Consider the following 115,343-nt stretch of genomic DNA (forward strand, 5'->3'; position numbering starts at 1 on the left):
TTCTATAAGACAGTTTGAGCCCTGATAGTATCTTTTTTGTCTTTTAGACGGGTTCTATAAGACAAATCGAACATAGACCAAACCAATTCTGTCTAATAGAATCGTTCTATAAGCCATTTTCATGAGTTTTTATTAAAAAGTGGCTTTTATAATATATCCTTTACCGGTTCCACAGTTATCCCCGCCACTTCCAACGCTATCCGAATTTGCCTGATTAATTCTGGCGCCCCGACGGTGTCTCCGTGGATACAGACGGTCTGAACCTCTACCGGCGCTTCATCCCCATCAGGTGTAAATACCTTTTTTTCCTCTACCATTCTCACAACTCGCCGAGCCATGTCCTCGTAGCTTTGAATCGTCGGCCCCGTCCTAGTCAGGATAATCGATCCATCTAATGTATGTTCCCGGTCAGCGTAAACTTCTTTTGCAATCGGGATGCCCATCTCCTTGCCGACATGCGCCACCGCAGAATTATTTAATGCAAACACGATCATTTTTTCGGAAAAACCGGCGATCCCTTCTAGTATTGCCCGGGCGAGTTTTTCATCACTCATCGCCATCATGAAAAGCGCACCGTGCGGCTTGCAGTGCTGCAGTACCAACTCGTGCCGATCCGCGAATCCTTTAAGAGCACCCATCTGATAAATGACGTAATCCTTTACCTCATCAGGGGTGCAGCTCATATAACGGCGGCCAAATCCCATTAAGTCCGGAAACCCGGGATGGGCGCCAATAGCTGCGCCGTATTTTTTCGCCAGAAGCACAGTCCGATTCATCACATGCGGGTCGCCGCCGTGGAACCCGCATGCGATATTGGCAGAAGTAATGTATTTCATCATCTCTTCGTCATTGCCAATTTGGTAGAGTCCGAAACTCTCACCCATATCGCAATTCAAATCGACCTTCATCCCCAGTAATCACCTCACTATTTTAACAGGACAATTTCCTGACCGGCATCAACAATATCCTCATTGCTTACTAAAAAATTCCCCACAACTCCAGCTTCTTCAGCCTTCAACTCATAAAAGGTTTTCATAATTTCGATTAAGCCTACAGTATCTCCGGGTTTAACCACCTCTCCTTCCCTGACAAAATCCGGTTGGTCAGGAGAAGGGCGCCGGTAAAATACTCCCGGCAGCGGGGCAATAATCGCTTTGCTCATCCATATACCTCCTATCTAACGAGAAGCTATGCTCTCGGAAATTTTATTTAACACAAGCTGTCTCTCTTTACGGATTTGCAAGGCTTCATCCAGACTGACGGAAACAAACCTTACCTTTTCATTTGTTTTGATTTGGCCCATGGTATTCAGGTCGGTACTTATGACGGTTGCAACTGTTGCATAACCCCCTCCGGTAACCGCATCATGCAGCAGAACAATTGGTTCAACGCCATCCGGCACCTGAATTGAACCAATCGGATAGCCCAAATCAGTAACGTTTGACGGATTGCTGCCGGCGCCAAACGGCTGCTCCCGTTCAACGAATTGCAGACGCTCCCCCTTATGCCGGTAGCCGATGCGATTGGCCTCCGGCGTAACAGTCCATTCGGTCTCAAGAAATGTCCGCTTGCTTTCTTCTGTCAACCGGTAACTGCACAAACCGACGATGACGCGGATTTCATGACTTTTTCCAAATGAAGGTATCAGGTATTCCTCAATCCTTGTCCCCGCCGGTACCTTCCGCTCATGCAGGTTCCCGGTTTCCAGAACATCACCCGCCGCAAGCGCCCTTCCTTCAAACCCGCCGATTCCAATTAAAGTATAGGTTGAGCGGGAATTCATCACGAGCGGCACATCAATCCCGCCTTCTACCGCCAAATAAATCCGCGCTCCGGTTTTGACAAAATCAAACGAAAGGACATCGCCAGCTTTTACAGGGAGTGTTTCCCACATTGGCACAGGCACTCCGTTGATTTTTGGAGGAATCTCACCGCCAGTTAAACTAATCATGGTATCTTTTTCAAACAAAAGCTCCGGGCCGATATAGGTAATTTCCAGAACCGCGGCATTATGATGGTTGCCGACAAGCATGTTACCCACCCGGAAGGCGAACTGGTCCATCGCACCGGAAGGAGGCATGCCAATTTCATATAATCCTAATCTTCCTTGGTCCTGAACGGTCGTTTGCAGACCAGGTTTCAGCACTTTAATCATGGTATAACCTCCTTAACACCATTTCCGAGAACGCTTCAGGATTTTCCAGAACCTCCTGCGGGGTGAACGTGATCTCCTTTTTCCGATACGTGAAGGTACCGGCCTCCACCTCGGCACGCACCGCATCGTATTCATCTCTCGTAATGCTTCGATAGCGGAAAATATCCCCCTGCTTCGGGAAAACAATGGAATCCTGGAAATCCGGCAAGGTTTGTTCCTTTTGATAGATTGGTGCGGGGGCGATGCCGTACATTTGATAGCCGCCTGCCCCTTGAACTGGATAAATGACGGCAAATGCTCCGCCAAAGCCAAAGGTTCGCTCAGGGGTAAAGGTACGCGGCCGGACATATTTCGGCACCTCGATTTGTTTTTCCTGTCTAACAATTTGGAAGCACCACGGTAATCCTGGTACGAAGCCAATCATTGAAACGAGAAACGGTGCAGCATCAATCGCCCCAATAAATTCCTCCTTACTGGCGTACCCGTTCACTTTTGCGCTGTATTCGAGGTCTGTACAATTCGGGTCCTGATGGCGGTCACGAAAACGCATCACGGCCTCGTGCGTCCATGGATCTTCGAATAAAACCGGTACATCGACAATCCTTGAGGAGATTTCAATATTCAAGTCCTGGATACTGTCCTCAATTTCTTTTAGTTCGTTAATTAATTGGTTGGGATGTAATACCTCTGGATTGACGCGAACCATATAGGAAGCATTGGATGGACAAATATCGATGATACCTTCAAGATTCCGTTCCTTCAATTTTCTCGTAATTGCGATCCCCTTAAAATTCGCCTCCAAGCTCATCGCTTCCGAAAGCTGGACAAAGACAAACTCGTCCCCGCCATATTCGTAGCGGGTTTGCAAGTTGCTCATCATATCACCTCTTCTATCTTTATTGCTTCCCGATAGGCCTCAGGTGTGTCAATATCAAACACAACGCCTCGGTCACTAGAATCTAGTAAAATATGATTCTTTATATGTCTAATCAATGGTTTTGCCCCGACATCCCCTTCTAGCGTTTGCCAGTTTAGCTGCCTAAAGTGACCGAGCAATACAGGATGTCCGGGTTGTTTTTTATACCTGGGCTGGACGACAAACGGCTCAGCTGTCTTTGAAAGATGACTTAAACCGATTTCATAGACCTGTTCAAAAGTACGGGGTTGTATAAGCGGCAAATCAACCAGCAGCAACAGCACACCGGCATATTTCTCTGAAGCATGCTCCAATCCGCATTTTAACGAAGCACTAAGTCCATTACGATAACTCCTGCACCTGATAAACTTTACCCGCCCGTCATTTACCGAAACTGTCTTTAAGATGGCATCGGCCTCATGGCCCAGAACTACAATAATTTCATCCACTGGCAGCCGTGACAGCTGTTGAATTTGATATTCTAGTAGTGTTTTTCCCTGCCACTGCAGCAATGGTTTAGGTTCCTTCATCCGCGCCGATTTGCCCGCTGCCAGCAAAATACCAGCTACCATGATTGTTTTTCAGCCATTAAGCGCTGCGGTTTATGAATAAATGTCTTATCTCGTAGAAATCCGCCGTTATGCCCATTCCGGAACGCTGTGATTTCTGCCATGATGCTTAAGGCTATCTCCTCGGGGGTTTCCGCTCCGATATCAAGGCCAATTGGGCTATGAAGTTTTTCCAATTCTCTGTTTGAAAAAGTGACTCCCTGCTCCTTCAAATGATTCATCATCTTTGCCCTTCTGATCCGCGGACCCAGCAACCCGACATATGGGGCTTCAGATTTTAACACAAAAGCTAGAGAGTCGATATCCCGTTCCAAATGATGGTTCATAATGACACAATAGGTGCGGCTATCCATTTTCCCTGGTTTTGATAACAGGCTGTAAGCTGTCGGAAACCGTTCTGATGTGTTAAAACTGCGCCGTGGGTCAATTACAATTGTTTGATACCCAAGCAATGAGCTTAATTGGGCAAGTGGAATCGCGTCATGTCCCGCACCAAATATACAAAGCTTTGGCGGCGGGAATTGAACATCAAGAAACACCCGGACTTCCTCTCCAGTCTTTTTTGTCAAAAAAATCGTTTCAGATGAAGCTGTTTGCTGTGCTAATTTCTGCATCGCCATCATAACAGTGCTCTCTTGTAAGATTTCATCACCCCAGTTGTCACCATAAATATCTGATTCCGTTACTAGTAGCGGCAATTCCTCAGATTCGATAAGTTTACATACAACGAAAGCTTGTTTTTTTGCATAAGCATCAGCCGTTTGCTGAAAAAACCTGGAGGAATCAATCGGTTCGATCAGGATTTCAACGGTGCCTGGGCAGCCTAAACCAAGTCCCCAGACAAGGTCCTCGTCCAACTCGTATTTCTTTAAAATCTGATTACCCGAACTGAACACCTCTTCGGCCGAGGCGGCAACATCCCCTTCCAAACATCCCCCGGAAATCATCCCGTGATAATCCCCGGAAGGTTCAATGATCATTTTCGCGCCTTCACGTTTATAGGCAGATCCCTTCACTGTAATAACAGTGGCCAAAACACCGGGCTGGTGCTCCTTAATCATGCTCGATAATAGCTCGGTAACTTGCTGGTTCGATAACATTCTCTTACACTTCCTTGTTTGGGAACTTTCAATATAAATAGTTCAACAATCAACAAATATGCAGGCAAAAATTGCAGACTTTGGACTTGAATGGCGACTTTTCCTTTAATTAACCTGAAAACTATCTTTAAAATAGGACAGTTCACGACCGAAAAAAAATATATCTGCGATAAATGGGGATTTATCTGCGAAAAAAACAATTTATCCGCGAAAATTTAAATTTATCCGCGATATTTTTGATATATCCGCGAAAACCACCAATATATCCGCGAAGCATCATTTTTCAAGAATTATAAGTTACTATTTTTTAAGAAAACCCCAAAACCAAAAGCCAAACCACTAGTGTGCTAAACTTTTCCCCCGGTGGTTTGGCCTTGTTGTCATTTGATGCGGTTCTACCCTAGGACCTTCTGCAATGCCCGCTCCGTATACACTTTGCAAAGATGGGCCCGGTACTCGCTCGAGGCAAACAGGTCTTCCCCCATGTCCCCGTCAGCGCCGGCTAGACTGGCAGCCTGTTTGAGATTCTCTAAAGTTGCCGGTTTTCCGAACAGGAACTTTTCGGCCTGCTCGGCACGGAAAGCATAATCGCCTGCTCCAGTAATCCCAATCCGGATATGATTGACAAGACCATCAGCTGTTTTACTGGCAACCGCACAGACGCCGACAACTGCATAGCCTGATGCAGGGTGAGAATATTTTAGATACGTACTTTTGGCGCCAACAGGCGGAACGGCAAAGGAAATTGCGGTCACGACGCTAGTTTCCGGCAATGTGGTAATAAATGGTCCAAGCAAGAATTCCTGAATCGGCACCTTCTCTTCTCCGTCCTCACCAGTCAGGTGCACAACTGCATCCAGGGCCAAAGCAACTGCAGGCAAATCGGCGGATGGGTCGGCGTGGGCAATATTACCGCCGACAGTGCCCTTATTGCGGACCTGCATATCGCCAATTTGCTTGGCTGTCTCCGCCAATACCGGCAAGTGAGCCAGGACCGTTGCGTCTTGAGAAACCTCCGCATGAGTAGTCAGCGCCCCAACCATCAGCCTGCTGCCGACGATTCCAACGCCCTTCAATTCATTAACACCGCTGATATCTATCAGCGTGCCCGGAGTCGACAATCGAAACTTCATTAGCGGGACCAGGCTGTGTCCGCCTGCAATCAACTTGCCCTCGCCATTGCTATTTTTCAAGTATTGAATCGCTTCCGGTATTGACGCTGCCCGTACATAATCGAAACTAACAGGGATCACTTCATAACCCTCCCTTTGTGAATCGCCTTCCACACCTTTTCCGGGGTAAGCGGCATTTCTAAATCCACCACGCCAAATGGCTTTAGCGCATCCATCACGGCATTGACGACAGCAGATGGTGCAGCTGTGGTGCCCGTTTCACCGACACCTTTTGCCCCCAGCGGATTAACCGGACTTGGCGACTCAACGAAACTCGACTGTATCATCGGGAAGAATTTCGCCCTCGGCATCGTATAATCCATAAACGTGCCCGATAAAAGCTGGCCTTTTTCCGAATAAACAGTTTGTTCCCATAAAGCCTGCCCGATTCCCTGCGCCAGACCTCCATGGACTTGGCCCTCGACAATCAGCGGGTTCAAGATGCGGCCGACATCATCAACAGAAACATATTTTTTCAACTGCACAACTCCTGTTTCAGGGTCAACCTCCACAACACAAATATGAGCGCCGAACGGGTAAACGAAATCAGGCGGATCAAAGAAGCACTGTCCCTCTAATGCTGGTTCCACGCCTTCGGGCAAATTCCAGGCATTGTTTGCCGACCAGGCAATTTCCTTAAAGGTGCGTTCCTTGCCGGGGAACCCTTTTACCTTAAACACGCCATCCTCAAATTTCATTTCCTCCGGTGATACTTCCAGTTCGTGCGCAGCAATTTTCTTCGCTTTTTCGATAACGCGGTCTGCTGCAATTGAAAGCGCCCCGCCTGCTACCGGCGTTGTCCGTGACCCGTACGTCCCCCAGCCCATTGAAATCATATGGGTATCTCCATGGAGCAGCTCAATATCCTCAACAGGAATCCCGAACTTTTCTGCCACTACCTGGGCAAAAGTGGTTCCCTCGCCTTGGCCGTGCGGCGATGCCCCGGTAAATACCGTTACCTTGCCGCTTGGATGAACGCGGACTGTACAGTTCTCATAAAGTCCACCGCCAAAGCCAATGGCACCGGCAACTGGCGATGGACCCAAGCCACAAAGTTCTACATAAGTGGAAATGCCAATTCCCATCAGAGTGCCGTTTTTGCGCGCCTCTTCCTGTTGTTTCCTCAAGCCGATATAATCCGCAGTCTTCAATGCCTGGTCTAGAACCTTCTGGTAATCGCCGGAATCATAATTACAGCCCATTGCATTTGTATATGGAAATGACCCTTTTGGTACCAGATTTTTCTGGCGGACCTCCACCTGGTCCATACCGATTTTTTCAGCATACAGAGAGACAATTCTTTCAATCTGATAGGAAGCTTCCGGTTTTCCGGCACCACGATAAGCGTCCGTTGGCGTCGTATTCGTATAGACGCCGATTGTTTCAGCGGAAGCATACGGAATCGTGTAGGCCCCTGTCACCATTAACCCAAAATCAATCGTCGGCACTCCTGCTCCCATCGTTGATAAATACGCGCCAAGATTTGCGACATTCTGGGTGCGTATAGCTAGAATGTTGCCATCCTTCGTTCCTGCCAGTTCAGTGGTGATTACTTGGTCACGGGCATGACTGGTCGCGAGGAAATGCTCCTGGCGGTCCTCGATCCATTTCACCGGCTGTTTCAAATCCATCGCCGCAAAGGCTGCCAACGCTTCCTCAGTATAAACAGCAATTTTCGCCCCAAAACCGCCGCCAACATCCGGCGCTATAATCCGCAATTTTGTTTCCGGAATTCCCAAGGCCTCTGAATACTGCAACCGATGAATATGCGGATTCTGTGACGTACACCAAAGCGTCAACTCGCCGCTGCCCGGGTTATACTGTGCAACAGCCCCACGCGTTTCCATCGGGTTGGCGGCAACCCGCTGCTCGTAGAAACGCTGCTTCACCACGACCTCTGCGTTGGCAAACACTTCCTCAGGCACTTCGCCCGCTTTCCATATAAAAGCCACATTCCCCGGCACGTCATCATAAATTGTCGGAGCCGAGGCCTCGATTGCCGCCTCCTGATGAACCACCGCCGGAAGTTCCTCGTATTCGACATCAATTAAATCCAAGGCGTCTTGGGCCAAATAGCGGCTTTCAGCAATCACCACCGCTACCGCTTCTCCGGTATAATTAACCTTATCCACCGCAAGCGGTACTCTATCTTTGGGAATCAGGTCACAACCAGGCACCAGCCAAATCGAGCGGATCGGCTTGATTTTATCCTGAACATCCTTGCCAGTGTAAACGGCCAGTACTCCTGGAAGCTTCAAGGCACCATCAACCGATATCCTTTTTATCACAGCATGGGCATGCTGGCTGCGTTTGACCGCCATATAAAGCATTCCTGTCAATTTGATATCGTCGGTGAACTGCCCGTTTCCGGTAATCAATTTCGGGTCTTCTTTCCGCTTCAGCGGCTTGCCGACAACCTTTGTCATTGACTTCCCCCCTCTGCCGGTACGACCTGTGATTGCTGCTGGGCGTTTCTGATTGTTTCTGCAGCCTGTTGAACAGCCTTGACAATAAACTGATATCCGGTGCAGCGGCAGATGACTCCGTCAAGGGCATCCCTAATCTCCGTCTCGGTCGGATTTTGATGTTCCTGCAGCAGGCCGTTGACCGCCATCATAATTCCAGGCGTACAAAACCCGCATTGCAGTCCATGATTCTCCCAAAAACCGGCCTGTATCGGATGAAGCTGTTCAACCGAACCCAATCCCTCTACTGTTTCAATAGCAGCCCTGTCTGCCTGAACCGCCAGCACCGTGCACGACTTCACAGCTTTGCCATCCATCATCACCGTGCAAGCGCCGCATTGGCTTGTATCGCAGCCAATGTGCGTGCCGGTTAGGTTGAACTCATCGCGCAGTAAATGGACAAGCAAAAGTCGAGGTTCAACCTCGGCCTGTTTGACTTTTCCATTTACTTTTATTTCGACATTAAGCTTTTTTGCCACCCAACCAACCTCCCTTTTTAAAAATACCTAGCTTTCATTTTTCATTTCTTTTTCAGCACTCTTGAAAAATTGCCCGAGAATGACTTTGGCGACACCTCCCATTACTCGTTGACCAACCGAAGCCAGTACACCTGTCACTTCGATTTCAGCGACGCAGGTAATTTTTGAACCCCCTTCTACTTCTTCTGCTTCTTCAAGAATCATATCCGCTACTGCATCAATCTCCCCAGGCTTGCCTTTTCCCTTTACCAATAACCGATAATAGGTTGGCGGGATTTGGTCAACCTGCTGGACCTCAGCAGAAAACAGACCTTTTACAGGACCGGTATTCAGCCCCAGTTCGGCCACATAGATTCCCTTTGGTGTTTCTTTAAATGACTGGCAGCCTGGAAGAGAGCTTCTAAGAACCCTATCATCCTGTATGTACCTCCACACAATGTTCCTTGGCAGGTCGAAGGTATAGCTGTATTCTATTCTCAACTTATCACCTCCTTGGATTGACTGACTTGGAGTGATTTTTAAAAGTAATGGCCAAAATTGGTACACTTATCCTATTCTTACGACCCGTTATACCCTATTATTCTAAGAATTTTCAAAAAATGACCCTAAATGAAGGCTTAATAGAATTAGAAAAAGGATAATCGGCATGCGATTATCCCTGGCTTTTGTTTATATTTTTGATTCCTTTTAAGTATGCAATCAGTTTATTAAGCGTCCCGTTTACGATCAAAACTTACCCATTCATACACCCGGTAGAGAATAAAAAATGGGACGAAAATAAGGATACAGCCCATAACAAATGGGTCTGTTCCCGTCAGCATAGACCGCATCAGGCCATTCATATTAAATAGGTAATCTATTACCAATAATGTTGACAGCATCGACCAGAACACCGTTTTCGATGTCCCGAACATCCCATCGACGATATTTCTCAAGACGTGTACGTTTAAGATATAGGAAAAAGCCAGCCCCTTTGCCTTTGCCAATTCTACATAATATTTCTCTAACTCTTCTTCTATGTGATGAATGATGACCTTTGTGATGTAAAAACTAATCGGTACACTTAAACAAATGACCGGAAGCAGAATTGCTTTTTCACGTACTGAAACAACTGTTGCTAGTTTAATGCCAGTTTTTTTATAAATAACAATGACTGCCAGCTGCAGCAGCAGAATCAGCATAAGGTCCGGAATAGATTCAAAAATCTCAAGCAGATTTTTGATGGTTTTCATTCTCTTTTTGAAAAAGAACAAGGCCAAATAGGAGATAAAGAAGGCAATGGAAACAGCCGCCAGAATTCCTAAACCTAATATTTTCATAGATTCTTTGTATTTATCAAAAATGGTTGGAAAAATGGGGTTGGTACCATCTATTGTTAATGGCGTGAATTCAATGAGTCTTTTATTGAACTCAATGACACCCTGAAAATACTCAGTTGGGTTAAAGGTTAAATTATGAAAAAGAATGGGCAGAACACCAATTAAGATTAACACTTCAACCGCAATAACGCATTGTAGGATTAAAGTCCCCACTTTCCCAGAGAAACGAATCGCTGTCATATGTACATCCTTTCTATATATGGAATTTCTACTATTTTTAGGTAAAACAGCATTACTATTATACATATTTTTCTAATTTTTGGCGATAATTAACTTTTTACAACAGAAATAGGTGCCTCCAAAAGAGACACCCTTTACTTGCTTGAAATTATTCATTATTGACCGGGATCTTTTGTTTTCCAGTTACCTGGCCTGTCAGATAGCAATGAACCTTGCGGCTGACTGTAATTCCCGTTTCAATCGCTCCATCAATAAATCCGGCCCATCCATTTGCATAGGTGGTTCCTGCCAGGAAGACGGTATTTTCAGGCGTGTTCCATTCTTTGTGATAGGTCGATAACTGGTTGGGCTTTAGCATCGGCCACATTTCTTTGGACAATGGATCATTTACCCAGTCGTGACCAGTACTTTCTAGGACTTCGATGTCCGGAATCCAGTAACGCAATGCCTGTTCCACTCCGGCCCGGTCTTCCGGATTAAGCAATGCAGCGCTTGGTCCAAACCCGACTAAGATACTGTCTGCATCAACATAACGGTCCAAATGGACAGAATTTAATGGATACCATCCAGGAGCCAAGGCATCAAAGGGTTCTAATTTCCCTTTCACACGTGCCCAAACTTTGACGCCTTTTGAGGTTTGGCCTTCTTTGGAGGAGGCCTGTTTCTCAAGTGACAGCTCAGGTTGGAAATCAATATCCTGCAATGTGGTGAGTGGCACAGTTACAATTACAGCTTTTCCTTTAAAGGCTGACCCGTCTTCTGTTAAGACCTTAACATCGTTTTCATTTTGTTCAATTCTTTTTACAATAGTTGAAAGCTTCACTTCTGCTGCTGCATCTGCTGCAAGAGCTTCAATTAAAGCACTCGTTCCCTTTTTTAAGCGAAAAGTGGAAATCATCGCACTTTGCGTTTCCCAGTTTCCTTGTGAAAACGCCCACCAGCGCAAGATTTGGGTAACAGCGCCTTCTCCCGGATCACCGCAAAAGTCGGAGGCAATCCACCCATGCAAAATATCATATTCCTCTTGTGTGAGGCCAAAATCCTTCAAAAATTGTTCTGCGGTAACACCATCCAACTCTCTCAAACTATCGGATTGTAAAGGCTTAAATGGCTGCGGCAAATACTTGCCGCCTTCCTTCAGGAGCCGTTCGACCGCATTTCTTAGTTTCGCTTTATATACGCCAACGGGAGCACAATACGATTTTCCATCAGCCATCCAATATACTTTTTCCGTTTTCGGAGCGGTGGCAAGCTCCAAACCGTAACGGGTAATCTCTGTCCACACATAAGGCTGATGCCAATGGACATAAGTCCCGCCCATTTCCAGTTCAGTCCCAAGTCGATGATCCACCCAAGTTCGGCCGCCCAGGCGGTCACGTGCTTCTAACACAAGAACACGATGTCCCAAGAAACGCAGCTCCCTGGCCGCAGTCAATCCGGAAAAACCGGCACCAACGATAATGATGTCATAATTAGTTAAATTCATCATAATAACCTCCTAATCTCTAGACCTGTGTCACTATATAAATCATTGAAAGGCTGTGCAGAATGCTAGACTTCTCCTACTCCACATTTGAGGTTTGAGCCTCAATTGGCAACGTCACATTTTTCCGTTTAAATACAAAATAATAATATAAGTAGCATGCTGCTATAAATCCAAATCCCCAATAAAGCGATGTGCGCTGTGTTGAATCATAGGCCATAAAAGCAAAAATGAATAAGCACATAACTATGCAAAGAATTGGAATAAATGGATAGAACGGAACTTTGTATTTCAGGTCTTCAAGCTTACCTCCATTTTTAATGTATTGTCTGCGAAAACCTATTTGGGCAGCAGCAATGGCAAGCCATGTAAGGGTCCCGCCAATACCGCTAACCGCCAGCAGGACAACAAATAGTGTGTCTTCTGCAACCACGCTCGTCAGCAGGGAAAGCAAAGCAAATCCCAACGTCACCAATAAAGAATAAATTGGCACACCGCGTTTGTTTAACTTTCCAAAAACCTTGGGAGCCATACCTGTTTCGGAAAGGGAGAACATGATACGTGTACAAGCGTACAAGCCCGTATTTCCAACTGAAAGGATAGCAGTTAAAATAACGAAATTCATAATATCAGCTGAATATGGAATCCCGACCATATCAAATACAGTAACAAACGGGCTTTCTAACACGCCTGCCTCTTTATAAGGAACAAGTGCTGATAAGACAAATATAGCCAAAATGTAAAATAATAAAATTCGGAAAACGATTGTACGAATCGCTTTTGGAATATTTTTTTCTGGCTCTTCTGTCTCCCCAGCTGCAACCCCCATGATTTCAGACCCTTGGAAAGCATAAATGACCGACATCATGGAAATGAATACTCCTACCATTCCAGCAGGAAATAATCCATCGCCGATAAAGTTGGACAAATATGGAGTTGGTTCACTTTCAAGACTTATAAGCCCAAATATTGCGCCCAGACCAACTATGATAAACAGTATAACAGCAAGAACCTTAATACCGGCAAACCAATACTCTGTTTCAGCAAAGGCCTTTGTTGTCAAGGCATTGATGGAAAATAGCAACACAACGAAGATGGCACACCAAATCCATGTTGGAATATCAGGAAACCAACGCTTCATCAAAAGGCCTGCTGCGACGAATTCAAGTCCGACATACAAAGCCCAGCTAAACCAATAAATCCAGCCTACGACAAAACCAGTTGCAGGACCGATAAATTTTGTGGCATGGGCTTGAAAAGATCCTGATACCGGCATGACAACCGACAATTCCCCTAAACAAACCATGGCCAAATACATCAGCAGCCCGCCAACAAGGTAAGCCAAAATGGCTCCGGCAGGGCCTGCCTCACCAATTGCATATCCGGAACCTAAAAACAGTCCCGTTCCAATAATTCCCCCTAAAGACATCATGAATAAATGTCTGCTCTTCATCGCCCTTTTTAACTTGGGCTGGGTTTCCTTTTGCTCTATCATTTTCTTCACCTATCTTCCTAAAAAAAATATCTCGATTAACAAAGGAAGCGCTTACACCAAAGCGATAATAAATGGAGATAGCGACTGATCCATCTCCTATAACGCTGCTGAAGGATCTTTCTTTGGCAGCGGCAAAACATGTTCTAAATCTTTTTGTAACAGCAACTGAAAATGATGGACTAAATTTTCTGTGAGTGAGAATCTTCCCTGTGTATAGGCACCTGTTTCCAACCCTTTCTGGACTACCTCACAAATATCAAGATCCTCTTTTCTGACCAAATCATCCATGGCGAGGAGCTCTTCTTCTTCTTTGGTCATTTGATCTGTCATAAAGAAAGTAGTATACACATACTTGGTTGTTTTATGATCAATCGGAATCGATTGATGAATCGATAGATTAGCTGGTCCGGGATCAAAAGAGAACCAAGTATTGGGATAGAGCCAATAGTATCTTCCGCCTTGTCCCAATCCGAAGTCGCTTGTCTTGCCTTTTAGCGGCGTACCTTGATAGGAATAGTTATCATACATGGCCATTTCGTATTGTTTCATGTCCAGCTTGGAAACCAGGGTTTTATGAACAATCGAACAATGATCGCATTCGAGATAGTTATCGATTCCGACCTTCCAATTGGATCTGCAAATAGTCTCTTTCACGCGGACCTTTTTCAGTTTGCTAAGGTCATATTTTTCCACAGTTTGAAACAGTTCAGGGTATAGAATCGCCATGGAAGGGGCGCCCGGATCCAAATTGACAAAAATAAACGAATGAACGATTTCCAACTGGATGGTTTTTAAGCAAAAGTCCTGATAGTCGAAATGGTCACAGCCTCCCATATTGGGGGCACGAAGCAGCGATCCATCCGTCCGGAACGTCCAGGCATGATATGGGCAGGTAAAAACAGATTTACTTCCTTCGCCCTCAACTAGTTTTGCCGCACGATGGGTACAGACATTGTAAAAAGCACGAATTTCTCCATCCTGTCCCCGGTTGACGATGATGGGCCGATCGGCAACTTCAGTCGTAATATAGTCTCCCACTCTTTGAAACTGGCTGATATGACCAACATATTGCCAGGTTTTACTGAAGATTTCTTTCTTCTCAACCTCCAGAACCTCAGGCTTTGTATAGAGCCAGGACGGTAAAGTAAAGGCTTCACTTAGCTTTTCACTTACTCTAACTTCCTCTTTTGGCACATGTATCTCCCCTTTCAATCCATAATTTCGACAAACTCAACAACTAAGGTAATTGTAAATTAATAATATTCTGAATCATATGTTTACTTTAAACAAAAAAAAGAAACCAATAGTAACCGTTTTTGTTTTTTTTCACCAAAAATGATTAAAATCGTCGATTACTTACTGAATGATTAAAATGGTTTGGTCCCTTTTGCCATGAACATACGTAATTCATGGCAAATTTTGAATAAAATTCAACATCTTTTGCAAATCGCATCTCATGGGTGACGACTACCATTGTCATGCCTTCCTTCGCCAGGTCCATCATTACCTGAAGCACCTCTCTTACAAGTTCGGAATATAGTCCCGACGAACATCTTATTATACTAGATTATTTACAAAAAAAGGACGAGGCCGGCCTGCAAACTACCTTAGTCGATCATTTTAAACATGCACTTACTAGTATTAATAACGGGTACAAAGGTTATAAAGAATTGGATGAAATTTTTTAATAGGTCTAAGGTCACTACTATACCCTTTATCGTAGAATTTAGGGATTTTTTATAATTTCATTCGGCAGGTTTTTAAACTATAAAACAGGTAAATTCGTCATGATTTGACGAGTTTTTATTATATGTTTTCTGAATTGTTGTGCAATTTTAAGATTAAAGATAAAATAATTATTGAAATAATTTGGGGTTTCCTAGAATGAGTTACTTCTCCAATCACTTTGGAAAGGAGGCAAACAGGCATGAAAATACTGGAACAGATCGCCCAGGATATTGTCGAAACAACCAGTAAAATTATCAAATTCCCCATCAGCATTACAGATAATGAAGGGATAATCATTGGCTCTTCCGATAAAAGCCGGATAGGAATTTTTCATCAGCCATCTCTTGAAGTAATAAAGAAAAACGATTTGGTAGATTGTACAAATGAAATTGGAAAACGAATTCTGCCCGGAGTCTCTGCGCCATTAAAATTTAATAATAAGGTAATTGGTGTGCTTGGTATTGTAGGGGAACCAAGAGAAGTTGAAAAATATGTTCAGCTAGTAAAAAATCATGTTGAAATGATGTGCCAAGAGGCCTTTCGGAAAGAAATGGTGGAACTCAAGGAAAAAATGGTGGAAATGTTCGTCCATCAGGTGATTCATTACAACGAAAATGAGAATGAACTATATGGTCAAATTCTGCAATCTTCAAAACTACTTGAATATGATATCGAAACGAAGCGGATTTGCCTGTTAATTGACATAAAAAACTCGCAAAAAATTCCTGTGAGAAAAGGAACCGATGAACTATTTGAAGATTTTCCCTTCCAATACTTCCAACGGGAAATCATTAGTTTTCTGCAGTTAATCTTTCAAGAGAATAAGGATGATATCATTTCTTTTTTAAGCTTAGAGCGATTTATTGTCATTAAATCCCTCCCTTACCAGGGCTCTTATTCTGCATTAATTGAAAGTTTGGAGGGAAAGCTTCAAAAACTTAATACCTATCTTGCCAATAAATTTCAGGTTACTGCCTGTATATCCGCAGGAGATGTAAGCGGTAATTTGATAAGTATTGCAGAATCCTACCAAAATGCGATCAGAGCAATGAATTTAGGCGGTCAATTTTACCTAGATTCCAAAATTCATATTTTTAATGAACGGGAAACATTAATTTGGGCCCTGCCAAAGGAATTGACAACCGAGTATCAGAAAAAACTGTTAAAGCTTATTACTCCATTAATCCAGCAAGATAATTACGATACATTAGCATCCACCTTTGTAGGGTTCTGCAAATATAATATGAATTTAAGTGAAGCATCGAGAAATATGTTTATCCATCGCAATACCATCATTTATAGACTTGAAAAAATTAGTGAAATTACTTCCCTAAATACAAGCAGTTTTGAACATTGCCTGCTTCTATATACAGCTATCCAATGTTACGAAGGATTAAAAGTGGAGCCTGAAAATTAATTAGGCTCCTTTTTTGTAAGGACTGTCCATTTAATGCCCGAGAAAATTAAAACGGTCGTTATGATACCTGAATGGACATGTTCACCAACATTAGGCCATTATCGTACTCAAATTCCAGGCAGTTCCCAGCTCAACTCGCTGTCCAATCCCTTCCTTAAGAGATTTTTCGTAAAAATACTTAGCGACGACAATATCGGCGGCGGCAAAACCTACAGACTTAAATACAGTAATCTCACTCTCGTCTTCCCTTCCAGCTACCCGGTTACCGATAATTTCACCTAATTCAGCATGAATCTGGTTCTTACTAAATTTCCCTTCTTGTATTGGAATGAGTAAATCTCCTGCTTCTTTGGCTGTGGCGGCCATTGATTCTACCACTACCTTATGAGCCTGTGATATAACACAGGTTGGCAGCTCACGCATCGTTGGTTGGTAGGAGCCAATAGCATTGATATGTACACCCGGTGCTACCTCTCCCGTAAAAACTGGAGTGTCTGAACTTGTGGAAGTGACAATAATATCGGCACCATCAATCGCTTGGTCTGGATGATCAAACACAGAAGCAGTAACCGGAAAAAGTCTTTCAATATGGGCGGCAAACTCCAAAGCCTTCTGTTTACTGCGATTATTTAGTTTCACCTTCTCAATATCCCTAACTGCCAAAATGGCCTGCAATTGTCCCAGAGCCTGTTCCCCAGTCCCAATCATACTGAGAGTCTTTGAATCTGGTCGTGCCAAATACTTGGTGGCCGCACCTGATAATGCCCCGGTTCTCATCACTGTTAAGTAAGAAGCTTCCAATAACGCCAACGGCTCACCAGTTTCAATGTCCATGAATAAAACAACCCCATTTATGACCTTTTTGCCTACTTTTCGATTATTTGGAAAAGTACCAACGTATTTCATTCCCAGACAGCCAACTTCCTCGGCACTGGCCGGCATAAAAATGGCATTTCCATCAGATTTACTTACGGGGAGGATTGTTCGTAAGGGGGTGTTCGTTCGTGCTGCCGAATACTCCACTAAGCCTGTAGCAACCACATCGATTACCTCAGACATATTTAACAAGTTTTGCTGGTCACTGCTACTAAGTATTAACATTGGGTCCCTCCTGTAACTCATCACCTATATGGACTTTTTAGTGCCTTCCACATTTGAATGGGCCGGCACTTATAAACTTGTAAACTTAGAATCTAACAAGTGTCTTTTTTTAGCATTTACTATATGAACTCGCATGGCTTTTTCCGCTCTGTCCGCATCCTGCTGTTCAATCGCTTGATATATTTCAAAATGTTCCGAAAGTCCAGTTTGACTTTTACCTGCCTTAATACTTCTACTTCGCAATTGCTGCACCCCAAGTAAAAAAGTATCCGAAAATAACTTCACCGCATCAAGGAGTGTTGTATTCTGTGCGGCAGTGACGATCGCGATATGGAATTTATAGTCCTCTTCCGCGGCTATTTGATTCAGCGCATAGGCATTCTTCATTTTTTCATAGGCGATCTTTATGGCTTCCAAATCTGAAGCAGTACGCCTAGCAGCAGCCAGAAAGGCCCCCTGCCCTTCAAGTCCTTCCCTTACTTCGAGTAGTTCTACCAGGTTTAATCCTTGTTGATTCAGAAGGCCATCCATTCGAGAAGTGAGAATATCTTGATTCTCTTCTTTAAGAAAAATCCCAATTCCTTGTGAAATCTCTACCAGCCCCACTGATTCCATTACACTAACGGCCTCCCTTACGGCATTTCGGGAAACCGATAAACGATCAGCCAACTCCCGCTCTGAAGGAAGCTTATCCCCTGGTTTTAACCCGCCATTCCGGATGGAGTCTCTAAATTGTGCAATAATTTCTCGATACACCCGTTTTTTTTGGATTGGCTTTAAATCCACCGATAACACCTCCTTAAGAATAAATTAATTTATAACAATGCCCCTTCACCTTCTATGCCCCCAAGTATGCCTTCACAATTTTATCGTCATCCCGTAATACTTCTGCACTGTCATGCATGACGATCTCACCGGTTTCAATAATGTAACCTCTGCTGGCCAACTTCAACGCTGCCTTGGCATTTTGTTCGATGAGCAAAATCGTCATTCCTTGTTTATTAATTTCACGAATAATCCGCATAATTCCTTCAACGATAATCGGCGCAAGTCCCATCGACGGTTCGTCTAGCATTAATAGTTTCGGCTCAGCCATTAGGCCTCTACTAATGGCTAACATTTGCTGTTCTCCGCCGCTCAAGGTTCCGGCTAATTGCATGTGACGTTCTTTAAGGCGCGGAAACAAATCAAATGCACGCGTGATTCCTTCCTGAATAAACTTTTTATCTTTCCGTTTCGTATACCCGCCAAGCTCCAGGTTTTCGAGAACAGTTAAACCGCCGAAAATCCTCCGGCCTTCCGGTACGTGAACGATACCGGACTCGACAATTGTGTGGGGGAGCTGCCCGGCAATACTTTTCCCCTCAAACTCAAGTGTACCGCTCTTGGGAGTAACTAACCCGCTAATAGTCTTTAAAGTCGTGCTTTTTCCGGCACCATTACTACCTAGAAGTGCGACAATTTCACCCTGATTGACCTGTAATGAAATGCCTTTTAAGGCATGAATTTTCCCATAATACGAATGAATTTGGTCCAGTTTTAATAATGCGCTCAACTTGCATCCTCATCCCTTCCCAGATACGCCTCAATTACCTTTGGATTTCGCAGAACTTCTTCAGGCGTCCCCTCGGCAATTTTTTGTCCATAGTCAATTACGATAACTTTTTCCGAGATTTTTTTAATTAGACCCATATCATGGTCAATGATTAAAATTGATAGTTTGTACTTTTCCCGTATGCGTAAAATTAAATCAATTAATTGCTCTTTTTCCTCATGATTTAGACCGGCAGCCGGTTCATCAAGTAAAAGAAATTTAGGGTTTGTTGCCAATGCTCTGGCAATTTCTAAATAACGCTGCACTCCGTAGGGCAAATTTTTAGCAGCACGGTTCGCATATTTCCGAATTCCGACAAAATCGATACACTCAAAGGCAACCTGTTCAATAAGTGCTTCTTCTTCCTTTTGGGCCCTTGTTTTGAAAATAGCCCCTAAAAGTAGTTGTTTTGAACGGCAGTGCATTCCGGACTTTACATTATCAAGTACCGAAAGATCGGGAAATAAGCGCAGATTCTGAAACGTCCGAGCCAGCCCGAGTTTGGTGATCTTACTCGGTTTTTGATTATTTAATCTCTCACCATCTAAAGAAATTGCTCCCTTTGTCGGCCGATAGAATCCTGTAATCATGTTAAAAACTGACGTTTTCCCCGCACCGTTTGGTCCAATCACACTTACGATCGAACTAGAATCAATGGTAAAGGATAAATCATTTACTGCCACCAGCCCGCCAAACTGCAGCGTTAAATTTTCTACTTGTAATACCGCCATCATGACACCTCTTTTCAATCTCGATTTAAGGATTTCCCTTAATATCTATTTCCTTCTTGAGCTTTATGGGGAGTGGCGGACTCTCCGTTTCATAAACAGCATCAGGTTCTGCCTCTGTCTCATACTTTGCCGGCCAGAGCCCTTGCGGACGGAACAACATCATGACGATCATCACAATCCCGAATACCAAGAACCGCCAATCCGAAACATCCCTTAATGCTTCCGGAAGCATTATGACGATTATCGCGCCAATGGTTACACCCGTCACACTACCAATTCCGCCCAGAACAACCGCTAACAAAATCATGATAGATTGCAAGACTTTAAAACTATTAGGGGAAACAGCGCCCATCTTCACTGCAAAGAAGGATCCCGCTAAACCACCAATAATTGCACCGGTCGTAAACGCAAGGAGTTTCATTTTTACACGATCTACTCCCATTGCCTCTGCAGCATCTTCATCCTCACGAATATAGGTCCATGCCCTGCCAACCCGTGATTTTCCCAACCGAGAGGTAACTAAAATTGTTAACACAGCAAGAACTAGGATCAAATAATAAAAATGGCTAGGTTCTGATAAAATAAAACCACCGAAATTTGGATTTGGTATCCCAAAAATTCCGGTAGCAGTTCCCGTAATTTTTAAATTTGTCGCTGTAATTCGGATAATCTCACCAAATCCTAGGGTGACGACTGCTAAATAGTCACTGCGAAGCCGAAGCGTTGGGGCGCCTATGAGGACACCACAGAGTGCAGAAAAACCAGCAGCAACAGGTAATGTGAGTAAAAAAGGCCAATCAAATGCGGTCATTAATATTCCAGTTGTATAGGCCCCGATGGCAAAAAATGCAGCATATCCTAAGTCAAGTAAGCCGGCATACCCAGCAACGATATTAAGCCCTTGCGCGAGAATGATATATATTAAGGCCAGGATGCCAACATCTAACCAATAATTATTTGATAAAAATGGAAACACGAGAGCTAAGAGGAATAGGACGAGTATGATCGGACGTTTCGAAATTTTTTTCATCTGTTACATCCTTTCCGTCACTTGTTTGCCTAAAATTCCAGTCGGCTTAAAGATTAAAAATAAGATGAGGATGCTAAATGCCAATACGTCTTTCCAGGCGCCTCCCATAAACATGGTTCCAAATGTTTCTAATATGCCAAGTAAGAAACCACCAAGCATAGCCCCTTTAATATTACCGATTCCACCTAATACTGCCGCAGTAAATGCCTTTAGACCCATAATAAATCCCATCATGAAGTTGATTGTTCCGTAATAAACAGCCGACATAATTCCTGCTGATGCAGCCAAGGCAGTACCAATGAAAAAGGTGATGGCTATAACGCGGTAAATATTAACCCCCATTAAACTAGTCGCGGTTTGGTCCATGGCAATGGCGCGCATGGCCTTACCAATGGCAGTGCCATGAATAAATTTTTGTAGTGCGAACATCAAAGCGGCTGCGACCAAAACTAAAATAATTTGTGAATAAGTAAGATTAGCACCTAATAAGGTAAACCCTGTTGTTGGCAGTTTCACAGGAAAGCTGACGTAATTTGGACCCCAGGCAACCATGGAGCCATATTCTAGGGCGAGTCCAACCCCAAGGGCTGTAATCAAAAGAGACAAGCGCGGGGCATTCAGCAAAGGCCGGTAGGCAACGCGTTCGACACCCATTCCAACCAAACCAACCACTACGATTGTTATGAATAAAACAACGCCAATACCGAGCAAGCTCGAACCGATGGAACCGCCCATCAAAAATGATAAACCCGTATAGCCTAAAAAGGCTCCAAACATATAAAAGTCTCCATGGGCAAAATTCAACAGCCGGATGATGCCGTAAACCATTGTATAGCCAAGCGCGATTAAACTATAAAATGCGCCAAGAACAAGGCCGTCTCCTATTGATTGGATAATAATATCCATTCCTTTCACCACTTTCTAATTAATCTATTAAGACAGCCTCCCCTTGGCCATTGGTAGCACCAAGGGGGAATGCTATTCCATTCGCCTACTGATCCTCAAGTGTAATGCTGCCATCCTTGATTTTAATTAATATATATTTACCATTTTCTTTTGTCCCATCTTCCTTGAAGCTATATGTCTCACCAAAGGCCTGGAAATCTTTCGTATCTTTAATGGCTTGGATAATCGCTTTATAATCAGTTGCACTCTTGGCACGTTTGATAGCATCTGCTGCCAGCCTGATACCATCGTATTGTAGGTGACCGAACGTTAACGGATTCGATTTATACGTGCTCTTGTATTCTTCGAGGAATGCTTTTGCTTCAGGTGTATCAACAAATTGAAGGGTTACGGTTTGTGAGAAAATGACGCCTTCTGCACTTTCCTTACCCGCAATGTCCATGAAAGGTTCAGCCGGATTTCCATCACCGGCTACAAATAAACCGGATACTCCTTTTTGTTTAAATTGCTTGACCAATAACCCGCCTGAATTATAAAAGCCAGTAAAATAAGTTGCATCAGGATTAAGTGTTTTTAGCTTTGTTGCTAGTGCACCAAAATCTTTTTCTTCCGGATTAATAGCCTCAAAAGCGATCACTTTACCGCCATTTTTTTCATGAAGTTCCTTCGTGATATCTGCAAGATCTCGCGCGTAATCAGAGTTATCATGCACGAGGGCAATTTTTTTAATATCCTTTTTCTTGAAGTAGTTAGATACCTCTTTTCCTTGGTCATATACCATACTATTAATTAAGAAAAGGTTCTTATATCCTTGCTTTGGTAGTTGAGGAGAGTTTGCCCCAATTAGGATGACAGGCATTCCCGCTTTATTAAACGTTCCGCTTGCTGGAAGAGCAGCAGACGAGCAATATGTACCGACCACCAAGCTTACTTTTTCTTGAATTAGCTTATTAGCAGCGGTTACCGCTTGCTGAGGGTCGCAGGCATCATCTTGGACCACTAATTTTATTTTCTTTCCATCAATTCCACCCGCATCGTTGATATGTTTCTCGGCCAATTCTGCTCCATTTACCATATCCTTCCCCTCTGCCGCACTTGCACCAGTTGTTGGAGCCATCACACCAATTTTGATGACATCACTGTCCGCACCTTTTGAGTCACCACCTGAACTGCTTTCTCCCCCAGTCGTTGAATTACATGCGCTTAAAAATATAGACAGCATCAACATGGCCGCCACGATTATTGGAAACTTATACTTCTTCATCCATCGATTCCTCGTTTCTGTTTATATTTGTTTTTTAAGACCGCCGCTTGCAAAAATTACATTCGCTAAAAGAAAACCTCCCTTCCCTGACAATTATGAAGTACGAATTCTCTAAGGAGCACTTTTATTCAATAAAATTGTCTTATCTCGTGTATCCGCTTTCATTTCCTTTATCGCTTATCATGATGGATCTGAAATTTTATGTTGATTCTATATCTTAAGTTACCGGAACAAACTGTTCTAACACTTTTCCCATCCTTCTGTGAAAGATAGATTAATAGATTTTAACTGGTAGGTCCACCGGTTGACTGGATAATGTAAATATATAACAGCCCATACCACCTGTCAATTGAAAATTCGGAATATTCAAAATACTATATCTATTATTTAATGACCCTCTATCCTGATCACTGTAGAAATCAGAAGCAACCAGCGGTGCCAATAATATGGCATTAAGTTGCTTTGAACATTGCATGTTTCTCTACACAGCCATCTAGTGTTGCGAGGATTTGAATATAGAACCCGCCCTATTCGCGGGTTTTTATGATCATACTGTTAAATTATTTTAGTAGATAGCATCTTCAACGATTAATTGTTTTTCAGCAAAACGTTCTACCCTCAGAGGCGTTAAATCAAGCGTATCGTATTTACCGGTACGAATTAGTTCGGAGAGACACTTCCCTACCGCAGGTGCCTGCTGCATGCCATGTCCACTGAATCCAAACGCTACAAAGTAGCCCTTCATAGTTGGATATTCCCCTAAAATCGCATTGTGGTCCTCGGTGTTAAAATCATATAATCCTGCCCAGCCCCGTTCAATCTTAGCATTCTCAAAATTTGGAATCCGGTTGGCAAGGACAGGCCAAATATGTTCCTCAAAGGCTGACCTTCGCCATTTAAAATTAATCCCCGGTTCAATTTCCTCTGCGTAGCCGGAAATAAACTTCTCACCCTCGTGACGGAAATAAACACCTGTCGGATCCATCGTGAGCGGGAGGTATTTTTTCAGTGGTTTTTCAATATCAAACTGAAAGATTTGACGCGGCAGTGGCACTACAGGCAACGGCAATCCGGCTTTATCACTCAAAATCGATGCCCAAGCCCCGGCACAATTTACAACAAACGGAGCAAAATATTCACTCCCATCTGCCATCCTCACGCCTTTTATTTTGTCTAGCTCCGTGATTAAACTGTCCACCTCATCATAAACATACTCTGCACCTAATAATTTTGCTTTCTTAATATATCCCTGCATAACGGAGTACGGGTCTAAATACCCACTCTCTGCACAAAAGAGTCCACCGGAAAGATCCTTGATATTTAGTTCTGGGATAATGTTTAATAGTTCATTCTTTTGCAGCAGACGGGATTTGATACCGTTTTCATTTTGCAGCTTTAAATGCCGTTCGAATTTGGGCATCAGCTCCTCAGTAGCCAAGAATAGATAACCCCGTTGTTTAAAGTCTATTTCAACCTCTTCACCATTGATTGCCATAGTCTTGGAAAAATTTTTGTACATTTCCAGGCTATATTTGCTAAGCTGCATATTAATAGACGTTGTGTACAATTGCCTAAATCCTCCAGCACTTCTAGGCGTAGATGCAAACTCATAAAGTCCATCTTTTTCAAAGACGATTACCCTTCCGTCAAAGCCATCATCCAGTAAATGGTAAGCGATACTCGAACCAATTACTCCACCACCAACAATAATAATATCCGCCTTGTAAGACATTGATTTCCCGCCCCTCTCTAAAAAGTTGCTATATTAATAATGTACTAATTTTATTAATGGTAATCTATGTGCATTTTTTACGGTAAAATGAATATTTTGAATAATTTTAATTGTCAATTTTAACAAGGAAATTGCCACATGACGGAGAATGTATTATTTATGGCATTTTTTATCGAAAGAGGTGGAATATTTGGACTTTTTAGAGGATATCTCCCAAGCTATTGTTGAAAATACGACTACTATTATTGGGTATCCAATAAGCATTACTGATGATAAGGGGTACATTATCGGTTCAAATGACGTTAAGCGATTGGGCACATTCCACAAAGCTTCTATTGAAGTATTAACTAGAAAAGAAACAATCTGTTATGAATATGATGACGTAAAAGATGTAGAGAATGTTCTGCCTGGCGTCGCAGCACCAATTATCATTAATAATGAGCCGGTCGGTGTATTAGGAATTGTCGGCAATCCAGCAGAGGTAAAAAAGTATGCACAGCTCGTAAAGAGTCATGTAGAATTGATGTGCCATGAGTACATGAAGAAGGAGATGAGGCTGCTTGAATCAAAAACACTTGATAATTTGATCCATTATCTTCTAAATGCTGATGACCTGGATAACCCGAAACAAATCATTCGATACGGGAAAATGCTCGGCTTCAATCTAGATTTAGATGTAAACCGTGTCTGCCTTCTAATTGAGATTGATATGCTTTCGGATCAATGTTCAGATGCTCCAAGTCCGATTTCCAATAGATTTTCTTGGCAAATTTCACAGAATAACGTTATGGATATTTTACGATACTATTTAATCGACAATAAAGAGGACTTACTCTCCTTACTAACCCTTGATCAATTTATTTTAATCAAAACATTAGATCATTTAGAAGCCCAAGACCTTTATTTGAAAAGGCTGGAGCACAATCTAAACAGGATGATTCAATATATAAAAACAAAACATCAATTCACTGTCAGAATTTCTTTAGGCGGTGCCAAGCAAGGAATAAAAGGAATTAAAGAGTCCTACGAGGATTCTCATAAAGCGTTAATAGCCGGTAAAAAAACAACTATCTCTCCTGAAATCTATCATTATAATGATTGGAATATCATTCTAGAGATGATCGGGAATGAGTTTACTCCCTATATCAGGGAGTGGTTGACAGAAAAAATGGCTAAGTTTTTTCATCACGTAAACTTTTCCACATTGGCCAGTACATTTATGACCTACTGCCGTTGTAATATGAACATAAGCGAAACTGCCCGTATTCTATTTCTGCATCGTAATTCATTAGTTTATCGTCTAGAAAAAATCAGCGAGCTTACCACCTTAGATATCACAAATTTCGAGCACTGTCTCCTTTTATATTTTTCAATTAAAAATTCCGGTTTTGAGAATGACATCCCAATTTCACCAGTCATTAACGACACAGAGGAAACCTTATTCCCTTAACCTTGTAACAAAAAAAGCGGCAAAAAAGCCGCTTTCCCATACTTATTAACCCAAACGGGATTTTAGTTTTTCACAAACATAATTCCCAACCTGTTCAGTGGTTGCCTGGCCGCCCAAATCAGGTGTAAGAACCTCTTTTTCCTTCAGGACATCCTCCATCGTATCGATGATGGCCTTTGCTGCTTCCGGCTGCCCCAAGTGGTCAAGCATCATACTGGTACACCAGATCGATGCAAGCGGGTTGGCTATCCCTTTTCCGGCAATATCCGGTGCCGAGCCGTGAACTGGTTCGAACATGGACGGATACTTCTTTTCAGGATTAATATTTGCAGACGGTGCAATACCAAGCCCGCCAACAATGGCGGCCCCAAGGTCGGTTAAAATGTCGCCAAAAAGGTTGGATGCCACTACAACATCCATCGTCTCCGGCTTGCTAACAAAAAAGGCAGCAAGGGCATCAATATGAACTGTCTCATGACGGATCTCAGGATATTCACTGCTGATTTTCTCGACATACTCATCCCAAAATGGCATAGTATGATTAATTCCATTGGATTTGGTGGCTGCAGTTACCTTCTTTTTCTTCCCCTGTTTCCGGGCCAATTCAAAGGCATACCGCAATACCCTTTCAACACCTTTTCGGGTAAAAACGCTATTCTGAATGGCCATATCCATATCGGTTCCTTCATACATTCGGCCGCCGATATTAGAGTACTCGCCTTCATTATTTTCGCGAATTACGATAAAATTGAGGTCCTCCTCTGTTTTCTCAGCGAGCGGGGATTTAATTCCCTTTAACAGCTTAACAGGACGCAAATTGATATATTGTTCAAATTGCCGTCTGATTGGCAATAGCAGGCCCCAGAGGGATACATGGTCGGGGACACCAGGATAACCGACTGCTCCCAGGAAAATGGAGTCAAAGTCTTTCAAGATTTCCAGCCCATTATTAGGCATCATTTTGCCATGTTTTGCGTAGTACTCACAGCTCCAGTCAAATTCTGTAAAACTATAGTTGAAACCACCATGTAATTGGCTGACCGTTTCAAGTACTTTCCTCCCTTCCCGGACGACGTCAGCGCCGATTCCGTCACCAGGAAGCAAGGCTATAGAGTAGTGTTCCATCATTTTTGCTCCTATTCCACAATTGTCGTTTTTAATACTTCGGGATTCCCGATATAGGCAGGTTTTTTCCCATTCAGGACCTTAATGACATTTTCCGCAACCTTTGTTGACATAATATATTTACACTCCATCGTGGTACCGCCCACATGTGGTGTCACAATCACGTTAGGCAATGATAAAAGTGGAAGGTCGTTAGCCGGCGGCTCCGGCTCGAATACATCGAGCCCTGCGCCTGCAATCTTCCCTTGCTTTAGCACCTGATATAAATCATCTTGATTGACGATCGCCCCCCGCGCCGTATTGATTAAATAGGCGGATGGCTTCATGAGTGAGAAAAGCTTCCTGTCAATGGAGTATCTGGTCTGTTCAGTTAATGGAATATGCAGCGAAATGAAATCTGCTTCCTTAAACACTGCTTCCATATCCGTACTAATATTTACACCGATTTCATGAGCGATTTGATGTTTCTCCGGCTTATACTCCCGAACCCAGGCAGTCACATCCATTTCCAAGCCAAGTTTCAACCGTTTAGCCACTTCCTGAGCAATATTTCCAAACCCGATTAATCCCACTTTTTTGCCTTTTAACTCAAAGGCTGGTATCGATATCCGAGAATTATAATTCCCTTTTTTCATATTATCGTGAAAAGGAATTAATGATTTTGCCAGTGCCATAATCAGGGTTACAGCATGCTCAGCTGTTGAAACCTTGTTCACCGCTGGAGCGTGAAGAACTGGAATACCTTTTTCTGTGGCATAAGCAACATCAATATTATCAAGGCCAACCCCGGCACCGGAGATTACTTTTAAGCCTGGATTTGCATCAATGACCTCCTTGGTTATCTTCGCCGGTGCCCTAAGAACAATCCCTTCCATACCCTTTACCGCTTCACATAAATGCGGTATATCGTACTCATCTGTCCGGATTACCTCGGCCCCTTCCCTTAGGACCTTTTCTCCTGCTGGATGATACATCGAAAGAATTTGTAAGACTCGCGGTTTACTCATACCTTTTCCCTCCACCATGGCTATACACGCAGGTTTTCAACAATCGTGGCGATTCCCTGTCCTCCGCCGATACATGCTGTGATTAACCCATATCTGGCGCCGCGCCGTTCCAATTCATTCATGATTTTTACAGTTAAAATAGCTCCCGTACCCCCGATTGGATGACCTAGTGCAATAGCTCCACCGTTAACATTCAATTTTTTTCTATCAATATTGAGCTCTTTAACACAGGCAAGGGCTTGAGCAGCAAATGCTTCATTCAACTCAATCAAATCAATATCTTCCAATGTCAGTCCCGCTTGTCTTAAAGCTTTAAGTGTTGCCGGTACGGGGCCAATTCCCATAATTTCTGGGGCGACTCCAACCGAGGCTTGGGAAACAATCCTTAGCCGTGGTTTAAGTTCCCGTTTTAGTGCCTCTTCTTCAGCCATGATGACAAGAGCAGCAGCACCGTCATTCCGTCCGCTGGCATTACCGGCAGTTACCGTTCCACCCTGCTTGAAAACAGCCTTTAACGAAGCAAGTTTTTCAAGACTGGTTAAACGTGGATGCTCATCCGTATCAAAAAGGATTCTTTCCCGTTTCACTTTCACTTCATACGGTACAATTTCATCCTTGAATTTGCCCGCAGCAATCGCATCTGCAGCTTTTTGCTGGCTTTCAAAGGCAAATTCATCTTGTTCTTCACGGCTTATGTTATATTTTTCAGCAAGGTTTTCGGCGGTTAACCCCATAGTCAAATTTCCATACACTTCAATAGGCTGCGCTCTTGGCTGGCTTTCGGTATTCGGATCAACAATTTCGGCGTTCCCTGCACCATAACCATATCGTGCCTTACGTAAATAATATGGGGCTGTACTCATGCTCTCGGCACCGCCGGCCAAGACAACATCCGATAACCCAGAGATTATTTGTTGGGCGGCATTATTAATCGCCTGAATACCAGAGCCGCATTGCCTGTGAACCGTGTAACCAGGTACTTCAATTGGCAACTCTGCCCTAAGTGCCGCCAACCGCGCCAAGTTGGGAACATCAGAGCTTTGTTTTGCATGACCCCAAACAACCTCATCGATATCTTTTCCATCCACGTTACTTCTTTTTAATGCTTCGCGCATCACTTTTTCCGATAAGAAATCAACTTCCACATCTTTTAGCGTGCCGCCCATTCTGCCAATCGCTGTCCGCACACCATCAACAATCACAACATTCCTCATTTCAAATACCTCCCCCCATTATTTTAAAAATTCCCGTTTTATTTCGCTGGCGATAATGTTCTTCTGAATTTGGCTTGTGCCTTCATAAATTTTTGTGATTCTGGCATCACGGTAGAATCGTTCAATCGGGTAATCCCTCATATAACCTATTCCACCATGAATTTGTACAGCCAAATCGGCAACCCTGTTGTAAACTTCCGATCCGTATAACTTCGCAATCGCGGCTTCTTTGACCACTCTCATGCCCTGATCGGTCATCCAGGCAACACGATATGTCATCGAGCGCAACAGCTCAATTTCAACGGCCATATCTGCCAGCATATGCTGAACGGCTTGCTGATCAAAGATTGGCTTATCAAATTGTATTCGCTGCATAGCATAATCTGTGCTCATTTCCAGCAGCTTTTCACAGGACCCTAGATTTCGCGCGGCAAGACCGGCACGGCCATTAGCCAAGATTTTAAGGGCGTTTACATATCCCTGCCCTTCCTCACCGAGTACATTTTCGGCCGGAACCTCCAAATCTTCAAAAAATAATTCAGCTGAGTGGGACCCGCGAAGACCCATTTTTCTTTCAACACTTCCCAGTTTAAAACCGGGAAAATCCTTTTCAACAATAAAAGAGGTAATTCCTTTGGCACCTTTGCTTGGGTCGGTAACGGCCATAACGGTAAATACGTGTCCGCAAACGGCATTGGTAATATAATGCTTGGAACCATTTAAAATATATTTGTCACCTTTTTTCTCGGCTCTTGTTTTTAAATTAGCCGCATTAGAACCGGCGCTTGGTTCTGTAAGGGCAAAAGCGCCAATCCATTCCCCGGTTGCCATCTTGGGAAGATATTTTTTCTTTTGCTCTTCCGTGCCAAGCTCAACAATTCCTACCGAGCCAATTCCAGTGTGTGCCCCAATTAATGTGGTATACCCATTATGGGTTTTACCAAGTTCTTCATAAATCGCGCATTTTCCGACCATATCAAGCCCTAACCCGCCGTATTCCTCCGGGATGCTTAATCCGAACAGGCCCATTTCCTTGGAAGCCTCGATAATATGAGTAGGGATTTCATCGTTTTCTTCAATTTCCATCGCCACTTTTTCTACTTCTTCTTGGACAAAGTCATGTACGGCCCTTTTTAATAAGTCGATATCCTCTGATAGTCTAAAATCCATTTTGCTTTCCTCCTGAACTTTTAATCTATTTTCCTTGGAATTGCGGCGGTCGTTTTTCAAGAAATGCCTGTGTTCCTTCTAATTTATCCTCAGAACCGATTAGAATCGTCTGGGCCAGCTTTTCTAAATAGAGTGCTGTTTCCATTTCAATATCGGCGCCGCGGTTAACCGCAGCTTTGGCCAGCCTTAATGCCAGCGGGCCTTTTGAGCTAATTTTCCGTGCGTATGTTTTTGCGGTTTCCAATAGTTCGTCATGGGGGACTGCCCTGCTGACAATTCCAATGCGTTCCGCCTCTTCAGCTGTAATGATGTCCCCGGTCAAAATCAGATCCATTGCCTTACCTTTGCCTACGATTCTTGTCAGTCTTTGCGTACCGCCGGCACCAGGCATAATCCCCAAGCCGACTTCCGGAAGGCCGACTTTGGCATTCAGTGCTGCGATTCGGATATCACAGGCTAGTGCCAGCTCAAGCCCCCCGCCTAAGGCGAATCCGTTAATGGCGGCAATCGTTGGTTTTTCATAGTCTTCTATTTTTTTATAAGTAGCGGTCATATTCGGCTGAAGTGCCTCAATCATTGTCCGTTTATTTAACTGGCTGATGTCCGCTCCCGCTGCAAAGGATTTTTCACCTGCTCCGGTAAAAATAACCACGCGAATCTCATTATTTATTCTTAACTGCTCAAGCGCCGCTTCTATTTCGAGTAAAGTCTCAATATTTAAGGCATTTCGCAGTTCTGGACGGTTAATGATAATGAAGCCGATTTCATTTTCTGCTTTTACAAGAATATTGTTAAAATCCATCCATTCCCAACTCCCAGTTTCTAATCCACAGCCATGATTTTCAAATTTTCTGAAATAATAAACTCTGCGCCTGTCAATTCTCTTACTTCTTCGAGACTAGAATCTTCCGCAATTTCATCTAACCTTAGGTGGTCATTCTCGATACGGAATAGGGCTTTTTCTGTCACTATCATCTCCGCTGTACGTATGCCGCTTGTTGGGTAAGTCAGCTTTTTAACAATTTTAGGAGAGCGATCCTTGGCCACATGGCTGATGGCAATAATGATTCTTTTGGCACTGGCCACCAAATCCATAGCTCCGCCGACACCAAGAATATCCTGGCCTGGAACTGCCCAATTCGCAATCTCACCTGTTTCACTGACCTGGAGTGCCCCCATTACCGCAACATCGACGTGACCGCCGCGTATCATGACAAACGAATCAGAACTGGAAAAAATCGAAGAACCGGTCCCGAGTGTGATTGGATGTTTACTGGCACTGATTAAATCCATGTCGATTTCTTCCTTCGGCGGGGTATGGCCCATCCCCAGCAGTCCGTTTTCTGACTGCAAATATACCCGGCTATTTGGCTTCAAATAGTTTTGGATTAGGGTTGGAATGCCTACGCCCAGGTTAGCCACGGACCCATCTTGAAGCTCCAATGCAATTCTTTTGGCGATGCGGATTCGGTCAGCAGCCTGTTTTTTTTCAGTTGCGTTCAACATACTCACCCCCTATTTTTTCATAGCGGTCATTTAATACGATGATGTCAACATAATTATGAGGTGTGACAATTTGTTCCGCTTCAAACGTTCCTACATCAACAATTTCATCCACTTCAGCAATGACCAAATCAGCGGCCGTCGCCATCATCGGATTAAAGTTGCGGGCTGTTTTTGAATAAATTAAGTTCCCCATTGTATCCGCTTTGAATGCCTTGATTAAGGCAACATTTGCTCTTATTCCCCTAACAAACAAGTACCGTTCCCCGTCGAAAACCCGTTCTTCCTTCCCTTCGCCAAGCTTTGTTCCTACAGCTGTTTTCGTGTAAAAGCCGGCAATTCCGGCACCTCCTGCCCGAATCGCCTCAGCCAGCGTTCCCTGAGGAATTAACTCGATTTCCAGCTCGCCGCTTTTCCAAGCTTTTACCGCATCGCGGTTGGAGGTAAAATAAGAGCCAATCGCTTTTTTGATATGTTTTGAGATTAATAGTTTTCCAAGCCCTTTTCCAGCCTCTCCCAAGTTATTGCTGATTATGGTTAGGTCTCTGGCATGGTCAGACTCCTCAATCGTGTCAATCAAGGTAAAGGGAGTGCCGCAAAGTCCAAAGCCGCCAACCAAGACCCGGTCTCCAGTTTGAATCAATTTAATAGCATCTTCAGCAGATTTCAGTTTCTCACAATGTATCGTTTTGTTCATTTCATCTACCTCCAATCAGATGGGATTGGTCATTTCTCATAATTGTAAAATCCTTGGCCGGATTTGCGACCCAATCGGCCTGCTTTCACATATTTAATGAGCAGCGGACAAGGCCGGTATTTTTCACCTAATGTTTTGTAAAGGTATTCCATATTGCGCAGGCGTGTGTCTAGACCAACGAGATCGGCCAGCTCCAACGGTCCCATCGGATGGTTCAACCCCAATTTCATCGCCTTATCAATATCTTCAGCAGAGGCGACACCTTCCATTAACAGGTTCATAGCCTCGTTCCCGATTAAGCAGTTCATTCGGCTGGTGACAAACCCGGGGAATTCGTTTACTTCTACTGTTTCTTTGCCTAACTTCCGTCCAATTTCTTTCGCCTTCGCCACTGTTTCATCGGATGTTTCCAGACCTTTGATGATCTCAATCAGCTTCATCTTATGTACCGGGTTAAAGAAATGCATTGCGATGCATTTTTCCGGTCTTGACGTTTGCGCGGCAACTTCTGTCGGGCTCATTGTTGAGGTGTTCGTTGCAAGAATAGTGTGTTCAAGACAAATTTTGTCCAGCTTTTGGAACACCTCGACTTTAAGCTCCATCAGCTCAAATACTGCTTCAATGACCACATCCGCATCACCCGCTGCAAGCTCCAGGCTTGTAGTATATTGAATTCTTTGCAAAGCACTTACTGCCTGTTCGCTTGTTATAAATCCCCTCTCTGCACTCTTGGTCATTTCTGTTTCCATATAAAGTTTTGCTTTATCCAAATTTTCTTGACTGACATCAGTCAGACAAACTTGAAATCCCCCAAGGGCTCCAACATAAGCAATGCCTCTGCCCATAACCCCCGAACCCACTACTGTTAATTTGTCCATTGTATTCTCTCCCTTCTTAATCCACATATGTTTTTAATCTCTCTACTATGCTTATTATCATATACCAAATCATATATGATTTCAATTGAAAAAATTCAGAATTTTTATTTTTTAAAAATCAAAAATTCCCTTTTTATGACAAATATTTGGTGTATTTTTGCAATTCTTTATAATTTAGAGACATCCAAAGTGAAATTCAGTAATTTTCAGTTGAAAAAATATATCAAATCATATATGATTTATATATGAAAAAGGATAGTAAACAGGAAAAAGCCTATCAGATTATTCGCACACGGATATTAGAGGGATTTTATGTACAAGGTCAACGCCTAGTTATTGATACTTTAGGAAAGGAGCTATCATTAAGTCCAATTCCAATACGGGAGGCTATTCGCCGTTTGGAAGCAGAAGGACTTGTAACTAATAAAGCCTATACTGGGGCGGTTGTATCATTTATTGATGAAAATGAATATTACGAAGTGCTTTCAACACTAGCTGTACTGGAGGGTTATGCCGTCACATTAAGCAGATCGAATATTACGAGTGAACAAATTAAGAAGCTGCAGGACATTAATTTCCGCATAAAAGAAGCGTTACAGCAATTTGATTTCAATGGATATATACATTTAAATAAAGAATTCCATCTTTATTCGATAATAGGTTGCCCTAATAAGTCATTGAACCAATTAATAGAACAAACATGGGAAAAGCTTGATACGATCAGACGTTTAAAACCAATGTATTTCCCCACTCGTGCAATCGAGGCCATTAGTGAGCATGAAACAATTATTCAACTTTTGACTAGTAAGGAACCCTCTCAAGAGATCGAGCAATTTATTCGTGGGCACCATATTGCAGCTATTAAAGATGCGCAGAAAAAACATTGAACCAATAAAAAAGGAAAAACAGCAGGTCCATTTGGTCTGCTGTTTTTAATTTCCCATATGATTATTGGGTTGGACAATTTTTGGAGGTTTGGGGTCTTGTCCTTGAAGAACCATCTGCTTTTATGATAAAGAATCTATTCTGAAAAGGAAAAATATGTTTCACAATACTTTTTTACCCTGTTGCTCAAAAGGTAACTCTGCTTTTTTACCAGTAGAATTCATTATTCCCGAGGTTAAACACACACCAATAAATACTAATATACCACCCAAAATTTGTTCCAACGTTATCCTTTCTCCCAACAGCAAAGCTACTATCGCTGTAAAAACAGGAATTAGGTTTAGCGAGACTCCAGTCTTACTTACTCCAATTGCTTTTACTGATAGATTCCAAAAAATAAATGACAGGACACACGGAAAGATGGCCATATAAATGATTCCGGTTGTCGAGAAATAACTTACCTCAGAAATCGCAATTCCTTCCAAAAAAATAAACGGGGTTAAGATCACGATAGCAAATAGAGTTGAGATGGCTGTGGCCGTTATGGGAGGAGTGGTCAGTTTTTTCCCAATAATCGAATAAAACGACCAGAGAATGACCACCAATATCATAATTAAATCGCCTGAATTAAAATTTAACTGAAGTAACGCCCTCCACTTGCCTTGGGTAATAATCACCATCACCCCTAAGAGAGAAACAGCAAGACCCGCCATTTGAAGTTTTGATTGTCTTTCACGAAAAAAAAGAATAGAAAACAAAACAATGATGCCCGGGTTAATCGCACTGACCAATGCCGCATTTGTCACGGTAGTAAATTTCAATGCTGTTAATAGAAAATAGTTATAACCGATAATCCCCAAAATCCCCATAATCAAAAGCAACAGCCATTCCTTTTTGACCTTTTTCCAGTCAGGTTTCTCGATAAAATATCCAAGTGGAAAAAGAATTATCAATGCTAAAAACCACCTCGAAAACGTAATCCTTAGCGGCGACATTTCCATAATCAGATGGTCACCAAAAATGTAATTGCCGGCCCAAAAAAGGTTAGCCAGCAGCAAATATATCCACACTTTTATGTTTTTCAAACGACAATCACCCGCCGGAATCATTCTTTATACAATCCCCCTTTAAGCCAGTCGATCTCAATGACTCTATTAGCTTTCAGGGAGGACTTAAATTTATATCCAAAGAAAAAGGAGCCTGTTTTGACCCCTTTACTTAATTGCTCCTTATTTATTTACCATTTTCGGAAAACCAATTCATTAATAGTTGTCGATCTGGGCTCTTTGCAGTTTTCCGCTGTAGTCCACATAGATTGATTTCCATTCAGTATAGACATCAAGCGAAGCGACGCCGGAATCACGGTGGCCATTGCCGGTTCCTTTTGTTCCGCCGAATGGAAGATGGATTTCCGCGCCAGATGTGCCGGCATTGATATAGATAAGTCCTGTATCCAGATCTCTCATTGCCTGGAAGGCACGGTTGACATTGGATGTATAAATCGCACTGGAAAGCCCAAATTCAACGCTGTTATTAACCTCAATCGCTTCTTCTAAACTATTAATTGAAATAATCGAAACAACCGGGCCAAAAATTTCTTCTTGGGCAATTCTCATGCCTGATGTAACGTCCGTAAAAATGGTAGGTAAATAGAAGTTTCCGCTGTCTAAGCCGTTTTCCGTGGCGATTTTTCCTCCGGCAAGCAGCTTGGCACCTTCTTCCTGGCCAATTTTTACATATTCATCGATCCGTTCAAGTGAGGAACGATTAATTACCGGGCCAACCTTAACCGACTCATCCAATCCATCACCCATTTTCAATTCACCTATGCGGGCAAGCAGTTTATTTTCAAGCTCCTGTTTCACAGACTCGTGAACAAGGACGCGGCTAGTCGCTGTACATCTTTGCCCGCTTGTGCCAAATGCGCCCCATAAGATTCCTTCTACAGCCAAATCAAGATCAGCATCTTCCAATACAGTGATGGCATTTTTGCCACCCATTTCAAGGGATGTTCTCTTTAATAATTCGCCGGCACGGCCATTGATCACCTTTCCTACCTCGTTTGAACCTGTAAAGGAAATAAGATCTATACCCGGATGGTCAACCATAGCATTCCCTACTTCGCTTCCCGAACCATTAACCAGATTAATTAAACCTTTAGGAAGTCCTGCCTCTTCATAGATTTTTACAAATTCAGCTGCCACCATTGGAGTTTCAGTGGCTGGTTTCCATACAACCGCATTACCGGTTACCAGTGCAGGAAGAGACTTCCAGGAGGCAATCGCAATCGGGAAATTCCATGGGGTGATTAAACCGGCAACCCCGACTGGCACCCGTACACTCATCGCAAATTTATTGCGAAGCTCGGAAGGTACGGTGTCGCCAAACTGGCGTCGGCCTTCACCTGCCATATAAAACGCCATATCGATGGCCTCCTGTACTTCTCCTCTTCCTTCGGCGATGACCTTCCCCATTTCACTAGTAAGGATCTGGGCAAGATGTTCTTTTCTTTCTTTTAATAGATAAGCAACTTTATATAGAATTTCAGCACGTTCAGGAGCCGGAACCAATCGCCAGGACTTTTGTGCAGTTTTGGCCGCTTGAACCGCTCTGTCAACATCGTCTTTTGTTGATTGCGTAACCTCTGCCAATACTTGACCGTTTGCTGGATTCAAAACCGGAACAAATTTACCTGAAGAAGATTCGGACCATTCACCATTAATGTAGTTTAAGATTTTTTTCATAGATAACCCTCCAAATTTTGTAATTTATTTACCGATGGCCATTTTTAGTTTTTGCTTGATTCTGTCCACTGCTTCATACAATCTCTCATTCGGTACGGAAAGTGAAATTCGGAAATATCCTTCTCCCGATGGCCCAAAGGCAGTTCCGGGAGTGATAATAACCCCGGTTTGCTCGAGCACGCCTGTTACAAATTCTGATGATGTATAACCCTTTGGCACTGGAGCCCAAATGAAAAAGCTTCCTTTCGGTGGTTCCACCTCTACTCCAATTGATTTAAGGCCATCCAGCATGACAGTCATTCGTTCCTGATAGATTTGGTTATATTCTGCCACACAGCTTTGATCGCCATTTAATGCGTGGGCTGCTGCTTTTTGAGTTGGTGTAAATTGTCCAGTATCTGTGTTGCTTTTGAGTATCGAAAGTGCTTTTATGATTTCCTTATTTCCAACCACGTAGCCAATCCGGAAACCTGTCATGCAATAGGTTTTGGAAAGTGAGCCGAATTCAACAGCAATTTCCTTTGCTCCTGTCACTTGCAGGATACTTGGCGCATTATATGAATTAAATGTAACCATGTTATAAGCGGAATCATGAGCAATCGGGATGTTATGTTTTTTCGCGAAAGCCACGGCCTCTTCAAAAAATGGAAGGTCGACCGTAGCAGCAGTCGGATTTCCTGGATAATTTAAGAACATTAACTTTGAACGCTCAAGTATATCTGGAGGAATCGCCTCAAAGTCAGGTTTGAAACCGTTTTCTTTTAATAGCGGCATATGGTGATAACGCCCATTAGCCAGCAGTGTCGCCATTTGGTAAACCGGATAGCTAGGATCAGGAATTAACACGTAATCACCGGGATCAATAAGTGTAGGAACTAAATGGGCAATTCCTTCTTTTGAACCAATTAATGCCAATATTTCAGTATCCGGATCAAGCCTAACCCCAAATTGTCGGAAATAAAAATCAGCAACCGCCTGCTTGAATTCCCGACAGCCGACAAAGCTGGGATATTTCAAGTTTTTAGGGTCCTGTGCCTCTTCAATTAACTTTTCTACAATATGTTTTGGAGTAGGTAAATCAGGATCACCAATCCCTAAATCGATAATATCCACTCCGGATTTTATCATTTCTTCCTTCTTCTTATTGATTTCGGCAAATAGATAGGGCGGAATTTGACCGATTCGATTTGATGGAAAACGCACAATTTCACCCACTTTCTAGATAAATTTAAATAGATTCAGAAAATTCAATTTCCATAAATCTAATTTATCGGTTTTTACCAGTTATCACTATGGTCGATTTATACAAAAATAAATGCTATTTTTGCAATACATTCCGTATGATTTTGACAAAGAGGCAGCGATGACTGGATTAAAAATAAAAAAGTGCCTGGAATAGCTATTCCAAACACTTGGTATATTAGTATATTTCATATGTTTGGCCGGTTTGGGCCCCTTGGATGCTTTTTCGATAGGCAACAGCCGCGCGCTTTCCTGGGACTGTCTCAAATCCGCTAAACAGAGCTCCATATTTCTCTTTAGACTCCGCTAAAATCGTCGGGCTGACATTATTAATCCGAATTCCTCTTGGCATATCAAGGGCCGCCGCTTTTACAAACGCTTTGATTGCCCCGTTAGCCATTGCAGCTGATGCCCCGCTCCGTACAGGGTCATCCATCAATACACCTGTTGTTAGCGTAATACTCCCATTATTATTTATATATTCTAGCCCAAGCAGTACCAAATTAATCTGACCGGCAAGCTTATTTCGTAAGGAGAGTTCATTTAATTCGGGTGTCATCTCTGAAACGGGACCAAAATGAGTAGACCCGGCTGCATTGACCAATGCATCTATTTTCCCAACGTACTTAAACATATTTTTAATGCTTTCAGGCGAGGAAATATCCACCTGGACATCCGAATTTCTCCTGCTAGCCTGGATAATTTCAAAATCATGTTTTAATTCTTCAACAATATGTCCGCCTAATGTTCCGTTTGCTCCTACAATCAATACTCTCATTTTACCGCCCCCCTTTTGATATCATTATTCTCTAATTAGAAAGTCAGTTATCCTATTGTATTCAAGGTCTTTCCTAGCAATCTGCACCCACTTATTTACGAAAGATCTTCTTTAATGCTTCACCGGATTTTTTCAAAGCAACTTTACCTTGGCTGATAACAGCTGACATAGAGACAAAACCGTGAATGGTGCCATCGAAGCGGATCGTTTCCACAGGCACACCTGCTTCTGCCAGTTTCTTGGCGTAAGCTTCACCTTCATCCCGTAATGGATCATATTCCGCAGTGATCACAAGTGCCGGCGGCAGTCCTTGGAAGTCTTCATAAAGCATTGGTGACACCATCGGGTTCTGTTTATCTTCTTCACTATTAAGGTAGCAATCACGGAACCATTCCATAGTGCCTTTTTCTAAGAAGTAGCCTTGGGCATTCTCTACCATGGAAACAGTGGGTTCACCGCCAGCGTTGGTACTTGGATAAATCAAAAGCTGGAAACTAATAGCCGGAGAATTTTTTTCTTTGGCTAAGTTGGTCACAACCGCGGCAAGGTTTCCTCCGGCACTGTCACCCCCAACGGCGATACGGGTACGGTCCACTTGGAAGTCTTCCGCATGGTCATACACATATTGTACTGCGGCATAGGAGTCCTCAACTGCAGCCGGGAATTTATGTTCAGGGGCTAAACGATAGTCAACTGATATGGTCACACAGTTAGCGTAGTTAGTTAAAGCCCGGCAAATATCATCATGTGTGTCAATATTGCCCACTACCCAACCGCCGCCATGATAGAATACAAGTGCCGGATTTTCAGGCTTAAGTTCCTTAGGATAATACACTCGTACCGGAATATCTGTTGCCGGACCAGGAATTGTCCGATCCTCTACTCTTCCCACTGCTTCTGGTTCGCCATGCGGCATGACAAAGGCCTGCCTTGCGATTTCCGGTGTTAATGACTCCAATGGCGGAGCACCGGCAGCAGCCAATTGGTCTAAGACAAATTTCGTTTGTGGATCAAGTGACATCTTTTCGCCTTCTTTCTATCAATAATGAACACAATTATTAACATTCGATAAAAGGCAGAAATTTCCTGCTGTGAAAGAGAAATTCTCGGTGAATGTCATATATAGAATTCATCGAGCTGTCTATTGAGTCAATAGCATTTATTGAAGACCACTTTGACTAAATTTTAAGCATAACCTGTTGGCAATAGTCCCTGTTGCTTACACTTTTGCTAGCTTTTCAGCCTAAACTGTCGGCAACGCTCCTCCCTCGCTAAAAATAAAAGAGATGACCATTAAAGATCATCTCGTATTCATCGATTAAAAATAAAAATTAGGCTCTAAACACCAAGTTGGCTTCCCATTCCTCCCTCAACAGTCCCATCCTAATAGAATCATAGTACTCCCCGTTATAATATCGGCATTTTCGCAGCCGTGCTTCCATCGTCATCCCAAGTTTTTCGCCAACCTTAACCATGCGATGATTACCAGACCATGTTGTAAAACCGATCCGAACCAGCGGCATAGTATTTAACAAGTGATTGATCCACAACCTGATTGTTTTCGTCCCATACCCGCCGCTCCAATAACGGGGATCATAAATCACAATTCCCATTTCCAGCCAATTGGACGGTTTGTGCTCCCAATAATAGCCAACGGTTCCAACCACCTCATCATTTACCACAATCGCCCAGCGGTCTTCCCGGTTCACCCATTTATCCTTTTCAGCCAAGAACTGATCGAAGGATATCGCCTTATGTTCATAATAAGGCGCATCCCACTTCTTCCATTCCGGGGAGTCTTCTTTGTACACCCATTCCCAAAGAACCGGCAAGTCTTGGTCTGTTATTGGCCGTAAAACCAAGTCATTTTCTTGATAATGCATCTATCTACCCTTCTTCCGTAATAAATAGAACACGTAGCCATAGTAATCAGAATAATTTCGATACAAGTCGATTTCTGTTTGAAATTCTTGCAAAATGTTTAACGCTTCTGGATTCCTTTTATATTTTTCTCGAAAAATCGTAATTCGTTTCTCAAGCGGGTTATAGTAATGCTCCCACCAGCCTGCTTCGGGCAGCACAAATGTATCGATGATGTCATAGCCAAGTTTTTTCGCCTTTTGTATATTACCATCTATCGTATCGGCTTCAGGATAAGCACTCTTCCAAAAATCTACTGGTTGTGCAGGGGCATTCTCCTTTAACCAAGACAACTCTGAAACTACCAATATTCCTTCATCTTTAAGGTACTTGCGCCACTCCCGCAACCCGGTTTCAAATCCGATGATAAAAATGGCTCCCTCGGACCAAATTACATCAAATTGCTCCGCTTCATAAGGCAGAGATTTCATATTGGCCTTTTCGACGGTAATTTTCCCGGAGAAACCAAGTCCTTCTGCTTCAACCCGCAACACATCCAAAAATCCCTCGTTGGTATCGGTTGCCAAAATCGTGCCGTCAGTTAACGCTGCCAACTCCAGCGTTTGCATCCCCGGCCCGCAGCCAATATCTAGAATGGAAGGATTCGAGAAATATTTTTGTATCAATTGATAGGCTTTTCTTGTAGATTCGTTATTACCAGGACCCTCCCGTGGAATGTCCTTATGCAATTCGTAAAATAGATTCATTGTACTCGACTCCTTTAATACATACAATAAACAGCCAAAAAGGACCTTTCTTCATAAACAGCAGGTCCTAAATCACGGCCGAAACAAATGGAGTAACTTCCCATCTCTATTATACTTCCATTTTTAAAAATAGAGAATATTAGGATTTCACACTTTCTTCCATTTACTATGTTTCTTGAAATTTCTTAAAATGATGAATACTAGTACACTACCAAGGATTCCATAGATGATGTTTGAGACATTATCCACTTTTCCCGTTATAGCATCCCAGTTTTCACCGACACTAGCTCCTAATTGAATCAGAATGGTATTCCAAATGATTGTTCCAAGCGTCGTGAACAATAAAAACATGGAAAAGTTCATTTTGGCCATGCCTGCCGGAATCGAAATCAAACTGCGGATAAGCGGAATAAACCGGCACAAGAATACCGTCCACATACCGTACTTATTAAACCAGACGTTGGCGCGATATAAATCCTCTTTTTTTAACCTCAGCCAGCGGCCATGGCGGTTGATAATTTTTTCAAACTTGTTACTGTCTAACAAATTCCCCAGCAGATATAGTAGAACTGCGCCAAACACCGATCCTATGGTTGAAGAAATAATCACACCAGTAACTGTAAGATGCGTTTTTGATGTCATGTAGCCGCCAAAAGTAAGGATCACCTCAGAGGGAATCGGCGGGAAGATATTTTCAATGGCTATCAAAAAAAACACGCCAAAATAGCCATACTGTTCAATTAAATCCATAACCCAAGTTTCCATTAAATCCTCCAAAAATAGTTTCTACTCTGAATATGTACGTTATGAGACAAAAAAAGTTCCCAAACTTCTGTATTTAATCCTTTGTACTAATTCTTATGAGTATTCGGAATTGAAATTCGCCTTTTTCCAGGGTTCGTTTTAAACTAAAATTATCCAATAAGGATGGAGGTGGTAGATATGAAGAAAATTAGAGTTGGCATAATCGGTACAGGCTTTGGTGCAAAGGTGCACGCGCCGATGCTGAAGTTTCACGAAGGCTTTGAAGTTGTTGCCATTGCAAGTGTCTCGAGAGGCGATGTAGAAAATGTTAAAACAGTCAGCGGAGTAGACAACGTCTATACCGACTGGAAGCAAATGCTAGAGCAAGAATCCCTTGACCTTGTTGTGGTGGCCTCTGCTGTTCATTTACATAAAGACATGGTCCTTGCTGCTTACGAGAAGGGAATAGATGTCGTCTGCGAAAAACCGATGGCGTTAACTGCAAAAGAAACTGAAGTAATGATTACCGCCTGCGACCAAGCCGGGAAACTTGGTCTGATTAACCATGAATTCCGCTTCCTTCCGGCCCGACAAAAAGTGAAGGAGATTGTGGCTGGCGGAAGTCTCGGGACCGTTTTGCATGTACGTTACCTTTGTACGTTCCAAAACTATCTCTCACTTATGAAAAACCCGCGCGGCTGGCTCGGTAAGGAAGAGACAGGCGGAGGGATGCTCGGCGCCCTAGGCTCGCATATGACCGATTCCCTTCACTGGTGGTTTAACAGTGCGTTCTCTGAAGTGTTTGCCAACCTGCCTATTCATGTTCCGACTCAAATCGCAGATGATGGGACAGTCGAACACCGTACTGCCGATGATGCTTACCAAGTGATAGGCAGACTTGAAAACGGGGCCACCGTCACAATGGAACTTGTATCAGCTACGCGCCAGACTGCCAATACCTGGCGACTGGAGGTATTTGGTACTGATGGAACACTTGTGATGTTAGATGATAATCAGGTTTTTGTTTCAGCTGGAGACAATCCGCTTGAAAAAGTCCAACTGCTTCCTGATTTATCAGCCCCAGCAGATATGCCTGCGGTACCTGCACGCTATTACAACGGATTCCATCGCGCCCTAGATGCCCTTTATGAAACAATTAATACAGGAAATAAGCATCCATATCTAGCTGATTTTCAAAATGGCCATGAAACCCAAAAGGTATTAGATGCTATCAGATCATCTGCGAAGGAAGGCCGTAAGATAAGGATTTAATAAAATGTAACAGGAACCCTTCGAAAATGAATGGTTCCTTTCCTAGTCTGTTTTCTAAGTGATAATTCCTTTTCAACGATAATACCCGCTACAATAGTGAAGAAATCCTATTGCCCAGCGAATACGATCATCTCTCAGATAAAACTCCAAACCGGTCGCATATAGCCTTCCTTTAATACCCATCTCTCGAAAAAAACTCCAAACCGGTCGGATAGAAATAAGAACAATTAGTATTTTTAGCTTTTAAATATGTTTAAGTTTTTCAGGATTCCTCACGACATAAATTTCTTGAATCATGTTATTTACAACCCGGAAACTAATGAGATTCTTCACATTGTCCACCCCAACAGCCACTACCCCAGTTTGACCATTGACATTTGCTATTGTAACTTGTGCGGTATTGTCCCCATCAGTCGCGAGCTGTTTAGTCAAGCTTTCAATAAAGCGAAGCACGAATGCCCTTGTCCTTATTGGTTTAATAGCCGCATACACCTTGCCGCCTCCATCCGAGTACAGGGTAACATCTTCAGACAGAAGACTTTCCAGTACTTTGACATTCCCTTCAAAAATTGCCGAAAGGAAACTGCCGATTATCTCTTCTTCCCTATCACTATTTGCTTTGATTTTTTCCTCTTCCAAGCTCGCAAGCTTCTTTTTAACGCGGCTGAGGATTTTTCTGCAGGTAGGTTCTGTTCGCGAGACAATTTCGGCAATAGTCGAGTAATCGTATTCGAGCACTTCTCTTAAAATAAAAACGGCACGCTCGATTGGTGTTAATTTTTCAAAAAGCAGCAGTGCTGCGAAGGATACCAGTTCTCCTCTCACCACCTGGCCATAAGGGTCGTTTTCCGCGACCAGGAGTGGTTCCGGAAGCCAAGGGCCGATATAAACTTCGCGTTTTTTCCGGGCCGATTTAAGCTGATCTAGACACGAATTGGTGACCATTTTACATAAATATGCTTTTTTATTTTCAATTTGGGCAAGGTCCCTTTCGCCGGCATGTAAAAATACATCCTGTACGATGTCCTCTGCATCGGAAACACTGCCTAGCATCTGATAGGCAATCGAAAATAGCAGGGGTTTATACTGTTGATAGAGTTCGTCTAATACCATTCCACTTCCCCCTAACAAAACAAGCTAGCCATATTCCATGTATATTCTCGAACTTTCCCCCCAAGTCGTCCTGAAAGCACAAAATCGATGCCCCACTTTTGCGCCCAGACAAAACCATTTTCCGGCCCAAGCCCAATACAATGTAAATTCGGGTATGCTTGATGAGCTTCGGCGAAAGTACTTTCCATATCTGCTTTGATAACCTTTGCCAGCCTACCAGCCTGACTAATGGCTTCTTTACAGGTCATGGCAGCAATCTTGCCATTTCTGCAATCTGCCACATGAACACAGTCACCAATAGCATAAATAGTTTGCGAGTTTTCCAGGCGGTACCAGGAATCAGTTAGAATCTTGCCAGTTTCATGCAGCGGTAAAGAAAGCTTAGCGAGACTTGGATGGGGTTTGAGTCCGACTGTCCAAATACAGTAGTCAGCAGCAATATTGGAACCGTCATGGAGCATGACCATCCCTTCTTGAAAGCTTTCCGCCTTCACCTTATGAAGGACCGTTACTCCCAGTTTGTTAAGTCTCTTTTCAAGCTGGATGTCTACCTTTTCCGGTACATCAGAAAGAAGCCGATCCTTGTTATCTAGTAACATAACTTCCACTCCGAATGGATTTATTCCTGCCGTTTCCGATTCTTTCTTTAACCACGAAGCTATTTCAGCAGCTGTTTCAATACCGGTAATACCGCCGCCTGCCACGGCAGCCTTTAACTTACCTTGTCCTGACAGGAGTTTCATTTTTAGGTCTTGCCTTATTCTCTTTGCTGACTCGATACTGCCAAGTATCTCTCCGCCGAGAGCCGGGTCAGGTTCCTTTATGATACTTCCTAGAGCAATAATAAGACGGCTAAATGGTATCTCGTAAATATCCCGATTTTGACACATAACCTCGATCGTAGTTCGGTCTTGGTGGATGGCAGCCAATTCACCTTGAATAAATTGAATTCCCTCACCGCAATAGTTTGTAAACGGAACTTTTAAACTATCATCATGCCCTTCCACAATCGCTTTAAACAACTTCACCTTCTTGAAATGGTATTCATTTTTATCCACCAGGATAATCTCCATATCCTTGCTTAAACGCAATTTACGCAACTGATGAATCAGATTGATTCCAGCATAGCCTCCGCCAATCACTACAATCGTTTCCTTTTCGTTCAAGTAAATCCACTCCCTTTTTCCTATTTACACACATAACGACTGAAGGCACTCGTTTGTGACCAAAACAAAATAAAAAAGGTGGAAATACAGCAAAGGGTGTCAGGCACCATGTTAAAAGTTCACATGGCGCTTGACACCCTCTCTTTAGTTAAGTTTGTATAGTTTGCTTTGGAGGTAGTTTCTTCTTTCTGTGATGTAGTTTGAGATAATATCAAGTTCTTGGTCGAATCCATCTATGGTTTGGCTTTTGTAAGGGTCCTTTAAAATGTAAGGCCGGATGGATTGGAGCAGTGATTGCGCACGGGGGACCATATATTCTACGGTAAATTGATGATTCATGATGTCAACCAACAGCTTTTGATATTGTTTGCGGAACAGTTCTATGTCGAGAATTCTTGCACTTAGCGTATTGAACCCTGTTATCGGCACATAATCCGCCTCCATCATCTTTCCGTTCACGTCCCTGCCCCATGTGGCATCATAGTCCCAGGGAATCATTTCGAATAAGCCGCTGTCCCCATTTCTATAAAGGGCATAATTATGGACAAAGCCATCGTAATTTGAGGTGAAGATAATTCCGGCCATCCACCGTAAATACTTTTCCAAATTGACGTATTTAGGAATCTCACGTTCAAATTCATTTCTTGGCAGCGTATTGATTGTATAAATTAGTTTTTCTAAGTAATAGTCATTAGGGCCAGTACCCAGCTTTTTTTCATATCCTTGTTTCAGTGATTTTTTCGTTGCTTTCACTAAGTCACTCATCAAGGAAAAATTGGCGTCCCCATCAATGGCATAATAAATACTGCCATCAGGCAGCCCTCTTCTCGTTAAGAAAGCATCATCGACGGACTCGAGTTCTAAATAGACACCTTCAGCTCTCCCATTAAGTGTCAGAAAAACATGGCGCGCCATTGGAGCCAATGTGCCAATCTCGGCAAAAAAATCAAATGACAGCTTATTGCGAATCATTGAAGGGTCCTTATACTCGGCGTTTAAATGAACCTCCTTAGAACCACGGTATTTTTTTGGTTTAAAGAAATATATCTGGTACGATTTTTTCGGAAAATCACGTATATGAGAACCGCGATAAGCGAGATCGACCTCCAGTTTTTTTCCATCAATTGTTAATTTTGCAGGCAGAGGTTCATCAATCCAAATATCCCGCTTTAATTCCTTGAGGTCGACAGGATTGATAAAAAGCTTATATTGCGGCAATTGGACATTGTCCATTTAAACACCTCCCTCTCCATATTCGTATGTTAAAAAAAGGGTGATGTCACGTTGAATTGGCATTTTTTCAATATCTTAGGCTTTTGTCCGATACAAAAGCCTTGACCCATACGTAAATTGGTAAAAGAGGAGTGGGTTACAGACCAAAAGCAACATGACGCTACGTACTCCCTTTTCTATCTAAAAGGAGGTGCAAAAATGGCAGAGCGCGAGTTTTCACCCGAAGATATTCAACAGGCTGCAGATCAGGCAAGACATGGCGGATTCGGTGATTTCATGTTCATGGATCCTGGACGTCATCGCGGTACTTCAAGGCGGCGCAGAACTTCAAGGCGCAGAACTTCGAGTTCCAGGACAACAAGACGCCGCACGTCCAGCAGCAGCCGACACACTTCAAGAAAAAGAACATCCCGCCACCTAAGCGGTTTAAGCTGCTGTCCATGGCGCAACACAGCCCGTGGCAGACATCAGTCCAAGAGCTGTTGGAAGGACGGGAATATGTGGGTATATAAAAAGCGGAAAAAAAGATGCTAAAATGGTTGGGAAAGGAGTAAGCACCTTTCCCATTTTTTATTTAATTCAATAAAAGAAGTGCCCGCTCTATCAGAGAAGGCACTCCCTTCGTTAGTGTTTCTCGTGTTCAAATTCATCTTCCAATCTTCTAATCTCTTCAAGTGATTTTTCTAAGGCTGCTTGTGGACCTTTGAAATTCTTCTTGTAATAAGCAAGATCCATAATAATTAAGATAATAAACATCCCGGCTATGGCGTAGGCCGCCATTTGATTCGGCGGGATCACCATCATAATGGAGATAAAAAGAATCCAAATGATGCTGAGAATATTAATCGGTTTGCTCCATTTTCCCAGGCTCCATGGACCATAATGCTTTGGCTTAAAAATACCCTTAGCCTCGGCCTCCAGTTTCAGATAAATCGGAATGCCATAAGCGATATAAAGTCCAACCACACTTATCGCAGTTAAGAACGCAATCGTCGAGTAACCGGCATCAGGGTTCATTAGCTTTGTTACATAATCAATCAAAGCTAGAATAAACGACAAAATGACAGATAGCCAAATCGCTTTTGCCGGAGTCCGGTACTTGCGGCTGATTTCAGCCCAGTGACGGCTAAATGGCATACCTTTGTCCCTTGAAAATGCATACATCATCCGCGAAAAAGACGTAATCGATGACAGACCGCAGAAGAACATCGCTAAGGTAACGAGCCATAACACTATCGACCCAAAGGTACCACCCAATGCTTGGCTGATGACATAGATAAAGGCATTATCCGAGTTAACCGCACCGGCTGCATCCGTAATTGACAGCGTGACAAAAGACAGCATGATAAACCCAAACACAAACGAAAAGGCGACTGAGTTAAAGATTCCCCATGGTGCGCGAACGCGCGGATGAACCGTCTCTTCTATCGTATGTGCAGAGGCATCATAACCAGTGAAGGTCCACTGGGCCTGCAACAATCCAATTAAAAAAGCAAGAAAGTAAGGCTTATCAGAAAACGTTTGGCCGACTTGGAATAAATACTGAATCGGCTGCAATCCGCTTTTTGTAAAAAAAGCCAGGCTGACAACTAGGATGGCAACAACGACCATATGATACCAGGCAGAGAAATCATTTAATCTGGCAACAATTTTTATACCGACATGATTGAGGATTCCGTGTAATAGGAGAATAACGCCAAAGACGACTAAAATAGTGGTATCAGTAGAGGTATAACCAAAAAGTGCTGCTAGGAGCGGGTCAGCGAACAAGGCGCAAGAGTAATCAATTCCAGCAACAATACCAATTTGACCAATTAAGTTGATCCAGGCTGTATACCAGCCAACTCGGGTACCTTTCAAGGCTGCAGCCCAGTGGTACAAGGCACCGGCCGTTGGAATTGCCGATGCAAGTTCGGCGAGCGATGCGGCCACCAGCATGACGAAAAAGGCAACAATTGTCCAGCCAAAGCCCATCATTCCCGGGCCTCCATAAGTTAATCCATGCCCATAAAGGGAAACAGCACCGGTTAAAATCGAAATAATCGAGAATGAAATCGCAAAGTTTGAAAACCCGCCCATGTCCCGCAACAATTCCTGGGCATAACCATAGCGATTGAGCTGCTTTTTATCCTCCAACAATTGTTGGTCTTTATTGTTCATTGTGTTCTCTCCTTCCATCCTGATTATGAGTCATCACGGCCAACAAAGATTTCATGTTCTTCCTCTTTAAACGCTCTTACATTTTTATTGGCATGCATGCCAATTGCCGTGCCTGTCAAAAGCGTGATAATCACTAAGGCAAAGCCGATTACAACCTCCATCACTTCCCCTCCTTTCGTAGTATCATTCTTTTGACCAAAGCTCTCCACTATAACTCCAATTTGATCCCGCTCAGTTTTTGCTGTATCATTTTTCGAAGTACGGTTCCGATATGGGCTCCTGCCTCTACGGGTGGTGTACCAAACGGGTGAATATTAGAAATCACGTTGCGGTCCGACTCAACAATCCCTTTTCGCGGCCGATAGCACATATAGGCACTCATCGAGCTTGCCGAGACAAGCCCTGGCCGTTCGCCAATCAACAGCACCAGTACCTCCGGCTCAAGAATCTCACCGATATGGTCCATACAGGCAACCCGGCCTCCTTTGACAAAAAATGGCGTCCCCCAAGAGAGACTGTTTATTTTCAAGGAGTCCAGCAATGCGGGATAAACATCCTGTAAATTCGTTTCAACCGCACTGGCACTAAGACCGTCGGAAACAACAATTTGCACCTGCGGCCGCTGCTTGCATTTTTCCTTAATGGTCCGGACAGCTTCATCCGTTAACACTCGGCCTTTATCGGGACGCTTTAAGTATACTTCTTTATTTTCATAGCACGTTTCTACGGTAAATAAATCAAATTCCTGAAGCGTTTTTTCCAGGACCTCGCCGCCGACCGCATCAATGGCGGCTGCATGGTCAAACTGCAGCTTCAGCATTGTTTTGGTTAACGGCCGGGTTCCGGTGCGCCAAACGCCAATTCGCGCCGGGGTAGATGACGTTAAATCATCACTTCCCTCTCGGTAAGCGGGTGTAGGAATACTAGTTTGCCAATCTTCTTCTGTAAAAATCAATCCTTTATCTTCAGCCTCGAGTACAGATTCATTAGTGTCCTCCGCTGCCGGAAATTTCAATTGCAACTGTTCCATTACTTTTTGGACGATTAATTCAATTTGATTCTCCTGCAACTCTGAACCTCCCTTCTCATGTTAGATAAATAAGGTCGGATCTCCCGCCCGCGCAGTTAATCTGCCGTCTTCCATAATCCCCATCTTCTCAAGCCATTTTTCAAAAAACGGTGCAGGTCTTAGGCCAAGAACACTTCTGACAGAGGCAATATCATGAAAGCTGGTAGATTGATAATTAAGCATGCAGTCATCTGCCATCGGCACGCCAATCAGAAAGTTAACCCCAGCAGAACCAAGCAGGACCGCTAGATTTTCCATGTCGTTCTGGTCGGCTTTCATATGATTTGTGTAGCAAACGTCCACCCCCATCGGAATGCCCTGCAGTTTTCCCATAAAGTGGTCCTCGAGTCCAGCCCGGATAACCTGTTTGCTGTTGTAGAGGTATTCCGGTCCAATAAAGCCGACGACGGTATTGACAATAAACGGTTTATATCTTTTCGCGAGACCATAGCATCGCGCCTCGAGTGTTACTTGGTCAATGCCGTGATGGGCGTCGGAAGAAAGCTCCGACCCCTGTCCGGTTTCAAAATACCACAGGTGGGGTCCGGTCCCAGTCCCTTCCTTATGAATAAGTTCATTCGCCTCATCCAACAATTCGACACTTATGCCAAACGCTTTATTCCCCGACTCGGTTCCTGCCAAACTCTGAAACAGCAGATCAGATGGTGCCCCGTTTTTGATTGCCCGCATTTGCGTCGTGACGTGAGCAAGAACACAATTCTGCGTCGGGATTTGAAATCGGTCCATTTCTTCCTTTGTCATTTGTAAAATTGCCTTTACACTTTCGGCGGTGTCAATTACCGGATTAACGCCGATGACCGCATCACCGATGCCATAGCTTAGCGCTTCGTAGAGGGAAGCCCTGATTCCCTGGATACTGTCGGTGGGATGATTGGGCTGGGCCCGGCCGGCAAGGGTTCCTTTATAGCCGATTGGATAATTGCACTGGGTGACGACCTCCATTTTGGAAGATGCTTGAATGAGGTCCAGATTGGACATAATTTTGGCTGCCGCGGCAGCCATCTCGCTCGTCAAACCCTTGCGAATTCGCATGATTTCCTGATTGGTTGTTTTTGTGTCCAAGAGTATTTCCCGCAAATCACTTACTGTCCAGTTGGCTATAGATTGATAGATTTTTTCATTGATGGATTCTTCAATCACCCGTGACACCTCATCCTCTTCAGGCGGTAGTACCGGGTTATTGCGCATGTCGCTTAAGGTTAACTCTGAGAGCAGATGCCGTGCGGCAAGCCGCTCTTGTGCATCGTTTGCTGCAATGCCTGCCAGCTGATCTCCCGAACGCTCCTCATTTGCCTTAGCGAGGATGTCTTTTAATCCGCTAAATTGATAGGTTTTATTAAGCAATGTAATTTTGGTTTTCACGTGTTCACCTCCCCTATGAAAAGGCCAGTGTCTTAACTACTACGGGGACCATTGTGTCATGAAGCGGTTCGCCAATATCGATATAATCGCCGTGGTCGATGATAATTTGATCGATACAGATCACATCAATGTCACGCGCGGAATACAGCAGCAATACCTGCCCTAAGGCTTTTGCCATATCATTTTCACAAATCACCACAAGGACTGAAGCCCTAGGAAAAAGTCGTGTGTATAGAGTACCGATTACTCCCGCTAATTCCTTTATTTGTTGATAGTTTAAATACGGGATATGAGCTAAACTGATGGCAAACGGCAAGTCGGCATTTTCACCATATAGCTCTTTTCCTTTTAAAAATTGTGATTCCAGTTGTTTATCCAGCCCGGGGTGGCAAACTGGCACCCTCACAACCGGGATATTCCGCAATGGTAATTTTTCTGACCTGATGGATACTGTTGCTCCGCTGATTCTTGTTGACTGCATTCCGGCGCCGATTACGGTTGCCCTTGAGGTCTGGGTTGCAGCAACAACATGAAAGGAATAACTCTTTAACGCTTCGACCAGCTTGGAGGCCAGCATTGGCCCGATATCATTGTAAATAGCCACCTCTGATATTTTCGTAGGCTTGTGCTCATGTGTCAGTCTTCCAACACCTCCCGAAATTACTACCTCTTGAATACCGGGCAGGGTTTCAGATGATGAACTGTGCACTAGAGACTTAAGCTCGGCAATCAATGTTTTTCCAGCTAAACAATCAAGCAGATCACAACAAAGCTGTGCAGTAATCTCAGAAAGCTGGTTCAGCGCCAGCCTCATCCCTTTTTCGAGGCTTATTTTTCTAAAGTCAAGCCAAGGTCGTAACGATGAGGATACCGCCAAAATTTCACCTGCTGCATTCACCTCAATAAGCTTGCCCCCCACATGAAAGGTTATCGTTTCAAGCACCTTTCCCTGTTGAAACAACACAACATTTGCCGTACCCCCGCCAATATCGATATTGGCCACGACACCTTTAGCCCTTTTAGAACGTTCGTAAGCACCCGATCCCCTGCCGGCCAGGACACCCTCAAGGCTGGCACCAGCAATGGCAACCACGAAATCTCCGGACCGCTCCGCCAAATAATGGAGGATGGCGTCAGCATTCTGTTTTATCGCTGTTTCTCCCGTAATGATGACGGCACCCGATTTTATTTCGGAAAAGGATACTCCCATACTGTGATATTCCCCTTCAAGCCATTCAATCAATGCTTGTAGATTGATTTCATCCTGGCTTTTAAGCGGGGTGGAAATAATGTCACTACCGTAGGTCACTTTCCGGTCAATAATTTCGAAATGAGGCAAGGCAAAGTGACTCGATACCCGCCCTAATGTCAATTCACTCATGATTAACTTCGTCGTACTTGTGCCGATGTCAATGCCGACACTTTTGATTACCTCCGCGGTCAATTTTCGTCACTCCTGGACCAGACTATCATTCTAGAAATCTTGTTACTCAGTAAAAACATCATCCCGCCGCAAGATTAAATCCGCAGCCTCACCAAGCGACATTCTGTTCTCCATGCTATATTCTCTCATCCTGCGGTAGGCCCCTTCCTCTGATAGCATCAAGGTTTTCATCAGTTTTCCTTTTGCTTTTTCTATCTGGCGGCGCTCTGCCAATTTTTGTTTAAGTGTCTGTAAATCCCTTGATAGGCACTCAAATTGCTTCTTCTGGCTGAGAGCCATTTCTATTGCCGGGATTAAATCTGCCTCCGTTATAGGCTTGACGAGGTAGGCGGTAACTCCGGACTCTTTGGCGTCTTGTATCAACTCACGCTGACTATAAGCTGTCAATAAAAGGATCGCAGCATTCGATCTTTGCCGGATAATTTTTGCAGCCTTGATCCCATTCAGGATTGGCATTTTTACATCCATGATAATTAAATCTGGGTGCAGCATCATGCTATGCTTTACTGCTTCTTCACCATTTTTGCATTCCTTGATCACTTGATAGCCCTCATCCTTCAGCATTTCTCGGAGGTCCATCCTTGTTATTGGGTCGTCATCCACAATCATGATCCTATAGCTATAGCTCACCTTGTTCACCCTCCTGCTCCGATATGGGAAAAGAAATGATCACCATCGTCCCTTTTCCGGTATTAGAGAAGCTTATGGTGCCATTTAAATCCTCCTCCACAAGCGTATGGCAAATTTCCAAGCCAAGATTGCCGCCACTTACAGCATCTAGACTAAAGCCGATGCCATTATCGGAAACAGTAATTTGCACATGTTGTTGATTTTTCTTAAGGTGAATGGTAATTAACCCATTTGAAGCATGATGAAAGGCATGATTCATGGCGTTTTGGACCAATTCATTGATGACTAAGGCTAACGAACTGGCACTTCGGGAATTTAAATATAATGAATCCCCTTCCACTTCGGCTGTGATGGGATGTTCGTGCAGCGCCATGGAGGTAACGATCCCTTTTGACAAATATTGAAAGATTTCCTTACAATCGACTTCGTCCAAACCGTCCTGTGACAGTATTTCATGAATGATGGAAATACTCATGATCCGATTGATGCTCTCACGGAATACCTTTTCCACTTCTTCAGAATTGGACCGCCTCATCTGCAGCCTTAACAAACTGGCTATTGTTTGAAGATTGTTTTTTACCCGATGATGAATCTCTTTAATGACGGCTGATTTAATCGTAATTTCTCGTTCTTTTTCTCTCATTTCAGTTAGGTCCCTCAACAGAAGAATTCCTCCAACTATGGGTTCGCCGCGATGGATGCCCACTGCTTTTATCTTGATATAGAAATTACCACGCTGAAAATCCTGTGATAACACACCTCCATGCTCTTCTAGCTGCTTAATGGAAAAGGTGCCGGAAAACAGCTGATTCACATTGGTTTCCATCAGCTTTAGTGCGTGGCCAAATTCCAGTAGTATCTGATAGGCGCGCTGATTTGCAAAGGTAATCGACCCATAGGCGTTAAAGATGATCATCCCCTCATGGATGAGCGAGGGAATGATGCTCTCTGTCATGGCTTGTTGAAACAGGGTTTCGCCAAGCTGCTCGGTTGTTTCCATTAACACTTCAACATGCTTTTCCTGCTCCACCATGTCGGTAATGTCTCGTTCCATAATGAGGGCAGCTATCGTTTCGTTCCTGTGGTTCTTAATTGGTGTCACATTTTGCTGGATATTAACATTTTCTTGAGAAACCCCTCGTGCCCCCATGACTGACTCCCCAGTCTTGAGACAGTAAAGCACACCAGGCTCGTTTTCCTTCCAAGCTATTTCCCCTATCACCGGCAGGCGGTACAAGGATTTTCCGTTTTCCGGATGTGCCTCGGCAACCACAATTGCCGCATCCAACTCCAGCAGCAAACAATCAATAAATACATCAGACTGTGAAAGATCGGCCCAAAGCTGCAGCTGCTCCGAGACTTCTTCCAGCAGCCTTCTATCTTCCAATGACAACCCCATTAACCCCATCACTATCTCACCATTCAATTTCGCCCCACCCCCGTGGTCAAGCATTTCTACATACCTATTCGCAGAAATCGCCCAATATTCACCAAGCAGATTGGGATGGTGAATCGACAGTGATGGTGTTAGATACCATTTGCTATCTTATCTCTATAGGTACCTTAGAATTCCGGTCCTTAACTCTAAAATTCCTTCCCCGGTGATGGAAGACACCCAATAAATGGTGTTTTGCGGCAGGACTTGCATCAGCATTTTTTCTGCACGCTTCAAATCGGCAGCTGGGTGGTCGATTTTGGTAATGACCCCAATCGGGATAAGCGGGAAGCCATGGGCAAAGTTTGGCGGCAGAAACTGCCTATTTCTGGTTGCATCCTGAATTACGAGGAGGACACGAGCCTCCAGCGCTGTGGCGAGCAGCGACCGATAAAACATTGGGTTTTCACTGTATTCCCCGGGCGTATCTATAATCCAGTCCATATAATTGAGCGATTGGGTTTTCACGGCGGGCGTTGGGTCTTCCAGCAGTGCCTTTGTTAACGTTGATTTCCCGGAACCCACCGGTCCAATTAGCAACACTTTTCCTCTTTTCATGAACGGGTGATCTCCGCTGGTTCAAATTTCAACTGCCTGCTGAGAAACTGATTAATGGCTTGAATCGCCATTTCCACATTAGAAACTGTTCCGCAAATCACCAGTGATCCGGTGAACCGATCCAAATAGCCAATATCAATATCCGCCGCTTTCGTCGCAATATCTGCCGCAATGATGGCTGTTTCCGTTGGCGTTAATGTTAAGATCCCAATTGCTCCCGCCTGCCCGATTCCTAGTTTTGTATACAATGCCTCATCGGGATTGGCAATGATATGAGCCAATGTCAGCTGCTTGCCGGGTACATATTCTTGAATTACACGCTGCTTCTTCTCCGTCACGATTTTCACACCTTTAAAAGCTATTATTCCGCTTCGTCCACCTCTACTTCAAGAGAATCCACAATTCCTACCACCACCGCATCAATCGGCGCCGTTTTATGAAAGCTGGTACGCGCCGGACTTCCACGTGACACTATTACGCGTTCGCCCCGGCCAGCCCCAATTCTGTCGGCCGCAATAATCGGTGCACCGGCTGAATCCCCCCTCCAGGTAATCGGCTCGATAATCAACAGCTTCAACTGGTTCATGCCCTCTTCTTTCTGTGTAGCCCAAATACTGCCGATTACCTTTCCAAGTATCATTTCCCCGCCTCCTTACCTGCAATTTTTAATTCAATACCCTTTTCCCTGATGAACTCCTTAGCCAGCGGCGTAATAATGACCCCTTCCCTGACCAATATAAGTTTTGACTCTACTGTATTTCTTGCCAGCCAGTCCGACGTTACCACCTTTTCTTGAAACATGACTGGGTCTTGCTGCCCCTCTCTACCTTCACCAACTAATAATAAGTTCACTATTTCCTTATGAAGGCAAGCTTGTTTGGAAAAACGAATTCCCAAGTCGATCATTTCTTCTTTGTAGTATTCGAACTTCCTCCGGTATGGAAGCGGCAGCTCTAATGTCCTTAACGTCTGGCGATCGGCTCGTTTCAATCCCGGAGAATCCTCCCCCACAATGACGGGTTTCCCCAGCACCAACGCTGAAAAAATAATCTCCGCCTTCACTGATCCCTTTAGACCACCGCAGACTCTTGCAGCATTATCCAAATCAATCTCTGGAATGACAATACCATCGTAATCCAAAGGCAGTTCAATCGGTGCCTTGGCGTATTCATCAGCAGCGATGATTTGCTTCGCACCAGTTGACTGAATTTGCTGGATTCCCAGCCATGCTGATGTTTCCCCATCCATAAATAGCAAATCATGATCAATTTCCCTGTTTAATAGATAGATAAGCTGATCGCGATAGAGCTCATGTGCCGAACTGTCACAAAAGATAAATAAGACTTTTTTTCGAGGGTGTCCCTGTTTCAATAATTCGCGGGTAATCCGCTCTACTAGCTGTTGTAATTTATCTTTATCCATCCCGTTCCACCCCTAGAAACGGTGAATATAAGCGGCGATTTTTCCCTAGCACCGCCACATTGTCACCATTCGATAACCCCGCAGCGTTGGCCTCATCCTGATCAATGTGAAAATCCAGGCAATAAGTTTCCTTGACCCTTACAACCACGTCCTGAAAAATCACCGCCCTTCCTGATGACCCTAGAATTAACGTATCTCCTTGTTTGATATCAAACCTCCTCGCATCCTCTACTGACAAATGAACATGATTTTTAGCCACGATTAAACCTTCCTGAATGGTCACTGCCCCCGCTGGTCCAACCAACGTAACTCCCGGGGTCCCGTTTATCGAGCCTGACAAACGAACCGGGGGATGAATGCCTAAAGTAAACCCATCAGTACGGGAAATTTCCACCTGTGTTTGCCCGCGGAATGGCCCAAGTATCCGGACATTGCGAATAACTCCCGATGGCCCAACCACAGTCACCGTCTCCCGGGCTGCAAATTGACCTGGCTGCGATAATGGCTTGAACTCCGTCATCCCCTGCTCGTCACCGAACAGAATCTGGAAATGTTTTGCCGTCAAGTGAACATGGCGATTGGATACACCAACAGGTATCGTTACTCGCGTTGCTGCGTCCGCTTCTGAACGACCGGCATGTTGAATCACAATCTTCCGTTCTATTAAAAAATCTTTAGCGGAAGGGGTCAGTTTGTCTCCGTCTTGCAGAAGAAACTCCTTTCCCAGTTTTTGTTGCACCATTAAATGCCTCAGGATTTTTTCCGTAATCAGCGCCATCTAACACTAGCCTTCCAATTTAGGCAGTATCAGCTCGATATCGGAATGCGGCCGTGGAATGACGTGGACTGAAATCAGTTCCCCGACGTTTGACGCTGCTGCTGCCCCTGCATCTGTCGCCGCTTTAACAGCCCCAACATCACCGCGCACCATCACTGTAACTAGCCCGCCGCCGACCTGAACCTTGCCAACGAGTCTGACATCGGCCGCTTTCACCATCGCATCGGCTGCTTCTACCGCCCCGACTAAGCCTTTCGTTTCAATCATGCCTAATGCAGACATTTCTCTTCCCATACCGATAACCTCCTAGATTACTTGTTTATTTGACTGATGACTTTTAAGATAATTTTCGTGATTTCTTCTTCACTAATTTCAAAATTCAATCCTGTTGATAGTTCCACTGGCATTTCAGGTATTTCATGGCTGCCAACCACTTTTTCGTGCTCATCGGACATTTCCCGAACACCAAATGCGACTCGTTTTATATTCATCAGATGCTGCGGCCCGATATTGTCAGTGGTGATATTGTTGCCGAATGTCCCGCACCCAAGTGTCAGCGATGGAAAGATCGCCGTTGTTGCGCCAATTCCCCCAAAGGTCGTTCCTGAATTCACGACAATTCGTCCCGCTTGTTTTTTCAGTGAGAACTCTCGAATCACCTCATCATCCTTGGCATGAATTCCTACTGTATGTCCAAGGCCCCCTGTTTCCAGCAGCCTAACACATTGCTCGGAGCCCTCACGCCAATCCTTTACTGTATAAAGTGCTAAAATTGGAGATAATTTTTCGAGTGAAAATGGGACGGTTTTTCCAACCTCCACCTCTTCTCCAACAAGAATTCTTATATTTTCAGGAACATCAATTCCAGCCAACTCACCCAGTCTTTGCGGCGACCTCCCGACAATCTCAACATTTAAGGACTTATTCTTCAAGATAAGCTTGGCTACTCTATCTTTCTTCTCCGCAGTTAATAGATAAGCCCCGTTTTTCTTTAATTCTTGTAAAAATAGTTCCTTAACACGCTCCTCGACCACAACAGCTTGCTCAGAAGCGCAAATGGTTCCATAATCAAAGGATTTGCTATGAACAATTTGCCTTGCCGCTAGTGCCACATCGGCACTTCTGTGGATAAATACCGGAACGTTTCCCGGTCCAACCCCGTAAGCGGGTTTGCCGGAGCTATACGCAGCCCTTACCATCGCCGGCCCTCCGGTTGCCAATAATAAGTTTGTTAGATTATGAGTCATCAGTTCCTGTATTGCCGCAAGCGTTGGTTGTTCCAAACACTGAATGATAGAATCAGGAGCCCCCGCAGCCACCGCGGCCTCATTAACGACTCTAACTGCTTCCATACAGCAGTTCAATGCAGACGGGTGCGGGCTGAAAACAATCGCATTCCTGGCTTTGACTGCAATCAATGCTTTGAAAATGACGGTTGAGGTCGGATTGGTAGAAGGCAGGATCCCTGCAATCACACCAACAGGTTCAGCAATCTCCCATACCTTTCTTTGATCGTCCCCCGCAACAATCCCCACCGTTTTCAAATCCTTAATTGCTTCATACACCTGCTTAGCGGCAAATAAATTCTTAGTCACCTTATCCTTTACATTTCCAAATCCTGTTTCTTCAACAGCCATTTGAGCGAGCCTTCCCGCTGAATCGGCCGCTGCATCACACATCCTTTTTACAATCCCGTCAATCTCTTCTTGCGAAAAGGATGCTAAAGTTTTTTGTGCTTTAGAAGCCTCCCGTAATCTATCACGGACTTCCTGAATGGATTGTAAATCCTGATCAAGTTTCATGACCTTCACCTACAACTTTTAACATCAGTTCAATTAGCTCCGCCTTCTTCAATTTGTAGAACTCCCTCCCCTTCACCGGGAAGCCTTCCATCTCTCTGGCTAATTTTTGCAGTTCAACCATCGTCATCTTTTGAAAAATTTCCCCTTTACCATGTGTCGGTACTTGAAAAAAGTCTAATAGCTTAAAAATCGTTTCGGCAGGTTTGGCAATCACTTTTGAAGTACGGTAGCCGCCAAGCATTTGTGCTATTCTCACCCCGCTGTCGACCGCTGCCTTTACACTAGCCACATCACCAATCATGTAACCTGTAACAATACCAGCATCCGCTTTTTCATACTTAATGACCTTTACATTCGCAGCCTTTACTGCTTCATCCAGCGCCGGAATCAGCGATGTCAATCCAATTGTTTCAATCATTCCGAGGGCATAGGTTTTCATCTATTTGCCTTCCCTTCTAAAACGAACTATGGGGAGAAAGCGCGATTTTTTGTATCGTATCCGCAAACGCTTCTGCGGCGGCCTTACAGGAGGATTGGCTGCCGGTTAACAAGCCGCCGCCAAAGTTGGTTTCCGTCGGCGGACCGTAAAACACACAAAGCTTTACATTGGCCGCCTTCAATGCCGCATCCAAACCGACCATCGCCTCAAGCGGAGGGGCAATCAAATAGGCAAGCGGCTCCCCCGGGTTGATCCCCGCCATTTTTGATAAAAACGTTCCTGTCCGTGAAACAGTGTGAGCAAAGTAAGCGTGCTCCCCCGCCTCGTCAACAGCATAAAACGACGGTCCTTCGTTAATCATCCGAACCGCAACCTCCAGTCCACTTTTCACTTCCGATGGCGTCGCTCCCCCTAAAATCCCCAGGAATTCCCCCGATAACGGTCCCGAGGCATGGGCAGCCCCCCCATAAAAGGACTTGGCGTAGATTACTTCAACTACGGCCATTTTTGTAGCTTCGTCCAATGCGGTATAGCCGACATCATCACTGGTGCTTGTCACCAATGCGAGACTTTTAATATGGCCCGGAATCTGCAGGAATTCTCTCAAACCATCGTCTACATTGGGAATAACTTGACTTGCCAAGGCCAGACCAGGAAGTCTTTTTAAAACCATCTGTTCACCTCCCAAAAGACAAAAAGGTGCCCTGATACAGACTTAAACTGCATCGAAGGCACCATTGCCGAAATCTATTCACTTTTTTAGGTTACTAACATCCTATTTCTCTCAATTTATTTTATGCAGAAAAATCAGAATTTTAAAGGATTTCTCCAGCAAGCGCAGAATGATAATTTTAAAGAATAGAAAAGGGTGGTTTAACATGATGAATGATTATCGTTTTTCTCATCGGCTTAAGGTCCGATACTCCGAAATCGATGGGCAAAAAATTGTATTTAATGCTCATTATATGACTTATATAGATGTGGCAGTTACAGAATACTTTCAAGAAGGTCTAAAACTGGACTTTGAAGGTGAAGACTTTGATTTTGTGTTGGCGAAATCTACCTTGGAATATAAAAATTCAGCACGGTTAAATGACTGGTTAAATATATGGTGCAAAATGACCAAAATCGGCACTACTAGTATGACAATGAATTTCCTTATAACTAGGGAAGGTGAGGAGGATCCTATTTTACTGGCAGAAGTTATCTATGTCAGTTACGATCCACATACAAAAACAACTCGTCCTGTACCGCAATCGATTCGCAAACGAATTGAAGCTTTTGAGAACGGACAATTGGTTAATTAAGAGCGAGCAGATTAAAAAAGCGGCAGATTTCAACTCTGCCGCTGATTCCTTGTCTCTAATTATTTACCTTTAAAAATATCCGATTGGGTGAAAGGAAATAAAGTCCTTGGTGGTTAACGGTCTCACCCGTCATTTCCTCCCATGCCTGCCGATAAAACTCAAGCTGACTTTGGTAAAAATCCTGCAGCTTTTGATAGTCCTCTTCCTGTTTGGCACGGTCAGTTTTATAGTCAATGATGGTCCAGACGCCATTCTTTTTATAAATAAGATCGATGACACCTTTAACAAAGATTGGATGTTTATCATCCGGTTTCGTCGTGATAAGTGAATAAAGCTTGCTTCCATGTTCCGCTTTCAATGTAAAGGGAACCTCCGTCATCACGTCTTCCGCCGTCTGCAATTCGTCCCATAGCGAAGAAGCTTTAAGGTTCTTTAGATAGGAAAGAACTTCAGCTGCTTTTTCCTGTGGCAGCCCAACTTTATCTAAGGCGATTTTTATATAATCCGAAACGTCATAACCTTGGACAGCTTTTTCAAAAACATCATGAATCAGCGTGCCCCAATCCTTGCCGCCGCCGGACTCCCGTTCAATCACAAGCTCAGAGTAATCCTTGTCTTTTGTCGGCGTCCAATGATCGTACGTCTTCTCTTTACTTTGATCCAGCCAGGCAAGTTTGCTAACCGTTTTAGCTTGGTAGTCACTGAAAGTAACTACCAGTGAATCAGGCTTCGTCCCCCAACCTTCAAGCACAGGAATCTCCAACTCCTCGATATTTTCCATACCAAATAGAATTTCCCACGGATTTTTCTTATTGTTACCGCTGGAACTGATTATGAGAGCCTTCTCAGCGCGGGTTGCTGCCACATAAACAATCCGCAGCTCTTCTTCTGTTAAATACAATAATTCCTCAGCCTTATACGATGTCCATTGGAGCGGTACCGCTATTTCACGGGATTGAAAGCCGTTATCCACCGAAAAGGTAAAGTACCCTTTGGATGAGTGATCCTCCCGCTTAATATGTTGATTTAGGAAGGATTCCGGATTGACTGACTTTGCTGGATGGGCCAGAAAGACAATCGGTGCCTCAAGTCCCTTCGCCTTGTGAATGTTCATGATTCTGACGGCATCGGCCTCTTCTTCCATATTTGCCGCGACTGTTTTTTCAAAAATCTGTTCCGTCAGGGTCTCAATCATTTGTTTATAAGAGGTGTTTCCAACTGCTTCCTGTTTCCGTAATGCCTCGATAATCTGCAAGAGGCTCTTATACGTCCGTTTGTTGCGGCCGTTTTTTAATAATAGCGGATAAAAGCCAACATCCTCCATTATTTTTTCAATCGCAGCAGTCGGTGGCAGATTACGAATCAGTTTTTGATAGGATTGCAATTTGCCTAATGCCAGTTCAAATTTTGCTATGACAGCTGGTGCCAATCCATCAGGGACTTGCGCAAACAATGAAATACGGCCCTTCTGCTGTTTCCATTGATACAGATCATTATCGCTGATGCCAAAGAAAATTCCGCGCAATACCGCAACAAAAGCTAGTTCATCGGTCGGGTCAAGGAACGATTTTAATAGAATCCATAGATCTTGGAACTCCCTCGTTTCGCCGAGGATGACCTCACCACTGATGCTGACCGGAATTCCCGCATCCTCAATCATTCGTGCATAAGTGGCAACTCCATCATTATAACGTGTCAGCACCATAAAATCCTTGGCCCTATGTCCCTGCTCCATTAGATTACGAATGGTCAGGGCGATGTTTTCCGCATCCTTCAGTATCACTTCATCTTTCTTTTTGTAATCTGCAGGTACACTTAGGCGTTTAACACCGGAAAACCCTATCCCCTCATCCTCGTGATACGAAATTAACGGACGATAGGCAGCTTGATAGATTGTTTCCACCTCAGGCAAATGATTTTTGAAAACTGGATTTAATTCTGTTGTCACTGAATCAAGAGTACGAAAATTCATCGTCAGCTGCAGCACCTCCCCGCCGTGTTCCCCAATTAGCTGTTTCACACGGTTATACGTATCGATATCAGCACGGCGGAACCGATAAATGGCCTGTTTCGGGTCACCGACCACAAACAGGGAACCCGGTCTTGGCTTGCAGTGTGTCCAGTTTTTCTCCTTCAAATCTTCACCGGTGAGGAAAAACATGATCTCGGCTTGGATTGGATCGGTGTCCTGAAATTCATCTACCAGTAAAAAGCGATATTTGTCTTGGAAGTACCCCCGGACCTCGGCGTTCTCTTTTAACAATTTGGCAGTATGCATCATCAAATCCTGAAAGTTTAACAGCGACCGTTCCTTTTTTAGCCCCTCATAGGTTTGTACCCCATCCTTTAAGAAGGCAATAATCCTTGGGTGACAATATTCCTTCCATGCTTGGATGAGCGGCTTAATTTTGACTTCAAATTCCGAAACGATTTTTCCCTCGTAGAACTTAGCATCTTCCTTTGAAAGCCAGCGGTTATATGTCGGCTTCAGATTCTTATCAAATAAAGTAAGGATACTAATGATATTCTTATCCTTAGCGGCATCGATAAATCTCTCCTTTTGAACAGCAGTTACAATCACCTTTTGCAGGGAATCGTAGCCCTTTTCCGGCTCTTGGTCCGGTACAGCTTTTCTTGCCTCTTTAATCAGATTCATAAACGAATGATACTCTGCCTGAAGGTCAGGCTTCGCAACATGTTGTTCTGTGACCCATTCAACATCAGCATATTCCTTTAGGTTCTTTAGCCATGGGAACAGCTGATCAATCGCGATTCCTAAATCCTCAATCATTCTTATTTGGCTGGGGTCCAGATCCATCACGTTCTGTAAATGCAGCTGCCAGGCTTCTTCCAGAATATCATTATCACCAGATTCTTCCAGTTCTTTAAACGATAAATCAAGGTCAGCTTCAATCGGGCGTTCACGAAGAAGCTTGGCACAAAAGGAATGCACTGTCCCTAAGAAGCATCGTTCGATATTTTGCAATGCCTCACCCAAACGAAATTGGGCATCAAGGTCGGTTTCCTGCTTCCATGCTTCTTCCAATTTCGCCTGGAAGCGAACCTTCAATTCATCTGCCGCCTTTCTGGTAAAGGTAATCGCGACAATCTGCTGAATTTGTGCTGTTCCTGTATAAATGAGGTTTACCATCCGGTCGACCAGGCTCGTCGTTTTTCCGGAACCGGCACCGGCTTCGACCAAAAAGTTCGTGCCAAGCACATGTTTAATCTTATCGCGATCATCTTGGTCGATAATGTTCTTAGTCATAAGCCCGAACCCCCTTTAACTTTTGATTAGACTGTTTTTGCGCAAGGATATCTTTGTCATAAAAATTCCGGCGGCAGACAAGCTTAAATTCACAATACCTGCAATCAGCTTCATCATCCGTCATTTCAAACTTTCCGTGTTTAATGATATCAATCAGCTGCTCCAGTATGGAAAGGCCGTTTGTTCTAAGCACAGCATCCTGCTTGCGGACAAATCGCTCCGCCATCCCTTTCACTGTCGGAAAATAATAAGAGCTTTCTTCCACGGCACCCTCTCCCAACCCAAGGTGCTGTTCGATCGCCAGCGCATACACCAAATGCTGGAGCTGGCGGCCGCCTTTAAAGGCACCGTTTTTGGCATATCCGTAGGAACTTCCGGTTTTATAGTCGATAATGTGGTATTTTCCATCTAGCGATTGGTCGACACGGTCAATGATTCCTGAAAGCTTAAATTCTCCGGATGGAAGCTTGATTACCGCAGGCTCCTTCCCTCCGATACCAAAGGAGTACTCAAACTCAAGGGCATCGTAGGTTTCGCTGTGGCCTTCTTCTTCCTTCAGAAAAATTCGGCAGCATTCTAAAATATCATCCAATTCCCTTAAGTAAACCCGTTCATTCGGCGGCGGCAGCACCTCTTTTTGCCTCTCCGTTAGTTCTGTGGCCAGTGCCAAAAGCTTGTCCAAATGAATGGCAAACACAGGCTTGGCATTTTCAGCTTTCAACCTCTTGTAAAATGTCTCAAAAATACTATGCAGCAGACTCCCCCTGCTTGCAGGGTCAAGCCATTTATTTGCATCAAAGGCAATATCCTCGATTGGCTTAATTCGCAAAACTTCTTTTAAAAAATAAGAATACGGACACTTCGCCAGTGTTTCTAGTTTACCGGCGCTTAGTGTTTTTTCGTGATTCAGACGCGGGTCATAATCAGCAGCATCTATATCCACCAAACCCTCAAACTGTGAATAATTGTTTCCATAGCGAGCATTTTCTGCAGTGATTCCATTTTTCACATTTTCAAAATGGTCGAGAACCCCATTCGAGATGACGACCGGAATATCGCTGGTTAACTTTTCATTCCAATAGTCCTTATCATCAAAAATATCCTCTGCAATGATCGTCGTTGGCAGGGATGTTAATGCTTTAAAGTCCGCATCGTGGTTCCCGGTCATGAGGCGGTAGCATTGCAGAACAACAAACGCCGGATTGATCACCCGATTATCATTAATGTCAAAATCACAATAGCTTACCATTACCTTTCCGGAGGACTGAGCCAAAACCTGCAGCAATGTGTAAAGGTTTTCCTGACCTTTGGTACTTAGCAAAGGCAGACTGCTGTTAAGCTTTACTCGTTCCGTATCAAGCAGCAATGGGTCCTCACTAGCATTACCGGGAAACTTCTTGTTATCCAGCCCGACAATAAAGACATTTCGGCGGATATTGTAAACCCCTCGTTTATAGGAGGATACATGAAGATGTCCAGGCTTAGGCCGCGATTGATTCACCATAATCGAGAGTAGCAAATCCTTTACTTTTTCAACCACGTCATAGCTGGATAGCGCTTCATCCGCATACGGAATGATTTTCTCAATTTCCTCGAGGATGGCAGTTTTGGCGATTTCATCAAAGGCAGAACTTGTCCTGCTATGGTTCTTCAAGATAAAAGCAATCCCAGTTAGTAAGTGTTTGTAGTTCATGGTTACAGCAAAGTTCGGCAATTCTTTAAATAGTCCCGAAAACCACTGTTTTAACCATGAAAGGTCACTTAGCTTCGTTTCATAGAAAGCATCTTCAGCATTTAAAGCTTCAATTGCGCTAGTAAGAACATTCAAATAACGTTCCTGGGACCAGCCAATCTGTAAATCACGCAACACCTTGGCAATTCTCGATTTGGACGGGGCCTTATCATCAAACTCCAGCAGCCCTTCATTGATTATATCAATCAGTCCTTGGACACTGTAATTGGCCTGGGTCCAGGCAAGCAACCCGGAGACCAGCCGGCCTGGGCGGCTGAAGGACACTGGAAGCCCCTCACCAAAAGTGACTGGGATGGTCATTTTTTGAGATAAATGATAAAAAAGAGTGACATAGGAATTAGCATTGGTATAATAGATGACATTTTCATCGAGCAGCAATTTTTCTTCTTTGATCTTATCGAGTATTTGCTTAACCTCGAGCTCTTCTGTTTTAGCTGAAACAATGGTCAAGTCAGCTTCTCCTCTTGCCTGGTCCTGCTGATAAAGATAGCTGAGCGGTACACCCTCTCCAAAGCTGATTGAACCTAGGCTTGTCCTTTCTGGGATACTCACACCAAAAACAGGAGCCAATGGAAGCTTCAATCTGTTTTCTGGCAAGATTTTTTCAAGAAATTGTTCTTCCAATTGAGAAAGAGTAAGGTTTGACTGTAAAATATACACCTTATTTTCATCGTTCGAGGCTGGAACCAGCGCTTTTCTTATGAGACTGGCCTTATCGTCAAATCCATTGGCTTGAATCATAGCCTCGTAGCCTGCCAATATTTCAGCCATATCGTCTCCCTTTTCCGGCGTGATAAAGGCTTCCCTACTAAGGCTATCTACTGTATAACCCGCGAGCCTTAATGTTTGGACCGTAGAAAAAACCTTATTACTAAACGAAGGGGTAACCTCCATGCCTGAAAAGTATTGGAGTCTCCCCTGCTCCTTCAGTTGGTTTAGCAAGGTGTAAGTGAACTGAACACCAACCGAGTGGTCTAAAATATCCAACGACTGGTTAGAATTCAATTCCACTAGATTCTTTGCTAGATCCATAACCGTTTGATACTTAAGATTTATTGCCCGATGACCTGCTTTAACAAAGGCTTCGTTTATTTGTTCACCAATATTATGGGAATCAACAATCACGATTTTCTCTTTAAATGGGTATCTAAAACAAATTTGATTTAATTCTTTCACTAAGCTATCCATCCAACCACTCCTATCGTGTTCCCGGATCAGTTCTTTTATTTCATTATCTCATATTTTCTTCCAGCAGAATCGCCGTTTTTGGCAAAACTAAAAAGGAGATAGGCTCATGCCTAATTCTCCTGATAAATTTGCGACATCCTTTGGATTTCGTTCTTCATCTCTTCCACCAAGTCCTCTGGCTCTAATACTTTCACATCGCTTCCCCAATTAAGCAGCCAGCGAATCAATCCTTCGCTCCGATTCGCTTTTACCCTTAGCTGTCCATATTCGTCGTCGAGTTTTTTCATATTGGCACCTAGGCCAAAGTAATCAATCATCACATTGACGAGGGAATGTTTAAACTTTAGGGTAATCCATTCTTCAGTCCCCGCGTACATGTTAAAGGATTTATTGATGTAATCGGAGATATTAATATCAGCTTTCAAAAAAGAATCCTCGGTACATTCCACATTGCGCATCCGGTCCACCCGAAAGTGACGGAACTTCTTTTCCCCGGTCAGGATGCCTATTAAATAATAGTAATCATTTTTCCAAATAAGTGCATAGGGACTTACCTCATAGTATTCGCCAGTACGGTTTAACACAAATTCCTTGTCAATATTGTATTTGCCATATTGGAAGTTAATCTTCCGGCTTTCGGTAATCGCGGTATTGATTTGATCAATCTCATAGCGCAGCTGTTGATAGGTGCTGCGGATGGAACTTTCGTAATGGGTTGGGTTCGGCAGCATGGCGGCGAGATGCGTGCTCGTTAAGCCCTTTACTTTTTCAATTAACCTCTCTGCCTCTTTTTTGGTGATAAACCTGGCAGACAGGATGGCATTGATTAATAGACGCAATTCATATTGTTCAAACTGTTTATTTTTGTGGCTGTAATACTTCTTTCCGGCTGCTCTTCTGGTAACAAAAATTTCGAAGTTTTGATTGGTTAAATCTTCAATATCCCGCAGTATTGCCCGCTGGTCGACTTCATAATCCCTGCCGAATTCCTTTTTTAATGCTTCAATGATCTGCTCCATTCCAAGCTCATTGGTCTCATCTGTTTCAGCAAAAAGGATTTCTCTTAATTTAAGGAGGCGCTCTCCTCCGGAACGTTTAGCCATTTCCTTCACCCTATATTAAAAAATTGATTCATAACAGTTATTTTCTATTATGTTTTGTATTTATCCTTCATTTTTTTTAAAAGAACATATATTTTAAAAATGCGGATATAATAACGACGATTAACATTGAAGGGATGGGATGTTTGATGTCATTAGAATGGTTTGACCGAGTTAGTAGTGAGTTACAGGATCATCTTGAATCGATTTGTGAAGAATATGATCAGGTTGGACACATGAAGATTGAAAGAGCTGCCAAGCATCCTAGAATTGAATTTTTCGTGGAGACAGCAGATGTCGATACTGAGGAAGTAGACCGGGATTACTTTTGCACCTTGTTCTTTGACCCTCAGAATGAAGAGTTTTATGTTGACAGTTTTGATGCTGACAGCGGGCACACTGCTAAGATTATCCTTTCTGATATTGAAGAAATTATCGACGAAGTCCACGAAAGCCTTCATGATTATATGAACGACGATGACCACTATACCGATGATGGCGTTTACCTGCAGTTTGATGTGGATTGTGATGATGAGGATTTAATAGAAGAGGAAGATGAATATTACGAAGGTGAACAAGCCGACAGCGATGATATTTTTCAAGAAATTGAAGTTGAGTGGTCGACTCCGGAAGTCACAGCCTTTAAGCATGAGGATGAAGTGGAGGTCACCTATCAGTTTGGTGTTGTAGAGGAAACGGGCGATGGTGTCCTGAAGCGCGTAAATCGAATTTGGACAACAGACGATGAACTGATTAAGGACGAATCCCATTTTATTTTCAGCAAAGAAGAAGCAAGCACAATTATCGCCATGATTGCCAGTCATATGGATCAACTCAGCGACTTTGATTTTGAATAAGTGGAAAAGGAGCATGCCTTGGTATGCTCCTTCTTGATTTAATCCATCGTATAATCGATTTGAATAAGATCCCAAGGTGTAATGATGCCAAGCGGCCTTTCATCGGCACGGCCATTCTCAGTAATAATGACCGCCTCTAATTTGGATTTCTTTTTATGGGCTCTTTCAAAAATATTTTCTACATCGAAGATATTAATCTCCTTTGAGATAAAGTCGACTCGATAATTTTTTTCATAGCCCATGATATCGCCAACCTTGATATCTGACAGGTTTACGATGCTGTTCTCCATATTTTGGGCCATCCATTTCACAATGGAACCCGCAGTTAACAAACCTTGGCATGTTTTGTTCTTGTAAACTGGGAACTTCGAATAGCCGTGGTCTTTGATGGCTGCCGTCACTTTTAAAATGCTGTCGTTGTAATCAAAGTGAACAACATTTTTTGTGGCAATGGTTAGGGCATAGTTTGGCTGGCTTAGGATATTGGCAATTTTCTCTATATGATTGACAACTTTTGCATTAGGCTCAGCAATATAAAACCCGACCTCCATCTTTTCATGGACAATCGCATTTCTCAGTCTGGCATATTGCTCCAAGTCCTTCTTGAATGTCTCTATTACCTGGTACTTCTTCGCGCCGACCTTTACGAGTACGACAAATCTTTCATCATTGATTTGAACAATGTCCCTTAAGGCATCATGTACCTGGTTATAGGCCACTTCAAACCTTTCTGAAAGTTGTAGTGAATTTTTATTTCCCGCCTTCATATCTATTCTCCCATTTATTTGCTAGTATCTTTCTCTATTATATATTGATTTATTAGGTAAAAAGCAATAAAAAAACTAGCAGCCCTCGCCCCACTTTTTCTTTAACATCTCAATCTCCCTCAGATGGCTTATTCCTTCATCGTCCGGAGTTTCAAGTATTAGCGGAATTCCATTTAAAATGGGGGATGTGACAAGGCTTTTTAAATCTTCATCGTTAATCAATCCATTATTGCTGAAAATGTTGGCGTGGCGATCCTTTTTAGAGCCTGCCGGGTATTTGGAGTTGTTTAAATGGATTACCTTTAAATCCTCGAAATAATCCAGTTCCTTTCCTTTTTCGAAAAATAGCTCTGTACGATCGCCGGACCATAACCCGCTGGCAAACGCGTGGCAGGTGTCGAGGCAGAAACCAATTTTCTCGGGATACTCACATAAATTGCGAATTTGGACCAGTTCCTCTAGTGTTGTTCCAAGCGCCCCTTTTGTTCCTGCATTATTTTCTATCAGCAATAAACTGCCCCCGTCCCATTGACTCAAGACACTGTTTAAAATGTGCAGCATTAAATGATAGCTTGCCAATGGGTCCGTTTTACTGATTTGACTTCCGTAATGCACGACCACTCCTATTGACCCACAAGCGTCGGCAATTTCTAAATCATTGAGTAGTGAAGATATCGTCAGTTCTTCCTTTTCTTTTTCAGGGGTTAGGCTTGTCGAGTAGGGTGTATGGGCAACAGAATGCAGCCCATGCTCTTCACAGTATTCTTTACAGCTTTCTGCTTCTCCTCGGTCGAAATCTTTTACAGTAAGGCTTCTCGGATTTTTCGGAAAATATTGAAAGGCGGATGCCTTATTGGCAACCGCCCGTTTTGCAGCACCTAAGTAACCGTTTCTAATGCTTACATGACTGCCAAAAATCATTTTCGTTCACCGTCCTCATTCATATCTATAGCGTTAGCGGAATGAAAAAAACTATTCAGGACCCCTCTGCTAGTCATGCTTAGCTATAATCGAAACGATTTTGTCCTCGACTTTTTTACCCTGATCTTCATCCAAAAGATTATTTAATAGTATCGAGAAGATTAAGGATTCTCCGCTTTTTGTCGTAACATACCCTGATAACGAACTGACTGTGGTGAGGGTTCCTGTTTTTGCTTTGACCTTTCCTGCAACATCAGCCGTTTTCATCCGATATCGTAACGAGCCGCCTGTCATTTTTTCCGGTGCCCCGCTGACTGGAAGAGAATTTAAGTAGGAAGGAAACCATTTTTCCTTTTGGACCGCAAATAATAACTGGGAAATCTGGTTTGCCGGAATACTGGTGACATGAGAGACGCCGGAGCCGTCGCGAAGGACCAAAGTTTGTGTATTAACACCGAACTTAGCCACTTCCGTATTGAGCACTTCCAAGCCCTTTTCCCAGCTGCCATCCCCTTTCATTACTTTCCCCATTTCCTTTACTAGTACTTCGGCATGTACATTGTTACTTAGTTTCATAAACGGCACAACCAGCTGTGACAACGGCATAGAGTGATGGGTCGTTAAAACCGTTGCGCTGTCAGGCACCGAACCACGTTTCATTTTCCCAGAAACTTTGATCCCGTGTTCTGCCAGTGATTGTTTAAAAAGTGCCAAGGCATAAAGCGTAGGTTCCCAGACACCAACCCATTCTTTTTTCGACTTTGCATTTACTGGTAAGTTGCCATCTACTACGATGGTGTTTTTTGCGTGTTTGCGTTGAATGGTGAGATCCTTTTTATCTTTTGCTCCAGCTGTTACCCCATGATTAATGACTTTTACATAGCTGGTTTTTGGCATTAATTCTACCTTTAGCTTATCGCCCTGTTTTTCACCGGGCTTGACCACAACTTCGACAGCTCCCGCATCATAGTCTATTGTTGGTGCTGCGGATAAGGCGGAAATTTGGGCCCCAAAATACGTCGTTTCATCGCTCCAAGGCAAATCAAGTGAATAGCGGATATCATCATACCAAAAGTCATCACCAATTAAATTTCCTTTTACCCTTTTGATGCCTTGCTTCTGAAGTTGAGCCGCCAGTTTATCAAAATCTGATTTTAATAGCGTTGGATCACCTTTTCCTTTCAAATAAAGATTCCCTTGCACTGTTTTCTTTTTCACAGGACCGTCCGCATGAACTTCTGTTGTAAATATATAACTCTCGCCTAAAACATTTAGGGCCGCAGCAGCCGTCAATAGCTTCATATTGGAGGCCGGCCGCAGCCGGACATCACCATTATGCTGATAAATGATATGGCCGTCTGCGGCAGAGCGAATACTGATGCCAGCGATAGCCCCTTGCACATCTTTAGAGTTATTCAAAATTTGATTGATTTGTTTTTCCATTACGGACTGTTCTGCACTTACTACAGCATTGGGAAATATGTATGGTATGACAGTAAAAAGAGCGATAAAGCTATACAAAACTCTTATAAACAAACAGCATTCCAACCTTTCTTTTTCTTAGAGTTTGTCCAAATCCAGACAAAAATAAGTTAAAGAATGAAAATGGGACAAACACTTTTATTTTTTAATAATAGAAACCGAATCCTTTAAATAGAACCAGTTCTGCGGTGCAGGGAGGCTTATTTGCCAAAAAGTCGTACCTGCTATTTGGTACAGGTCAATCAAGCGATACTTTTCAAGATAACTCCGAATATCTTCAAACCAGGTAATATGTTTGACCTTTCCTTGCCAATAGTTGTACCAAGGTGATTGCGCGGATAGATCGAAGTGAATGATGGTGCCTTTCGAAATGGCTTGATTTTGAGCAGCCAGTACGGACAATCCAGTAGTAGTATTAAGCCCAACTACTTTATCATATCCATATAAAGCCATGGCCATTTGCATTTTTTGCCGCGGAATTTGTGTAAGGGAATATTGGATAACACTTTCCACCCAAGTAATTGGCGCTATTGGGTCCGGAGGTCCGCCAGGGTAACCATAATCAATCGTCATGACGGCGACGATATCTGCCGCGCTCCCGATGGCTTTGTAATCGTATGCGCCGATAATCGGATTGGTGGGGATATCCTCTGTTTTCGCATGAACATTTACATGTAGAATCAAGTTTCCTAATTCCGTTTTTAAATCATTTAAAAATACAACAAAATCTTGGCGCCTTGGTGGTGGAATAAATTCAAAATCTATACTCACGCCTGCAAAGCCCCTTTGTTTGGTGAGGTTGGCAATACTGACTGCCAAGTTTCGCCGGAAGGTCGGATTTGCCAGCACATTGCCGACTAGTTCTGGACTAAACTTTCCGTTTACAAAATTGCGAATCATCAATAAAGGGGCGATGTTTAATTGTTTGCTTCGGGCAACCAGTTCTGTATCCTCTATTTCATTATAGGCAAAGCCCTCTTCGGTAAATGAGTAGGCAACAATGGATAAAAAGGTCAATTGAGCAGCTATCGATTCCAATATGGCCGGAACACTGCCATCAGTAGGAGGTATAATAAAGCCAAGGGTATTTATTTGTAATTTAAGCGGTGTTGGAATGTTCAGGATTTGTCCAATGGTGAGGCTGTTAGGATTAATACCGGGGTTTGCAGCAAGTATGGCTGAGGAAGAAGTTTGAAACTGCTGGGCAATTTGCCAAATTTGGTCACCGGCTTTAATTCGATACGGTCGTATTCGCTGGGTAGTATCAGGCAGATAAAGAGCGAGCCCTGGGATTACAGCTGCAGAATTCAGTCCATTCAAAGTGATAATCGTTTGGATTGGAACACCAGTCTGATTGGAAATCTCCCATAGATTTTCTCCAGGAAGCACCACATGTATAGCCATATAACCCCTCCTTTTTTACCATCATATGGGCATATGGTTAGAATATACATATCTAAAAAACAATTAATTAAGGCTCCGATCACGGAGCCCATTAAATACCTTATTCATCTCCCCAATATTTCTTGAACCGAGTCCGATAGCAGGCATCACAGGTCGGAAACGGGTGGTCCCATGGAAGATTTTTTCCGCAGTTTTTGCACCTTTTTACAAATTTCTTAATATCGGTTTTCAGCCGGTCCTGGACCTTATCGCTGATTTCCTCTCGCAGCCGCTCCCAATAAATGGCTTCTGTCCCCTGCCCCAACCGATATAAAAACAACAGATGCAGCCCAATCGCTTTATAGGTTAGTTCTAGATCCTCAAGGCTCCGTTCCTTCACAATCGGTTCAGGCAGTTCCTGTCCCCCAATAACCGCATACATCGTATCTTCCCATTGCTGGATTAGCGCCTGTTCATTTTTTGAAAATGGCAGATGCAAGAACCCATACAAATCAGTCAGTGCAAGCCGTGCTTCGATTTCCGTTCCGGCAATTTTTTTATAAAGCGAACGTTCCTCTGATAGGGACGCTTTCTTCGTGCCTTTGGGACTTTCAAACTTCTCCCACAGTTCAAAAAAAGTACCCAAGTCATGGTAATACCGTTGAAACCGTTCAAAAACAGAATTGGTCGGAGCAATCGCAAACGTTTGAACAGGACGATCCTCCTGCATCAATAAACTCTTCATCTTCTTAATATCATTCGTAAACGCTACCTTGCCGACATCATAAATTCCCTTCCGTCCGGCACGGCCGGCAATTTGCTTCACCTCCTGTGAGGTTAACAGGCGCCTTCTCGTACCATCAAATTTCTCGTTTTCCAAAAACACGATTCGCCGGATTGGCAAATTCAAGCCCATCCCGATTGCATCTGTGGCAACAATGACCTTTGTTTTGCCTTCATTAAACTGCTGGATTTGCTTCTTTCTTGTTTCCGGGGGCATACTACCGTAAATCATGCTGGCGGAGTGACCATCATTTTGCAGCCGGGAAGCCATTTCCAGCACCCGCCTGCGCGAAAAGCAAATCAGTGCATCTCCCTTTTTTACATGTTTGATATCAAACTTCCTCGACTCTACCTCAAGCGGAGTATCACGGGTATACTCGTTCACCTCAATATCCGCATTACCCAAAAGCTCGAGCAGCATTTCCTTTGAATTCCGGCTGCCAATGATATGAACTTCTTCGGCATTCGCTTTCGTAATAGCCTTATACCATGAAAAGCCACGGTCTTTGTCGGTAATCATCTGTGCCTCATCAATGACAACGACTTCATAATATTCTTTCTCATGGAACATCTCGACGGTACAGGAAATATGACTGGCACCCTGAACAATCTTTTCCTCTTCACCCGTTTTCAACGAACAAGGCGTACCTTCAGCATTCAACTTGTCATACACCTCTAGGGCGAGCAGCCTTAATGGGGCCAAATAAATCCCGCTGTCAGCCTGTTTCATTCTTTCAAGCGAGTGAAAGGTTTTTCCTGTATTGGTTTCACCAATATGAAGCACATAACTAATCTTTCGTTTGAAAGAAGGGTCGTACTCCTGGCCGAAAATTTCCTGCATGATTCGCTCTTCTTCGGCTTTTTTTCGCTCCAGTTCTGCCAATTCTTCGGCCACTTTTCTTTCTCGTTCCCGTAAATCCCTTTCAAAAATCTCACGATGGGCAGCTTCATCAAACGGAACATCGACCAGTTTTAATAAATCGTCAACATATTCTTCTTGAATATCCTCGATAAAATAACCAACTAAATCATACAATAGCTCGCCAATACTCCCTTTTACAAAAGAAGGCGAGATCTCTTCATGAAAGGTTTCAAAAAATTCACCTGCTGCTTTCCCAGGCAGTTCCTTCAGGACCATTTCGGGAATCAATTCTGATATGTAATCGTATATTAAGCTTTCATAAACATAATAATAGGTCTCATATTCGTATAAATGGCGGCCCCAATTTGGAATTTGATGTATATCACCCGTCAGTTCTTCTAAAAAATCCGCCACCGAAACATAGGAAGAAGGATTAAATGCCCCTTCTTTAACGAGTTTTTCCTCCAATGCGGCCGGATCCACTGTTTGATATTTTATTTGATTTTCAAGGTCTGCTGCCAATTGCTTAGCTACAAATTGGCGGACATATAGATAATACAGTTCATATTTTTCTTCAATGATACCTGCTGCTGCCTCTTCAATTTCAGCACTGATAGCAGCTTGTTTCTCTTCTTTCTCTTTTTGTTGTTCCCTTTGAACAAAGTTCTCCTTCGCCTGCTGATACAGGGTTGTCCATTTTTCCTCCTGACCTTCAAAGGTTTCCCGAACCCAGGACATGACATCAAATGGCTGGTACAATCTCATCTCATCGCGAAATAGTTTATTAATTAACTTACGGTCAACACCATGAACCTCATAGTCCCGCTCACTTAAAAATTGCTTTTTTTCATTCCTTGGCACATCATTGGTCGATTTATTCAGCCATACATTAATCCAGATTTGCTCAATATAATGACTGCGATCTATCAGGTATTGTTCAAAAGTTGGCACTGACTCCTTATATTCCAAATACCGGTCAATATCATGATAGATTTTCATTTTGGTTTGTTCAATGGCCTGAGGGTAGATGACAGCAAGTTTACTCATTTATTTTCCTCCAAAAAACCCTTTGAGAATCCTATTCGAATGCAATCTAAATTATCCCATTAATCCCAACATCCAACAAGAGTTGCTTATATATTATGCAGATCACAATACTTGTCCACTAAATCCTCAATCTGGTCCATCTCGGGATACTTCCCCGCAAATTGAAACTTGATTTCTTCGATGAATTCATTCCTATTGTAAACGTGGATGGCTCCATTCTGCCCAATCACACTAAACTCCGGTACAAAGCGAAATCCGCTGCGTTCTATTGCTCCCATCATGAACAACCCCTTTTTTGTTTTATTATTAGCAGAAAACTAAACAACTAATCCAAAGCAAAAAAGGACGGTACCAAAACGGTACCGTCCTATAAAAACTTATGCAGTTGTAAACACTTCCTCTTTGTTCAGCTCATGGCGAATCGTCGCTTGAGCAGCAGCCAAACGCGCAAGCGGTACACGATATGGCGAGCAGCTGACATAATCCAATCCTGTGCGGTAGCAGAAATCAATTGAATTCTTTTCGCCGCCATGCTCACCACAAATACCTGTCTTCAAGGACGGTTTGGTAGAACGGCCCAGCTTCACGCCTGTTTCCACTAATTTACCCACACCGTCTTGATCAAGTACAGCAAACGGATTTTCAGGCAAGACTTTGTTTTCGATGTAAGCCTGCAGGAATTTTCCTTCTGCATCATCACGGCTGTAGCCGAAAGTTGTTTGGGTTAAGTCATTCGTTCCAAATGAGAAGAAGTCGGCTTCTTCTGCAATTTGGTCAGCGGTTAAGGCGGCACGTGGAATTTCAATCATCGTTCCAATGGTATACTCGAAGCTTCTGCCTGTTTCCTCTTGGACAAGAAGGGCAGAATCAATGACCAACTGGCGCATTTGCTTGAGCTCATTGACATGACCAACAAGTGGAATCATGATTTCCGGCTTAACTTCCATACCCTTTTCAGCCACCTTTGCGGCAGCATAGAAGATTGCTTTTGCCTGCATTTCATAAATTTCCGGATAAATCATTCCTAAACGGCAGCCGCGGTGGCCTAGCATCGGGTTGAACTCATCTAATTGGCGAACCTTTTTCAGCAATAATTCTTTTTCCTTCAATTGTTCACATTCTGGATTCAGGATTTGCAGTTTTGTCACTTCAACTAACAACTCTTCCTTATTCGGCAGGAACTCGTGAAGCGGCGGGTCAAGCAAACGAATTGTTACTGGCAGCCCTTGCATCGCTTCAAAGATGCCTTCAAAGTCACCTTGCTGCATCGGCAGAAGCTGCTGGAGTGCTTCCATCCTTTCACTATAGCTTTCTGCTAGTATCATTTTTTGGACAATTGGAATTCGCTTAAGATCCATGAACATATGCTCGGTCCGGCACAACCCGATGCCGCCTGCACCAAATTCAAAGGATTTCTTGGCATCTTCCGGATTATCAGCATTGGCACGGACGCCGATTTTCCGTTCTTGGTCGGCCCAGGCAAGCAGCTGCTGGAACTCATCAGAAAGTTCCGGGTCAATCATCGGAATTTCGCCAAGCATGATTTCACCGGTTGCACCATCAATTGTGATAATATCACCATATTTCACCACAATATCGCCAACGGTAAATTGTTTCGCCTTCATATCAATCTTCATCGCTTCACAGCCGCAAATGCAGGCTTTTCCCATCCCGCGGGCAACAACGGCAGCGTGGCTTGTCATGCCGCCTCTGCTGGTTAAGATTGCTTGGGAAGCGACCATGCCGTGAATATCATCTGGTGTTGTTTCAGGCGAAACAAGAATAACCTTTTTACCTTCATTGCCAAGCTGCTCGGCCTCATCTGCTTCAAATACAACTTGACCGGTTGCGGCACCAGGTGAGGCCGGGAGCCCTTTAGCAATCACTCTTTTTTCAGCCTTTTCATCAATCCGGCGATGGAGCAGCTGATTCAACTGGTCTGGATCAACACGCATAAGCGCTGTCTTTTTATCAATAATACCTTCCTTCACCATCTCAACAGCAATGCGAATTGCTGCTTGAGCCGTGCGCTTACCGTTACGGGTTTGCAGAATGAACAGCTTGCCGCGCTCAACGGTAAACTCGATGTCCTGCATTTCTTTGTAATGCCCTTCAAGGCGCTTGCAAGTATCGGAAAATTGCTGGAATACACCCGGCATCTCTTCCTTAAGCGCAGCAATTGGCTGTGGTGTCCGAATACCTGCAACAACATCTTCTCCTTGTGCATTAATTAAATACTCCCCGTATAGGACATGCTCCCCAGTGGACGGATTTCTTGTAAACGCAACACCAGTACCGGAATCATCACCCATGTTGCCAAAAACCATGCTTTGGACATTCACTGCTGTTCCCAAATGGTCCGGAATTTTATTCAGGCGGCGGTAGACAATCGCACGCTGGTTATTCCATGAGTTAAATACGGCGTTAATCGCAAGGAAAAGCTGTTCTTTTGGATCCTGTGGGAAGTCCTTCCTCGTATGCTTTTTGACGATTCCTTTATAACCAGCAATCACTTCCTGCCAGTCTTCTGCTGTCATTTCAGGATCAGAGGAATATCCCTTATGCTCGCGAGTTTCTTCTAAAAATTGCTCGAAGTAGAACGTATCAATTTCCAGCACAACATTGCTAAACATTTGAATAAACCGACGGTAGGAATCGAATGCAAACCGGGCGTTATTCGTTAATCGAGCCAACCCGACAACGGTTTCATCATTCATGCCTAGGTTTAGAATCGTATCCATCATACCAGGCATAGAAAAAACGGAGCCCGAACGAACAGATACCAATAATGGATTTTGTGGGTCCCCTAGCTTTTTACCCATCTTTTCTTCTAACTTGGCAAGCGCTTCAAGCGTCTGGTTTTCTACTAAACTTGGAATTGTTTTGCCAGATTCATAGTACGCATTACAAGCTTGAGTCGTAATCGTAAAACCATAAGGAACCGGCAGCCCAATCCTTGTCATTTCTGCGAGATTTGCTCCCTTTCCGCCTAATAATTCTTTCATATTGCCGTTGCCTTCATGAAATAAATATACGAATTTCTCCATGGTTTTAAAAGCTCCTCTCTTTTTTCAACACATCTAGAATTAAGCCAGCCGTCTCTTCGACTGCTTTATTGGAGACATCAATCACTGGACAGCCTACCCGTTTCATGATTTTTTCTGCATAATCCAATTCATCCAGGATCCTTTGAAAACTAGCATAGCTTGCTTGCGAAGCCAATCCTAAAGCCTTTAGACGCTCTTTGCGGATTTCATTCAACTTATCTGGTGAAATGATTAACCCGATGCAATTTTTCCTCGGAATTTTAAACAATTCATCCGGTGGAGGCACTTCCGGAACGAGTGGAACATTGGCCACTTTAAAACGCTTATGCGCTAGATACATCGACAGCGGTGTCTTAGAGGTCCGTGAAACGCCAATTAAAACAATGTCGGCCTTTGTTATCCCGCGAGGGTCGCGGCCGTCATCGTATTTAACAGCAAATTCAATCGCTTCGATTTTTCGAAAATATTCCTCGTCCAATTTTCTCATCAGACCTGGACGGTGATGCGGCTGCTTGTTAAACCTGGCCGTAAAGGCATTCATTAACGGACTGAGCAAATCGATTGCCATAATTCCCTCTTCTTCAGCGCGCATGTCAAGATATTCCTTTAAAGCCGGGATAACGATGGTATAGGCAATAATGGATTGTTCCCGCTTGGCTAAAATAATGACATCTTCTATATCCTCAATATCATCCACATAGGAATTTCGACGAATGTCTACCTGCCCGCCATTAAATTGTGTGGCAACAGCTTTTACAACAAACTCGGCGGTTTCGCCGACTGAATCGGAAACCACATAGACGACTTCTTTCTGTACCAAAATCGCAGCAACTCCCTTTAGATTGAGTTCTCATCCATAAATTCTACATATGCACGCGTGATTGTTGTTTTTGTGATCCGTCCCAACAGCAAATATGTATTGCCTTGGTCCTCCGTCTCCTTGACGACAGGTAAGGAATCAATATGATAGGTAATCATTTTTTTTGCTGCTTCCAGCAGGGTTTCATTAGGGTGAATCGTGATAATATTCGGCATTCTTGTCATGATGACACTAACCGGAAGTTCTTGAAGATTTTTGTTTCCCATTGCTGCTCTTAGCAAATCTTTTCTTGAAATCACCCCTGCAAGACGGCCTTCCGAATCAACAGCATAAAGTGTTCCTACGTCTTCCAGGAATAATTGAACAATGGCGTTATAGACAGATGTTGACTTTTCTACAACAATTGGGTGTGCCTTAAAGTCGTACACTTTTTGCTGGATAAACTTTTTAGCCTTCTGTTTCACTGCCAATTTATCATTAAAAAAATATCCCACACGAGGCCTGGCATCTAAATTGCCCGACATTGTCAAAATGGCAAGGTCCGGCCTTAACGCAGCCCTCGTCACCGAAAGTTTCTCGGCAATTTCTTTCCCGGTTATTGGTCCATTTTGTTTTACAATCTGGAGGATTTCATCCTGACGCTTACTAAGTTTAATGATTGACACCCCCTTTAACACAATAAATATGTTACATATCATTAAATGTGCTATACTTATTTGTATATAGTATATTACATATGTACAAAATCGGAAACAATAAATTTTGACAAAATAATAAACTATTAATTCTGAAAATTCATTTTAAAAAGAAACCTCGCCTCATTAGACGAGATTCCTTTTTACTTTTGACAGTTTGGACAATAGTAGGTTTTCCTAGAGGAAATTGTCTCCATAACAATTGTTGCCCCGCACCTTTTACAGCTTTCCCCTTCACGATCGTATACTTTGCGTACTGGATAAAAGCCGCCTGTTTTGTTATCCCCTTTAAAAAGCGGATTTTCCATATAGCCTCCATAACTAATGGCATCAGGCAGAACTTGTTTTATGGATTGATACAGTAGGAGACGATCATTTTCACTTAAGTCATCAATGTCTTTTGTTGGCAGTATGCCAGCATGGAAGCATATTTCTGCCGAGTAGCAATTTCCGATTCCGGCAATAAAATCTTGGTCAAGAAGAGCGGTTTTTAACCTTCCGTGCTTTGCAGATATTCTTTTTAAAAAATCACCCTCGGTAAAATCACGTTGTAATGGCTCTGGCCCCAGGTGACCCAGTTTCTCTTCTGCTTCTACATTCCGATAAAGATGAAGATAACCCAGCCGCAAGCCTATAAAATAAAGATGCTCATTACCAAAGGAAAGCTGAACCTGAATCGTTCGTTTTGGTTTGTCTTCCTCAGTGCCATAGTACATCCAGCCGCCTAACATTAAATGCAGCAACAGCACATGACCATTTTGAAGCTGAAACAATAAATGCTTTCCTCGTCTGTTAATATTGATAATATTTTGATGAAGTACTGTTTTTCTAAATAGCTCGGGATTCAAATTAACTGATTTTTCCCGGTTAATTTGAATATCCGTGACCGAGCGGCCAGCAATTTTTTGATTCAACAGCAATTTATAATTTTCCATTTCCGGCAGTTCAGGCAAGAAGACTCCCCCCAACGTTTTTTCTTAGTTTCACCTAACTGGGGGTTTTCATGAAATTTGTGTTTATTTCCCTTGGAAACGTTCTATAAGTTCATAGGGACGGATTTTAAATGATTCATATGGTGCATACATTCCATTCATACCATCTAATACTCGCGGAACAAACTTTCCTCGTTTGATATAGTGTGACACATTTGTAGGATTAAGTTTAACAAATTGAACTTCTTTGGTTTCGTTAGACGTTGTCAGGTTTCCGCCGATACATTTCCCTCGGAAGACAATTGAAATGGTATTTCCATTTGAATAAACACCTGTTACACCAATTAACTTTACCACTATACCAGTCTCCTCAAAAATCTCCCGATACAATGCCCTGTCTAAGGTTTCTCCCTCATCCACCCCACCGCCAGGCAGTTCCCATGTATCATCTCTCCAGTAGGTTTTAACCAATAAGGTTTCCTCGTTCTCATTTGTGATATAGCCACTGACTGAGACTTGCTGTTTAGCGGGCACAATTGCTCCCAATGAATGTAATTCTTCTGTTTTTTTATCTAAAAAATGCTTGGCCACTTTTTGTAACTGTTCTTTCATTTGTTGGTACATTTGATCTTGTAAGACTCTCTTGGTAATACTCTCGTATTCCTGATAACTTGGATACGCCCAAATAATAATGAACTCATTTTTTTGACCTGTCAGCCAGCACCCGATCAGTATTGCTCCATTTTTCAAATGCACCGGAACATAATATTCTTTAAAAAACTCACTGCATTCGTTTTCGGTATTCGGGTGGATCGTGTAGGTTTCTTTTAAATAAAGCAATGGTCTTCCCCTTTTCATAATAAGGTACAAGCACACTTACTCTATCTTATGGATTTCTTTTAGATTTGTTCCTTTGGAAATGAATAGAGCGTATTGAGGGGGAAAATTTGAGGTTACGCATCTTATGAACTCTTCATAGAGCGCGTCGGGATGGATGGAGTATCGAGGGGCTGCGCGTCTTATGAGTGCTTCATAGAGCGTGTTGAAGGGGGATATCCAAGGCTACTCGTCTTATGAACGCTTCATAAAGCGCATCGAGGTGGTATATCCTGGGCTTTGCGTCTTATGGCTGCTTCATAGTGCGCGTCAGGATGGATTATGTGGTGCTATGCGTCATATAAATGCTTTATTGAACTCTACGAGGTGGAATATCAGTGACAACGTGTCCCATCATCATTTTTACCGTGGGCTTTGTTTTTGATTGGTACGGCTAAAATCAGGCCTTCTTTTTTACCGTGGGCCTAGATTTTCTGTTGGTACGGGTAAAATCAGGCCTTTATTTTTACCGTAGAGCTGGATTTTCTATTGGTACGGGTAAAATCAGGCCTTCTTTTTTACCGTGGGCCTAGATTTTCTGTTGGTACGGGTAAAATCATGCCTTTATTTTTACCGTAGAGCTGGATTTTCTATTGGTACGGGTAAAATCATGCCTTCTTTTTTACCGCAGACCTGGATTTTCTGTTAGTACGGGTAAAATCAGGCCTTCTTTTTTACCGCGGACCTGGATTTTCTATTGGTACGGGTAAAATCAGGCCTTTATTTTTACCGTAGAGCTGGATTTTCTATTGGTACGGGTAAAATCAGGCCTTCTTTTTTACCGCAGACCTGGATTTTCTATTGGTCCAGGTAAAATCATGTCTTCTTTTTTACCGCAGACCTGGATTTTCTGTTGGTACGGGTAAAATCAGGCCTTTATTTTTACCGTAGAGCTGGATTTTCTATTGGTACGGGTAAAATCACGCCTCTATTTTTACCGCGGAACTGGATTTTCTATTGGTATGGGTAAATACAGCCTTTATTTTCACCGTAGATCTTGATTTTCTAGTGGTACTGGTAAAATCAGGCTATGAACGCCTTATAGAGTGCGACACGAACTAGAATATACGGGCTTTAGTGTCTTATGAACACTTTATAGGACAGCAAAAGGGGTGGTATTTCTAGGATAAGGTTTGTAAAGAATAGTGATCTACCAAAAACAACAAAAACGCCTTTCTCATTGATGAGAAAGACGTATATGTTAGGACAGGGGCAGTAGGAATCGAACCCACACTGAAGGTTTTGGAGACCTTAGTTCTACCTTTAAACTATGCCCCTAAATGGTGGTGGGGGACGGATTCGAACCGCCGAACCCAGAGGGAGCGGATTTACAGTCCGCCGCGTTTAGCCACTTCGCTACCCCACCAGTTTTTAGCATAAAAGAAATACGGAGGAAGAGGGATTCGAACCCCCGCGCGGTTTAACCCGCCTGTCGGTTTTCAAGACCGATCCCTTCAGCCGGACTTGGGTATTCCTCCAATTTACAACTTATAAAGTTGGTAGCGGCGGAGGGGATCGAACCCCCGACCTTACGGGTATGAACCGTACGCTCTAGCCAGCTGAGCTACACCGCCAAATATAATAAATGCTGAGTTATTTCTCGTTAGAGAAATGGTGCCGAGGACCGGAATCGAACCGGTACGGTAGTCACCTACCGCAGGATTTTAAGTCCTGTGCGTCTGCCAGTTCCGCCACCCCGGCAAATATGGAGCGGAAGACGGGATTCGAACCCGCGACCCCCACCTTGGCAAGGTGGTGTTCTACCACTGAACTACTTCCGCAATATCAAATTGATGCGGGTGAAGGGACTTGAACCCATACGGTATTACTACCACTAGAACCTGAATCTAGCGCGTCTGCCGATTCCGCCACACCCGCAAATATTAAATTAATTAGAGGTTTCATTCCCTCAAAACTAGATAATGCAGAAGAAGTATTCGTAAACCGAATAATCATTATGACTTGTCTAGCTTCGGCTCCTAACTTCTCGGCCGATTCGGTCCGTCCCAACAAATCCAAAATCGGGATTTGCCGTGCCGGCCCTCCAACGTCTGTCGAGTTGGACAGTCGCCTCCGCTTTTCTATTTGGTTAAGTCCTCGATCGATTAGTATCAGTCAGCTCCACATGTCACCACGCTTCCACCTCTGACCTATCAACCTGATCATCTTTCAGGGATCTTACTAGCTTGACGCTATGGGAAATCTCATCTTGAGGGGGGCTTCATGCTTAGATGCTTTCAGCACTTATCCCGTCCGCACATAGCTACCCAGCGATGCCTTTGGCAAGACAACTGGTACACCAGCGGTGCGTCCATCCCGGTCCTCTCGTACTAAGGACAGCTCCTCTCAAATTTCCTGCGCCCACGACGGATAGGGACCGAACTGTCTCACGACGTTCTGAACCCAGCTCGCGTACCGCTTTAATGGGCGAACAGCCCAACCCTTGGGACCGACTACAGCCCCAGGATGCGATGAGCCGACATCGAGGTGCCAAACCTCCCCGTCGATGTGGACTCTTGGGGGAGATAAGCCTGTTATCCCCGGGGTAGCTTTTATCCGTTGAGCGATGGCCCTTCCATGCGGAACCACCGGATCACTAAGCCCGACTTTCGTCCCTGCTCGACTTGTAGGTCTCGCAGTCAAGCTCCCTTGTGCCTTTACACTCTACGAATGATTTCCAACCATTCTGAGGGAACCTTTGGGCGCCTCCGTTACTCTTTGGGAGGCGACCGCCCCAGTCAAACTGCCCACCTGACACTGTCTCCCACCCCGATCAGGGGTGCGGGTTAGAATTTCAATACAGCCAGGGTAGTATCCCACCGACGCCTCCACCGAAGCTGGCGCTCCGGCTTCTCAGGCTCCTACCTATCCTGTACAAGCTGTACCAAAATTCAATATCAGGCTACAGTAAAGCTCCACGGGGTCTTTCCGTCCTGTCGCGGGTAACCTGCATCTTCACAGGTACTATAATTTCACCGAGTCTCTCGTTGAGACAGTGCCCAGATCGTTACGCCTTTCGTGCGGGTCGGAACTTACCCGACAAGGAATTTCGCTACCTTAGGACCGTTATAGTTACGGCCGCCGTTTACTGGGGCTTCGATTCAGAGCTTCGCTTACGCTAACCCCTCCTCTTAACCTTCCAGCACCGGGCAGGCGTCAGCCCCTATACTTCGCCTTGCGGCTTCGCAGAGACCTGTGTTTTTGCTAAACAGTCGCCTGGGCCTATTCACTGCGGCTCATCACAGCTATTCACCGTAATGAGCACCCCTTCTCCCGAAGTTACGGGGTCATTTTGCCGAGTTCCTTAACGAGAGTTCTCTCGCTCACCTTAGGATTCTCTCCCCGCCTATCTGTGTCGGTTTGCGGTACGGGCACCTAATATCATCGCTAGAGGCTTTTCTTGGCAGTGTGGAATCAGGAACTTCGGTACTATATTTCCCTCGGCATCACAGCTCAGCCTTTGCGAGAAGCGGATTTTCCTACTTCTCAGCCTAACTGCTTACACGCGCATAACCAGCAGCGCGCTTACCCTATCCTCCTGCGTCCCCCCATCACTCAAACGATAAAGAGGTGGTACAGGAATATCAACCTGTTGTCCATCGCCTACGCCTTTCGGCCTCGGCTTAGGTCCCGACTAACCCTGAGCGGACGAGCCTTCCTCAGGAAACCTTAGGCATACGGTGGACGGGATTCTCACCCGTCTTTCGCTACTCATACCGGCATTCTCACTTCTAAGCGCTCCACCAGTCCTTACGGTCTAGCTTCAACGCCCTTAGAACGCTCTCCTACCGCGGACACCAGACGGTGTCCACCCACAGCTTCGGTGATACGTTTAGCCCCGGTACATTTTCGGCGCAGAGTCACTCGACCAGTGAGCTATTACGCACTCTTTAAATGGTGGCTGCTTCTAAGCCAACATCCTGGTTGTCTAAGCAACTCCACATCCTTTTCCACTTAACGTATACTTTGGGACCTTAGCTGGTGGTCTGGGCTGTTTCCCTTTTGACTACGGATCTTATCACTCGCAGTCTGACTCCCACGGATAAGTCATTGGCATTCGGAGTTTGTCTGAATTCGGTAACCCGATGAGGGCCCCTAGTCCAAACAGTGCTCTACCTCCAAGACTCTTACTACGTGAGGCTAGCCCTAAAGCTATTTCGGAGAGAACCAGCTATCTCCAAGTTCGATTGGAATTTCTCCGCTACCCACACCTCATCCCCGCACTTTTCAACGTGCGTGGGTTCGGGCCTCCATCCAGTGTTACCTGGACTTCACCCTGGACATGGGTAGATCACCTGGTTTCGGGTCTACGACTACATACTATGACGCCCTATTCAGACTCGCTTTCGCTGCGGCTCCGTCTTTTCAACTTAACCTCGCATGTAATCGTAACTCGCCGGTTCATTCTACAAAAGGCACGCCATTACCCATGAATGGGCTTTGACTACTTGTAGGCACACGGTTTCAGGTACTATTTCACTCCCCTTCCGGGGTGCTTTTCACCTTTCCCTCACGGTACTGGTTCACTATCGGTCACTAGGGAGTATTTAGCCTTGGGAGATGGTCCTCCCTGCTTCCGACCGGATTTCACGTGTCCGGCCGTACTCAGGATCCACTCAGGAGGGAACGAAGTTTCAACTACAGGGCTTTTACCTTCTACGGCTGGCCTTTCCAGGCCGCTTCATTTACCCCGTTCCTTTGTAACTCCATGTTGAGTGTCCTACAACCCCGAAAGGCAAGCCTTTCGGTTTGGGCTGTTCCCGTTTCGCTCGCCGCTACTCAGGGAATCGCGTTTGCTTTCTCTTCCTCCGGGTACTTAGATGTTTCAGTTCCCCGGGTCTGCCTTCCATACCCTATGTATTCAGGTAAAGATACTGCTCCATTACGAGCAGTGGGTTCCCCCATTCGGAAATCTCCGGATCAAAGCTTACTTACAGCTCCCCGAAGCATATCGGTGTTAGTCCCGTCCTTCATCGGCTCCTAGTGCCAAGGCATCCACCGTGCGCCCTTTCTAACTTAACCTAAAAGGTTTTACTCTAACATTCATTAGAGAGAAAAACTAAAATGGCGATCACTCGGTTTTTACTTGGTTACTTCTTCTTACGATTATCTAGTTTTCAAGGAACAAAAAAGTTTCGAGAGAATAATTCCCTCAAAACTAAACAAACAGAAAACAATCAACGTTTTATTAGTCCGTAAGGACTAACTATTCCTTAGAAAGGAGGTGATCCAGCCGCACCTTCCGATACGGCTACCTTGTTACGACTTCACCCCAATCATCTGTCCCACCTTAGGCGGCTGGCTCCTTACGGTTACCCCACCGACTTCGGGTGTTACAAACTCTCGTGGTGTGACGGGCGGTGTGTACAAGGCCCGGGAACGTATTCACCGCGGCATGCTGATCCGCGATTACTAGCGATTCCGGCTTCATGCAGGCGAGTTGCAGCCTGCAATCCGAACTGAGAATGGTTTTATGGGATTGGCTCAACCTCGCGGTTTTGCAGCCCTTTGTACCATCCATTGTAGCACGTGTGTAGCCCAGGTCATAAGGGGCATGATGATTTGACGTCATCCCCACCTTCCTCCGGTTTGTCACCGGCAGTCACCTTAGAGTGCCCAACTAAATGCTGGCAACTAAGATCAAGGGTTGCGCTCGTTGCGGGACTTAACCCAACATCTCACGACACGAGCTGACGACAACCATGCACCACCTGTCACTCTGTCCCCCGAAGGGGAAAGTCCTATCTCTAGGAGTGTCAGAGGATGTCAAGACCTGGTAAGGTTCTTCGCGTTGCTTCGAATTAAACCACATGCTCCACCGCTTGTGCGGGCCCCCGTCAATTCCTTTGAGTTTCAGCCTTGCGGCCGTACTCCCCAGGCGGAGTGCTTAATGCGTTAGCTGCAGCACTAAGGGGCGGAAACCCCCTAACACTTAGCACTCATCGTTTACGGCGTGGACTACCAGGGTATCTAATCCTGTTTGCTCCCCACGCTTTCGCGCCTCAGCGTCAGTTACAGACCAGAAAGCCGCCTTCGCCACTGGTGTTCCTCCACATCTCTACGCATTTCACCGCTACACGTGGAATTCCGCTTTCCTCTTCTGCACTCAAGTCCCCCAGTTTCCAATGACCCTCCACGGTTGAGCCGTGGGCTTTCACATCAGACTTAAAGGACCGCCTGCGCGCGCTTTACGCCCAATAATTCCGGACAACGCTTGCCACCTACGTATTACCGCGGCTGCTGGCACGTAGTTAGCCGTGGCTTTCTGGTCAGGTACCGTCAAGGTACCGGCAGTTACTCCGATACTTGTTCTTCCCTGACAACAGAGCTTTACGACCCGAAGGCCTTCTTCGCTCACGCGGCGTTGCTCCATCAGACTTTCGTCCATTGTGGAAGATTCCCTACTGCTGCCTCCCGTAGGAGTCTGGGCCGTGTCTCAGTCCCAGTGTGGCCGATCACCCTCTCAGGTCGGCTACGCATCGTCGCCTTGGTGAGCCGTTACCTCACCAACTAGCTAATGCGCCGCGGGCCCATCTGTAAGTGTCAGCGTAAACCGACTTTCAGCTTACCAACATGTGTTGATAAGAATTATCCGGTATTAGCACCGGTTTCCCGGTGTTATCCCAGTCTTACAGGCAGGTTGCCCACGTGTTACTCACCCGTCCGCCGCTAACCAACAGGAGCAAGCTCCTATTGATTCGCTCGACTTGCATGTATTAGGCACGCCGCCAGCGTTCGTCCTGAGCCAGGATCAAACTCTCCAAAAGAGATGAGTTGATTAGCTCATAAAAGTTACGTTGGCTTCATTCCGTTAGGAATGAATAATTTTATTGTTGACGTTTTTGTTTGTTTAGTTTTCAAAGAACTATCATAATGTCATCTACTAATCTATCAAGAAGCGACCTTTATTATATTAACATAGTGTTAATTTGTTGTCAACTATCTTACGAGTTTTACAACTTTTCAACTGAAGCAGCAACGGTCTCGCAGCAGCGACATTGATAATAATACTACCCATTTTACTATTCGTCAACTGCTATTTTTTTTGCTACAGAAAACAAAAACGGTTTAGATTCCTTATTAATAGGAAAAAATATTTTAGATATTTTTTCTTTAAAAAGGAGCTGCAAAAGGATGAATTTTTATCAAGACAAAAAGGATGAAGAAAAAGATTTGGTTACTTCAACTTCCCAAGAGCAATTGGAAAGTACAGTTGAAAGTAATCAAACTGCTGAATTTGATGAGATAGGCACCGCACTTAATGAAATTTAATCAAAAACCCTTTGCCTTCATTTCGGGCAAAGGGTTTAATCTATTTATTGCATTTCCAACACAACCGGACAATGATCGCTGCCCATGATATCGCAATGTATGTCCGCATTCTTTAATCGTTCACGCAGGCCTTCAGAGACAATAAAATAATCAATACGCCAGCCAATGTTCCGCTCACGGACCTTGTTCATGTAACTCCACCAGGTGTAGGCACCCTCTTTTTCCGGATAAAAATGCCGGTAAGTATCGATAAACCCGGATTCAAGGAGTGTTGTCATTTTCCCACGTTCTTCATCAGTAAAACCGGAATTGCCTACATTTGATTTAGCATTTCTCAGGTCAACTTCTCTATGAGCAACATTCAGGTCCCCGCAAAGGACAACCGGCTTTATAGCATCCAATTCTTGAAGATAATGAAGGATTCGGTCCTCCCACTCCAGACGATAGCCTAATCTTGCCAAATCCCTTTGTGAGTTTGGGGTATATACGTTAACTAGATAAAAATCAGCAAACTCAAGGGTAAGAATTCTTCCTTCTTGTTCTGACTCTTCTCCCGCTAGTCCGTATTTTACCGAGATAGGCTCAATTTTGGTGAAAACAGCCGTACCGGAATAGCCTTTCTTTACGGCATAGTTCCAATATTGATAATACCCCTCCAAGTCCAAATTGATTTGCCCCTCTTGCAGCTTTGTTTCCTGAACACAGAAAATATCTGCATCCACCTCATGAAAATAATCTAAAAAACCTTTATTCACACAGGCCCTCAGCCCGTTTACATTCCAAGAAACCAACTTCACTGTATTTAACTCTCCCCTACTTACAATTTATTTCTAATTAATAGCTGTCATTTTAACAGGTGAGACAAATAATATAAAGTAATTTGCAGTAGTAGTTAATATGGAATAAAATTCTTTTCAATCAATTGCCCTTCATAGAGTTGGGAAACTGGAACAATCTTAATTTTCCGTTTTTTAAATTTCGTCCATCGACTGAAATACCCCTACTAATAATGGCTGCACGGAGATTCATGGGTTGTGACTCTTTAGCAGATGTATCACCATGAAACATTAGAAGTAGCGGGATGAGCAAAGCAAATCTGTTCATAAAATACCTCCGAGTTTCTTATTGAAGGTATTTTCTCCCTATGTTTCACTAGCTAATACAAGGATAAAATTCCATAAAAAAAGAGAGCCTAATCAGCCCTCTAACGTGTATTATTCTACATCAAATACCTTTACTTCAACCATCTTGTCACCATTTCTCATGTTTTTGGCAGTTTCTAAACCAGATGTTACTTGGCCAAAAACAGTGTGAACACCATTTAAATGAGGCTGGGATTCATGGACGATGAAGAATTGGCTTCCGCCAGTATCTCTGCCTGCATGTGCCATGGAAAGTGACCCAGGAACATGTTTATGTGGGTTTCCTGCTGTCTCACACTTGATTGTATAACCTGGTCCGCCCATTCCTGTTCCAGTCGGATCTCCGCCTTGTGAAACGAATCCAGGAATAACACGGTGGAAAACAACCCCATCGTAGAATCCTGAGTTTGCCAATTTTTCAAAGTTCTCTACAGTCCCTGGTGCTTCGTTCGGGAATAAATCAAACTCGATTTTTTCGCCGTTTTCCATTACTATGTATCCTTTTTTAGCCATTTCTAACACTCCTTATGTAAAAAATCATCTTTATCATACACTTTTCAAAACAGAAAAGAAAGTCTGGCACATTTGCCCATTTATATTTCTACTGTCCTCGTGTTACACTATACTTACCCCTTCCGAACATTCGCTTGTTGCGGGACACTTAACCACTGTACGGACGGAAGGGGTACGTGGTGTCAATTCTCGTTGACATGACAAAAAGCCGGGACAAATATGTCTCGGCTTTTCTTCATTTAAGCCCCCATTTTTCAAGAAAGCGATAAAAGCCATAAATCACCGTCCAGAATAGCAAATAACCAAAAAACGTATAAATATGCTGCCACTGTTCAGAATGCCGAAAAAGCCCGAGTTCTTCGGCAAATTTCTCAAAAATCGGCATCAGCAGGCTGACGAACAGGATTATTCCTACTCTTCCCCATTTATTAACCTGTACAATCAAATGCAAAATCGAGACAACGAAAACCGGCAGTACAATACAAGTAAACCCAATATTGAAGGAGACGACCTCAGGCATCGGCCTGATTGGGAATTCATAGATACCCTTCGAAACAAAATAATGATCAAGAAATGTCCCCAAAATTACGGCCAACAAAGCACAGGCGAAATAACGCTTATTCCACAAAGTTAATTGTTTTTTTCGCAAGGGCGGCAACCTCGAGTCGTTCAAGTGTTTTACAATATTCATTAGTAATCTCTCCATCTACATTTTCGATTATTTCAACCAAATATTCCACAACTTTCAGATCATGAAACCAATCTCCACGTTCCGCCTCTGGCTGATCTACATTCTTCCAAGTATGTTCAAGCTTCGGACTATAAAATTTCCTTGCTCCTTTACGCAGTTTGCATGCTTTTAAACGAAGCGGATAGGAAAAACCGGGTGTCCCTTGATTCACATCATTAAATAAATGGGGCCAGTAATCCTTTCTTGAGCCTGTATGAGGATGCTCTTTGGCCCAGGCAACAACTTGACTTAGAAAATCCTTATTGTTTAACAGGACAAAATATAACCTCCTTCCAAGTAAAATTCGTTCATGCAATGATTCAAAATGATGCAGGGTCTGACCTCTTAAACCTTCCTTGCCAAAAGGAAACAGAATGTGATTAAAAGAAAGCAAATCCTGCAGCACAAATTCAAGCTTGTTCAATACTTTTTTCTGATAAAATTGATTTTGGACAACCCTTTGTTCTAGATAACTTTGTTCATTGACCACCATCGCCATACAGAGAATATAAGGGTCACGATTTCTCCAAAAATGATGCCAAATCGTCTCCATAAAAGTGGATACATTAACATGAGACAATAAATAAAACAACGGTTTATTCTGTTTCAGACTCTCCTCATATAGAAGAAATTGCGGATAAACATCTTGAAATATCAGCCAATTGCCTCGTTCTAAAAATGCGAAAAACGTTTGCTGGTCCTTTTTGGACATTAGCCTGGCAAGAAACTCCCCTTTTAAATCCGTCATATTGTAGCCGCCGTTACGTGACACCATATGGCCTAAAAACGCCCAATGAATTTCAGGATACCGCAGGTAAAAATCCAGATAGGCCTTTGTTCGAGTGACATTATTCAGATTATGTTCTTCTGTTAATAATCGGATTTTTTGCAGTAGCTTTTTATCGGAAAGTGTGGGTTGGCGGCTGGAGATACCAGTGCCTTTAAGTTTTCGTTTCAATTCATCGCGGATTTGACCAAGCGGTGTCTGTTTCCTGTTCCTTACAAAAAAAATGGCAGATTCCCTCCCTTACGAATGGTACTCAAACAATGGGAATATGTATAGCCTAGGAAAGTTTTCTGAGAGGAGCGAAAGCGTAAATGGATACAAGACAAGGAATTGATTGGTTAATTGAGCGGCTTAGAACAGATCAATCTTCCGACGGCTCTTGGGCTTACCCATTTGACACAGGTATTTCTACAGATGCTTATATGATTATTTTATTAAGGACTCTAGAGATAAATGATGAGGAATTAATTGAAGGACTTTGTAAAAGAATTTTACGCAAGCAAGAGAAAAACGGGTCTTGGAAACTGTTCTATGACGAGGGCGAAGGAAATATTTCCGCAACCTTGGAAGCCTATTACGCCCTTTTGTTTTCGGGGTTTTATTCAAAAGACGACCCTCGTCTGAAATCGGCGAAAAAGTTTATTGTTGCTAAGGGCGGCTTAAAGGAGGTCAGTACGTATACAAAAATCATGCTCTCCCTTACCGGACAATATAAATGGCCCTCGTTTTCACCGTTGCCCGTTGAGGTCATCCTGTTGCCAAACAACTTTCCGTTTAATTTCTACTCCTTTTCCGTTTTCGGGAGAGCAAATTTAACTCCGATTATGATTCTTGCAGCGAAAAAGTTTTCGATCGTAACAAAGCAAACTCCCAACCTATCTGATTTAAATCTCCATCGTGATGAGAATGATCAATGGGTAAGATCCGCTGAATGGCGCTCAATATTTTCTTTCATTGAAGACGGAGTCAAAAGTTTAATCGGCATTCCTGATGAACTGCGGAAGCTGGCAATTGGGCGGGCAGAAAAATATATGCTGAATCGGATTGAACCTGATGGAACCTTTTTAAGCTATTACAGCACTACATTTTTAATGATTTTTGCTCTGCTCTCGTTGGGCCATAAAAAAAATGATCCTATCATTGTAAAGGCCGTCGATGGAATAAAGTCGATGAGATGTGAAATCAATGGCTTGCCACATATGCAATACACGACAGCCAATGTGTGGAATACTTCATTAATTAGCTATGCTCTGCAAACAGCAGGTATTCCCAGTGAGGATCCTATGATTGAAAATGCCAATCGTTATTTGCTGAAAAGGCAGCATGAGAAGTTTGGAGACTGGGTCATTCATAATCCTAATACCCTTCCTGGAGGCTGGGGATTTTCCAACGTCAACACCATTTTACCGGATGTCGATGACACCACCGCCTCGTTAAGAGCCATTGCAAAAAACGTTCCTCCCGAGGATGCCGCCTGGGAACGAGGAACCAACTGGGCGTTCTCGATGCAAAATAATGACGGCGGGTGGCCGGCATTTGAAAGAGAGACCGAGACAAAACTGCTCGAAATCCTTCCGCTAGAAAAAGGAGAATTCTTGCTGATGGATCCGTCATGTGCCGACCTTACTGGCAGAACACTGGAGTTTTTCGGAAACTATACCAATCTGCCAAACCATCACACTGCGATAAAAAAAGCAGTGCAGTGGCTTATAAGGGATCAAAGAAGGGACGGTTCCTGGTATGGCCGCTGGGGGATTTGCTATACGTACGGGACCTGGGCCGCTATTACCGGCCTCTCAGCAGTCGGAATCCCACGGGAAGACGCAAGTATCCAAAAAGGAGTGCAGTGGTTACGCAGTATCCAAAACCAGGATGGCGGGTGGGGAGAATCGTGTCACAGTGATACGAGAAAGCAATACGTTCCGCTCGGGGCCAGCACACCAACCCATACTGCCTGGGCACTCGATGCTTTGCTTACGGTATCCGAAAAGCCAACAGCAGAAATCCACAAGGGCATATCCTACTTATTGACCTCTCTCGAACAAGAAGACTGGACCACTGACTATCAAGAGGGTCAAGGAATGGGAGGAGCTTTTTATATCCACTACCATAGCTACCGCTATATCTTCCCTCTTTTGGCATTATCGCACTACCACAAAAAATTTAGCTCTTAACTCATACTTCATCGATGGTTTCCGCGACCGTCGATGTTTTTATTATGGTGTCAATTTCGCCAGCCCCCGGTAAATTTCAACCATGTCCTCAAGCCTCATCCTGACTAACCCGCTTGACGATGGCGCAACAAAATCTATCGTTCCAGTGACAACACCCTCATCTTGTACTCCCCATGGTGCTTCCTTTTTGCCGCTGAATTGCAAGTATACTCCTTTACCAACATAGCAAACAACTTTTGGTTTTATGGTGGAGATCTTCTGTAATAAAATCTCCCTTCCTTGCCGGTATTCTTCCTTGGTGATTTCATCCGCCGCCTTTGTAGGCCGTGCGACTATATTAGTAATTCCGTACCCCAATTCTAGTAGAAGATCATCCTCCACAGCTGCAAACTTCCGTGGTGTCAGCCCTGCTTCAAAAAGAATTCGCCAGAAGCGATTGTTTGGATTGGCAAAATGATGCCCCGTTTCACTCGAACGAATACTTGGATTAAAGCCGACAAATAAAATAGTTAATTTATCTTTAATAATGTCACGGACAAGATTCATGGTACGCTCCAATCTGCAAATATTTTTTTATTATTTTATCATAACCTTTTCAGTTTCTTTTCAGAGTAGCGGGCTAAACTTCTTTACAAGAAGCATTAAAGGAGGATTATAAGGAATGAAACAACGAAGTAAATGGCTTGTCATTTTTACAGCCTTGGTCATGTTAATTACTGTTGGTACTCCCGTGTTTGCCGGCGATGACGACGATGATGATCATGGAAACTATGAATATCATCAAAAGGACCACGATGATGACGATGAGGAGGATGACTGGGTGGGGAATCAGGATTACCAGGTACCAATTTCCCCTCAAACAGAGTTTTGGAATATATGGTCTAGAGAAGCCCGCAATAATCCGGGCCAGCCACTGCCAATTAATGTCCCTTCCGAGGTGCTGCTGTTTGAAAATAACACAGAAAGTAGCATTTACGTGATTCCGCAAGATGGGCAGCTTTTGGTTTCTTGTGAGGAAATTGCCAAAACAGTTGGGTCCCAGTCCATATTTTATCCACAAAGTAAAATTTGTGTTTTAACAAAGGGTAATAGGGAATTGATTGTCCGCGCTGGTTCAAATGCAGCTTACGAAAATAAGGTCAAGACACCAATGCCGCTGCAGGCACTAGCATATGAAAATTCCGTGTATATCCCAATTTCGGTTGGTGCTAATGCCTTAGGTTATCGAGTGTCTTGGAATGAGGAAACAAAAGCTTTTGAATTACAGGAAATTTAAATGGAGGATGGTTAATATGGCAAGCTCGAAAAAATCCAAATGGCTGATTGGCTTAACCGGAACAGCCTTATCTGCCTTCGTCATCGGCCAAGCAGGGGCCAGTCAGCCAATAAATGAAACCCAAACCATGATTTCAAATCCCACTAAATCAATGAGTAAACAAGAGCAGGAATACGTACAGCTTGACTGGACCAGTTTTGGAGTAATTGGCACTGGGGTTACAGGAGTGGAGAATAGTGACCGGCAAACAAAAAGAAGCTAAAGAATTCGACAGTTTAACAGTCAATATCATGAACACCACCTTTTATATATCTGTAAATGACTGTCAGTTAAAAAACTGGAAGGATGTAATGAACGGATGGCTGCACTATGTGGCAAATGAATGGTCTCGGTTTCGTACAGATAATGAATTAGGACGAATGAATTCGCTAAAAATCGGAGAGAAAATGACAGTCGCACCTCCGCTGATAGACGTCCTGAAGCACGCAGAGTACTATCGGCAAAAGTCAGGCGGATTCTTTTCACCATATTTATTGTCGCAGTTGCAGTTTCACGGCTATGCAGCTTCTTTTCCCTTCCAAACTGTTAATCTTGTACATGGGGAACTCCCATCAGTGACCGACCAAGAAACCTGCCCGTTTCATTTCAATAAGACCTCATCAACAGTTGAAAGAATGGCACCAGGTCAACTCGATCTCGGTGGGATTGGCAAGGGCTATGCCGTCCAAGCAGCAGTTAACTGGTTAAAGAATATCGGCGGGGCAAAAGCCGGCATCGTTGATGGGGGTGGTGACATCACAGTTTGGTCAGACGGCAGAAAAACTTGGAAAATTGGCGTTGCGCATCCGTATGACACTGAACAGGAAATCGCCCACTACCGTATGAAAAATGGCAGTATTGCCACTTCAAACATTGTCTATCGCAGTTGGGTTCAGGGGAATAAGAAGAAGCATCATCTTTTGGATGGAAAAACCGGACAGCCAGTCAATACAAGTTTTATCCAAGCCACTGTCGTGACCGATAACTGTCTTGATGCTGAAGTTATGGCAAAACTCTGCTTTATGGAAGATGGACAGCGATTAGCATCTATGTTAAGAACAATCAATCCAAACTATTCCACCCTATTAATCGATGAGTATGGTAAAACCATATCTCCGAAGGAGGTGTAGTATGAGCGAATACCTTTCCAATTGGACATTGATTAGAACCTCAGGTTTTTTGGCGTTTTACTTTATGACGCTTTCCCTTTCATTAGGGTTAATCGGGTCGTTTACTGTCATGAAAAGGAAAAAGGCAAAATGGGTATCACTTCATCAAACAAGCGGCTGGTATGGGCTGCTGATCATTTTCTTTCATATTTTGTTAGTCTGGCAGGATGACTATGTACCATACTCGCTCTCTCAATTGCTCCTTCCGTTCTATGCAGAAAATGAACCAGTATTTTCAGGCATTGGAACCCTTTCATTTTACTTGTTCCTGCTTGTGATAGTTTCGTCGGATTTCTTTATTAAAAAATTGGGGATAAAAAAATGGAAAAAACTGCACTTGGCTGTGATACCAGCCTGGATTTTCATGATTCTCCATGGTATTTTACTTGGAAGTGATAGTTCCGAACCTTGGGCAATTTCAATATATGCCGTGGGTTTAACCCTCGTTTTAGTACTTGGAGTACTTCGATATATAGAGTCAAAAATAGCCCAGCAAGCTCCAGTACCATGAGGAAAGTTACAAAAATAAAACGGCAGCCTTGATGCTGCCGTTTATTGTTAATCTGTTAATATAACCGTAAATACACTGCCCTGACCAAGCTTGCTGCTGACTGACAGTTTCCCGCCATGGGCTTTGACAATTGACTGCGCAATCGCAAGACCCAAACCGGCACCGCCTTTTTCTCTTGTTTCATCCCCGCGGTAAAAACGGTCAAAAATATACGGAAGCTTTTCCGGAGCAATCCCGGAGCCTGTATCTGCAATGATGACCTTTATTTGTGTTGACTCTTGTGACAAAGTAAATGTAACATGCCCATCTTTTGTGTATCTGAACGCATTATCGAGCAGGATATAAAATAATTGCTGTACTCTGACTTCATCGCATGTTAAATATACTCCCGGCTGAATATTTTCAATAAATCTTATCTTATTAGTCTGAAATCGGGAAAATCTATTACAGATGGAAACGGATAGCTCCGACAGGTTGACCTTTTTTAAATCCAAGTTAAGATAGTTTTTATCACTTCTTGCCAAAAATAATAAATCCTCTACCAGTTTTTTCATTAAATGTGCTTCCGTTTTAACATCTTCCAAGACCTCTTTGCCAAACGGGCTTAAATTCTCCTCCTCTTCACGCTTTAACAAATCGACTGAACTATAGAAAATGCTTAATGGCGTTCGTAATTCATGCGAGGCATCGGAAACAAATTTTTCCTGCTTATCGAAGGCAAGTTTTATTGGTTTGATGGCCTGTCCTGCAAAATAATAACCTAATAAGGCAAAAATGCCGCTAAAAAACACTGTAAGGGCAATTAATATCATGGTAATTCTTTGTATTAAATGTTTTTCTGTCGTAATATCCATTCCTAAAACAACGAATCCAAGATTGTCCAAAGGTACATTCATGATCAATAGATGTTCTTTTCCGAATTCCAATCTTTTTATCTCTTCCTGTTTTGATAAGATAGTATATTTTTCAAGCCTCTGATAAAGCGATCGCTTAGTCTCCTCTCCATAAACCAGTTGGCCGTTAATATTGTAAACATAATAAAAAACGGTGCGATTTGGATCATATTCCAACTCGTGTTCGTCATTTTCATAAAGGTCTTCCATAAAATCATGTTTTTCTTTACTAAAATAAGCCTTTAATTCCTCCACCTCTTTTGTGTTTATTTCATGTGAAATAAGCACATAAAGCAAGCCAATAAATGAGATTAACAAGCAGACCAATGACAACGTGTAGACTACAGTCAGCCTTGTTTTTACTTTGTTAAACATAGCTGGTTCTCACTTTATAGCCAATACCACGGACATTTTGAATAAACGACTGCTGTCCGGGTAGATCAATTTTTTTTCGAACTAATTTTACTAATGCGTCAAGAGCGTTATCTGATACCTCACATTCATAGCCCCATAATTTTTCAAATAAGATTTCTCTTGTCATAATTTGATTGGAATTGCGCATCAAAAGCTCAAGAAACTGATACTCTTTCTTCGTCAATTCAATAATCGAACCGCCTCGATGCAATTCATGGGTGTTTAAATCAAGGGTGAGGTCTTGGATAGAAATGATGTTATCTTGGAGCGGTTTTCCTTTTCTACGGCTAATCGCACGGATTCTCGCCAATAGTTGATCAAATTCAAAGGGTTTGACAATATAGTCATCTGCCCCTGCATCTAATCCTGTAATGACATCATGATTGGCATCCTTCGCGGTCACAAATAGGACCCCACTTTCAATCCCTTTTTCGCGGAGCCGTTTACAAATCTCTAACCCGCTCTCTCCCGGCAGCATCCAGTCCAAGATGATGATATCGTATTGAGTGAGGCGGGCATAATCATAGGCATCGATACCATTTTTAACCCAATCTACCTGATGAAATTCATTTTTTAGTAAGTGAGTCATCAGTTTACCGAGCCGGACATCATCTTCAGCCAGTAAAATATTCACCATTATCACCCCTTTCCAAAAAGTCCCTGCTACTACTATCATAGCAAGCTTTTCTGAAAAAAAAGTGAAAAAATCGTGAAAACAGTGGCTTAACTTGAGATTCCCCCGCCGTCCTTCATGGAAGTAATGGTACTTACCAAGAGTCCAATAATGGATACAATTAATAAGGAATAAAATAACTTTGGGTCTTGAAGCAGCAGCAATCCGGTGATGATGATTACCGCATCCATCAATAAAGCAACTATCCCCACATTAACTCCCGACCATTTTGCCACCATAAGAGCAAGTAAATCCATGCCTCCCGGGCTAATATGATTCTTTAACATGACGCCTGCTCCAATCCCAATGATTACCGCTCCCAAAATGACGCTGCTCATAATCGGTAAATGAATCTCACCATTTAAGGGCAGCCACAAATCAAGCATGACCCCTGTAATCAAAGCACCGAACAAACCGTTGAAAAAGTAAGAAGGATTGGTCCTGGAGGCAAACAGATAGACAGGTATGTTCAAGAAAATAAACGTGATTCCCGCCTTTAGTCCCCATAAATAATTAAACAATAAACTAATGCCAAAGAAACCTCCATTAATTAAATGAAACGGGAGAATAAACCCATTGATTCCAATCCCAATCATAGTACTTCCGAAGCCAATCACTGCCAGTTTTTTCAACATTTAACCATCCCTTGTCCAATTTCCTTGTAATACAACAATATGAGAGGAACCTGAACTTCATTCGAAAGGATATCAAACAAAAAAAGAACCGATTATTCGGCTCCCGGAATTAAAACGTTGAATATACATTTTCACATTCTTCAGCAGATGGCTCATAGAAACAATGCGCCTTATATCTTGCTACCAATGGCTGGTTATACCATGTTGGGGACAGGATCCACGAAAAAGGAGGATCCACCGTATAGCTCTGTTTTTTTAATGAAGATATTTTTTCTGTGAGCTAAATCTGCGCCGGTATATAAACTTTCTCAAATCATCATCCTTTAGATTTCCGTCATAAATAAGAAACAGCAATGATTTAAACTCATGATAATGCTCATTGACAAAAAGGGCGAACTCTTTCCGCCCGCCCATTAATATTTTCTTAAATTCCTTTTCTGCCACAATTTCTTCTAACTGATGCCGGTAATATGCCAGCGTATCTTCCCATTTATTGATGCGCGTTTGTAGTATATCCCGTGCGTAAATCGGCAATTTCTCGACCACTACATCAATATAGCCTTGGGACCACATTAACATTTTATCTTTTTCCGGCAGCTCCAACACCATACTCATTAGGGTTAAATCATCTGTCCCTGCACTGGCTGCATATTTACCAACCCTATTCATCATATTCACCCCAAATCAATCTTGGGATTATTTTACCTCTTAATTGACATTATTATTTTCTGTTAACTTTACATTTAAGGTGATTGTTTCACCGTTTCGGTAAACACCTAGTTTTAGTACCTCACCAGTTTTTGCTTTTGTATATAAATATTTTCTAAGATCCGATGAATTGGCAATTTCGGTTTCATTCATCGAAACAATAATATCTTTAACGTGCAAACCGGCACTTGCAGCAGCAGAATGTGGATCGATATTCATAACCATAACACCTTTTGTGATATTAGCCGGGATACCTTGCCAATACATTTCTGACACTTGGTTAAGGTCAGCCAAACCTACGCCCAAATATGGACGTTCAATTTTTCCATTTTTAATCAATTGATTTACAATTGGAATAAAATCATTGCTCGGAATCGCAAATCCAAGTCCTTCAACACCGCTGTCCGAAATTTTTAGGCTGTTGATGCCAATCACCTGACCTGCAGGATTAATTAAAGCACCGCCGCTATTTCCGGGGTTGATGGCTGCATCTGTTTGAATGACATTGGTCTCCCAATCTCCTGCCGATGTTGAAACGGCAATGCTTCGGTTTATCGCACTGACAATCCCTTGGGTAACCGTCCGCGATAGGTCAAGTCCGAGCGGGTTTCCAATTGCATAAACCTGATCCCCTGGACGAAGCTTCGATGAATCGCCAAATTCTGCTGTTGCGGTAACATATTTGGCATCAATTTTTATAACGGCCAAGTCAGTTAAAGCATCGGTTCCAATCACTGCAGCTGTTGTCTTTTCACCGTTATACAAAGATACCTCCAGCTTCGTCGCCCCTTCAATAACATGATTATTGGTTACAATATAAGCACTATCATTATTTTTTTGAAAGATAACCCCAGAACCTGTGCCGGTTTCGACCGATTCTTGGGAAGAATTATTAGATCGATAGAAATTATCGTTTTGCTGCTGATAGTTGACAATCCCGACTATTGCCTTTGATATTTGCTCTACAGTATCTGCAATCGAACCAGAAGAAACAGCTGTAGTTTTCGCTGTTACCGGCTTTACCGCATTTCTGGTGCTTCCGCTCTGCCCAGAACTGCTTTGTACCTCATTTGGGTATAATTTCTCCAAATAATCTGTATGCGGCAGAACCCCTAGAGTCAATGCCGATCCTATTACCCCTGCGGCAACCATCGAAGCAAATCCTTTTACAAATTGTTTTCTGGGCCTTCTCCTCTGCTCCAATTGCCTGAATTCCTGTTTAAGTGACTCTACTTCAACATTCAACTCATCATTTTCGCGAAACTCCATGTTAATCGCGCTCCTTTAAATACTTAATTTCTAATCTTGTCTATACTCTACCTGAAAAATCTTAAGAAATTATTAACAAACTTTAACGACTTTTGAAAAGAAACATGAAAAATTCTACAATATAAAAAATAGCTGCAGGCACCCCCTGCAGCTACACTATTTTGGAAATCGGATGACAAATTTCGTTCCTTTTCCCTTTTCACTAAACACATTAATTTCACCGTTGTGAAGCAGTACCAGCTGTTTTACTATTGAAAGTCCAAGTCCAAATTCTCCATAAGGATTGCTGGTTCGTGAAATGTCAGCCTTATAAAAGCGGCGCCAAATTTTTTCAACCTCGGCAGAATCAATTCCAATTCCTGTATCTTCGACCTCTATTATGACTCCATCCTTCTCTTCCCTGCCCCGCAGCCAAATCGTACCATCACTTGTAAATTGAATACTATTTTTCGTAATATTAATTAAGATTTGCACAATACGGTCATAATCTGCCTGAACATGCAGCTCTTCTGGTGCCTCCACGATAATTTGATTCTGTTTTTCCTCGGCCAGCAAAGATAATTGCTCTTGAATAATTTCCAACACTTCCGAGACTTGAATTTCCTCTTTGAATAACTGGATTTGATTGGAGCGAATTTTTTCATAGTCTAGATTTTCATTGACCAAGCGAATCAGCCTTCTTGCCTCCTGACTGACGAGGTTAATGCCGCGTTCCTTATCCTCCTCAGAAATCATGTTATTCTTCAATCCCTCGATCACTCCGCTTATGGTGGTTAACGGTGTGCGCATTTCATGGGAAACATCGGCCATAAACTGCCGTCTTCGGTTTTCCAAGCTTTCAATTTCCTCCATTGACTTATTAATTTTGTCGACCATATGATTAAAGTCATTTGCCAGTTCGCCAATTTCATCAAAATTGGAGGAATTCACCTTTACATCATAATTTCCCGCTGACACTAGGGAAGTGGCTTCACGAAGCCGCTTAATCCGATGGACATGAATTCTTGACAGTAAAGTACTTTGAAAGAAGGAGACGGCCAAGGCAATTAAAATTGTATATAGTAAGAACTTATTAATTTGTTTTATCATTTCTACGGAGCCGCTTATTGGAGAAGTTAATAACACCCCGCCATAAAACTTGCCTTGATCAAGATATGGAAGGACAACGAAGGTGACCCCATCCTGGTCAAAGGCTTTATAATCACTATTGACTATAACCGTCTTGCCGTTTTTAAGTTGACTCCATTGCTTGTCATTTAACCCTTCAAGGACCGGTCCCTTTTTTCCTACCAAATATATTTTTCCGTTGCGGTCAAACATACTGAAGCTCATCTTTCTTGCACCTAACACGGAACTGTATTGTTTTAAAATCTGGTCCGTCGTAAGTGGATTTTCATGCATATTGGCAATAATCGCTTCCCCAAAGTCGATTAATTCTTCCGCTTTGTTTTGGTAAACCAGGTTTTCCACATAATGGGCGAATATCAGACTTAATAATAAAAATGCAACGATAATGACACTTATATGACTAATAAATTGTTGAAAAAAATAACGAAACTTAATCTGCTTTGGCTGTGTCATCGAACTTGTATCCTACTCCCCAAACAGTATGGAAGAACGGCTGTGAGGATGTTTCGACCTTTTTTCGCAGCCGCTTGATGTGAACGTCGACCGTCCGTTCATCACCGTAAAACTGATAACCCCAAACCCGTTCGAGCAATTGTTCCCTTGAGAAAACTTGGCGGGGATGCTCGACCATAAAGTAAAGCAAATCGAATTCCTTCGGTGTCAAATTCGTAATTGGCTGTCCATCCACGACAACCTCCCTTGTCGTTTTATTCACTTGAAAATGCTCCGAATGGACGACGCCCTCCTGTTCTTTCGGAACCTGGGTTTGGAACCGCCTTGTTACCGCTTTAATCCGGGCCATTAGCGTTAGCGGGCTAAACGGCTTGGTTACATAGTCATCTGCGCCCATCTCAAGTCCAAGAACCTGGTCGGATTCACTATCCTTGGCTGTTAACATAATGATGGGGACGTTGATTTTTTCTTCCCGGACTTTCCGGCAAATGTTGACTCCATCCATTCCGGGCAGCATCCAATCCACAATTAAGGCATCCCATTTGCCAGCTATTATGCGGTTATACCCTTCCAGGCCGTCATGGACGAACTCACCTTGTATACCTTCCTTGGCAAAAAACATTTCAATCATTTGACAAACACTTTTATTATCTTCAATCACCAATATTTTCACAATATATCAACTCCTGCTATATAGAACATCCTACTAATAGTGTAATCAAATTTCGGCTCAAGGCAAACTAACAAGCCCAATCTTCTTGATTAATTAATAGTTTATTCATGATTTGTTAATATTCATAGAAAAAGAGTAGACTATTCGACATGTCTGTTGATTTGCGCTCCAGGCACTTCGCTTTCCGCGGGCGTGCCGGTGAGCCTCCTCGGCGCAAGCGCCTGTGGGGTCTCACCCTGCCCCGTACTCCCGCAGGAGTCTTCGTGCCTTCCGCACAAATCAACAGGTGTTATAAAATTAAGACGAGAAGCTCAACAAATTATTAAATTAAATAATTGGTAAGATTTACTTTTAAGCCAAAAAGTAGATTGTGTTTCTATTGATGTATATAGTTCCGGATTATTACCTTCTTCGTTTAGTTGATACATATGTTGGTTGATCTTTTTCCTATTGAAAAAGCACGACCTCTTTTATAGTGGTGATAACGTCCGTCATCTGATTCCCTTTTTTTATGCTCACGTGAGAACTGTCCACTCCTAACCAAATGCACATGTAAAAAAAACAAGGTAAAAGTTGTAACACGAAATGTACGGCAAGAGTTCAAGGAAGGGTAAGAGTAAATTGCTTATAAATTGATAGAAAAAAATTCAGCGAAGCTTCGCTCATAGAAAAGAGTTGAACGGGCTTCGCTACTGGCGGTTACGGGGAATTAAAAAAGCAAGCTAGCAGGCTCTTCAACCGCAGCTTGCCAGAAGATGAAAAAGTTTGCAACACACCTATTCAGACTGGAAAGGTGTGTTGCAACTCTTTAGGTTACAATCTCCTGTTGATTGGAGCGGAAGGTGCGAAGACTCCTGCGGGAGTACGGGACAGGGGAGACCCCGCAGGCGCTTCAGCGCCGAGGAGGCTCCCCGAACCGCCCGCGGAAAGCGAAGCACCTGGAGCGGAAATCAACAGGCCAATTTGCAGGTGCAATTATTAATAAAACGGTAATTCTAATAAAATGGAAAATTGTCGAGAAAAAATTTTTTCTCGACAATTTTAGGTCTTCAAGACCTCTTTTAACAAATCTATTTTACTTTCGCAGGTTCCCCGGCAAATAAGCCGACGGCGTTGCTGCCGAGCATTTTATCGATTTGGGTTTCGGTTACTCCCTTTTCTCTCAGTGCCGGCAAAATATTTTCAAAGATATTAGTGGGATGCCAGTTTTCCATGATCTGGGTCACCTGCTCATTCATAACCGGCGGACGGCCAAGCCAAATATTGACCAAGTCATGGGCAAGTAAGATTTGGTCCTCATAGCCCTGTTGTACTAATGACAATAGGGTTGCAACACGTTCATGATCAAACGGTGCTCCAACGAGAATCTGAATACCAAAACGGTCAAAGCCAATCCTGACACCTTGCTCCAACACTTCCTTGTGGTATTCAGGATTAGTGTTGCCGCACATATGGCCGATGATGATTTTGCTTGGGTCAGCACCAAGCTCAATCAGCAATTTCGCTTGTTCCGGTCCCATTGTCCCTTCCTGTGTATGAGTTAAAATAACAATGCCGGTTTCCTGTTGGACCCTTGCTGCGGCCCGGAAGAACATCTGCTCGTATTCAGTAATTTGATCCTTGCTGGACGCGAGTTTAATAATGCCAGGTTTAATTCCTGTTCCGGCAATTCCTTCAGTAATTTCAGTTTTAAACATTTGATAGATATCTTCTTCAGCAGTGCCCAGCCCCTGCCTGAACTTATAATAAGGTGGTGCTCCTTCACCTTCATAATAATAGCCAGTGGCACAAATGATTTGCAGACCGGTAGCTTCAGATATTTTTTTCAAAAATAACGGATCCCTGCCGCACTCATTTGGCGTTGGGTCAACAACAGTCTGGACACCGTAGCTTTGCCACTGCCTAGCAATGCCGATGGCCTGCTCCAATGCCTCCTCCTCATTAAAAGCGCCAAGTGTGACATCCCCTTGGAATCCTGGGTACCCAAAAATAAAGTGTTCATGAATGAGTGTCTTTCCTAACTGTTCTACTGTAATAGGACCTGTTACTGTTTCAACTGTTTTCATTGCTTGGTTCACCCTTTCAAAATTTTTATACTTTTATAGAGAATAATCCACTTGGTGCTCAGTGTTTACGGTTCTAAAATTAATTTTCCTTGCGTTTTCCGGTTCTGCAGCAAAGTATGTACCTTCGCCGCTTCTTCAAGCGGGAACACTCCGCCTATGGTTAGCTTAAGCTGGCCATTACCAAGCCAGGATAGCAGTTCCACCATGCTTGGCTGCAGCAATACTGGTTTCCGCATAATTTGTGGCAGGAAGAAGCCAATCACCGATTGATTTCTTGCCATTAAAGTAGAAGGATACAGTCTCGGCTGCTCACCGCTAGCTACTCCAAAAATAACCAATCTGCCAAACGTCGCAAGGCATTTTAAGGTCTTCTGAAAAATCTCTCCCCCGGCCATTTCAAGGGCAACATTAACCCCTCTTCCACCTGTCGCTTCCAGTACCTGCTGTTCCCAATTGGGTTCAGTATAATTGATTAAAACATCTGCCCCCATTTGCCTGGCCAGCTCCAACTTATCAGGTGAACTAGCCGTAGCAATCACTTTTCCCGCTCCGAATAGCTTGGCGAGCTGAACCGCAATTGTTCCAACTCCACCTGCAGCAGCATGAACAAGGACGCTTTCGCCTTTTTCCACCCGGCCCATCGTTTTTAAAATATGATAGGCACTTAATCCCTGCAGCGGCAAGGCGGCAGCGTATTTATAATCCAATTGTTCTGGGAGGAGTATCAAGCCCCGAGAATCCGCTAGTGCATATTCAGCGTAACCACGGGATTCAATCAACGTAACGACCCTTGTTCCAGGGGTCACATTACTTACCTTTTCACCCACTTCCACAACCACTCCGGCAATCTCTGCGCCAGGAATAAACGGAAGCGGCGTCGGGACCACATACTGTCCCTCCCGTCTTGCCGTGTCGGCATAATTAACGCCGATTGCTTTAATTTCTATTAGTACTTCAAATCCTGTTGGGACAGGCTTTTCGATGTCAACTACGCTTAGAACATCTGGTCCGCCATATTCTGTGAATTGTACCGCTTTCATTAGATGTCATCTCCTATTTTCCCTTAAATACCGGTTGTCTCTTTTCCTTAAATGCAGTAATTCCTTCTTTATGATCCTCTGTATCTACCATTAACACCTGAGTCAAGCGCTCCTGTTCAAGAATTTCCGCTAAACTGGAGGTCAGTGCCTTTTCAACTAGTTTTTTCTGCATTCCATAAGCCTTGCCGGCCCCTTGAGCCAACTGCAGAGCAAACTTTGTTGTTTCTTCCTGAAGTTTTTCTAGAGGAACCAAGTAATTAATAACCCCTAATTGATAGAGACGCTCTGCTGGTATTGGCTCTGCGGTGAATAGGAACTGCTTTGCCAAATGCGTCCCCACTAGTTGTGGCAGGAAGTAAGAGCCGCCGCCATCCGAAACCAAGCCCACTTTTGAAAAGCTCAGCGCAAATTTACTATCTTCGGCAGCAACAATTAAATCGCAGGCAAGCGCCAAATTAAAGCCGGCCCCGGCAGCAAATCCGTGAACAGCAGCAATAATCGGCTTTTCAATTTCCTTCATCAATAAAATTAATTCATTGAGTTTGCCAATATGCTCATATACCTGAACCCCTTTGCCCTGTCCCATTCCTTTTACATCACCACCGGCGCTGAAAGAACGTCCTGCACCTGATAATACGATAACTTGAATATCGTCGTCATTTTGCGCACTGCTTAACGCCTCCTTTAATCCCGAAATCATGTCAGGACTGAATGCATTCAGGCTTTCCGGACGGTTTAATGTCAACGATAAAACCGGACCTAGCTTTTCCACCAATAAATGTTCATTTGCCATAAATAATTTCCACCCTTCTTCTTAAAAATAGCAATCTTTCAATTTATTTAATCAGCCAGCCGCCATCAACCAGTAAATCTGAACCGGTCATATAGGAGGCTTCAGGTGATGCCGCAAATGCGATGACACTGGCAATTTCCTCAGGCGTCCCTACCCGCTCTAGCGCGGTATTTCTTTGAATCGCCCGGACGAACCGTTCATTTTGCAACCCCTGTTGTGTAAGCGGTGTTTCTACGAATCCAGGAGATACAGAGTTCACGCGAATTCCGTATTTTGAAAATGCCAGCGCTAACGATCTCGTAAAATTGATGACCGCAGCCTTTGACGCACTGTAGCTCGGAATTTCTGCCCCGGCCTGATGCCCGGAAAGAGATGCGATATTCACAATTGCGCGATTATGCTCCTCGCGTTCCGCACCCGCAATCATGATTTTCCCTAAGGCCTGTGACACTAAGAAAACACTTTTCAGGTTGACATTTTGAATGTAATCCCAATCGTCCTCAGACATTTCCAAAATGTTATTGTGCCTGGAACCACCCGCATTGTTCACGAGTACATGGAGGTCACCGTAATGCTGCTCAACATACTCAGCCAATTCCCCGACATCCTCTGCATCCGTACAGTCGGCAACGAATATTTCCGCCATCGGAATCTTGCTTTTTCGATTAATTTCCGCCGCAGTCTCCTCCAGCTTTCGTTTTGTTCTGCCCACTAGTATGACTTTTGCACCTTCACTGGCAAGCTTGATCGCAGCAGCTCTGCCAATCCCGCTTCCAGCACCAGTTATTAATGCAATGGTTTGCTGAAACCTCATCCCTATCACCCCACATATAAAAGAATCTGCAGCCAATTCTTGGTTATACCTTATCGTGTGCCACGATGGTTGCGTGTTTAATCAAGCCATTTACAAAGTGGTTTAAATTGGCAAACCTTTGATCATTCGTTTGCCCCTTTTTGTAACGGTAATAGATTTGCTGACATATAACGGCCAGCTTGAAATAGGCAAAGGTTAAATAAAAATGCAAATTCGAAACATCCCTGCCGCTTTTTTTCGCATACCGTTCAATGAATTCCTTACGTGTAAAAAACCCTTCATATACCGCTGTAACCGGGTCCTTGCCCAATCCCTTTTTTAACATCTCTGAATCATCCGGCAAATTCCAGTAACTTAATGCAGCCCCAAGGTCTGCAAGCGGATCACCAACGGTTGTCATCTCCCAATCAAACAACCCAACCATCTCGGTATAGTCCTCATTCAACATTGCATTATTCAGCTTAAAGTCATAATGAATGACCGCTGCTTCTGAATGTTTCGGATAATGCTCAATCAGCCATTCCATCAAGGCTTCGACTTCGGGAATTTCGTCCGTTTTTGCGCGATTATAGCGGCCAATCCAGCCATGAACCTGTCTTTCAATAAACCCTTCCGGCTTACTCAATTGCGTCAATCGTGTTTCTTTATAATCGATGGCATGAAGTTCTGCCAGTTTATCGACCATAATTTCCGATATTTGCCTGCAAAGTTTAGGTGTTACTTGCACCCCTGCCGGAAAGGTAGTGTCGAGGACGACACCATGTTTTCTTTCCATGATAAAAAATGGGCTGCCGACAATCTCCAGATTATCGGAAAACAAAAATGGCTTCGGAGCAGCAGGGAAGATGGGATTAAGCTCCGCCAAAATCTTGAATTCCCGTTCCATGTCATGGGCTTTTGGTGCAACCGGCCCTAGTGGAGGACGTCGTAACACTGCCTCCCAATCTCCCATTCTTAATTGATAGGTTAAATTCGAGTGCCCGGCGGAAAATTGTAATATTTCCAACGAGCCACTTGGTAAATTGTCGATTCTTTCCCGCAAGAACTTTTCCAAAACAGTCAGGTTCAGCTCTTCCCCTTTTCGAACAGGAATAGTATCCTTACTCATTTGATGAGGCATGTCTGCTCTCCTCCTCTCTAATTCTAAAAATTCAGACTTTTAAGTCTAGCTTCTTTTAAAAATAATGCAAACCCTATTGTTTTTATGTCCAAAAAGAATAGAATTTGCATAATTAATACTAACCGGTTGGTATGTGTTTTTTTAAAGAGAGGGGGATTTTCCAAAAAATTCCCCCTTTTTACTTTTCTTCATCCAAGTTGAATTCCCTGCAAAATCATTTCGACAAAAATCTCCGCTACTTCACGATCGGATACATTTCCATTTGGGTTAAACCACTGATAACTCCAATTCGTAATTCCTAATATCCCAAAAGTGATGATGGAGGGGTTTAGATCCGGGCGAAATTCGCCATTCTCCATACCTGCCTTAATCAATCCTTCAACATTATAACGGAATTGGTCACGTTTCGGGTCGATCATCGAAAAGTGCTCTGGACTTAGATTTTTCATTTCACGGAAAAATATTTTAGCTGCAGACCCGCGTGCTTTAATATCAGATAGCAGCATGTATACAATTTCAAATAGTTTTTCCTTACACGATTTGGTCTGATCTTTTAAAATTGTCTCCTGTAGGACAAGCAAGCCTTCAATATAGCCAAGATGGATATCCATCAATAGCTCTTCTTTACTTGAAAAATAATAATAGAAGGTGCCTTTAGTTACGCCAAGAGAATCAACAATATCCTGAATGGATGTCTCACTGAATCCCTTTTTTTCGAATAAGCGTATGCTTTGTCCTGTTATTTTCTCTTTCACCTTGATATCCTCGCATTCTGAAAATTGTCTAATCGAAATTATACCATACTTTTTTCGCTCCTTTATCGCTAAATCAGTGAAACTTTAAGGTACATTAATCCTAGACTATTTTTTTACTGCTTCTTCTCTAAGTGCACGGCGAAGAATTTTACCTACACCTGTCTTTGGCAATTCATTGCGAAACTCGACAATGCGAGGCACTTTATAGGCTGACATATTTTCTCTGCAATATTTGGTAATCTCTTCTGCTGTTGCAGTTTTTCCTGCTTTTAAAACGATGACGGCCTTTATATCCTCACCGCGATAAGGGTCTGGTACCCCGACCACAACTGCTTCCTGAATGGATGGATGCTCATATAATACTTCTTCCACATCACGAGGGTAAACATTAAAGCCGCTGGCGATAATCATATCTTTTTTTCGGTCAACAATATATAAATAACCTTCTTCGTCAACCTTGGCAATATCTCCGGTATATAACCAGCCATCTCTTAACGTATTGGCTGTCTCATCCGGCATGTTCCAATACCCCTTCATAATCTGCGGCCCTTTAATAATGACCTCTCCCAGTTCACCGGCAGGAAGTTCCTTTGTTCCAGTAGCCAGATCAACAATCTTATATTCAGTAGACGGCATACCAATTCCCACGCTGCCAGGTTTCCTGTCAGCAAACGGCGGATTGCAATGGGTAGTTGGAGAAGCCTCGGATAAACCATAACCCTCCAAAATTTTCGCTCCTGTTTTTCTTTCAAACTCACGCATCAGTTCAACAGGCATAGGAGCACTGCCGCTGTTGCAGGTACGAATTGAATCCAGCCCGTATTCCTCTGCACGCGGATGATTGGTCAATGCCACATACATGGTCGGGACCCCTGGAAAAGTGGTTGGCTGTTCGGTTTTTATTGTATTTAATACTTCCTCCAAATCAAATCGAGGCAGCAGTATGTTTTCTGCAGCTGTATAAATGGAAAGGTTCATCCCTGAGGTCATTCCAAAAACATGGAATAATGGGATGACTGTCAAGGTACGTTCCTTGCCAATTTCGAACTCACCATTAAAAAATTCATATGATTGGAGTACGTTCGCCAAAATATTTCGATGAGTCAACATCGCACCTTTAGAACGTCCAGTTGTGCCGCCGGTATATTGTAATACAGCTACATCGTGTTCCGGTTCAAATTCGACAGGAGCGACATTTCCGTTTCCTTCCTGAAGAAAGCTTTCAAAGCTCCGGTCCGGTGAAAAGTCCTGGCCTGAAGGCTGCAGACTGACCACAATCACATTTTTCACCTGTGTTAAAGCCTGAACCGCTTTCGCCCTTGGATAAAGCGCATCAAATACGACGAGAGTTTCTGCACCTGAATCCTTCAGGATATACTCAAGCTCCCGTTCAACAAGCATTGGGCTCAACTGGGTAACAATAGCACCTGCCCGGAGAATACCGTAATAGGCGATGACATATTGCGGGCAGTTTGGAAGCATCATGGCGACACGGTCTCCCTTTTGTATCCCGTTTTGCTGCAGCGCGGAGGTAAATGCCAGTGAAAGCTTATACAATTCCTGATAAGTAATTTTTCTTCCAAAGAAAGATAAGGCATTATTATCAGGATATTTTTCTGTCGTGTTCTTTAGGATTTGGTGCAATGGAATATTCGGTATTTCCACTTCTTTTGTAATCCTCTCAGGATACTTAGCCAACCATACTTTTTCAGTCATACAGGGTTTCCCTCCAAAAGTTTATATGATTATATTTATCTATCTTTAAAAGGTTAGGCCGCCGCCATCCACCGACAGGGTTGCTCCGGTTACGAACGACGCTTCATCCGAAGCCAAGAAAAGGACTGCATTGGCCACCTCGTCAGGTGTCCCGATTCTTCTAAGCGCATTGGCCTTTGAAATGATTGGCCATTTGCGTTCGTTTTGCCTCCAGCCCTCAATGATTTTCGTATCAATGACTCCAGGAGCAATGGCATTGACGCGAATATTGTATTTCCCATATTCAAGCGCAGCATTTTGGGTTAATACAACAACGCCAGCTTTCGAAGCATTATAAGCGGACATATACTTTTGTCCCTTTAGCCCTAATAAGCTCGAGGTACTAATAATTGCCCCTCCCCCTGCCTTGATTAACTCGGGAACAGCGTATTTAATTCCAAGAAATACCCCTTTTAAATTAATATCAATAACCTGATCCCATTCCTCTTCCGTTAATTCGACACTTCTCACCTCAGAATTTCCAATCCCTGCGTTATTGAACATGATATTTAAGCCGCCAAAAGTAGTCACGGTATTGTCGATTAATGCTTTAACCTGATGTGAATCCGCCACATCTGTTTTGACAAAA

General features: G+C 43.4%; 105 protein-coding genes, 7 tRNA genes, 2 rRNA genes and 1 pseudogene (1 of these 115 cut by a window edge). 13 read left to right on the forward strand and 102 right to left on the reverse strand.

Annotated elements, in window-relative coordinates; all coding sequences use genetic code 11:
- Positions 1 to 146: 146 nt before the first annotated feature.
- The 15 genes from ACZ43M_RS17090 to ACZ43M_RS17160 form a co-directional block, all read right to left on the reverse strand.
- Positions 147 to 908, reverse strand: coding sequence for a LamB/YcsF family protein (locus ACZ43M_RS17090; protein WP_464503739.1), 762 nt, complete (start codon positions 906 to 908; stop codon positions 147 to 149).
- 17 nt (positions 909 to 925) lie between these two features.
- The gene (locus ACZ43M_RS17095; protein WP_464503740.1) at positions 926 to 1,162 is read right to left on the reverse strand and encodes an acetyl-CoA carboxylase; all 237 of its coding nucleotides are present in this window, start codon (positions 1,160 to 1,162) and stop codon (positions 926 to 928) included.
- A gap of 15 nt (positions 1,163 to 1,177) precedes the next feature.
- Positions 1,178 to 2,155: a 5-oxoprolinase subunit C family protein gene (locus ACZ43M_RS17100; protein WP_464503741.1), complete on the reverse strand. Its 978-nt coding sequence runs from the start codon at positions 2,153 to 2,155 to the stop codon at positions 1,178 to 1,180.
- Positions 2,148 to 3,032, reverse strand: a complete 885-nt coding sequence (locus ACZ43M_RS17105) for a 5-oxoprolinase subunit B family protein (RefSeq protein WP_464503742.1) — start codon at positions 3,030 to 3,032, stop codon at positions 2,148 to 2,150. Before ACZ43M_RS17105 ends, ACZ43M_RS17100 begins: the two co-directional genes overlap by 8 nt.
- Positions 3,032 to 3,643 (reverse strand): nucleotidyltransferase family protein, encoded by a 612-nt coding sequence (locus ACZ43M_RS17110; RefSeq protein ID WP_464503743.1) that lies wholly within the window; start codon positions 3,641 to 3,643, stop codon positions 3,032 to 3,034. Before ACZ43M_RS17110 ends, ACZ43M_RS17105 begins: the two co-directional genes overlap by 1 nt.
- Positions 3,637 to 4,740 (reverse strand): XdhC family protein, encoded by a 1,104-nt coding sequence (locus ACZ43M_RS17115; RefSeq protein WP_464503744.1) that lies wholly within the window; start codon positions 4,738 to 4,740, stop codon positions 3,637 to 3,639. The genes ACZ43M_RS17110 and ACZ43M_RS17115 overlap by 7 nt, the downstream gene beginning before the upstream one ends.
- Positions 4,741 to 5,135: 395 nt before the next feature.
- Positions 5,136 to 5,993: an FAD binding domain-containing protein gene (locus ACZ43M_RS17120; RefSeq protein ID WP_464503745.1), complete on the reverse strand. Its 858-nt coding sequence runs from the start codon at positions 5,991 to 5,993 to the stop codon at positions 5,136 to 5,138.
- Positions 5,990 to 8,338 (reverse strand): xanthine dehydrogenase family protein molybdopterin-binding subunit, encoded by a 2,349-nt coding sequence (locus tag ACZ43M_RS17125; RefSeq protein ID WP_464503746.1) that lies wholly within the window; start codon positions 8,336 to 8,338, stop codon positions 5,990 to 5,992. Before ACZ43M_RS17125 ends, ACZ43M_RS17120 begins: the two co-directional genes overlap by 4 nt.
- Positions 8,335 to 8,856 carry a (2Fe-2S)-binding protein gene (locus tag ACZ43M_RS17130; protein ID WP_464503747.1) on the reverse strand — a complete coding sequence of 174 codons (522 nt, stop codon included), beginning with the start codon at positions 8,854 to 8,856 and terminating at the stop codon, positions 8,335 to 8,337. The genes ACZ43M_RS17125 and ACZ43M_RS17130 overlap by 4 nt, the downstream gene beginning before the upstream one ends.
- Positions 8,857 to 8,883: 27 nt before the next feature.
- Positions 8,884 to 9,336: a CoxG family protein gene (locus ACZ43M_RS17135; RefSeq protein WP_464503748.1), complete on the reverse strand. Its 453-nt coding sequence runs from the start codon at positions 9,334 to 9,336 to the stop codon at positions 8,884 to 8,886.
- Positions 9,337 to 9,563: 227 nt separating this feature from the next.
- The gene (locus tag ACZ43M_RS17140) at positions 9,564 to 10,415 is read right to left on the reverse strand and encodes an ABC transporter permease subunit (RefSeq protein ID WP_464503749.1); all 852 of its coding nucleotides are present in this window, start codon (positions 10,413 to 10,415) and stop codon (positions 9,564 to 9,566) included.
- A 148-nt stretch (positions 10,416 to 10,563) separates the two neighbouring features.
- Complete coding sequence (locus ACZ43M_RS17145; RefSeq protein ID WP_464503750.1) at positions 10,564 to 11,904, reverse strand: flavin monoamine oxidase family protein; 1,341 nt, start codon at positions 11,902 to 11,904, stop codon at positions 10,564 to 10,566.
- Between the two features lie 73 nt (positions 11,905 to 11,977).
- Entirely contained in the window at positions 11,978 to 13,393 is a 1,416-nt protein-coding gene (locus ACZ43M_RS17150; protein WP_464503751.1) for an amino acid permease, read from the reverse strand.
- A gap of 96 nt (positions 13,394 to 13,489) precedes the next feature.
- A complete protein-coding gene (locus ACZ43M_RS17155) occupies positions 13,490 to 14,587 on the reverse strand; it encodes an aromatic ring-hydroxylating oxygenase subunit alpha (RefSeq protein ID WP_464503752.1) in 1,098 nt (365 codons plus the stop codon).
- A 145-nt stretch (positions 14,588 to 14,732) separates the two neighbouring features.
- Entirely contained in the window at positions 14,733 to 14,897 is a 165-nt protein-coding gene (locus ACZ43M_RS17160; protein WP_464503753.1) for a hypothetical protein, read from the reverse strand.
- A 423-nt stretch (positions 14,898 to 15,320) separates the two neighbouring features.
- Between ACZ43M_RS17160 and ACZ43M_RS17165 the strand changes: the two genes are divergently transcribed.
- Entirely contained in the window at positions 15,321 to 16,538 is a 1,218-nt protein-coding gene (locus ACZ43M_RS17165) for a CdaR family transcriptional regulator (RefSeq protein WP_464503754.1), read from the forward strand.
- A 90-nt stretch (positions 16,539 to 16,628) separates the two neighbouring features.
- Here the strand turns inward: ACZ43M_RS17165 and ACZ43M_RS17170 are convergent, their stop codons facing one another.
- The 8 genes from ACZ43M_RS17170 to ACZ43M_RS17205 form a co-directional block, all read right to left on the reverse strand.
- A complete protein-coding gene (locus ACZ43M_RS17170) occupies positions 16,629 to 17,639 on the reverse strand; it encodes an ornithine cyclodeaminase family protein (protein ID WP_464503755.1) in 1,011 nt (336 codons plus the stop codon).
- A gap of 69 nt (positions 17,640 to 17,708) precedes the next feature.
- Positions 17,709 to 18,425, reverse strand: coding sequence for a FadR/GntR family transcriptional regulator (locus tag ACZ43M_RS17175; protein ID WP_464503756.1), 717 nt, complete (start codon positions 18,423 to 18,425; stop codon positions 17,709 to 17,711).
- Positions 18,426 to 18,477: 52 nt separating this feature from the next.
- Complete coding sequence (locus ACZ43M_RS17180) at positions 18,478 to 19,194, reverse strand: ABC transporter ATP-binding protein (RefSeq protein WP_464503757.1); 717 nt, start codon at positions 19,192 to 19,194, stop codon at positions 18,478 to 18,480.
- Positions 19,191 to 19,964 (reverse strand): ABC transporter ATP-binding protein, encoded by a 774-nt coding sequence (locus ACZ43M_RS17185; RefSeq protein ID WP_464508047.1) that lies wholly within the window; start codon positions 19,962 to 19,964, stop codon positions 19,191 to 19,193. The genes ACZ43M_RS17180 and ACZ43M_RS17185 overlap by 4 nt, the downstream gene beginning before the upstream one ends.
- A 25-nt stretch (positions 19,965 to 19,989) precedes the next feature.
- On the reverse strand, positions 19,990 to 20,994 hold the full coding sequence (locus ACZ43M_RS17190) for a branched-chain amino acid ABC transporter permease (RefSeq protein WP_464503758.1): 1,005 nt from the start codon (positions 20,992 to 20,994) through the stop codon (positions 19,990 to 19,992).
- Between the two features lie 3 nt (positions 20,995 to 20,997).
- Positions 20,998 to 21,900 (reverse strand): branched-chain amino acid ABC transporter permease, encoded by a 903-nt coding sequence (locus ACZ43M_RS17195; RefSeq protein WP_464503759.1) that lies wholly within the window; start codon positions 21,898 to 21,900, stop codon positions 20,998 to 21,000.
- 85 nt (positions 21,901 to 21,985) lie between these two features.
- Positions 21,986 to 23,164, reverse strand: a complete 1,179-nt coding sequence (locus tag ACZ43M_RS17200) for a branched-chain amino acid ABC transporter substrate-binding protein (protein WP_464503760.1) — start codon at positions 23,162 to 23,164, stop codon at positions 21,986 to 21,988.
- A gap of 565 nt (positions 23,165 to 23,729) precedes the next feature.
- Entirely contained in the window at positions 23,730 to 24,896 is a 1,167-nt protein-coding gene (locus tag ACZ43M_RS17205; protein ID WP_464503761.1) for an NAD(P)/FAD-dependent oxidoreductase, read from the reverse strand.
- Positions 24,897 to 25,086: 190 nt separating this feature from the next.
- Between ACZ43M_RS17205 and ACZ43M_RS17210 the strand changes: the two genes are divergently transcribed.
- Positions 25,087 to 26,346, forward strand: a complete 1,260-nt coding sequence (locus ACZ43M_RS17210; protein ID WP_464503762.1) for a CdaR family transcriptional regulator — start codon at positions 25,087 to 25,089, stop codon at positions 26,344 to 26,346.
- Positions 26,347 to 26,391: 45 nt separating this feature from the next.
- On the opposite strand, the gene ACZ43M_RS17215 is transcribed toward ACZ43M_RS17210, so the two are convergent.
- From ACZ43M_RS17215 to ACZ43M_RS17250, 8 genes are read right to left on the reverse strand one after another with little or no spacing between them, the layout of a single operon-like run.
- Positions 26,392 to 27,471, reverse strand: a complete 1,080-nt coding sequence (locus ACZ43M_RS17215) for a tartrate dehydrogenase (RefSeq protein ID WP_464508048.1) — start codon at positions 27,469 to 27,471, stop codon at positions 26,392 to 26,394.
- An 11-nt stretch (positions 27,472 to 27,482) separates the two neighbouring features.
- On the reverse strand, positions 27,483 to 28,478 hold the full coding sequence (locus ACZ43M_RS17220) for a hydroxyacid dehydrogenase (RefSeq protein ID WP_464503763.1): 996 nt from the start codon (positions 28,476 to 28,478) through the stop codon (positions 27,483 to 27,485).
- 20 nt (positions 28,479 to 28,498) lie between these two features.
- Entirely contained in the window at positions 28,499 to 29,692 is a 1,194-nt protein-coding gene (locus tag ACZ43M_RS17225; protein WP_464503764.1) for a thiolase family protein, read from the reverse strand.
- A gap of 18 nt (positions 29,693 to 29,710) precedes the next feature.
- Complete coding sequence (locus tag ACZ43M_RS17230) at positions 29,711 to 30,862, reverse strand: acyl-CoA dehydrogenase family protein (RefSeq protein ID WP_464503765.1); 1,152 nt, start codon at positions 30,860 to 30,862, stop codon at positions 29,711 to 29,713.
- Positions 30,863 to 30,887: 25 nt separating this feature from the next.
- A complete protein-coding gene (locus tag ACZ43M_RS17235) occupies positions 30,888 to 31,664 on the reverse strand; it encodes an enoyl-CoA hydratase/isomerase family protein (protein ID WP_464503766.1) in 777 nt (258 codons plus the stop codon).
- 20 nt (positions 31,665 to 31,684) lie between these two features.
- Positions 31,685 to 32,368 (reverse strand): 3-oxoacid CoA-transferase subunit B, encoded by a 684-nt coding sequence (locus tag ACZ43M_RS17240; protein WP_464503767.1) that lies wholly within the window; start codon positions 32,366 to 32,368, stop codon positions 31,685 to 31,687.
- Entirely contained in the window at positions 32,352 to 33,062 is a 711-nt protein-coding gene (locus ACZ43M_RS17245; RefSeq protein WP_464503768.1) for a CoA transferase subunit A, read from the reverse strand. The genes ACZ43M_RS17240 and ACZ43M_RS17245 overlap by 17 nt, the downstream gene beginning before the upstream one ends.
- Positions 33,063 to 33,091: 29 nt before the next feature.
- A complete protein-coding gene (locus tag ACZ43M_RS17250; RefSeq protein WP_464503769.1) occupies positions 33,092 to 33,940 on the reverse strand; it encodes a 3-hydroxyacyl-CoA dehydrogenase in 849 nt (282 codons plus the stop codon).
- 245 nt (positions 33,941 to 34,185) lie between these two features.
- Here ACZ43M_RS17250 and ACZ43M_RS17255 point away from each other — a divergent pair, with 245 nt between their 5' ends.
- A complete protein-coding gene (locus ACZ43M_RS17255) occupies positions 34,186 to 34,827 on the forward strand; it encodes a GntR family transcriptional regulator (RefSeq protein WP_464503770.1) in 642 nt (213 codons plus the stop codon).
- A gap of 159 nt (positions 34,828 to 34,986) precedes the next feature.
- Here the strand turns inward: ACZ43M_RS17255 and ACZ43M_RS17260 are convergent, their stop codons facing one another.
- The 8 genes from ACZ43M_RS17260 to ACZ43M_RS17295 form a co-directional block, all read right to left on the reverse strand.
- Positions 34,987 to 35,910: a DMT family transporter gene (locus ACZ43M_RS17260; RefSeq protein ID WP_464503771.1), complete on the reverse strand. Its 924-nt coding sequence runs from the start codon at positions 35,908 to 35,910 to the stop codon at positions 34,987 to 34,989.
- A gap of 177 nt (positions 35,911 to 36,087) precedes the next feature.
- Positions 36,088 to 37,569, reverse strand: a complete 1,482-nt coding sequence (locus tag ACZ43M_RS17265) for an aldehyde dehydrogenase family protein (RefSeq protein WP_464503772.1) — start codon at positions 37,567 to 37,569, stop codon at positions 36,088 to 36,090.
- A gap of 24 nt (positions 37,570 to 37,593) precedes the next feature.
- Positions 37,594 to 38,772: an LL-diaminopimelate aminotransferase gene (locus ACZ43M_RS17270; protein ID WP_464503773.1), complete on the reverse strand. Its 1,179-nt coding sequence runs from the start codon at positions 38,770 to 38,772 to the stop codon at positions 37,594 to 37,596.
- Between the two features lie 217 nt (positions 38,773 to 38,989).
- Positions 38,990 to 39,589, reverse strand: coding sequence for a short chain dehydrogenase (locus ACZ43M_RS17275; RefSeq protein ID WP_464503774.1), 600 nt, complete (start codon positions 39,587 to 39,589; stop codon positions 38,990 to 38,992).
- Between the two features lie 91 nt (positions 39,590 to 39,680).
- Positions 39,681 to 40,610, reverse strand: coding sequence for an alpha/beta hydrolase (locus ACZ43M_RS17280; protein ID WP_464503775.1), 930 nt, complete (start codon positions 40,608 to 40,610; stop codon positions 39,681 to 39,683).
- A 310-nt stretch (positions 40,611 to 40,920) separates the two neighbouring features.
- The gene (locus tag ACZ43M_RS17285; RefSeq protein WP_464503776.1) at positions 40,921 to 41,472 is read right to left on the reverse strand and encodes a GNAT family N-acetyltransferase; all 552 of its coding nucleotides are present in this window, start codon (positions 41,470 to 41,472) and stop codon (positions 40,921 to 40,923) included.
- Positions 41,473 to 42,216: a class I SAM-dependent methyltransferase gene (locus ACZ43M_RS17290; RefSeq protein ID WP_464503777.1), complete on the reverse strand. Its 744-nt coding sequence runs from the start codon at positions 42,214 to 42,216 to the stop codon at positions 41,473 to 41,475.
- 147 nt (positions 42,217 to 42,363) lie between these two features.
- Complete coding sequence (locus ACZ43M_RS17295) at positions 42,364 to 42,981, reverse strand: DedA family protein (RefSeq protein WP_464503778.1); 618 nt, start codon at positions 42,979 to 42,981, stop codon at positions 42,364 to 42,366.
- Positions 42,982 to 43,158: 177 nt separating this feature from the next.
- Between ACZ43M_RS17295 and ACZ43M_RS17300 the strand changes: the two genes are divergently transcribed.
- Positions 43,159 to 44,232 (forward strand): Gfo/Idh/MocA family protein, encoded by a 1,074-nt coding sequence (locus ACZ43M_RS17300; protein WP_464503779.1) that lies wholly within the window; start codon positions 43,159 to 43,161, stop codon positions 44,230 to 44,232.
- A gap of 243 nt (positions 44,233 to 44,475) precedes the next feature.
- Here ACZ43M_RS17300 and ACZ43M_RS17305 read toward each other — a convergent pair whose 3' ends face one another.
- The 3 genes from ACZ43M_RS17305 to ACZ43M_RS17315 all read right to left on the reverse strand — a co-directional run bounded on the left by ACZ43M_RS17305 (position 44,476) and on the right by ACZ43M_RS17315 (position 47,744).
- The gene (locus tag ACZ43M_RS17305) at positions 44,476 to 45,345 is read right to left on the reverse strand and encodes an RNA polymerase sigma-70 factor (RefSeq protein WP_464503780.1); all 870 of its coding nucleotides are present in this window, start codon (positions 45,343 to 45,345) and stop codon (positions 44,476 to 44,478) included.
- Positions 45,346 to 45,356: 11 nt separating this feature from the next.
- Complete coding sequence (locus tag ACZ43M_RS17310) at positions 45,357 to 46,511, reverse strand: NAD(P)/FAD-dependent oxidoreductase (protein ID WP_464503781.1); 1,155 nt, start codon at positions 46,509 to 46,511, stop codon at positions 45,357 to 45,359.
- Positions 46,512 to 46,655: 144 nt separating this feature from the next.
- Entirely contained in the window at positions 46,656 to 47,744 is a 1,089-nt protein-coding gene (locus tag ACZ43M_RS17315) for a CotH kinase family protein (protein WP_464503782.1), read from the reverse strand.
- Positions 47,745 to 47,942: 198 nt separating this feature from the next.
- Here ACZ43M_RS17315 and ACZ43M_RS17320 point away from each other — a divergent pair, with 198 nt between their 5' ends.
- The gene (locus tag ACZ43M_RS17320; RefSeq protein ID WP_464503783.1) at positions 47,943 to 48,278 is read left to right on the forward strand and encodes a CotG/ExsB N-terminal domain-containing protein; all 336 of its coding nucleotides are present in this window, start codon (positions 47,943 to 47,945) and stop codon (positions 48,276 to 48,278) included.
- A gap of 90 nt (positions 48,279 to 48,368) precedes the next feature.
- Here ACZ43M_RS17320 and ACZ43M_RS17325 read toward each other — a convergent pair whose 3' ends face one another.
- From ACZ43M_RS17325 to eutL, 16 genes are all read right to left on the reverse strand, one after another.
- Positions 48,369 to 49,904 (reverse strand): amino acid permease, encoded by a 1,536-nt coding sequence (locus ACZ43M_RS17325; RefSeq protein ID WP_464503784.1) that lies wholly within the window; start codon positions 49,902 to 49,904, stop codon positions 48,369 to 48,371.
- A gap of 23 nt (positions 49,905 to 49,927) precedes the next feature.
- Positions 49,928 to 50,065 carry a hypothetical protein gene (locus tag ACZ43M_RS17330; RefSeq protein WP_464503785.1) on the reverse strand — a complete coding sequence of 46 codons (138 nt, stop codon included), beginning with the start codon at positions 50,063 to 50,065 and terminating at the stop codon, positions 49,928 to 49,930.
- 47 nt (positions 50,066 to 50,112) lie between these two features.
- Entirely contained in the window at positions 50,113 to 50,973 is an 861-nt protein-coding gene (gene eutC / locus ACZ43M_RS17335; RefSeq protein WP_464503786.1) for an ethanolamine ammonia-lyase subunit EutC, read from the reverse strand.
- A 21-nt stretch (positions 50,974 to 50,994) separates the two neighbouring features.
- Complete coding sequence (locus ACZ43M_RS17340; RefSeq protein ID WP_464503787.1) at positions 50,995 to 52,356, reverse strand: ethanolamine ammonia-lyase subunit EutB; 1,362 nt, start codon at positions 52,354 to 52,356, stop codon at positions 50,995 to 50,997.
- Positions 52,357 to 52,369: 13 nt separating this feature from the next.
- Positions 52,370 to 53,800, reverse strand: coding sequence for an ethanolamine ammonia-lyase reactivating factor EutA (locus ACZ43M_RS17345; RefSeq protein ID WP_464503788.1), 1,431 nt, complete (start codon positions 53,798 to 53,800; stop codon positions 52,370 to 52,372).
- Positions 53,801 to 53,842: 42 nt separating this feature from the next.
- Positions 53,843 to 54,430 carry an ANTAR domain-containing response regulator gene (locus tag ACZ43M_RS17350; RefSeq protein ID WP_464503789.1) on the reverse strand — a complete coding sequence of 196 codons (588 nt, stop codon included), beginning with the start codon at positions 54,428 to 54,430 and terminating at the stop codon, positions 53,843 to 53,845.
- On the reverse strand, positions 54,420 to 55,856 hold the full coding sequence (locus ACZ43M_RS17355; RefSeq protein WP_464503790.1) for a sensor histidine kinase: 1,437 nt from the start codon (positions 55,854 to 55,856) through the stop codon (positions 54,420 to 54,422). The genes ACZ43M_RS17350 and ACZ43M_RS17355 overlap by 11 nt, the downstream gene beginning before the upstream one ends.
- Before the next feature lie 126 nt (positions 55,857 to 55,982).
- Positions 55,983 to 56,423, reverse strand: coding sequence for a EutP/PduV family microcompartment system protein (locus ACZ43M_RS17360; protein WP_464503791.1), 441 nt, complete (start codon positions 56,421 to 56,423; stop codon positions 55,983 to 55,985).
- Entirely contained in the window at positions 56,420 to 56,761 is a 342-nt protein-coding gene (gene eutS / locus ACZ43M_RS17365; protein ID WP_464503792.1) for an ethanolamine utilization microcompartment protein EutS, read from the reverse strand. Before eutS ends, ACZ43M_RS17360 begins: the two co-directional genes overlap by 4 nt.
- A gap of 23 nt (positions 56,762 to 56,784) precedes the next feature.
- The gene (locus tag ACZ43M_RS17370) at positions 56,785 to 57,063 is read right to left on the reverse strand and encodes a EutN/CcmL family microcompartment protein (protein WP_464503793.1); all 279 of its coding nucleotides are present in this window, start codon (positions 57,061 to 57,063) and stop codon (positions 56,785 to 56,787) included.
- A complete protein-coding gene (locus ACZ43M_RS17375; RefSeq protein WP_464503794.1) occupies positions 57,060 to 57,845 on the reverse strand; it encodes a hypothetical protein in 786 nt (261 codons plus the stop codon). Before ACZ43M_RS17375 ends, ACZ43M_RS17370 begins: the two co-directional genes overlap by 4 nt.
- On the reverse strand, positions 57,838 to 58,623 hold the full coding sequence (gene pduL, locus ACZ43M_RS17380) for a phosphate propanoyltransferase (protein WP_464503795.1): 786 nt from the start codon (positions 58,621 to 58,623) through the stop codon (positions 57,838 to 57,840). Before pduL ends, ACZ43M_RS17375 begins: the two co-directional genes overlap by 8 nt.
- 6 nt (positions 58,624 to 58,629) lie before the next feature.
- The gene (gene eutM / locus ACZ43M_RS17385; RefSeq protein ID WP_464503796.1) at positions 58,630 to 58,917 is read right to left on the reverse strand and encodes an ethanolamine utilization microcompartment protein EutM; all 288 of its coding nucleotides are present in this window, start codon (positions 58,915 to 58,917) and stop codon (positions 58,630 to 58,632) included.
- A gap of 17 nt (positions 58,918 to 58,934) precedes the next feature.
- Positions 58,935 to 60,425: an acetaldehyde dehydrogenase (acetylating) gene (locus ACZ43M_RS17390; protein WP_464503797.1), complete on the reverse strand. Its 1,491-nt coding sequence runs from the start codon at positions 60,423 to 60,425 to the stop codon at positions 58,935 to 58,937.
- Positions 60,415 to 60,864 carry a BMC domain-containing protein gene (locus tag ACZ43M_RS17395; RefSeq protein WP_464503798.1) on the reverse strand — a complete coding sequence of 150 codons (450 nt, stop codon included), beginning with the start codon at positions 60,862 to 60,864 and terminating at the stop codon, positions 60,415 to 60,417. Before ACZ43M_RS17395 ends, ACZ43M_RS17390 begins: the two co-directional genes overlap by 11 nt.
- 16 nt (positions 60,865 to 60,880) lie before the next feature.
- The gene (eutL, locus tag ACZ43M_RS17400; RefSeq protein WP_464503799.1) at positions 60,881 to 61,537 is read right to left on the reverse strand and encodes an ethanolamine utilization microcompartment protein EutL; all 657 of its coding nucleotides are present in this window, start codon (positions 61,535 to 61,537) and stop codon (positions 60,881 to 60,883) included.
- 205 nt (positions 61,538 to 61,742) lie between these two features.
- On the opposite strand from eutL, the gene ACZ43M_RS17405 reads away from it, so the two are divergent.
- Positions 61,743 to 62,171 carry an acyl-CoA thioesterase gene (locus tag ACZ43M_RS17405; protein ID WP_464503800.1) on the forward strand — a complete coding sequence of 143 codons (429 nt, stop codon included), beginning with the start codon at positions 61,743 to 61,745 and terminating at the stop codon, positions 62,169 to 62,171.
- 55 nt (positions 62,172 to 62,226) lie between these two features.
- Here the strand turns inward: ACZ43M_RS17405 and ACZ43M_RS17410 are convergent, their stop codons facing one another.
- The 3 genes from ACZ43M_RS17410 to ACZ43M_RS17420 form a co-directional block, all read right to left on the reverse strand.
- A complete protein-coding gene (locus ACZ43M_RS17410; RefSeq protein WP_464503801.1) occupies positions 62,227 to 65,439 on the reverse strand; it encodes a UvrD-helicase domain-containing protein in 3,213 nt (1,070 codons plus the stop codon).
- Entirely contained in the window at positions 65,432 to 68,380 is a 2,949-nt protein-coding gene (locus tag ACZ43M_RS17415; protein WP_464503802.1) for a PD-(D/E)XK nuclease family protein, read from the reverse strand. The genes ACZ43M_RS17410 and ACZ43M_RS17415 overlap by 8 nt, the downstream gene beginning before the upstream one ends.
- A 110-nt stretch (positions 68,381 to 68,490) precedes the next feature.
- A complete protein-coding gene (locus ACZ43M_RS17420; RefSeq protein ID WP_464503803.1) occupies positions 68,491 to 69,483 on the reverse strand; it encodes a helix-turn-helix transcriptional regulator in 993 nt (330 codons plus the stop codon).
- A 146-nt stretch (positions 69,484 to 69,629) separates the two neighbouring features.
- On the opposite strand from ACZ43M_RS17420, the gene ACZ43M_RS17425 reads away from it, so the two are divergent.
- Positions 69,630 to 70,337 (forward strand): hypothetical protein, encoded by a 708-nt coding sequence (locus ACZ43M_RS17425; protein WP_464503804.1) that lies wholly within the window; start codon positions 69,630 to 69,632, stop codon positions 70,335 to 70,337.
- Between the two features lie 38 nt (positions 70,338 to 70,375).
- On the opposite strand, the gene ACZ43M_RS17430 is transcribed toward ACZ43M_RS17425, so the two are convergent.
- The 20 genes from ACZ43M_RS17430 to ACZ43M_RS17525 all read right to left on the reverse strand — a co-directional run bounded on the left by ACZ43M_RS17430 (position 70,376) and on the right by ACZ43M_RS17525 (position 90,719).
- The gene (locus ACZ43M_RS17430; protein WP_464503805.1) at positions 70,376 to 71,104 is read right to left on the reverse strand and encodes a CBS domain-containing protein; all 729 of its coding nucleotides are present in this window, start codon (positions 71,102 to 71,104) and stop codon (positions 70,376 to 70,378) included.
- Positions 71,105 to 71,179: 75 nt separating this feature from the next.
- A complete protein-coding gene (locus tag ACZ43M_RS17435; protein ID WP_464503806.1) occupies positions 71,180 to 72,025 on the reverse strand; it encodes a deoxyribonuclease IV in 846 nt (281 codons plus the stop codon).
- Between the two features lie 69 nt (positions 72,026 to 72,094).
- Positions 72,095 to 73,561, reverse strand: coding sequence for a D-alanyl-D-alanine carboxypeptidase/D-alanyl-D-alanine endopeptidase (dacB, locus tag ACZ43M_RS17440; RefSeq protein ID WP_464503807.1), 1,467 nt, complete (start codon positions 73,559 to 73,561; stop codon positions 72,095 to 72,097).
- A gap of 84 nt (positions 73,562 to 73,645) precedes the next feature.
- Positions 73,646 to 74,911, reverse strand: coding sequence for a glycosyl hydrolase family 18 protein (locus ACZ43M_RS17445; RefSeq protein WP_464503808.1), 1,266 nt, complete (start codon positions 74,909 to 74,911; stop codon positions 73,646 to 73,648).
- 100 nt (positions 74,912 to 75,011) lie between these two features.
- Entirely contained in the window at positions 75,012 to 77,582 is a 2,571-nt protein-coding gene (locus ACZ43M_RS17450; protein WP_464503809.1) for a DEAD/DEAH box helicase, read from the reverse strand.
- An 86-nt stretch (positions 77,583 to 77,668) separates the two neighbouring features.
- Positions 77,669 to 77,860: a YbxH family protein gene (locus ACZ43M_RS17455; RefSeq protein WP_464508049.1), complete on the reverse strand. Its 192-nt coding sequence runs from the start codon at positions 77,858 to 77,860 to the stop codon at positions 77,669 to 77,671.
- Between the two features lie 99 nt (positions 77,861 to 77,959).
- Complete coding sequence (gene ppdK, locus ACZ43M_RS17460; protein ID WP_464503810.1) at positions 77,960 to 80,629, reverse strand: pyruvate, phosphate dikinase; 2,670 nt, start codon at positions 80,627 to 80,629, stop codon at positions 77,960 to 77,962.
- A gap of 4 nt (positions 80,630 to 80,633) precedes the next feature.
- Positions 80,634 to 81,449: a pyruvate, water dikinase regulatory protein gene (locus ACZ43M_RS17465; RefSeq protein ID WP_464503811.1), complete on the reverse strand. Its 816-nt coding sequence runs from the start codon at positions 81,447 to 81,449 to the stop codon at positions 80,634 to 80,636.
- Positions 81,450 to 81,466: 17 nt separating this feature from the next.
- Positions 81,467 to 82,147 carry a helix-turn-helix transcriptional regulator gene (locus tag ACZ43M_RS17470; RefSeq protein WP_464503812.1) on the reverse strand — a complete coding sequence of 227 codons (681 nt, stop codon included), beginning with the start codon at positions 82,145 to 82,147 and terminating at the stop codon, positions 81,467 to 81,469.
- A gap of 140 nt (positions 82,148 to 82,287) precedes the next feature.
- Complete coding sequence (gene mutM / locus ACZ43M_RS17475) at positions 82,288 to 83,097, reverse strand: DNA-formamidopyrimidine glycosylase (protein ID WP_464503813.1); 810 nt, start codon at positions 83,095 to 83,097, stop codon at positions 82,288 to 82,290.
- Positions 83,098 to 83,160: 63 nt separating this feature from the next.
- A complete protein-coding gene (locus ACZ43M_RS17480; RefSeq protein WP_464503814.1) occupies positions 83,161 to 83,916 on the reverse strand; it encodes an NUDIX domain-containing protein in 756 nt (251 codons plus the stop codon).
- 1,243 nt (positions 83,917 to 85,159) lie between these two features.
- A tRNA-Trp gene (locus ACZ43M_RS17485) sits at positions 85,160 to 85,230 on the reverse strand.
- A 3-nt stretch (positions 85,231 to 85,233) separates the two neighbouring features.
- Positions 85,234 to 85,318 (reverse strand) — tRNA-Tyr (locus tag ACZ43M_RS17490).
- Between the two features lie 22 nt (positions 85,319 to 85,340).
- Positions 85,341 to 85,430, reverse strand: a tRNA-Ser gene (locus ACZ43M_RS17495).
- Positions 85,431 to 85,449: 19 nt separating this feature from the next.
- Positions 85,450 to 85,526 (reverse strand) — tRNA-Met (locus ACZ43M_RS17500).
- A gap of 38 nt (positions 85,527 to 85,564) precedes the next feature.
- Positions 85,565 to 85,653 (reverse strand) — tRNA-Leu (locus ACZ43M_RS17505).
- 5 nt (positions 85,654 to 85,658) lie between these two features.
- A tRNA-Gly gene (locus tag ACZ43M_RS17510) sits at positions 85,659 to 85,733 on the reverse strand.
- 13 nt (positions 85,734 to 85,746) lie between these two features.
- A tRNA-Leu gene (locus ACZ43M_RS17515) sits at positions 85,747 to 85,830 on the reverse strand.
- Positions 85,831 to 86,037: 207 nt separating this feature from the next.
- A 23S ribosomal RNA gene (locus tag ACZ43M_RS17520) occupies positions 86,038 to 88,974 on the reverse strand.
- 195 nt (positions 88,975 to 89,169) lie between these two features.
- A 16S ribosomal RNA gene (locus ACZ43M_RS17525) occupies positions 89,170 to 90,719 on the reverse strand.
- Together the 16S and 23S rRNA genes with 7 tRNA genes alongside form the textbook arrangement of a ribosomal RNA operon.
- 367 nt (positions 90,720 to 91,086) lie before the next feature.
- Here ACZ43M_RS17525 and ACZ43M_RS17530 point away from each other — a divergent pair.
- Positions 91,087 to 91,224: a hypothetical protein gene (locus ACZ43M_RS17530; RefSeq protein ID WP_464503815.1), complete on the forward strand. Its 138-nt coding sequence runs from the start codon at positions 91,087 to 91,089 to the stop codon at positions 91,222 to 91,224.
- Between the two features lie 44 nt (positions 91,225 to 91,268).
- Here ACZ43M_RS17530 and xth read toward each other — a convergent pair whose 3' ends face one another.
- The 4 genes from xth to ACZ43M_RS17550 all read right to left on the reverse strand — a co-directional run bounded on the left by xth (position 91,269) and on the right by ACZ43M_RS17550 (position 94,567).
- Complete coding sequence (gene xth, locus ACZ43M_RS17535) at positions 91,269 to 92,021, reverse strand: exodeoxyribonuclease III (protein WP_464503816.1); 753 nt, start codon at positions 92,019 to 92,021, stop codon at positions 91,269 to 91,271.
- Positions 92,022 to 92,438: 417 nt separating this feature from the next.
- A complete protein-coding gene (locus tag ACZ43M_RS17540) occupies positions 92,439 to 92,879 on the reverse strand; it encodes a peptidylprolyl isomerase (protein WP_464503817.1) in 441 nt (146 codons plus the stop codon).
- 235 nt (positions 92,880 to 93,114) lie between these two features.
- A complete protein-coding gene (locus ACZ43M_RS17545) occupies positions 93,115 to 93,528 on the reverse strand; it encodes a CBO0543 family protein (RefSeq protein WP_464503818.1) in 414 nt (137 codons plus the stop codon).
- Positions 93,497 to 94,567 (reverse strand): DUF2515 family protein, encoded by a 1,071-nt coding sequence (locus ACZ43M_RS17550; protein ID WP_464503819.1) that lies wholly within the window; start codon positions 94,565 to 94,567, stop codon positions 93,497 to 93,499. The genes ACZ43M_RS17545 and ACZ43M_RS17550 overlap by 32 nt, the downstream gene beginning before the upstream one ends.
- Positions 94,568 to 94,707: 140 nt before the next feature.
- On the opposite strand from ACZ43M_RS17550, the gene shc reads away from it, so the two are divergent.
- A complete protein-coding gene (shc, locus tag ACZ43M_RS17555; protein ID WP_464503820.1) occupies positions 94,708 to 96,570 on the forward strand; it encodes a squalene--hopene cyclase in 1,863 nt (620 codons plus the stop codon).
- A gap of 42 nt (positions 96,571 to 96,612) precedes the next feature.
- On the opposite strand, the gene ACZ43M_RS17560 is transcribed toward shc, so the two are convergent.
- On the reverse strand, positions 96,613 to 97,116 hold the full coding sequence (locus ACZ43M_RS17560) for a mismatch-specific DNA-glycosylase (RefSeq protein WP_464503821.1): 504 nt from the start codon (positions 97,114 to 97,116) through the stop codon (positions 96,613 to 96,615).
- 115 nt (positions 97,117 to 97,231) lie between these two features.
- Between ACZ43M_RS17560 and ACZ43M_RS17565 the strand changes: the two genes are divergently transcribed.
- The 4 genes from ACZ43M_RS17565 to ACZ43M_RS17580 are packed head-to-tail and all read left to right on the forward strand — an operon-like array spanning position 97,232 to position 99,565.
- The gene (locus ACZ43M_RS17565) at positions 97,232 to 97,846 is read left to right on the forward strand and encodes a copper amine oxidase N-terminal domain-containing protein (RefSeq protein ID WP_464503822.1); all 615 of its coding nucleotides are present in this window, start codon (positions 97,232 to 97,234) and stop codon (positions 97,844 to 97,846) included.
- Between the two features lie 16 nt (positions 97,847 to 97,862).
- Entirely contained in the window at positions 97,863 to 98,108 is a 246-nt protein-coding gene (locus tag ACZ43M_RS17570) for a hypothetical protein (RefSeq protein ID WP_464503823.1), read from the forward strand.
- The gene (locus tag ACZ43M_RS17575; RefSeq protein ID WP_464503824.1) at positions 98,083 to 99,015 is read left to right on the forward strand and encodes an FAD:protein FMN transferase; all 933 of its coding nucleotides are present in this window, start codon (positions 98,083 to 98,085) and stop codon (positions 99,013 to 99,015) included. The genes ACZ43M_RS17570 and ACZ43M_RS17575 overlap by 26 nt, the downstream gene beginning before the upstream one ends.
- Before the next feature lies 1 nt (position 99,016).
- Positions 99,017 to 99,565, forward strand: coding sequence for a ferric reductase-like transmembrane domain-containing protein (locus ACZ43M_RS17580; protein ID WP_464503825.1), 549 nt, complete (start codon positions 99,017 to 99,019; stop codon positions 99,563 to 99,565).
- A gap of 47 nt (positions 99,566 to 99,612) precedes the next feature.
- On the opposite strand, the gene ACZ43M_RS17585 is transcribed toward ACZ43M_RS17580, so the two are convergent.
- The 16 genes and pseudogenes from ACZ43M_RS17585 to ACZ43M_RS17660 form a co-directional block, all read right to left on the reverse strand.
- Positions 99,613 to 100,833, reverse strand: a complete 1,221-nt coding sequence (locus ACZ43M_RS17585; protein ID WP_464503826.1) for a sensor histidine kinase — start codon at positions 100,831 to 100,833, stop codon at positions 99,613 to 99,615.
- A complete protein-coding gene (locus ACZ43M_RS17590) occupies positions 100,826 to 101,509 on the reverse strand; it encodes a response regulator transcription factor (protein ID WP_464503827.1) in 684 nt (227 codons plus the stop codon). The genes ACZ43M_RS17585 and ACZ43M_RS17590 overlap by 8 nt, the downstream gene beginning before the upstream one ends.
- Before the next feature lie 86 nt (positions 101,510 to 101,595).
- The gene (locus tag ACZ43M_RS17595; protein WP_464503828.1) at positions 101,596 to 102,180 is read right to left on the reverse strand and encodes a YitT family protein; all 585 of its coding nucleotides are present in this window, start codon (positions 102,178 to 102,180) and stop codon (positions 101,596 to 101,598) included.
- 109 nt (positions 102,181 to 102,289) lie between these two features.
- Positions 102,290 to 102,388: pseudogene (locus tag ACZ43M_RS17600) on the reverse strand (cell wall hydrolase); the annotation flags it as partial.
- Between the two features lie 47 nt (positions 102,389 to 102,435).
- Entirely contained in the window at positions 102,436 to 102,852 is a 417-nt protein-coding gene (locus ACZ43M_RS17605) for a hypothetical protein (protein ID WP_464503829.1), read from the reverse strand.
- A 36-nt stretch (positions 102,853 to 102,888) separates the two neighbouring features.
- Complete coding sequence (locus tag ACZ43M_RS17610) at positions 102,889 to 104,157, reverse strand: S1C family serine protease (RefSeq protein ID WP_464503830.1); 1,269 nt, start codon at positions 104,155 to 104,157, stop codon at positions 102,889 to 102,891.
- A gap of 156 nt (positions 104,158 to 104,313) precedes the next feature.
- Positions 104,314 to 105,738, reverse strand: a complete 1,425-nt coding sequence (locus tag ACZ43M_RS17615) for an ATP-binding protein (RefSeq protein WP_464503831.1) — start codon at positions 105,736 to 105,738, stop codon at positions 104,314 to 104,316.
- Entirely contained in the window at positions 105,716 to 106,411 is a 696-nt protein-coding gene (locus tag ACZ43M_RS17620; protein WP_464503832.1) for a winged helix-turn-helix domain-containing protein, read from the reverse strand. Before ACZ43M_RS17620 ends, ACZ43M_RS17615 begins: the two co-directional genes overlap by 23 nt.
- A 1,070-nt stretch (positions 106,412 to 107,481) precedes the next feature.
- Positions 107,482 to 108,477 (reverse strand): phosphotriesterase family protein, encoded by a 996-nt coding sequence (locus ACZ43M_RS17625; protein ID WP_464503833.1) that lies wholly within the window; start codon positions 108,475 to 108,477, stop codon positions 107,482 to 107,484.
- 65 nt (positions 108,478 to 108,542) lie between these two features.
- Positions 108,543 to 109,517, reverse strand: a complete 975-nt coding sequence (locus ACZ43M_RS17630) for a quinone oxidoreductase family protein (protein WP_464503834.1) — start codon at positions 109,515 to 109,517, stop codon at positions 108,543 to 108,545.
- A gap of 13 nt (positions 109,518 to 109,530) precedes the next feature.
- A complete protein-coding gene (locus ACZ43M_RS17635) occupies positions 109,531 to 110,310 on the reverse strand; it encodes an enoyl-CoA hydratase/isomerase family protein (protein WP_464503835.1) in 780 nt (259 codons plus the stop codon).
- 43 nt (positions 110,311 to 110,353) lie between these two features.
- Positions 110,354 to 111,124, reverse strand: coding sequence for an SDR family NAD(P)-dependent oxidoreductase (locus tag ACZ43M_RS17640; RefSeq protein ID WP_464503836.1), 771 nt, complete (start codon positions 111,122 to 111,124; stop codon positions 110,354 to 110,356).
- A 43-nt stretch (positions 111,125 to 111,167) separates the two neighbouring features.
- A complete protein-coding gene (locus ACZ43M_RS17645; protein WP_464503837.1) occupies positions 111,168 to 112,244 on the reverse strand; it encodes a phosphotransferase family protein in 1,077 nt (358 codons plus the stop codon).
- A 188-nt stretch (positions 112,245 to 112,432) separates the two neighbouring features.
- Positions 112,433 to 112,999: a TetR/AcrR family transcriptional regulator gene (locus tag ACZ43M_RS17650; protein WP_464503838.1), complete on the reverse strand. Its 567-nt coding sequence runs from the start codon at positions 112,997 to 112,999 to the stop codon at positions 112,433 to 112,435.
- Positions 113,000 to 113,104: 105 nt separating this feature from the next.
- Positions 113,105 to 114,715: a long-chain-fatty-acid--CoA ligase gene (locus ACZ43M_RS17655; protein ID WP_464503839.1), complete on the reverse strand. Its 1,611-nt coding sequence runs from the start codon at positions 114,713 to 114,715 to the stop codon at positions 113,105 to 113,107.
- Positions 114,716 to 114,760: 45 nt separating this feature from the next.
- Positions 114,761 to 115,343, reverse strand: partial view of an SDR family NAD(P)-dependent oxidoreductase gene (locus ACZ43M_RS17660; RefSeq protein WP_464503840.1) — the 3' portion only. Its footprint extends 170 nt past the window's final position; the window shows 583 of its 753 coding nt (coding positions 171-753); its start codon lies off the right edge, out of view; the stop codon is at positions 114,761 to 114,763.

Source organism: Neobacillus sp. B24 (genome assembly GCF_055381825.1).

What these genes read in the sequence shown, in the direction of transcription:
- ACZ43M_RS17165 (WP_464503754.1), top strand. Translation starts at nt 15,321, where the DNA reads ATGAAAATACTGGAACAGATCGCCCAGGATATTGTCGAAACAACCAGT.
- ACZ43M_RS17370 (WP_464503793.1), bottom strand. Translation starts at nt 57,063, where the DNA reads ATGATACTTGGAAAGGTAATCGGCAGTATTTGGGCTACACAGAAAGAA.
- ACZ43M_RS17205 (WP_464503761.1), bottom strand. Translation starts at nt 24,896, where the DNA reads ATGTCTTACAAGGCGGATATTATTATTGTTGGTGGTGGAGTAATTGGT.
- ACZ43M_RS17200 (WP_464503760.1), bottom strand. Translation starts at nt 23,164, where the DNA reads ATGAAGAAGTATAAGTTTCCAATAATCGTGGCGGCCATGTTGATGCTG.
- ACZ43M_RS17565 (WP_464503822.1), top strand. Translation starts at nt 97,232, where the DNA reads ATGAAACAACGAAGTAAATGGCTTGTCATTTTTACAGCCTTGGTCATG.
- ACZ43M_RS17615 (WP_464503831.1), bottom strand. Translation starts at nt 105,738, where the DNA reads ATGACACAGCCAAAGCAGATTAAGTTTCGTTATTTTTTTCAACAATTT.
- ACZ43M_RS17150 (WP_464503751.1), bottom strand. Translation starts at nt 13,393, where the DNA reads ATGATAGAGCAAAAGGAAACCCAGCCCAAGTTAAAAAGGGCGATGAAG.
- ACZ43M_RS17100 (WP_464503741.1), bottom strand. Translation starts at nt 2,155, where the DNA reads ATGATTAAAGTGCTGAAACCTGGTCTGCAAACGACCGTTCAGGACCAA.
- ACZ43M_RS17330 (WP_464503785.1), bottom strand. Translation starts at nt 50,065, where the DNA reads ATGGAGGTTGTAATCGGCTTTGCCTTAGTGATTATCACGCTTTTGACA.
- ACZ43M_RS17295 (WP_464503778.1), bottom strand. Translation starts at nt 42,981, where the DNA reads ATGGAAACTTGGGTTATGGATTTAATTGAACAGTATGGCTATTTTGGC.
- ACZ43M_RS17280 (WP_464503775.1), bottom strand. Translation starts at nt 40,610, where the DNA reads ATGTCACTTGATCCACAAACGAAATTTGTCTTAGACCAATTGGCTGCT.
- ACZ43M_RS17595 (WP_464503828.1), bottom strand. Translation starts at nt 102,180, where the DNA reads ATGTTGAAAAAACTGGCAGTGATTGGCTTCGGAAGTACTATGATTGGG.
- ACZ43M_RS17450 (WP_464503809.1), bottom strand. Translation starts at nt 77,582, where the DNA reads ATGAGTAAACTTGCTGTCATCTACCCTCAGGCCATTGAACAAACCAAA.
- ACZ43M_RS17275 (WP_464503774.1), bottom strand. Translation starts at nt 39,589, where the DNA reads ATGAGAGTATTGATTGTAGGAGCAAACGGAACATTAGGCGGACATATT.
- ACZ43M_RS17425 (WP_464503804.1), top strand. Translation starts at nt 69,630, where the DNA reads ATGTCATTAGAATGGTTTGACCGAGTTAGTAGTGAGTTACAGGATCAT.
- ACZ43M_RS17435 (WP_464503806.1), bottom strand. Translation starts at nt 72,025, where the DNA reads ATGATTTTTGGCAGTCATGTAAGCATTAGAAACGGTTACTTAGGTGCT.
- ACZ43M_RS17320 (WP_464503783.1), top strand. Translation starts at nt 47,943, where the DNA reads ATGGCAGAGCGCGAGTTTTCACCCGAAGATATTCAACAGGCTGCAGAT.
- ACZ43M_RS17415 (WP_464503802.1), bottom strand. Translation starts at nt 68,380, where the DNA reads ATGGATAGCTTAGTGAAAGAATTAAATCAAATTTGTTTTAGATACCCA.
- ACZ43M_RS17605 (WP_464503829.1), bottom strand. Translation starts at nt 102,852, where the DNA reads ATGATGAATAGGGTTGGTAAATATGCAGCCAGTGCAGGGACAGATGAT.
- ACZ43M_RS17195 (WP_464503759.1), bottom strand. Translation starts at nt 21,900, where the DNA reads ATGGATATTATTATCCAATCAATAGGAGACGGCCTTGTTCTTGGCGCA.
- eutM (WP_464503796.1), bottom strand. Translation starts at nt 58,917, where the DNA reads ATGGGAAGAGAAATGTCTGCATTAGGCATGATTGAAACGAAAGGCTTA.
- ACZ43M_RS17410 (WP_464503801.1), bottom strand. Translation starts at nt 65,439, where the DNA reads ATGACTAAGAACATTATCGACCAAGATGATCGCGATAAGATTAAACAT.
- ACZ43M_RS17305 (WP_464503780.1), bottom strand. Translation starts at nt 45,345, where the DNA reads ATGGTATTAGACGAACTCTATCAACAGTATAAACCCCTGCTATTTTCG.
- ACZ43M_RS17395 (WP_464503798.1), bottom strand. Translation starts at nt 60,864, where the DNA reads ATGAAAACCTATGCCCTCGGAATGATTGAAACAATTGGATTGACATCG.
- ACZ43M_RS17585 (WP_464503826.1), bottom strand. Translation starts at nt 100,833, where the DNA reads ATGTTTAACAAAGTAAAAACAAGGCTGACTGTAGTCTACACGTTGTCA.
- ACZ43M_RS17300 (WP_464503779.1), top strand. Translation starts at nt 43,159, where the DNA reads ATGAAGAAAATTAGAGTTGGCATAATCGGTACAGGCTTTGGTGCAAAG.
- ACZ43M_RS17290 (WP_464503777.1), bottom strand. Translation starts at nt 42,216, where the DNA reads ATGAATCTATTTTACGAATTGCATAAGGACATTCCACGGGAGGGTCCT.
- ACZ43M_RS17250 (WP_464503769.1), bottom strand. Translation starts at nt 33,940, where the DNA reads ATGGACAAATTAACAGTAGTGGGTTCGGGGGTTATGGGCAGAGGCATT.
- ACZ43M_RS17245 (WP_464503768.1), bottom strand. Translation starts at nt 33,062, where the DNA reads ATGAACAAAACGATACATTGTGAGAAACTGAAATCTGCTGAAGATGCT.
- ACZ43M_RS17360 (WP_464503791.1), bottom strand. Translation starts at nt 56,423, where the DNA reads ATGAAAAGAGGAAAAGTGTTGCTAATTGGACCGGTGGGTTCCGGGAAA.
- ACZ43M_RS17645 (WP_464503837.1), bottom strand. Translation starts at nt 112,244, where the DNA reads ATGCCTCATCAAATGAGTAAGGATACTATTCCTGTTCGAAAAGGGGAA.
- ACZ43M_RS17375 (WP_464503794.1), bottom strand. Translation starts at nt 57,845, where the DNA reads ATGGATAAAGATAAATTACAACAGCTAGTAGAGCGGATTACCCGCGAA.
- ACZ43M_RS17540 (WP_464503817.1), bottom strand. Translation starts at nt 92,879, where the DNA reads ATGGCTAAAAAAGGATACATAGTAATGGAAAACGGCGAAAAAATCGAG.
- ACZ43M_RS17420 (WP_464503803.1), bottom strand. Translation starts at nt 69,483, where the DNA reads ATGGCTAAACGTTCCGGAGGAGAGCGCCTCCTTAAATTAAGAGAAATC.
- ACZ43M_RS17455 (WP_464508049.1), bottom strand. Translation starts at nt 77,860, where the DNA reads ATGGGAGCAATAGAACGCAGCGGATTTCGCTTTGTACCGGAGTTTAGT.
- ACZ43M_RS17220 (WP_464503763.1), bottom strand. Translation starts at nt 28,478, where the DNA reads ATGAGTAAACCGCGAGTCTTACAAATTCTTTCGATGTATCATCCAGCA.
- ACZ43M_RS17190 (WP_464503758.1), bottom strand. Translation starts at nt 20,994, where the DNA reads ATGAAAAAAATTTCGAAACGTCCGATCATACTCGTCCTATTCCTCTTA.
- ACZ43M_RS17115 (WP_464503744.1), bottom strand. Translation starts at nt 4,740, where the DNA reads ATGTTATCGAACCAGCAAGTTACCGAGCTATTATCGAGCATGATTAAG.
- ACZ43M_RS17570 (WP_464503823.1), top strand. Translation starts at nt 97,863, where the DNA reads ATGGCAAGCTCGAAAAAATCCAAATGGCTGATTGGCTTAACCGGAACA.
- pduL (WP_464503795.1), bottom strand. Translation starts at nt 58,623, where the DNA reads ATGGCGCTGATTACGGAAAAAATCCTGAGGCATTTAATGGTGCAACAA.
- ACZ43M_RS17530 (WP_464503815.1), top strand. Translation starts at nt 91,087, where the DNA reads ATGAATTTTTATCAAGACAAAAAGGATGAAGAAAAAGATTTGGTTACT.
- ACZ43M_RS17215 (WP_464508048.1), bottom strand. Translation starts at nt 27,471, where the DNA reads ATGGAACACTACTCTATAGCCTTGCTTCCTGGTGACGGAATCGGCGCT.
- ACZ43M_RS17140 (WP_464503749.1), bottom strand. Translation starts at nt 10,415, where the DNA reads ATGACAGCGATTCGTTTCTCTGGGAAAGTGGGGACTTTAATCCTACAA.
- ACZ43M_RS17235 (WP_464503766.1), bottom strand. Translation starts at nt 31,664, where the DNA reads ATGGATTTTAACAATATTCTTGTAAAAGCAGAAAATGAAATCGGCTTC.
- ACZ43M_RS17160 (WP_464503753.1), bottom strand. Translation starts at nt 14,897, where the DNA reads ATGATGGACCTGGCGAAGGAAGGCATGACAATGGTAGTCGTCACCCAT.
- ACZ43M_RS17230 (WP_464503765.1), bottom strand. Translation starts at nt 30,862, where the DNA reads ATGGATTTTAGACTATCAGAGGATATCGACTTATTAAAAAGGGCCGTA.
- ACZ43M_RS17105 (WP_464503742.1), bottom strand. Translation starts at nt 3,032, where the DNA reads ATGAGCAACTTGCAAACCCGCTACGAATATGGCGGGGACGAGTTTGTC.
- ACZ43M_RS17470 (WP_464503812.1), bottom strand. Translation starts at nt 82,147, where the DNA reads ATGATATGTAACATATTTATTGTGTTAAAGGGGGTGTCAATCATTAAA.
- ACZ43M_RS17625 (WP_464503833.1), bottom strand. Translation starts at nt 108,477, where the DNA reads ATGAAAACAGTTGAAACAGTAACAGGTCCTATTACAGTAGAACAGTTA.
- ACZ43M_RS17145 (WP_464503750.1), bottom strand. Translation starts at nt 11,904, where the DNA reads ATGATGAATTTAACTAATTATGACATCATTATCGTTGGTGCCGGTTTT.
- ACZ43M_RS17225 (WP_464503764.1), bottom strand. Translation starts at nt 29,692, where the DNA reads ATGAGGAATGTTGTGATTGTTGATGGTGTGCGGACAGCGATTGGCAGA.
- ACZ43M_RS17405 (WP_464503800.1), top strand. Translation starts at nt 61,743, where the DNA reads ATGATGAATGATTATCGTTTTTCTCATCGGCTTAAGGTCCGATACTCC.
- ACZ43M_RS17590 (WP_464503827.1), bottom strand. Translation starts at nt 101,509, where the DNA reads ATGGTGAATATTTTACTGGCTGAAGATGATGTCCGGCTCGGTAAACTG.
- ACZ43M_RS17560 (WP_464503821.1), bottom strand. Translation starts at nt 97,116, where the DNA reads ATGAATCTTGTCCGTGACATTATTAAAGATAAATTAACTATTTTATTT.
- ACZ43M_RS17090 (WP_464503739.1), bottom strand. Translation starts at nt 908, where the DNA reads ATGAAGGTCGATTTGAATTGCGATATGGGTGAGAGTTTCGGACTCTAC.
- eutL (WP_464503799.1), bottom strand. Translation starts at nt 61,537, where the DNA reads ATGGTTTTAAAAAGACTTCCTGGTCTGGCCTTGGCAAGTCAAGTTATT.
- ACZ43M_RS17655 (WP_464503839.1), bottom strand. Translation starts at nt 114,715, where the DNA reads ATGACTGAAAAAGTATGGTTGGCTAAGTATCCTGAGAGGATTACAAAA.
- ACZ43M_RS17265 (WP_464503772.1), bottom strand. Translation starts at nt 37,569, where the DNA reads ATGAAAAAAATCTTAAACTACATTAATGGTGAATGGTCCGAATCTTCT.
- ACZ43M_RS17185 (WP_464508047.1), bottom strand. Translation starts at nt 19,964, where the DNA reads ATGGCGGTATTACAAGTAGAAAATTTAACGCTGCAGTTTGGCGGGCTG.
- ACZ43M_RS17325 (WP_464503784.1), bottom strand. Translation starts at nt 49,904, where the DNA reads ATGAACAATAAAGACCAACAATTGTTGGAGGATAAAAAGCAGCTCAAT.
- ACZ43M_RS17255 (WP_464503770.1), top strand. Translation starts at nt 34,186, where the DNA reads ATGAAAAAGGATAGTAAACAGGAAAAAGCCTATCAGATTATTCGCACA.
- ACZ43M_RS17430 (WP_464503805.1), bottom strand. Translation starts at nt 71,104, where the DNA reads ATGAAGGCGGGAAATAAAAATTCACTACAACTTTCAGAAAGGTTTGAA.
- ACZ43M_RS17315 (WP_464503782.1), bottom strand. Translation starts at nt 47,744, where the DNA reads ATGGACAATGTCCAATTGCCGCAATATAAGCTTTTTATCAATCCTGTC.
- shc (WP_464503820.1), top strand. Translation starts at nt 94,708, where the DNA reads ATGGATACAAGACAAGGAATTGATTGGTTAATTGAGCGGCTTAGAACA.
- ACZ43M_RS17630 (WP_464503834.1), bottom strand. Translation starts at nt 109,517, where the DNA reads ATGAAAGCGGTACAATTCACAGAATATGGCGGACCAGATGTTCTAAGC.
- ACZ43M_RS17240 (WP_464503767.1), bottom strand. Translation starts at nt 32,368, where the DNA reads ATGTTGAACGCAACTGAAAAAAAACAGGCTGCTGACCGAATCCGCATC.
- ACZ43M_RS17110 (WP_464503743.1), bottom strand. Translation starts at nt 3,643, where the DNA reads ATGGTAGCTGGTATTTTGCTGGCAGCGGGCAAATCGGCGCGGATGAAG.
- ACZ43M_RS17610 (WP_464503830.1), bottom strand. Translation starts at nt 104,157, where the DNA reads ATGGAGTTTCGCGAAAATGATGAGTTGAATGTTGAAGTAGAGTCACTT.
- ACZ43M_RS17170 (WP_464503755.1), bottom strand. Translation starts at nt 17,639, where the DNA reads ATGTTAATACTTAGTAGCAGTGACCAGCAAAACTTGTTAAATATGTCT.
- ACZ43M_RS17580 (WP_464503825.1), top strand. Translation starts at nt 99,017, where the DNA reads ATGAGCGAATACCTTTCCAATTGGACATTGATTAGAACCTCAGGTTTT.
- ACZ43M_RS17390 (WP_464503797.1), bottom strand. Translation starts at nt 60,425, where the DNA reads ATGAAACTTGATCAGGATTTACAATCCATTCAGGAAGTCCGTGATAGA.
- ACZ43M_RS17095 (WP_464503740.1), bottom strand. Translation starts at nt 1,162, where the DNA reads ATGAGCAAAGCGATTATTGCCCCGCTGCCGGGAGTATTTTACCGGCGC.
- ACZ43M_RS17635 (WP_464503835.1), bottom strand. Translation starts at nt 110,310, where the DNA reads ATGGCAAATGAACATTTATTGGTGGAAAAGCTAGGTCCGGTTTTATCG.
- ACZ43M_RS17640 (WP_464503836.1), bottom strand. Translation starts at nt 111,124, where the DNA reads ATGAGGTTTCAGCAAACCATTGCATTAATAACTGGTGCTGGAAGCGGG.
- ACZ43M_RS17125 (WP_464503746.1), bottom strand. Translation starts at nt 8,338, where the DNA reads ATGACAAAGGTTGTCGGCAAGCCGCTGAAGCGGAAAGAAGACCCGAAA.
- ppdK (WP_464503810.1), bottom strand. Translation starts at nt 80,629, where the DNA reads ATGGAGAAATTCGTATATTTATTTCATGAAGGCAACGGCAATATGAAA.
- ACZ43M_RS17445 (WP_464503808.1), bottom strand. Translation starts at nt 74,911, where the DNA reads ATGGCTATACATGTGGTGCTTCCTGGAGAAAATCTATGGGAGATTTCC.
- ACZ43M_RS17285 (WP_464503776.1), bottom strand. Translation starts at nt 41,472, where the DNA reads ATGCATTATCAAGAAAATGACTTGGTTTTACGGCCAATAACAGACCAA.